This window comes from Marinobacter maroccanus, from assembly GCF_002933275.1.
GTDB lineage: Bacteria > Pseudomonadota > Gammaproteobacteria > Pseudomonadales > Oleiphilaceae > Marinobacter > Marinobacter maroccanus.
Map to the genome: position 1 here is coordinate 55078 of NZ_PSSX01000006.1, position 113951 is coordinate 169028.

Below are 113951 nucleotides of genomic sequence, written 5' to 3' on the forward strand. Positions count from 1 at the left end.
CAGATGGCGCGCCAGCAGGGCATCGACTTCGCTGCAATCCGCTTCCGGTTGCTCGGCCAGTCGGATCAGCTCGCGGATCTCGTCCTGGGCCATGTCCAGATTGCGACAGCGTTTGATAAAGAGGAGGCGGTCCAGATGAGCATTGCGGTAAGAACGGTAGCCACTGTTGTCCCTGTCCGGTTCGGGTAGCAAACCGATTTTTTCGTAGTAGCGGATGGTTTCAGCAGGAATGGCCGTTGTCTTTGCAAGTTCACCGATTTTCACTGCCTTTTCCCCCCGGTCGTACCCGGAAAATGGACCGTTGCCTTGAATCCTCCGGTCGAGCCGGAGCTGAAATTCAGGGTACCACCATAGCGTGCTGTAATCTCCCGCACGATGGCCAGCCCCAGGCCGTGCCCGGGAGTTTGTTCGTCCAGACGCAGACCGCGGGTGCCAAGGGTTTCCAGCGCCTCGGGAGGAATTCCGGGGCCATCGTCCTCAACGGTGATGGTAAATCCTTGCCCATCCTCTTCCAGGCCAAGTTCAACGAATCTGGCAGACCACTTGCCGGCGTTGTCCAGAAGGTTGCCCAACACCTCGTTCAGGTCGTGCTCTTCGATGGGCCAGCGCCGTTCTTCGGTCAGTGCGGTCGACATTTCATAGGACTTTGCCGGATACAGCCGGCCTAGCATCCAGAGAAGATCCCGGGCCTGCTTCAGAGGGTAGGCGCTTTTGCCAACCTGCGGACCGGCGAAGCGGCTGCGTCGCATTTCTGCTTCAAGCTGTCTGTCGATATCGTCGAGCCGGCCGGCCATTTGTTGTCTGAGAGCGTTGGGGAGGGGGCGGTCAGTATCTTCCAAAATCTGGCGAACGGCAGCGATGGGCGTTTTAACACTGTGGGAGAGATTCGCCAGCGCATCCCGGGAACGCTCCAGCCGCTGGTCCAATGAGTCGAGTAACTGGTTGAGTTGCAGTACCAGAGGTTGGAACTCCTCGGGGGCCCTGACATCAATCCGCGATATCTCGCCGTCCTGCAGCCGCTTTAGTGCGGCCTTGAGACTCACCACGGGGCGCATGGACAGGTTGATGCCCAGCCAGAGTACGCCAACCAGCAGCAGGATCAGCAGCAGGGAAACAACGGCTGTCCAGGCGTGAAGCTCAGCCTGGCTGCGGCTCAAGGCACCAAGGTCCTCGGAAACGATCACCACGATGGGTTTGCCGTCCACATGAAAAGACTTTCGGTAGGCAAGGATATCTGAGGGCGCCTCCGAAATTTCGGCGCCACTGACGCGAAGTGTACCTTCCTCGCCGGACTCCACCAGTGGCATCAATAACGGTGCCCAATTCTCGGGGGAGATAATGGTCCGGGTGTCGGAATGGATAGCGAATGCGTGGTGAAAAACTTCCTGGAAATAATCACCGGTCTGCAGGGTGTCCAGCCGACCACTGGAATCGCGAATCTGGTGTTCCAGAAAAGCGACTTCGTCTTTGAGCCGGCTCTCTACAAATTGGCGGGACATCCGGTCAAGAAGCAGCCCGTGCACCAGCCATGCGAGGGCCATCAGGAGAATGCCAGCCGGCAGTAGCAGTGCCAGCAGGGTTCCCTTGACCGATACCGGTTTTTTAAACCAGATCATTAAACAGGTACCCCTGGCCACGTCGTGTCGAGATGGTGTTCGTGCCTACAAGCTTCCGGAGTCTGCGAATGTAGGCCTCAATGACGTTTTCGCTGGGGTTGTCGTTCAGGCTGTAAAGCTGCTCCATAAGCTGTTCTTTCGAGAAAACATGCCCTGGCCGGCTCATCAGGCAACGCAACAAGCGGAATTCGGTTCCGGTGAGGCTGTGTTCCGTGCCATCGGCCAGTTTCAGGCTTTGGCGATTCTCGTCCAGTTCGAAATTGCCTGCCTTCACCAGAGAGTGCACGCGCCCATCGCTCCGGCGAATGATGGCATTCAGCCGCGCAATCAGCTCTTCGGTCTGGAACGGTTTGGCCAGGTAATCGTCGGCCCCGGCCTTCAGACCGTTCACTTTGTCCTGCCAGTCGCCGCGGGCGGTCAGAATCAGCACCGGAAAGCTGATGCTGCGCGTTCGCCATTTCCGAAGCACGTCCAGACCATTGCCGTCCGGCAGCCCGAGGTCCAGAACCACGGCGCGATATTCTTCCTGATCGGCCAGCGCTGACGCCTCTTTGGCGGTGAAGGTGGTATCCACGCTGAACCCGGCCTTTTCCAGTTGGTTGGTTAGCCCGTCCGCAAGCAGTCGGTCATCTTCGACGAGCAGTAAACGCATGTGTGTCCCCTTCCTACAGGTATTGCAGAGCGTGCCAGTGTCGCGCTTTTACCTGAACCCAGCCTGAACACTAAATAATTGGTCATTTTCAGAAAGGATTCAGGTTGGTGCGCGATGGTATTCATCGTTTCTGGATATTGCTCAAGTTTCGAAGCAAGCCATGGGTAATTTGATCCTCATTATTCCACAGGAGTAAATAAGATGAACGCATCCGCATTTCTGGTTGCCGCCGCAGCCATGACCATGTCAGCAACGGTTTTTGCAGCCGGTGCCCATAGTGGTGGACACGGGGGTGGCAGCGGGGAGCCCGGCAAGGCCTCCGAAGTCAGCCGAACCATCAACGTCGAAATGCACGATAACTATTACGAGCCTGAATCTATCGAGGTCAATCCGGGTGAAACAGTTCGTTTTGTCGTCGTTAACAAGGGCAACCTGGTTCACGAATTCAATATCGGCACTCCCGACATGCATGAAGCCCATCAGGAAGAAATGATGATGATGGTTGAACATGGTGTTATTCAGGGAGGCACGCTCAATCACGACATGATGGAAATGGATATGGGCGACGGCCACTCCATGAAACACGATGATCCCAACAGTGTTCTTCTCGAGCCGGGCAAGAGTAAAGAGATCGTCTGGAAGTTCTCCGAGCAAGGCAACATCGAATTTGCCTGCAATGTTCCGGGGCATTACCAGGCCGGTATGTACGGGGACGTGAACTTCAACTGATCCTTCCAGACAACCACGTAGTCGAGAGTAGTCAACCATGAAGAAATCCTTTCTGGCAGGCCTTGCGGCCCTGCTGATGCCGGCGTTCGTCCTGGCCGGTGAATACAACCTGACAGTGGATCGGGTCCAGATTGATACCGGCGATTTTGTCAAAGAGGGCATTGGCTATAATGGGGAATCCCCGGGGCCGGTTCTGCGTTTCAAGCAGGGCGAAGAGGTGACGATTAATGTCACCAACAATCTTGATGAAATGACCTCCATCCATTGGCATGGACTCATTCTGCCGTATCAGCAGGATGGCGTGCCCGGTATCAGTTTTCCGGGGATCCAGCCGGGAGAAACCTTTACCTACCGTTTCCCTATACAGCAGGCGGGCACCTATTGGTTTCACAGTCACTCCGGTTTTCAGGAGCCGGACGGTGCTTACGGTGCCATTGTTATCGAACCCGAGGGGCGTGAGCCGTTCCGCTACGACCGCGAGTACGTGGTTCAGTTGACCGACAAACATCCCCACTCCGGTGACCGCATCATGCGCAACCTGAAGATGATGCCTGACTACTACAACCGTCAGCAGCAGACCGTGGGTGAGTTTTTCTCCGATGCCTCCGAGCACGGTTTCATGAATACCCTGAAGGATCGTATGGCCTGGGGTGGCATGCGAATGATGAAGGCGGATGTCGAGGATCTGCAGGGATTCACGGCTTTGATCAACGGTAAGGGCCCGGATCAGAACTGGACGGGCATTTTTGAGCCCGGAGAGAGAATCCGGCTGCGCTTTATCAACTCGTCGGCAATGACCTACTTCGATATCCGTATCCCCGGTTTGAACATGACCGTGGTGCAGGCCGACGGCAACAATGTTCAGCCCGTTAATGTGGACGAATTCCGCATCGGCGTTGCGGAAACCTATGATGTCATCGTCCGTCCCCGGGATGAGCAGGCGTATACCATCTTTGCCGAGTCCATGGGCCGTTCCGGGTTTGCCAGGGCAACACTGGCTCCGGAAGAGGGCATGGAGGGTGCGGTCCCCGAATTGCGGGAGCCCGCACGGTTGACCATGGCTGATATGGCCGGCATGCACGGCATGGACCATGGAAGCATGGATATGAGCAGTTCTGGTGATATGCCCAGCATGGACCATTCCGGCATGGCCCAGATGGATCATTCAAGCATGTCAGGTATGGATCACAGCGCCATGATGATGACTGAAGGTGGGGCCAGTGATCCGTTCTATGCCAAGGGTAGTGGTATTGTGCCTGTGGCCGCCAACGGCGGTAAGTTCCTCTCCTACGCAGACCTCAGGGCGCAGAATCCGCTGTATGAAGACCGCGAGCCGACCCGCGAGATCGAGCTCAAGCTCACCGGCAACATGGAGCGCTATACCTGGAGCATTAATGGCGTGAAATACGAGGACGCCGATCCCATCCGTCTTCAGTATGGAGAGCGAGTCCGCTTCAAGTTTGTGAACGAAACCATGATGACCCACCCCATGCACCTGCACGGTATGTGGTCCATTCTGGATGTGGGGGCTGATCAGTGGAATCCCATCAAGCACACCATCAGTGTTCAGCCTGGCACCACGGTCTATATGGAAACCGAGGTGGACGAGCCCGGGCAGTGGGCCTTCCACTGTCACCTGTCCTATCACGCGGCCGCTGGTATGTTCCGGAAGGTTATAGTTGAGGGTGGTCCCGACTCGACGCAGGCCAAGACCGACGCTGTCGCTGGCAACGGAGGTGAGGCATGAGCCGCGTTCGATTCATGACTCTGGGGCTCTTGAGTTCACTGCTGTTGCCGACCACGGTAACCGCTCAGGAAATGATGGAGGACACCACCGCCCGGAAGCAGGCCCTGACAACCTGGGGCGTCCAGTTCGAGGAGTTTGAGTATCGGTACAGCGACGCTGATGAAGAGCTTGGGGTCTGGAATGCCGATATTTTCTACGGCACCGACGAACTGAGATTTCGCTGGCTGACCAAGGGCGAGTACGAAATCCAGGAGCAGGCATATGAGAGTCTGGAAAACCAGTTGGTGGCGCAGACTCCCATTTCCAAGTTCTTCGATGCCAAAGCAGGCGTTCGATTCGACACTCCTGAAGGTCCGGACCGCACCTACGCTGTTCTTGGGCTTACCGGCCTGGCACCGCAGTGGTTTGAGGTGGATGCCAGCCTGTATGTCAGTAACGAGGGTGACACCTCGGCCGAGTTCGATGCCGAGTATGAGTTGCTGCTGACCAATCGCCTGATTCTCTCGGCGGCGCTCGATGCCACCGTGGCATTCAGTGAGGACCGGGAGATCGGCCAGGGCAAAGGGCTGAGTTCTACGGAAACCGGTCTCAGGTTGAGTTACGACCTGATTGACCGTGCCTTCGCTCCCTACGTCGGCGTGGTACACGAGCGCAAGTACGGCGACACTGCGGATCTGGCAGAAGCCGGGGGTGGAAGCACGGAAGACTGGTTTGCCGTGATTGGCGCGCGAATCGCCTTCTGATCTTTTCTATCTCGGGTCAGGGGGGATTCCCTGGCCCGCTATCAATTTTTGATTTGATGCACATCAAATCTATCGAAAACGGCCAGCCGTTTTCAGCCGCAATTCAGGTTGGGGTGTTGTGATAGATGGGGAAACCACCGGAAAGCGAGGTGCGACCCCATGACCACAACACGAAAAGCATCCATCCAGACGCCGTTTCTCTTGCGCAGGAAACTGATTGTTGAGGGCCTGGAAGAAAGCCAGTGGGATGACTTTCTTTACGACCTCAATCATCACCCCTGTGTTGATTTTGCCGAGCTCAAAAATACGAACCAGCTGTGGCTGGCCTATGATGGTAGCCACTGGTCCGTCGACGAGCTGCTGGCATCGATCACAAGCCATGGCGGCCGATTGAAGGCTGGCTGGTGGACTCGACGAAAACTGGCATGGTACCGGTTTACCGACGACAACGTCCGGGCGAACGCGAGGCATGAGCCCCATTGCTGCTCAAAGATACCGCCGATGAAACGGAAATAACCGGGGGTTGAATGGCTGAGACCGAGGACAGGACGACACACTATCAGGAAGGCAGTCTGACGCTGCCCGGGACGGTAATGCTTGGCACCGGCGTCATGATTGGCGCCGGTATTTTTGCGCTGACCGGGCAAATGGCCCAGATGACCGGTGTGCTATTCCCGCTGGCCTTTCTCGCTGCGGCGGTGATTGTGAGCTTCAGCGCCTATTCCTACATCAAGATCTCCAATGCCTACCCGTCCGCCGGCGGTATCGGCATGTACCTGCACAAGGCCTACGGAAACCGGCTGCCAACGGCTTTCAACGCCCTGTTGATGTATTTTTCCATGGTCATCGCTCAGAGCTTCCTGGCCCGGACCTTTGGCACTTACACCATGCAACTTTTTGGCGGGGATGACAGTGGCCGCATGGTGCCAATTCTCGGCGTGGCGCTCATTCTGGCGGCCTTTCTGATCAACCTGCTGGGCAATCGGATGATTCAAGGGGTGGCTTCCTTAATAGGGATCCTGAAAATCGGCGGCATACTGATTTTCGGTCTGGTCGGGGTCTGGATTGCCGACTCAATCTCGGTTGATTTTTCGGAGACTGGTGAAGCTGGAGCGCTGGGCAACTTCCTGGGCGCAACTGCATTAGGCATTCTGGCGTTCAAAGGCTTTACGACTATTACCAACAGTGGTTCGGAAGTCATCGACCCGAAGCGAAATGTCGGCCGTGCCATCGTTATCTCCATTGCCGCCTGTGTGGTGATCTACACGCTGGTGGGATTTGCGGTCGCCAGCAATCTATCGCTGGCTGAAATTATCGAAACGCAGGATTACTCTCTCGCCGCTGCTGCACGCCCCGCTCTCGGCGAATACGGCGTCTGGTTTACTGTTGCGATTGCCATGATGGCTACGGCGGGAGGAATTCTGGCCAGTGTATTTGCTGTGTCCCGCATGTTGGCCATGCTGACGGAGATGAAACTGGTTCCTCATCGGCATTTCGGGATGCCCGGCAGCATTCAGAAACACACACTGGTGTATACCGTTGTCCTGGGTCTGATTCTGACCGCCTTCTTTGACCTGTCACGCATTGCTGCGTTGGGTATCGTGTTTTATCTGATTATGGACATTGCCATTCACTGGGGTGTACTGCGCTATCTACGCAAAGACATCAAGGCCAACACCTGGGTGCCAGCTGCAGCCATCTTGTTGGATCTTTTGGCGCTGGGCGGCTTCGTCTGGGTAAAGCTGAATACAGACCCGTTCGTCATCGGCGTGGCAGTCGTGACCATGATCGTGATTGCAGTATCCGAGCAGATTTTCCTGAAAAGATCGCCGGAATCCGCGCAAGCCAAACAGGAAGAGAGTCATGCGCATCATCACCATTAACCGGAATCAGGAAGAGAGGCTATTGCCATGATGGGAGATAACATGTTCGGGAATACCATGTGGGCAGGCCACTGGCTGTGGATGCTGGTGATTGCCATAGTCGTCGTCATCCCGGCCTGGCGCATTTGTCAGCGCGCAGGGTATCCGGGCTGGCTGGGCATTCTGATACTGGTACCTGTCGCCAACCTGGTTTTGCTGTACTTCCTTGCATTTGCAGACTGGCCAGCAGACAAAACCGGAGATCGCAATGGTTGAGCATCATCACTCCCATGACCGGCATCATAAAACCGATAAAGAGACAGGCGCGCACACCGTCAAGGATCCGGTCTGTGGCATGACAGTGGATCCGCATACCGCGGAACATCGCAGCCAGCATGGCGGTAAAACCTGGTACTTTTGCTCCTCGCGCTGCCAGTCCAAATTCGACGAGGACCCTGAGCAGCAGTACCTCGGTGAGGAAAATAAGCCGCAAGAGCCGGTTGCGCCAGGCACGATGTATACGTGCCCCATGCACCCGGAAATCCGCCAGCAAGGGCCAGGGGACTGCCCCATTTGTGGTATGGCTCTGGAGCCCGAGCAGGTGAGTCTCGACGACGGTCCCTCCGCAGAGCTTGCGGACATGACCCGCCGATTCTGGATCGGCCTGGTTCTCACCCTACCGGTGTTTCTCCTGGAAATGGGCGGGCACCTGACCGGGCTCGACCACATTGTGGCTCCACAGATGTCCAACTGGATTCAGTTAGTGCTGGCAACGCCCGTGGTGCTTTGGTGCGGCTGGCCGTTCTTCGTCCGGGGTTGGAAGTCCGTGGTCAGTCGAAATTTGAACATGTTCACGCTGATTGCCATTGGTACCGGCGTGGCCCTGATCTACAGCCTGGTAGCCACACTGGCACCCCAGGTATTCCCGGGCGCCTTCCGGCAGGACGATGGCTCGGTTGCAGTGTATTTTGAGGCGGCAGCGGTCATCGTGGTCCTGGTATTACTGGGCCAGGTTCTGGAATTGCGAGCCCGGGAGAAAACATCTGGCGCCATAAAAGCTCTGCTGGATCTGGCACCCGCGACGGCCAGAAAGCTGGACGACGACGGCAGCGAGTCCGATGTATCGCTGGATCAGGTCAAGGTTGGCGACCGCCTGCGGGTTCGCCCGGGGGATAAAGTGCCGCTGGACGGCGAGTTGCTTGAAGGTAGCTCCAATGTGGATGAATCCATGGTAACCGGTGAGCCTCTGGCGGTCAGCAAGAAATCCGGTGACCAGGTGATCGGCGGCAGCATCAACCAGCAAGGCAGCTTTATCATGCGCGCCGACAAGGTTGGCCGGGACACCATGTTGTCCCAGATTGTGCAGATGGTGGCCAGCGCCCAGCGTAGCCGTGCACCGATTCAGGGTCTGGCGGACAAAGTGGCGGGTTACTTTGTGCCGGCGGTAATCGTGATTGCTGTTATCGCCTTTATTGCCTGGGCCTTCTTCGGGCCGACACCGCCCATGGCATTTGGCCTGATTGCTGCTGTGAGCGTGCTAATTATTGCCTGTCCCTGTGCGCTGGGGCTGGCAACCCCCATGTCGATTATGGTCGGTGTGGGACGGGGGGCTCAGAGCGGTGTTCTGATCCGCGATGCTGAGGCCCTCGAGCGCATGGAAAAGGTGGATACGGTTGTAGTGGACAAGACCGGCACACTGACCGAAGGCAAACCTCAGGTCACAAAGCTGGTCCCGGTCAAGGGGGTCAGCGACGAAGAGCTGATGCGGTTCGCTGGCGGCCTGGAGAAAGGCAGCGAGCACCCGCTGGCCCATGCCATTCTCGATAAAGCCAGTGAAATGGAGCTGACACTGCCGGATGCCGAGGGCTTCGATTCCCCGAATGGCAAAGGAGTCGCCGGCAAGATCGAGGGGAAGCAGGTACTGATTGGCAACCGGCTGTTGATGGAAGCCGAAAGTGTCGATACCTCGGGTTTTGAATCTGAAGCCGACGAGCTCCGAAAGGATGGGGCCACGGTTATTTTCGCGGCCGTGGATGGAAAAATCGCCGGCTTGCTCGCTATTGCCGACCCGGTGAAGGAAACGACCGAAGCGGCCATTTCAGCCCTGCAGAAAGACGGCATAAGGGTTGTCATGCTGACAGGGGATAACCGCACATCCGCCGAAGCGGTTGCTCGCAAACTGCATATTGATGAAGTGGAAGCGGAAGTGCTGCCGGAAGACAAGGGAAAAATTGTTCAGCGCCTGAAAGACGAAGGCCGTGTCGTGGTGATGGCGGGTGACGGCGTTAACGATGCGCCTGCTCTGGCAACGGCTGATGTTGGTGTGGCCATGGGTACCGGCACCGATGTGGCCATTGAAAGCGCGGGTATCACCTTGTTGAGAGGCGATCTGATGGGAATTGTGGAAGCTCGCAGGTTGTCTCTGGCGACGATGCGCAATATCCGGCAGAACCTGTTTTTTGCCTTCGTGTACAACTCTGCAGGCGTTCCCATTGCGGCGGGTGTTCTGTACCCGGTCTTCGGCATACTACTGTCCCCGATTTTCGCAGCAGCCGCCATGTCGCTGTCCTCGGTCAGCGTGATTGCGAATGCATTGCGCTTGCGGGTAACCAAACTGTGAACAAAGGTCAGGCCTTTCGTGTGGGCTGGTAATCCGGATCCGTCGAGAGAGCTGGCTACCAACCATCTCTCTCAATATACAGAGATTGTCAGAGCACTTTCTTCAACTGGCCATAATTCCCGCCAGTACGCAGCACCAGCGTAATGTCGTTGTCGTTACGGTTCCTGAAGAACCAGCCGTGGTCGCCGGTGAAGGCGGCTTCGAGTTCTCCTTCATCTTCGGGAACACCTCGTCCTTTCTCGTAAGAGATGGATTGGCCGCTGCCGTTGCCGTGGGTGTCGTAGTTGATAGGGCCGCCCTCAGACGCCCAGGAGAATCGGGCCACAGCCCCTTCTTCCATAGTGAGTTTGAATTCGGTTCCCTCGCCCGGCGTCAGAACCACGCGTACTTCATCCTGCCATTGCGGTTCGGCAGCTTCTGGTTCAGGTGCGGGCTCTGGTTCCGCGGCCGTGACCTTTGCTTCGGTCGCAGAGACCGATTCCTCTGCAGGCTCGGCCATGACAGGCTCCGCGACTTCCTGAGGCCCTTGTTCGGTCGACGATTGAACGGCAACCATCTCGGCCTCTGCGTCGGCGGCGGCTTCCTCGGCGAGCTGTTCCTTGATTTCACCCATTTCGGTCAAGCCCAGCAGTCGTCCGGCTCCGGTCGGATCGAGCGCGTACTCCGCGGGCATCACAACGGTAACCAGCAGCACCAGCGCTACGATGGCCGCAACAATGGTTGATCGAATCAGTTTCGCGGTGCTTGGCAGTTCTTCTCGATTAGGTATGTCGGTGTTGTACATAAAGGTTCTCCAGAATCAGGCGACGAAATAACCGGTAAGCTGGTAGCCGAATAGCAGGAAGCCTGCACTCATCATGGCCACATTCGCGGTGTAGGCGTGGCGGAAAAAGCCGTCGGTTTTGCGCCAGAAATTGATGGCAATCAGGATCATGGCCAGGGCAATGAGCTGTCCGATTTCCACGCCCACATTGAAAGCGAGAAGGTTCGGAATCAGCCCATCGGGAGAGATGTCGTACTCAAGGATCTTGGTAGATAGCCCAAAGCCGTGGAAAAAACCGAAGATGAGCGTGGCGGCTTTGGTGTTGGGCTGAAAGCCAAACCAGCGCTGATACGCGCCGATGTTTTCCAGTGCCTTGTAAACGATCGACAGGCCGATAATCGCATCGATGATGTAGCTATTGATGCCGACGTTGAAGTACACCCCCAGCAGCATCGTGGTGGAATGCCCCAGGGCAAACAGGCTCACGTAGATCGCGATGTGCTGCATGCGGTACAGGAAGAAAATGACCCCCAGCAGAAACAGCAGGTGGTCGTAACCGGTGACCATGTGTTTGGCACCGAGATAGGTAAAAGCAATCAGGTTTATGCCGGTAATCTCCTGAATGTATCCCTTGTCGCCCTGGGCGACGGCATGGGCCAACGCATCAGCGCTGAGGCCGAGCAGGCCCAGTGTCAGGAATATCCAGAAAAAACGATTTCCGCCGGCAGCAACCCGCGCCCAGTGGCGAGGTTTGCCAAGCACAGTTGACAGCATAGTAACTCCGTAGAATGGGTTTTCGTTCAGCTGCTAAGGCAGCATTGCTCAGACAATCGTGTAGAGCTTCGGCGGGCGGTCGAGCCGATAACGAAAACTGCGGGGATCCTCTCCGGCATAGGGAACAGGGCGCCGGAGTGAAGGTGTCAGGTTGGAGAATACCGGCATTTTCAACCGGTCTGCTGACTCATGGGAGTGATTGCCAGAGTCATGATGAGAGTGGCGGTCTTGCTGATCTTGCACGCCGTGGCTGTGATGATCATGACCATGGGAGTGATCGCCTTGGTTCAGAGCGTTGGCTTCAGTCACCTCCGGTACTCCATGGGATGACGTTTCTCCCACGACCGAGAATGTCATGCCGATTAGCGCAATCAGCATGACAATAACCGGAAACCCTTTTTTACGGTTGATGGCCGTAATCATAAAAACCAGCTTTTGAACAAAGGTTCTGCGCGTGCGTTAACCCGCAACAGGACGTTGGAATAGTTTGTGGATAGAGAATACCATTCCGGTGCGGATTTTCAGGAATTAAAACAAATAAATGTTCCCGGGCCCGAGGAAGATTAAATGGCATGGCTTATTACCAAATACGCGATAACGGCTGCGCTGGTGGTCCTGATTTCTGAGGTTGCCAAGCGCAGTGACAAACTGGGGGCGTTGATAGCAGCTTTGCCCATGGTGACCGTGCTGGCGATGATCTGGCTTTACGTTGAGCAGCAGCCAGCGGAAAAAATCAGCAATCACGCCTGGTATACCTTCTGGTATGTGCTGCCCACCTTGCCTATGTTCCTGATGTTTCCGTTCCTGATGACCAGGTTCGGTTTCTGGCCGTCCCTTGGTATCGGCGCCATGGTCACAATTGCCTGCTTTGCCGCCCTGGCGGCTGTCACGAAAAAGTTCGGCATCTTTCTTCTGTGAGGCGGGTCCGGAAGTTCGCCGGGTGTTCGGATGACACAGATCAACATGCGTGGACTTAACCGCATTCCTGAGTCTGTTTTTCAGCCTCAATTCAGTTTCATGGTCTTTACTGACAGTGATGCACATTGTTGCAGCCAATAAGGAGGATCTCATGAACAGATTAGGTCGTTTCGTTGCGTGTTCCGTGTTCGTCGCCTTGCCGGCTATTGCTTTTGCTCAGGGCAACTCGGGGCAAATGCCCGGTGGCGGCATGATGAATCAGGAACAAGTGCAGCAGATGAATGAAAACATGGCCCGCATGCAGGCCATGATGCAGGAAATGCGGAACGCCAACTCCAACGCTGAACGCCAGAGACTGCGCGAGCAACACATGGAATACATGCAGGAGCATATGCAGATGATGCGTGGCGGCATGATGGGGCCCGGGATGATGGGCAATGGTCAGGGAATGATGGGGAATGGCCAGGGAATGATGAACAACCAGGGCATGATGAACAATCAAGGCCAGGGTAAAAAGCAGTCCGGCAATGCCCAGGGCAACCGTTCGGGTGGTCCGGGAATGGACAACGAGCAGCGCCTGGAAATGATGGAAAACCGCATGAATCAGATGCAGCTGATGATGGAACAGATGCTGGAAAATCAGAGGCAACTGAACCGCAACTGATGCTGGCAGCCCGTTTAGTCGAACAGTGACAGTTGATCGGATTGCTGCTTCGATGGCACGCGGGGGCGTTTCTGAACGGGGCCCTTGCGACTGCCGTGTCGTAGCAGCACCCGGTCTGTTTCTGTCTTGCTGACATGCTGCTTGCGAAAGTCGCCAACTGCCTTGCGAGCAACCCGGGCAGCCTGCTCATGATCACACACCGGCGAGATGTAGGTGTTGCCGCCGTAGCGTTCTTTCTGGGCCGGCGTCATCAGCCAGGGGGTGTGAATCATTTCACTCGGCACGCCAGCCAACTCTGGGATCCAGCGCCGGATGAACTCGCCCTCGGGGTCCAGTTTCTGGCTTTGCAACACCGGGTTGTAGATGCGCAGGGCGTTGATGCCGGTCAGACCGGATTGCATCTGGGTCTGGGAGTAGTGAATGCCCGGTTCGAAATCGGTAAACATCCGGGCAAGATGAAGGGCGGGATCGCGCCAGTGTAGCCATAGCTGATAGCTGGCAATTGCCATCAGCATGGCCCGCATCCGGAAGTTGATCCAGCCCGAATGGGTCAGTGCACGCATGCTGGCGTCCACCAGGGGCCAGCCGGTCTGGCCTTCCTGCCAGCGCTGCAGGCGTTCGGTATCATTGGGCCCGGTTTTTAGCGCCTCCATTTCCCGGTGCATCGCCCGGAATTCCAGTTCAGGCTCGTCTTCCAGTTTCTGGATGAAATGGCAGTGCCAGTGCAGCCGGGAACGGAAACTGGTCAGGCTTTTCTTTTTCCGGGGCAGGGTATTACGGTGATTGCCGGTGGCCTTGGCCTCCTGGTAAATCTCCCGCAGGCTGACTGTGCCGTAGGCAATATGCGGGCTGAGGCGCGAGCAGGCCCTGACCGCGGTGTTCGGGCTGGAAATGTTGTATTGGTAGCCGACGCAGCGGCGGTCGAGGAAAGAGGTGAGTAGTTTTTCGCCTCGGGTTCTGCCTCCGGCCTGACGGTCCGGGCAGCTATCAGGCAGTGTGAAGTCCCGGCTGTGGTAGCCACTGGCATCGCCCTCGATTCCTTTCATTTCCGGTATTCTTGTTGGAGCCTCCAGCAACGACTGACGCATCAGCTCTGTCCAGGCTCTGTCCCAGACATCACGGTCGCTCAGGCGGCGAACCACACCGAACTGGTTCCACTCCCGGAATTCCACCTGGTTTTCCGAGCACCAGCCAATCACCGCCTTGTCACGCTCGAAGGTCCAGTGCCCACCGGTTTCCTGGTGACAGAACACGCGTTTGACGTCTTGCCCGGCCTGTAGTTGCTTCAGCGCATCAATCACCGACCCTCTCATCACCAGAAGCTGGCTGCCGGCCTTTCGCAACTGCCGGTCAAGATCGTCCAGGGAGTCCCTGATAAACGCCCATTGACGGCCGCTTGTGTCCGGCAGTTGCCAGTACTCGTCCTCGATAACATACAGCGGTATGACCGGTTCGCCCTGGCTGGCCGCTGCCACCAGGGGTGCATGATCCCGGGTACGTAGGTCGCGTTTGAACCAGACCACGGTGGTCATGACTGTGTGTTCCTCTCGCGCCGGCAACGTTCGCTGCAGTAGCGAACATTTTCCCAGTCTTTCGCCCACTTTTTCCGCCACGCGAATGGCCGCTGGCAGACCGGGCAGGTTTTCTCCGGGAGATTGAGTTTCTTATGGGGCACCAGTGTCTTCCATTCGGGATGTAGGGCTTTCTACGTCTGCGCCGCATGGCGGGATCAGCGCCCGAAGCGGCGACAGGTATGGGTATCAGGAGCGTGATCCCTGTGCCAGCTGGGTCAGATCTTCACTGATCTGTTCTGGCGACAGTCCGGGCCGCAGGAGCAGCCGGGCGTTGCCGTCGCGATCGAAAACGTAAACGGCGCTGCTGTGGGAGACGTTGTAGTTGCCGCTGGCGTCGGGCTCGTCGTAACCGAAGGTGGTCCGGTAGCGTTTGGCGAGTTCTCGAAGCGCGGGTTCTTCTGCAGTCAGGCCAACGACTCGATCGCCGAAGAAATTCACGTAACTGGCCAGGCGTTCCGGGGTATCCCTGCGCGGGTCAACGCTTACGAACAGGGTGGTGAAATCGTCCCGATACTGTTCGGGAAGTTGGTGAACCGAGCGGCGCAGATCAGTCAGCGTGGTCGGGCAGACATCCGGGCAGGAGGTGAAACCGAAATACAGCAGACGGATGTTGCCCTTGGAATCAGCTGCTGTGACTGGTTGGCCGTTGGTACCCTGAAGCTGGAATTCCAGCTCGGGCATCAGGCCCGAGATGTCTTTACCATGCCAGCTTTCATTCTTTCCGGTGCAGCCGGCGAGCATCAGGGCAACGAGAACAGGCCATAGTGGCAGCGTTCTGTTCATGCGTTTCCTCCAGCCAGAGAGCGGCTTTTCGGGAATTTACCATCTTCATGCATGGCCCGGCGAAGCACGATCAGAATACCAATGATGCTCATCATGGCCGGGGGAATCCAGGTCAGCAGACCGCCCAGCAACTGGTCGGTTTCCGGGGGCATGGGCCATGCCCGGCCGCAGACCTCGTACACGTCATAAACCATGCCCCTGGAAAACACGATCCACGCCCCGAGAATCATCTGGGGAATCGCCACCAGCGCTAGCAGGAGGATACGTTTGCCATAGCCCAGGGCACTGGTGATGGCCGGGGAGCGGGGATCAAAGATCAGCCACCAGAACAGCAGGCCATCCAGCAGCATGCTCCAGTTCATGATCCAGTAGAGCTGCCGGCTGAGCATGGCGTCAAAATGGATGGGCGGCCAGAGCCAGAAATAGATCAGCCCCACGAACAGCACCGAAGCGATAACCGGCTGCTGCAGCAGCCGGTAAATCCAGCCCAGCGGCTGCAGCCAGTAGCGTACAGACGGTGAGATCTTCTGGTACCAGAATCGCATCACCGGCAGAGGGTTAGATAGCGCAATCAGGATCGGCCCCAGATGGTGAAGGATCAGGTGCTGCCCCCGATGGACGAAAAACATGTACTGGGAGTAGTAGTCGAAGCGAGTTTGCATCACCCCATAGCAGAGCATGACCCCGAGCGTGAAAGTGATGATACGGCCCGATCCCGGCCGGTCCTGCTCCGGCATCTTCAGTAGCGCAACACCATAAAAACCGAGCACCAGCATATAACTGAGCAGGGTCAGGGGAGAAAAATCGTAGGGCAGCAGGTAGCTCGATACTGGCATGGATCAGACTCGATGCGTGCATGCATTGGAAACCGGGTTTATCTTTCTTGTCATTACCGCCGAGTTTTGCCGGCCCGGCGGCGGATTTCAAGGCCGGCTTCAGGAAACTTCTGATGGAGGCGGGGCATGGCCCGATTCTGTGATTCCATTTCAGCGCCGTCAGTGCTGATTTTCGACTGGCACGGCACCCTGGTAGACACCCACGATGCCATGTTCAGTGCCATGGAAGACATGTTGCCGCAGCTGGAGGATCTGGGGCTGGTGGAGCGGCTGCTGCCGGAGGATAAATGCCGAACATCGGATGATGCCCGCCTGGTGCGTTATATCCGTATCTTCCGGCGCCTGCATCCGCGCATTCTGGCGGAGCGCCGGGTGTCGAGGACCGATATTTTCAACGCCATCTTCGGGGATGACAAAGAAGCCAAGCTGATCGCCCACAAGGCCTACAACGAGGCCTATCGCCGCTATTTTGGGCAGGTAAAGCCGTTCCAGCCCGGCGCCTATGAGTATCTCTCCGCCCTGAAAGCCATGGGTATCCGGCTGGCGGTATCCACCAACCGGAACCGGGAGTTTCTGGATCGGGAATTACAGACGGTGGACGAAGGCCGATGGCGGAACCTGTTTAATGCCACGGTGTGTGCCGACGACGTAACCGAGTACAAACCCGACCCGGAGGTGATCCTCAAAGCGCTTGAAAAGCTTGATCTGCCAGCGGATGAAAAAGCCTGGTATGTGGGTGACAGCTACGTGGACATGCTCACTGCCAACAAGGCCGGCGTGTCGGGTGTGTTCTATAACGGGGCCTGCTGGGAATCCGGCCGAATCGACAGCTGGTTCTCGCACCGGGATGCCCCGGCAGCCATTCTGGACAGCTTTGAAGACCTGTTGGACCTGCTGGCTCTGCTCGAGCGAAGCCAGCCGGAAGCTTTTGCCCAAACGCCCGCGGAAGTTCGCCCACGGCCCTTCCCGCCGCCTCAGCGCCCGGAACCGAGGATTGAACCGGACTGGCACCCGGCGGTGGTCAAGCTGATTCGCCCTGCGGTCATCCTGTTTGACTGGCACGCCACTCTGGTGGATACGCTGGACGCCATGTACCACGCAGTGGACGACATGCTGCCGGATTTCCACAAGCTGCAGCTCATGGACCGCATGGTGGCGCCGGAAGACAGCAAAACCCCGGAAGATGTGAAGCTGGTGGCCTATGTCCGGGAGTTTGCGAAGCTGCACCCGAAGGTGAAGGCAGACCGCAAGATCTCCCGGACCGACATTTTCGAGGTGCTGTTCGGCGACGACCAGGAGGCCAAACAGATCGCCCACCAGGCGTTCAATCACCACTACCGGAAACACTACGGTACCGTGAAGGCCTTTGAGCCGAAGGTGCGGGAGGTTCTGGATGGATTGCGGCGGATGGGCATCCAGGTGGGCGTGATTACCAACCGGGATCGCGAGTTCTTCGAGCATGAACTGGCGGCGGTGGAAGACACCGGCTGGACCCACCTTTTTGATGTCGACGTCTGCGGCGATGACACGCCTCTGCGAAAGCCGCACCCCGATCAGTTGCTGCTGGCGGTTCAGAAGCTGGATTATCCGCCAGACCCGAGCGTCTGGTACGTTGGCGACAGCACCACGGATGTGATTGCTGCAAAACGCGCGGGCCTGACCTCGGTATTTTTCAACGGGGCCCAGTGGGACCTGCCCTGGCTGAACAAGATTTTCCCCGGCACCCACAAACACCCGGACAAGCCGGATGTGGTGGTCAATGACTTTTCGGAGTTCTGGGCACTGGTGCTGGCCTGCGAGGTGGGGCCGCCATAAGGTCAGGGCCGTCGTTCGAGGGCGCGTAATGCCTCTTCGGCATCCAGCCCCAACATGAGGACGCCGAGAGGAACACCATCGGAAATCGGGCTGACCGGGGCGCTCACGGTGACCTGGAATCGGGATGTGGAGGCGTCGTAGCGGATTGGTGAAATATAGAGTGCGTCGATTCCCCGGAGACCCTGGCGAGTGGCATCCAGCACTTTCTGAAATTTGGCTTCATCGCCTTGCCAGTAATCGGTTGTAAGCCGGCTCATCGCCGCCAGGGTTCCCATGTTATTCATGATCATGGCCTCAGTAACGACACCGTCTTGCGCCACTTTCCAATCATGCAAGGTTCGGGAACCCGCCAGATCAAGAATCTGGTCGGCCAGTTGCGTGGAGCCAGACGGGGCCAACGCCTGCCACATGCTGTCCTGAGTCATCACGTCTGTGAAGCTTTCCTGTCTCGGGCCCGAAGCGATAATCTGTGGGATATCCAGAATGCTGCTGATATTGCTGATCAGCCTTTCCGAGAGCATCCGGATAAGATGTTCCTCCTCGTCCGACAGGGCGAGATGACCGGCCATGCAACTGTTCAGCATACGATTGAAGTTGCCAAGAAATTCCGGATGGCTGGAAGTAAAGGATTCACCCAGGTAAAGGTAAAGCGGAGCGTAGCGAACGAAGTGTCGCTCCAGAACCATGCCAGGGTCCCCGTTTTCGAGGCGCAGGCCGTTCATGACACGCTCATCCATCAGAGCCGCATCGATACGCGCACGTTTCAAAAGGGCCAGAAGTTGCGAAGCCGAGGTTACGCTGAGGAAAACCGAATAGTCATTGGCTTCCAGCCAGGCTTCTTCATTACTGCCATCAACAACTCCGATCCTTGGAGTATCAGTGAAGGGTTGGTCGCCTCTGGTAAAGAAGTACCACTTCTCCAGCGCTACCGGATCGCTGCGTTTTGCTATGTTGTCGAGCTCTGCGGAGGGATCAATGGCAAAATAGCCATCAATCATGTTGCGTTCCAGCGCGTGTATGGCGCGATTCTGGGGCGTAATCCGGATGCGTGTTTCCCAGCCAGAGCGGTTGGCGGCGCAAACCACCGTGTCTGCGGTTTCGCCGTAAACTCGATTGGCCCCACCCTTTTCCTGGTTCGCCATCTGGTAGGGTGGGCTTTCGAAGGTGTAGAGGTTCAGTGCCGGAGGCTGGGCCTGGCTCACTGCGGAGACCATTACCGTTAGCAGGCCCGCCAGTCGGATCTTCATAATCAAGGCCGCATCCATGTTTTCAACAATCCTTATGTGAGGCTAGCACCATTGTTGGGCTTTTGCTGCACAACGTTAGGACATATTCTGATAGGTATGAACAACAACAAAGACCAACCCATGAATGAGAGAAAAGCATCGATATTGGTAGTGGATGACGACGCTGCTATCCGTGAGCTTTTAGAGGAGCATCTGACCCGGGTAGGGTACGAGGTCATAACCGCGGGAGACGGCGACCAGATGCGACTGCAGCTGGGCTGGGCCCACGTCGACCTGATTGTCCTGGATGTCATGTTGCCCGGCGATGACGGTTTTACTCTGTGCCGGCAGATACGTGAACACAGTCGGGTGCCGATCATCATGCTCACCGCGAGCTCCGACGAAACAGATCGGGTTGTGGGCCTGGAGCTGGGCGCCGATGATTACCTCGCCAAACCCTTCAGTGCCCGGGAACTTCAGGCCCGGGTGAAAGCGCTCCTTCGCAGGGCGAGTTTCAGTCGGTCTGACAACCCTCGCTACGTCGTCTTTGATCGCTGGCGGTTGGATACCCTGGCCCATGAACTGATCGACGAGAATCAGCAGGGCACGGCACTGTCCGGTGCAGACTTCGCTCTGCTTCAACTGTTTCTGAACCATCCCAACGAGGTGCTGGATCGGGACACCATATCCGATGTTACCCGTGGCCGGGAGTCCATGCCGCTGGACAGGGTGGTGGATGTGGCTGTCAGTCGGCTGAGGCAGCGCCTTGGCGATCAGGGCCGCAACCCCAGGCTGATCAAGACAGTGCGGGGAGCTGGCTACCTGCTGGCAGCAACGGTGACCCATGTTGCCGAGTAATGGCGGTGAAACGGAAAAGCAATCCTGGCGCTGGTTTCCCTCCTCACTTCTCGGGCGGGTACTACTGCTTACACTGTTGGCAATGGCGAGCGCCCAGATTATTTCCAGCGCCGCCTGGATTGCCACATTCCGGGCCCAGCAGGTTGAGGGGCTGGTGGCTACCACCCGTAACCTGGCGCAGTCGGCTGCGGCAACCGCGCAATTTTTCAATTCGCTCCCGCTGGAATACCGGCATATTGTGCTGGATCAGCTCCGCGATATGGGCGGCACCCGCTTTTTCGTCTCGCTCAATGATAAACGTATCAATATGGCGCCGTTACCGGACACAGAGCGGAAACGGTTGGTAACGGAAGAGGTCGAAACGGTACTTCGCAAAAGGCTGGGTAATGGGATCAATCTCTATGTGGATTTCGTGGATCCTGCCGATTTGAGGATTCTGAACACTGAATTGCCACTCGATGCGTTGCCACAGTCCTGGGCCCACTATGCACTGACACTGGAGCCTCTGAATCCGCCGGTACTGGTTACCCAAATCGAAGTCGCAGAAAGTGAGTGGTTATACCTGGCTGCGGCACTGCCGGCCCCTTACGTGTCACTGGAGGAGGAGGGAATTCCCGGCCAGCAGATCCTGTTTCTGATGGTGATGATCGCCATTCTGTTTCCGGTACTTGCATGGCTGATCCGACAACAGACGCGGCCTTTACGCAAGCTGGCAAGGGCCGCCCGGGATCTGCCTCTGGAGGATGATCAGCCACCTTTGGTCGAGAAGGGCAGTGCGGAAATACTGGCGGTGACCCGCAGCTTCAACACCATGCGTCGTCGATTGCAGAGTTACATCAGCGACCGGAACCAGCTATTCCGTGCCATTTCCCACGACCTCAAGACCCCGATAACACGCTTGCGTTTGCGGGTGGATCTGATTGACGACGACGGGATGCGAGAACGCCTGGAGGCGGACCTCCAGGAACTGGAATTGCTGGCGAAGAATGCCCTTCAGTCGATGAAAGACACCGACATTCACGAAAACGCCGAGGCCGTGGATGTGGAGCGTATGCTCAGTGGAATGGCGGAAGCGTACCAGGGAGACGGACCTGATCGGGTGACTGTGCAGGGCCATTGTCGGCCGTACCGGGGCAAGCCATTGGCTCTGAAACGATGTCTTGGCAACCTGGTGGATAACGCCGTCAAGTATGGCGACAAAGCCATGGTGCGAATTGAAGACATGGCGGGCCAACTGGTGATCCACGTGGAGGATGAGGGCCCTGGTGTTTCCGAGCACCAGTTATCCCGCATTTTCGAACCCTATTACCGGCTGGATAAAAACCAGCACCAGGGTTTTGGTCTCGGTTTGGGCATATCGCGAAACATTGCCCAGAGCCACGGCGGCGAACTGGAAATCAGCAACCGTACCGCCGGTGGTCTGCATGTAAAACTGATCTTGCCCCGCCACTGACAGCCATGTAACAACCTTGTTACATGGGCATTTCCCTTTGATACGTAGCGGGTTCGTTTCTTGCCATAGACTCCAGATTGCCAATAAAACAAAAACAAGGAGTCAAGAATGCTCAATGTTACCTATGGCACTACCCCTGCAAGAAAAACCTCCTGCGTACGCCTTTTAACAACCGCAGTTGGCCTGGCATCGCTGGGACTGACGGCCGGACTGGCACAGGCTCAGGACCAGAGCGTAGAGGACCGGCTCGCTGCCCTCGAGGCAAGGCTGGCCGAAGTTGAACCGAAGGCCAATGGCCTGGAGGGTTTTTCCTTCAACACCTACGCCCGCTCCGGTCTGCTTCTGAATGGTGATCTGCAAAGTGCTCCGGGCGGACCCTACCTGACCCCCGCGGGTTCCGTTGGTGGCGCCGTGGGCCGCCTCGGCAATGAACCCGATACCTACCTTGAGGCCATCCTGAACTACAAACAGGTGGCCGAGAACGGGACCAAATCCCACTACCGGCTGATGATTGCCGATTCCACAACCTCCTCGAATGACTGGACGGCCGGTGACGGCGCCCTGAACGTGCGCCAGGCCTATGTGGAGTTCAGCAATCTGGCCAGCTTTTCCGGTATTTTCGAGGATTCGGCGATCTGGGCTGGCAAGCGCTTTGACCGGGATCTGAACTTCGACATCCACTGGCTCGACAGCGACATCATCTTTCTCGGGGGCCTGGGCGCCGGTATTTACGACGTCAAGTTTGCCGATAACGTGGAATCCAACTTTTCCCTGTACGGCCGTAGTTTCCTGGAGTTCCCGTCTGACATTCAGGATCAGGACATCACCTCGAACACCGACAACCTGATCCTGACCGCCGACAACTACTTCGGCAACGTCCAGTGGACACTCAGCGGCATGAAGGCGCAGGACAATGACCAGCGCGTGGTTGGTGGGGCGCTCCAGGCGGCCGATACCGGTGTTCACACCATGCTCGCCTACCATGGTGACAGCTTCTTCGGTGTATCCGAGGGCAACTTCAAGGTCGCCGTTCTGCACGGGCAGGGCCTGGGTGCCGAAGCCAAGAACATCGGCGCCGATGGCGACCTGCATGAGGATGCGGTCAGCACCCGTGTTGCTGTTTGCGGCACGACCTATCTCAGCGAAAACTGGCGGTTCGCGCCGGCGATTCTGGCGGAAACCAGTGAGGATCGTTACATCAAGGGCGACGAATACCAGTGGCTGACGTTCAATGCCCGTGTTGCCCAGGAGCTGAGTGCGAATTTTGAAATGCAGTATGAGGCCTCCTGGCAGACCATGGATCTCACCACCCTGGGCTATCAGGGGAGAAGTTCCGTGGATGGCGACTACAGCCGCTTTACCGTAGCACCTACCTTCAAGCCCCAGGTTGGCGGGTTCTGGAACCGTCCTGAAATCCGCCTGTTTGCAAGTTACTCAACCTGGGATGACGAGCTCGATACCTATGCCGCTGGCGACCCGCTGGGTGCCGACAGCGATTTCGAGAGCGGTCAGTGGACCTTTGGTACCCAGATGGAAATCTGGTTCTGAACCTGATCAAGACAACAAAACAGGAAGAAATTGACCATGACTATGTTCAAGAAAACTCTTGCTGCTGCAGCCGTATCTGCGGCATTGCTTCCGGCCCAGGCCATTCAGGCCGGCGAAGTTGAAGTTCTGCACTGGTGGACCGCTGGCGGCGAAGCCCGCGCCGCGGCCGCGCTCAAGGAAATGATGGAAGAGCAGGGCCACACCTGGAAAGACTTTGCCGTGGCCGGTGGTGGTGGTGAAGCGGCCATGACTGTGCTCAAGACCCGTGCTGTTTCCGGCAATCCCCCGGCTGCAGCACAGATCAAGGGCCTGGATATCCGGGAATGGGCCAAGCTTGGCTTTCTCACCAGCCTGGATGATGTGGCCGAAGCGAACAACTGGGACCAGTTGATTCCGCCGGTTATTGCCGATGTCATGCAATACGAGGACAGCTATGTCGCCGTGCCGGTGAATGTGCACCGGGTTAACTGGCTTTGGGCCAACCCGGAGGTACTTGAGAACGCAGGGGTTTCTGTGCCCAAGACCCTGGAAGAATTCTACGCCGCCGCTGAGAAGCTGGAAGCTGATGGTGTTATCCCGTTGGCCCATGGTGGTCAGCCCTGGCAGGACGCAACGGTTTTCGAAGCCGTGGCTCTGGCGGTCATGGGGCCAGAAGACTTCGCCAGTGCGTTTGTTGAGCACGACATGGACGTGATTAACAGCGCACAAATGGAAGAGGTCTTCGCCGAGTTTGCCAAGGTGATGAGCTATGTGGATGACAACGCAGCCGGCCGTGACTGGAACACCGCCACCGGCATGGTCATTCGGGGCGAAGCAGCCATGCAGATCATGGGCGACTGGGCCAAGGGGGAGTTCACTGCCGCCGGCCTGACTCCTGGCGAGGATTACATCTGCGCCCCGGCACCGGGTACTGGTGGGCAGTTCACCTTTAACGTCGACTCATTCGCCATGTTCAGTCTCAGCGATGAGGACAACACCAGGGCGCAGAAAGACCTGGCTCGCACGATCATGGAGCCGGAGTTCCAGACCGTGTTCAACAAGGCCAAGGGCTCGATCCCGGTTCGTACCGACATGGATATGTCCGGCTTTGATTCCTGTGCCCAGGCATCCATGGACACCTTCAAAAGCAGTGCTGACGACGGCGGCCTGGTGCCCAGCTTTGCCCACGGCCTGGCTACCACCAGTTACGTGCAGGGCCAGATTTTTGATGTTGTCACCAACTTCGTGAACTCCGATAACAAGGATCCGGTCCGGGCCACTGACCAGCTGGCAGCAGCTATTCAGGCGGCACTCTGATCCGGTAGGGGCCACCCGTTCGGGTGTCCCCCGATCCTCTCGGGAGACTCATCATGGAACACACTCAACGCCAACCCGCCAGGGTGGCCAGGGCGCCGTCACGCTTTCTCGACGCGTTGCAGCGCTGGCTGCCAAAGCTGGTTGTAGCGCCCACATTTGTCCTTATCGGTGTTGGCATATACGGCTACATGCTCTGGACCGGTGTGCTGTCGTTCACCAGTTCCAGCTTCCTGCCGGTGTATGACTTTGTCGGCTTCGATCAGTACGCCAAGCTGATGGCTAACGACCGCTGGCTGACCGCCTCCATCAATCTGGGCATCTTTGGCGGTCTTTTCATTTTCAGTTGCCTGGTTATTGGCGTGATACTGGCGATTTTCCTGGATCAGCGGATTCGCCAGGAAGGTGCTATTCGTACCATCTATCTCTACCCCATGGCCCTGTCGATGATTGTCACCGGCACCGTCTGGAAATGGATCCTGAATCCCAGCCTCGGGTTGGAAAAGCTGATGCACGACTGGGGTTGGACGTCGTTCAGTTTCGACTGGCTGGTTAGCTCGGACATGGCTATCTACACCATCGTGATGGCCGCGGTCTGGCAGGCCTCCGGCTTCGTCATGGCGCTGTTTCTCGCCGGGCTTCGCGGTGTGGATTCCTCGATCATCCGGGCCGCCCGGGTCGATGGCGCCAGCCTGCCGCTGATCTACTGGAAAATCATCCTGCCATCCCTGCGGCCGGTATTCTTCAGCGCAGTGATGGTCCTGGCTCACATAGCCATCAAAAGCTTTGATCTGGTGATGGCCATGACCGCTGGCGGTCCGGGCTACTCCACCGACCTGCCGGCAGTATTCATGTATGCCCACACCTTCACCAGGGGGCAGATGGGCCTTGGGTCCGCCAGTGCCATGCTGATGCTGGGCGCCATTCTGGCCCTGATCGTGCCTTACCTGTATTCGGAACTGAGGGAGAAACGCCATGACTGATGTGGTTCGCACCGGCTTTCGTCCCAGCCGCGTGGCCATCTACGGGCTTTTGCTCCTGGCCGCCCTGGTCTACCTGATTCCGCTGTTCATCATGTTGGTGACCAGCTTCAAGACGCCCATGGACATCCGAACCGGCAACCTGATGGCCTTGCCCACGGACTGGACCACCATTGGCTGGACGAAAGCCTGGTCCGAGGCCTGCACCGGTGTTCAGTGTGAGGGGATCAGCGGGTATTTCTGGAACTCGTTCAAGATGACCGTGCCCGCGGTACTGATTTCCACCTTGCTGGGCGCCTTCAACGGCTACGTGCTGTCCAAGTGGAAGTTCAAGGGCTCTGACCTGTTTTTCGGAATGCTGCTGTTCGGCTGCTTCGTTCCGTTCCAGGTGGTCCTGTTGCCTATGGCGGCAACCCTGGGACAACTTGGTTTGGCCAACACCACCAGCGGTCTGGTACTGGTGCACGTGATTTACGGGGTGGCCTTCACCACGCTGTTCTTCAGAAACTACTACGTGGCCATTCCGGATGCCCTTATCAAGGCTGCCCGGCTCGACGGTGCCGGCTTCTTTACCATCTTTTTCCGCATTCTGCTGCCCATGTCCACACCCATATTCATGGTGTCGCTGATCTGGCAGTTCACCCAGATCTGGAACGACTTCCTGTTCGGCGTGGTGTTCGCCAGCGGTGACAGCCAGCCCATCACCGTGGCGCTCAACAATCTGGTGAACACCAGCACCGGGGTGAAGGAATACAACGTGGATATGGCGGCAGCGATGATCGCGGCGCTGCCAACCCTGGTGGTCTATATCGTCGCCGGCAAATACTTCATCCGGGGCCTGACCGCCGGATCTGTCAAAGGTTGACCTGAGAGGATAACAATAATGTCTCAACTGGAACTGCGGAGCATCCGCAAAACCTATCCGGGCGTTGCCGAGGAAACCCTCAAGGGCATCGATATCGACATCGCGTCCGGTGAATTCCTGATACTCGTGGGCCCATCTGGCTGTGGTAAATCCACCCTGATGAACACCATTGCCGGCCTGGAAACCATCACCGATGGCTCGATAGTCCTGGATGGCAAGGACATCTCCACCATGGAGCCAAAAGACCGGGACATCGCCATGGTGTTCCAGTCCTACGCCCTGTACCCGACCATGTCTGTGCGCGAGAATATCGCCTTCGGCCTGAAAATCCGCGGTTTGCCAAAGCACGAGATTGATCAGGAAGTAGAACGGGTGGCCGATTTACTGCAAATCTCCCAGCTGCTCAACAAGAAGCCGGCAAACCTGTCTGGCGGCCAGCAGCAGCGGGTAGCCATGGGCCGGGCCCTGGCCCGCCGACCACGGATTTACCTGTTCGACGAGCCGCTCTCCAACCTGGATGCCAAATTGAGGGTGGAGATGCGCACCGAGATCAAGAAACTGCACCAGCGCCTGAAAACCACCATCGTGTACGTCACCCACGACCAGATAGAGGCCATGACCCTGGCAGATCGGATTGCCGTGCTCAAGGATGGTGAGTTGCAGCAGCTGGGTACGCCAAAAGAAGTGTATGACCGGCCGGAAAACCTGTTTGTTGCCGGCTTCATGGGCTCACCGGCCATGAGCTTTGTGCCGGTGACTGTTGAACAGAGGGAAGGCGGTCTGCAGGCGGAAGTGCGTGGCAATGATGGCCGGGCCGTGAAGCTGCCGGTGCCGGAATTCCTGGCCGACCGGGTGGGCAAAAAGGTTATTCTGGGTATCCGGCCGGAGCACATCACCCAGCCCCAGGATCAGAAGAACGACCAGACTCTGGTGGCGAAGGGCGAGTTCACCATCGAAGTGACCGAGCCCACCGGCCCGGACGTGATCGCGCTGATCCAGCTCAATGATACCAACGTGCATTGCCGGATTGATCCGGAGCACCCGGTGACCTGGGGTGAGACTGCCGAGCTGATGTTCGATATGAAAAAAGTGGTGTTCTTCGATCCGGAAACGGAGAAGCGGATCGCCCCGCACTGATTCGGCTTGTCGGTATTACAGCTGCTCCAGGTTTGCCAACAGATCCCCGGCGCGCCGGAGCAGCGCTTCCCGCCGTTCCGGCTTCTGCTTGTCCCAGTTCCGATACATCATGCCCATGCGGGGGTTTTTGGCAAAGTCGTCCCGATGCCGGTCGATGAAATGCCAGTACAAAGCATTGAAGGGGCAGGCGTCTGATTCGGTGGATTTGTTCACCTTGTAATGGCAGTTGGCGCAGTGGTCCGACATGCGCTGGATGTACTTGCCGCTGGCGGCGTAGGGCTTTGAGCCCAGGTAGCCGCCATCGGCGTGCATCACCATGCCCAGCACGTTGGGCAGTTCAACCCAGTCATAGGCATCTGCGTACACCGCCAGGTACCAATCGCAAATCTCTTCCGGTTTTATACCCGCCAGCAGCGCGAAGTTGCCGGTGACCATCAGCCTCTGGATGTGGTGGGCGTAGGCGTTGCGGCGGGTAGCATCAATGGCCTTGTGCATGCACCGCATTTTCGTGTCCCCGGTCCAGTAGAACCAGGGCAGGGCGCGGGTGTTGCCCAGGCGGTTCTCTTGCGCATACCCGGGCATGTTCATCCAGTAAATGCCCCGAACAAACTCCCGCCAACCCAGGATCTGCCGAATGAATCCCTCTACCGCGTTGATCGGCGCTCGCCCTGAATACCATGCTCGGGCGGCCGCTTCGCAAACTGTCAGAGGATCCAGCAGTCCGGAATTGATATAGGGCGACAGGATGGAGTGAAACAGCCAGTCCTCGGTGTCGGAAATCGCGTCCTGATAATCGCCGAAGCACGGCAGGGCATAATCGATGAAGTGCTCGAGCGCTCCCTGCGCGTCCTCGGCGGTCACGGCAAAATGAAAGTCGTCGGTGGTGCCGAAGTGATCGCTGAAATGCTCATCCACCAGGGCGATCACATCCCGGGTAATGGCATCGGGCTCTATCCGGAATTGTGCGGGCGCCTGCGGCTTGCCGGTCCATTTCTTCCGGTTGTCAGCATCGAAATTCCACTGCCCGCCCTCCGGTTCGCCCTCGGAGGTCATCAACAAACCGGTCTTGCGCCGCATCTCCCGGTAGAAGAACTCCATCCGCAACTGCTTCCGGCCCTCGGCCCAGTCGGCAAACTCCTGTTTGGATGCAATAAACCGTGTATCCGGCCGGATCTCCACCGGCACTCCAAGGCGCTTATGCCAGCCACTGATCTGGTCATGCAGGCGCCATTCGCCGCACTCGGTGGTGATCACTTTTTCCGCATTGATCCGCTTCACCTGTTCGCCAACCACTGCTTCAAGGCTCTGGTGTTGGTTGTCCGGATGATAGCTCTGGTAATGAACCTGCCAGCCATCGCTCTCCAGTTGCCGGGCAAAGTGACGCATGGCGCTGAACAAGAGCACGATTTTCTTCTGGTGGTGGTTGGTGTAGGTGGCCTCGTCGTGTACCTCCGCCATTACCACAACGTCCCGATCTCTGTCGGCGTTTTCGAGGGCACTGATGTCTCTCGTTAATTGGTCACCGAGGATCAGAATCAGGTTGGCCATGGTGAGGAATTCTCCAGTCAGTATGCTGCGGGCTATGCCCACAAAGGGGTAAACCAAGTACGCCAAGAGCCCAAGGGTGGTTCAGTAACCGGGCTGGTAAACTGAATCCAATGCTCAGCTGACCCGCATCAAAAAGGAACGCAAAGGATTGCCCTAAAATGCGCGAGCTTCCTTGAACATGGGGTCAGATGAAACTTTCATCGGACCCCGATTTCATCTGACCCCGAGTTTGCCATGACCTCCACACCCGCACTCAAAGCCCAAGACTCAACACTGCCAGAATTCATCTGGGATGACGCACTGATTCGCCGCTACGACCTCAGCGGCCCGAGATACACCTCCTATCCCACGGCCGTCGAGTTCAACCAGAACTACCCCATTGAGGACATGGTCAAAGCCGCGGCTCGCAGCAAGGCCAGCGGCCGGCCGCTGTCGCTGTACACTCACCTGCCGTTCTGTGCGCACCTTTGCTACTACTGCGCCTGCAACAAGGTCATTACCAAAAAACGCGACAAGGCGATGCCCTACGTGGAGCGGGTGCTGAAAGAGGCGGCTATCCAGTCAAAACTGTTCGGGGCCGACCGGCCGGTGACCCAGCTGCATTGGGGTGGCGGTACCCCCACGTTTTTGCCAAAAGATGTGATGGAACACCTGATGGCGGGATACGGGGAGCTATTCAACCTGCAAACCGGTGATGAGCGGGATTACAGCGTTGAAATCGATCCGCGAGAAGTGGACCAGGATACCCTGCCAACCCTGTGGAACCTGGGCTTCAACCGGATCAGTCTGGGGGTACAGGATGTAAACCCGGAGGTTCAGAAAGCAGTGAACCGTATCCAGCCCCGGGCCATGACCGAAGCGGTGCTCAACGAGGCGCGGCGCATCGGCTTCCGGTCCATCAACCTGGACCTGATCTACGGCCTGCCTTACCAGACGCCGGAAAGCTTCGCCGAGACCCTGGAAGCGGTGCTTGAAATGTCACCGGACCGTCTCTCGGTGTTCAGCTATGCCCACCTGCCGGACCGTTTCTATCCGCAGACCCGGATACAAGGCGACACCTTGCCCAGTCCGCAGCAGAAGCTGACCATCCTGCACAATACCATCAACCGCCTGCTGGACGCCGGGTACGAATACATTGGCATGGACCACTTCGCCAAGCCGGATGACAGCCTGGCCGTGGCGCAACGGGAAGGCCGTCTGCACCGGAATTTCCAGGGCTACACCACCCATTCCGAATGCGATCTGGTTTCCCTTGGCGTTTCCGCGATTGGTCAGACGGACGATGCCTATTTCCAGAACAATCACGACCTGCCTTCCTGGGAAGCATCCATTGATGCCGGCCAACTGGCCATCACCAAAGGCGTCAACCTCACTCGGGACGACCGCATCCGCCGCTGGGTGATCGGCCAGCTGATTTGCCAGTTCCGGCTGGACCGTCAGCTGTTTGCAGATGTCTGGCAGGAAGATCTGAACCGGTATTTTGCCGATGAGCTCAGCCGTTTGAAGCCTATGATTCAGGATGAGTTGATTGCTGATGATGGCAATGCCCTTCAGGTTCAGCCCGCCGGCCGCCTGCTGATCCGGGCCATCTGCCAGATCTTTGACCTGTATCGCAAAGAAGGCGCCAGCCAGCGGTTCTCCCGGATTATCTGACAGTAGTTGCGAAGTCGGGGTCAGAAGAAAGCCTTCTTCCGACCCCATTTCCAGAGCCCAAAAAGGGGCTGCCCGTTACCGGACAGCCCCTTTTGCGTTTGCTGGCATCAGCTGTAGGCCGGCACCTTGAACTTGTTGGCCAGGTCCTGCAGGACCCTGGCGAGCCGCGCCTGCTCGCTGGTCACCTGGGTAATCTCCTGAGAGCCGGTCAGGGTCAGAATCGCCGCTTCACTGACTGATTCCATGCTCCCCGCCAGTTCCCGGGTAACCGCTACCTGTTCTTCAGAGGCGGTGGCAATCTGGCTGGCCATATCGGAGATGCTGTTCACATCGGTCAGGATATCCGCGAAGGTCTGCTCCAGTTCTGACGCCTGCTCGCTGGTAGCGTTTGCCAGTTTGTGGCTTTCCACAATCGAGCGGCTGGCACTGTCGGTAATGTTCTGGAACCCGTTGATAATGTCCTCAATCTGAGTCGTAGACTCGTGAGTCTGTTGTGCCAGGGTCCGGACCTCGTCGGCAACTACGGCAAATCCGCGACCGTGCTCGCCTGCGCGTGCGGCTTCAATCGCCGCATTCAATGCCAGCAGGTTGGTCTGATCGGCAACCTTCCGGATCACGTCCACCACGTCGGCGATGGTTGAGCTGCGGTTCTCCAGTTCTTCGATTACTTCGTTAACTTTCTGCACCGAGTGCGCCAGAGTGCGGATGCTTTGGACGCTGCCATGCAACACCTGCTCGCCGGTGCGGCTCTTCTCCATGGCGCTGCGTGCGGCGTCGGCGACCTGCTGAGTGTTCCGGGAGATTTCCTCCGAGGTGGCGGACATTTCTTCGGTGGCCGCAGCCACCTGCTCAATCTGTTGCTGCTGGTTTCTCACCTGGCTGGCATTCTGGCCGGCAGTCGAGCTGGTCTCCTCGGTAGCGGTGGCCAGCTGCACGCTGGATTTGTCGATGTGCAGCAGGGCATTGCCGAAGCGTCCGAACAGCTCGTTAATGGCCTTGCCAATGGTGCCCACTTCATCATGGCTGGAGATTTCTATCTCACGGGTCAGATCCTTGTTGTCCATGGCGAACCGAACGCCATCGAGCAGGCGGCCGACCTGGAGATTGATGGCACGGATAATGACAAACACCAGAACAAGAACGGCCAGTACCGCACCGCCAGAAAGCGCAGACGCCATGATCAGATCGTTCCTGGCCTCCGCTACCTCACGATTGGCGAGAGCCATCACGCCAGTTAGAAGGTCGGTGCGCGTGGCATTCAGGGAGCCGATGCGGTTGGTGGTGGTTGCAAACCATTCCGAGGCATCCAGGGCATACATGCCGGAAGGGCTGCTGAACAAGGTCTCACGTTGTGTCTCCAGGGCCCGACGCTCAGTGGAAGCGGATTGTGATTCCAGTAGGGCGCGTCTCGGGTCATCAGATGTCAAAAGCGTAACCGCGCTGTCCAGATGGGCATCCTGTTGTCCGGCCAGACTGGCAATCTGACGGAGTGTCGGCAGATCAAAATCGCCGCTGCGGATGAGTGAGGCACCGATTGCACGTTCACGCCCGGCTCTTTCCGCAAGCTCCGCCAGGGCGTGGTAGGCCTTGACGTCCCGGGTCAGTTGCGGGTCGGTTGAACGGCGCACGATCATGCCAATCCGGTCGATCAGTGAAACGATGGTATCCGTGTAATAACGTGCGGATTCCGCCGGTGCAATCGACCGGCTGTCCACGGAGCGACGGATGGCAGCGAGATTGTCGAGGCTGCGTTCAACGCTCGCAATATTGTCGCCAACGGCGCGGTCAAAATCGGTCTCGGCCGCAAGTGCCCGGATTTCCCGGTGATAGGTCGCAATCCGGTTATCGGTCTCGCGGCGCTGGTTGGCGAGTTCGTTTTCGGCACGGGCAGCTGCGTCTGTGCCGGCATCGCTGGCGAGCAGCACTGCAGAGCGGCCCCGTTCCTTCTGGAGTGCTTCCGTCAACGGATCACCCGTTCTGGCCAGATCAACCATGGTGCCAAGTTGTTGCATGTCGCTGAGCTTGCCGTAGTTCGTGGTAATGCTGTCCGCGGCGAAAAATACGATCACGAGCAGGGCGGGCACTACCAGAGTGGTCAGCTTGCCCCGCATGGAGAGGTTGTTTATGAGGTTCATTGCCTTGACTCTGTTGATTAGACGTTGCGCGTATTATCCAGTGAATGACAGGGCCGGCTCTATTCACGAGAAGGGGTAACGAGGAGGTAGTCCGATCTGTGTAAGTTGCTGTAATTGATTGTTAATCAACTGTTTTGCAAAAGATTTTCAAGGAGTTGGTAATAGTACGTGGAGTATCTCCTCATGGGTATTCAGTTAACAGCCTGACATACGATGATATGGGTCAAGACCGCCTGTTTCTCCATCCGGTACTTTGCTGGCTGCTCCGACCGGGCAGGCAGATGCTAGTCTTATATTCATCCGGTCGATTCGGGAAGCGCCTTGCAATGAAACAGCGGCCATTGGACAGATACCTTTCACGTCTCATCTGGTTAGGCGTCACCCCCCTCATCCTCGTTGCGGCCGGGATGGCGACGCTCTCGGTAATGGAACACCGGGAGGACATGAGAGAGCGGGCGGTTTTTCTGGTCAATGACGCTGTCGCAGACGTCGATAACTATCTGGATGCCAGGATAAAGGCGCTGGGAATCCTGGCTGACTCTTCCTTTGCCGATTCGCCCGGGCAGTGGCATCAGCTGTACGACCTGGCCCGCGATTTCCACAATAACTTTGGTAGCCCGGTCCTGTTCGCGGATACGGGTGATCCGATGCAGATGCTGTTCAATACCCGTGTTCCGTTTGGCACGGCGTTGCCCCCGGTGCCAAGGCCGACAGGCCACGCGGCCGCTCCAACAGCGCTGGAAACCCGGGCTCCGGCAGTCGGCGATACCTTTACCGGCCCGATTACGGGAACCACATTGGTTGCCATTGCAGTTCCCATGCTGAGGAACGGTGCAGTTCGGCATCTCCTGATCAGCCCGATGGACGCCTCCGAATTCCAGGTTCGCATCGCCGGGTTGGAGCTGCCTGGAGGCTGGTCGTTAAGCCTGATTGATGGAACAGGCCAGGTTATTGCGCAAAATCCGTCAAACAGTCCCGGCGCTGGTCTGCCAAATGGTTCCTGGGTGAGCGTCAGTGAGCCGATCGGCTTTGCGCCCTGGACCGCCAGAATTGACATCCCCGAGGCATCCTACAATGCGCTGTTCTGGCGGGAAGCCTTCGCACTGCTGATCGTCATAGGGTTGGCGATACTGGTCGGGGTTATTCTGGGCTCGGCTGCAGGAAGGCCGGTGATTCGCCAGTTGCAGGCGCTTGCCCTTTCCACTCCCGGCGGCGCCCCTTCACCCATCAAAGAAATTTCACAGGTACAAGATCGGCTGGAAAAGGATTTCAGGCACATCCAGGAAAGTGAGCAGCGACATAGGGAATTGTTTGAGGCCAACCCTCACCCAATGTGGGTCTATGATCTCGAAACCCTGGAATTTCTGGAAGTGAATGACGCGGCTATCTATCAGTACGGGTTCAGCCGTGAGGAATTTCTGGACATGACCATCAAGGACATTCGTCCGAGTGAAGACGTTGCCAGGCTTCTCGATAACGTGACAAAAGTGACTGAGGGCCTCAATGATACCGGCAGTGTCTGGCGCCACAGGACCAAGGGAGGAAGGCTGCTGGACGTTGAGATTATGTCTCACTTTCTGCTCTTTAAAGGGCGGCGGGCCGAGTTGGTGTTGGCTCACGACGTAACCGAAGAGAAGCGCGCAAAACGATTACTCAAGGACCATGCCAGGCAGCAGTTGCTGGTTGCCAGGCTTGGTCAGCTGGCGCTATCCGTTGACAGTGTCGATGAGGTTATTGAGAGCGCCTGCGAAGCGACTGCCGAAGGTCTGAGCATTTCCTTCAGCAGGGTCGTGTTGTTTGATTTTCAGCGGTCTGCGTTTGTCATGACGGCCGGGCAAGGATGGAGTGCTGGATTAGTGGGCCTGGACCTGGTGGACCGGGCTGAGATTGCCCGAGCGTTGGCTGTTTTTCGAACCTCTGAGCCTCTTGCGGCTGACGATGTCATGAGCGACTACCGGTTCGCCGAGTCGGATCTGATAAAAAGCCACAATATTATCAGTGGTGCGGACATCATGATTGGTCGGGCCGATAAGCCGCTGGGCGTTCTGGGCGCATACAGCGACTCGCCAAAGCGTTTTTCGGAGCAGGATATCCGGTTTCTGCAGGGTGTTGCCAATACTCTTGCGGCAGTAATCGAACGGCATCAGTCCCATGAGCAGCTGAACTACATGGCCGTCCATGATGCCGTCACCGATCTTCCAAACCGGCTGTTGATGACGGACCGTCTTGACGTTGCATTACATCACGCAGAGCGCTCTGGAATGAAGGTGGCGCTGCTTCTTATCGATCTCGACCGTTTCAAAAATGTAAATGATGTGTTTGGTCACGTACTCGGAGACCGATTACTGCACGAGGTGGGGCAAAGGCTCTCTCATTGCGTGCGAGCCGATGACACGGTGAGTCGGCAAAGTGGCGATGAGTTTATTGTTGTTCTTCCTGAAATAGAGGAAGAGCAGGACGCGGCAAGGATAGCCGAAAAGATCATTCGGGTTGTTACCCGGCCGTTCACTATCGATGGCCAGGAAATCCTTTTGGGCGTCAGCGTGGGTATCGTCTGTTTTCCGGACAACGGTGAGGATTCAGAGACTCTGCTCAGGAATGCGGACGCTGCAATGCATGTGGCACAGGGTTTAGGCCGGAACCGGTATCAGTTTTACTCTCCGGAAATGAACGAACGGGCACTGGAGCTGATCGGGCTGGAGGGAGATCTACGATTCGCAATTGAGAGAGATGAGCTTTTTCTCGTCTACCAACCCCAGATCAGCTTGGAAACAGGGGAAGTGATCGGCTTCGAGGCACTGGTGCGTTGGCAGCATCCGGTTCGAGGTTTGATTTCGCCGGCCCACTTCATTCCTGTCGCGGAAGAGAGCGGCCTGATCGTGGACATTGGCAACTGGGTACTGAAGACGGCCTGTTGCCAGTACGTGGAGTGGATGGACGAGGGGTTGGTGTCAGGAACCATAGCGGTCAATGTTTCGGCCCATCAGTTTCGTCAGCCCGATTTCATAGATACCGTTGAGGAAGCGCTGATTCGCTGTGGACTGCGCCCTGAGCACCTCGAGCTCGAGCTTACCGAGAGCGTGGTTATGCATGGTATTGAAGACGTGCTCTGCAAGCTTGAGGAGTTGGATCAGCTGGGCATCAAGTTGGCCATTGATGATTTTGGTACGGGCTATTCAAGCCTGAGTTACCTGAAGCAGTTTCCACTGTTCCGCTTGAAGATAGATCAGTCGTTCACAAAGGTACTGCCCGAAGATCTTGAGGGCGGTGCAATAGCCAAGGCGATCATCCAGATGGGGCACACGCTTGGTCTTGAAGTGATCGCAGAGGGAATCGAGACGTCTGAACAGAGACAGTTTTTACAAGCTTTGTCGTGTGACTCGGGGCAGGGCTATCTGTTTGCCAAACCACTCAGTGTTAAGGAGTGTCCAGGGTTTTTGCGGAATTTCCGTGAATCATCCGTTAAAAGTTAAGCGTTTGATAACAAAGATCAAGGTACCGGGCAGGCTTGGAAGTTAGGCTTTTGTTCGTCGCACACGAGCGGAGAACAACATGGAACTTGTCTGCCCGGCCGGCAGCCTCCCGGCCCTGAAAACCGCCGTTGATAACGGCGCCAACGCCGTGTATTTCGGCTTTAAAGATAGTACCAACGCTCGTCAGTTTGCCGGCCTGAACTTCAACGACAAGCGTGCTGCCGAAGGCATTGAATACGCCCACCTCCGGGGCGCGAGAGTTTTCTGTGCCATCAATACCTACCCGCAACCAGAGGGGTGGGAGCAATGGAAGGGGGCGGTGGACCGCGCCGCGAGTCTCGGCGTGGACGCCATCATCCTGGCCGATATGGGGCTGCTGGATTATGCCGCCAACCGATATCCGCATATCCCCCGGCATCTGTCGGTTCAGGGATCTGCCACCAGCCATGAAGCGCTCTCGTTCTACAAGGACAACTTCGATATTCGCCGGGCCGTGCTGCCCCGGGTTCTGTCACTGGACCAGGTGCGCGGTGTGGCCAAACACAGCCCGGTGGAACTGGAAGTGTTTGCCTTCGGTAGCCTGTGCATCATGGCCGAGGGCCGTTGCTACCTGTCTTCCTACCTGACCGATGAGTCCCCGAATACCCGGGGCGCCTGTTCCCCGGCCAAAGCTGTGCGTTGGCAGGAAACCCCGAAGGGGCTTGAGTCCCGCCTCAACGATGTCCTGATTGACCGTTATGGCCAGGGCGAATCCGCCGGCTATCCGACTCTGTGCAAAGGCCGTTTTCAGGTTGAAGGTCATGTTTACCACGCCATTGAGGAGCCGGTCAGCCTGAACACCCTGGACCTGTTGCCGGAGCTTCAGGCGCTGGGTATCAGTGCAGTGAAGATTGAGGGGCGCCAACGAAGCCCGGCCTACATCGCAGACGTAGCCAGAACCTGGCGCCATGCCCTGGATAATCTTGAAGCCGGCACCGACGGCTTTACTGTTGAACCTCAATGGCAGCAGACGCTGGCGGGGCTTTCCGAGGGCGGCCTGACAACGCTGGGCGCCTACCATCGCAAATGGAAATAAGGTTTCACCATCCATGCTGAAGTTATCCTTGGGGCCAATCCTGTGGTTCTGGTCCAGGCAGACCGTTTTCGATTTCTATGCCAATGCCGCCGAGCTGCCGGTGGATACCATCTATCTGGGCGAGGTGGTGTGCTCCCGCCGGCGGGAACTGAAACCGGATGACTGGCTGGACCTGGCCCGTGATCTGAAAGCCTGTGGCAAGAATGTGGTGCTCTCCACGCTCACACTGATTGAGTCGGAGGCGGATTTGCGTCGCCTGCGCCGGTTCTGTGAGCAGGATGAATTCCTGGTAGAGGCCAACGATCAGAGCGCCCTGCAGGTAGCCATCCGGAACAGGATACCGTTTGTCACCGGCCCGTCCATGAACATCTACAACACCGCTACCCTGAAGATCCTCGCCAAACAGGGCCTGAAAGAATGGAACCTGCCGGTGGAGCTGGGCAAGGAAGCCCTGGAGCAGCTGATCAAGGAGCTGCAGCAGGAAGGGCTGGATCTTCCCGCCGAAGTGTTTTCCTGGGGCTTCCTCCCCCTGGCCTGGTCCTCACGATGCTTTACCGCCCGTCATTACAACCTGCCCAAAGACAACTGCGAGTTCCGCTGCCTGCAGCATCCGGATGGCATGGAGTTGCGCTCCCGGGAAAGCCAGGAGTTGTTCCGCATCAACGGCATTTCCACCCTGTCTGGCTCCCGGTACGATCTGATGCGGGAGTTGCCGGATATGGGGCGTATGGGGGTAAGCACCGTGCGCCTGAGCCCGGAACATCTGCGCATGGAGGCGGTGGTCAGACGCTTTGATCAGGTCCGCCGGGGCGAACTGCCGGCCACCGACCCGCTGCAGCTGGTGGAGGCGCCACCGTGCAACGGGTACTGGTATGGCAGGCCGGGGATGGATCTGGTTGCCGGCCAGCAGTTCAAAACAGGGCTTTAAAGTTCCACTCGAGGCTGTCGAGCAGGTTCTTCAGACCCAGGCCCAGCTCGGTGTCGCCTTCAATAACCAGCCGACGCTGGAAAAACAACTGGTCGGGGTCCTGTCGACGTTCCGCCAGAGTCCTGAAAGCAGCCAGTGAGCCCCGGATGGTTGCCTCCCCGGGGCCGTCGATCACCCGGAGTCGGCCGGCCCAGAAGCCAATGGTGATGCCGGGTTGTCCGCCGTTCACCTCCAGTCGAATCCGGCGGCCTTCGAAGTCATCGAATTCTCCGTCATCAATGGCCTGGGCAAAAATGCGATTCAGCGGCGCTTCTGCAGCCAGTTGCTTGAGGGGAACCGGGATTCTGCGATCAATAGCGCCCAGCATGGGCGCGGGGGAGGGCATGTACTCCCGAAGGACGGAAAGCGTTTGCCCAATCAGGGGAGAGTTCAGGGAGGCAATGGAAGGTAGTGAAAAAGCCATGCTTTACTCCGGGCGGTCAGTAACCGGCACAGAGTAAAGCAAAGTGCTCTGGAACGATTTGATATAACTCAGCCCTTGTGCAGGCCTTCTTCCACCGCCCAAACGGCCACTTCCACCCTTGAGCGCAGGTTCAGTTTTTTCAGCAGGTGTTTCACATGGACCTTGACGGTGCCGTCACTGATGTCGAGCTTGCGACCAATCATCTTGTTCGAAAGGCCCTCTGCAATCAGGCGCAGAATATCCTTTTCCCGCGGCGTCAGGCTGTCGAAATCCGGGCGTGATGCCTGCTGGGGCTTGTTGGAGCGCAGGGCCTCTGCCAACAGAGTGGTCAGTCGGTCACTGATCACCATTTTGCCGACCGCAGCCTGATGGAGCTGGGTGATCATGTCTTCCGGTTCCATGTCCTTCAGCAGGTAGCCGTCAGCACCGGCCCGGAGTGCCGCCACCACGTCATCTTCCTGGTCCGACACGGTGAACATCACAATGCGGGAGCTGATGTTCTGTTCCCGCAGTTTCTTCAGAGCCTCAATGCCGTCCATCTCGGGCATGTTCAGGTCCATCAGGATCAGGTCGGGTTCCAGTTCGGTGGCCAGCCGAATGCCGTCGGCAGCGTTACTGGCCTCCCCGGCCACGCTCATATCGTCTTCCATGTCGATCAACTGTTTGATGCCCTGGCGAAGAAGCGGGTGATCGTCGATCAACAGAATACTTGCGGGTGACTCAGACATCGGGTTCTCTCTTTTGGTCAGGCATTTGATGCTTCTGTGGGAATCAGGTTTCGGCTTTTGGGAACAAATCCCAGGGTGACTTCCACACCCCCTTCATCCCGGTTGCTTACTTCGACCTTACCGCCCAGGGTTCGGGCGCGGTCCTGCATGATGATCAGGCCGTAATGATTGACGGGCTGGTCACTGCCGGGCAGGCCCTTGCCATTATCCCGGATTCGTACCCGAACTTGTGGCGATTCGAACAGAACATCCACGGTTATATCTGTGGCATCTGCGTGTTTGACCGCGTTGGCCAGGCCTTCCCTCACAATCTGCAGGGTATGGATTTCTTCATTCGGCGACAGGGTCTGGGGCGGCAGATTGTACTGCAGCCCAACCGGCTTACCCAGCCGCTCGGAAAATTCTTCAATGGTCTTCTGCAGGGCAGTAGCAAGATCCGGCGTGTCCAGCTTCAGCCTGAACGTCGCCAGCAGCTCCCGCAACTGGCGATAGGCACTGTTCAGGCCGGTACTGAGTTCGTCGAGAATCGCCTCGTGAGTTTTTTGTTGCTCGCCGTCGATGTTAAGGCGGCGCAACCGGGCAACCTGCATTTTCAGGTATGAAAGTGACTGGGCCAGAGAATCATGGAGTTCCCGGGCAATCACGGTGCGTTCTTCGGCAAGGGTCTGCTGCTGCTCCTCGGTAATCTGCCGTTCCAGGAAAATGGCGGTGGCCAGCTGGTCGCTGAGGGTTTCCAGCAGCCGACGAGAGGTTTTCGAAAGGCCTTCTTCGGCCGGGTACCAGACCTCCAGTGTACCCAGTAGCTGCCCGGGGGTCCGGATCGGAAGCAGGAGCCGCCGACCGTCGTTGGATTCCACGGGAAGCTCGTCATAGGCCTCTGGCGTCACCAGGCAGGCATTGCAGTGGTGATCACGGCAGTAGAAGGGCCGTTCCCGGCTGGCGGTGGTGATTGCTTGAATTGGCTCTGAGGATTCCTTGTCATGGAGATAGAGGCGGATCGGGCCAATGCCCAGTAGCTGCTCAAGCTCCTGAAGCATGGGGATCGCCCCATTGCACAGATCGTGTTTGGCAAACAGGTCCCGGCTTGCGGAATGCAGGAGTTGAAGGGCCGCGTGGCTCCTTTCAAGCTCTTCCGTTTTCAGGCGGGCCCTTTCTTCCAGCTCGTAATAGGTCAGTGCCAGCTCGCTGGTCATCTGGTCAAAGGCCTGGCCAAGTTGTGCCAGCTCGTCGGAGCCGCTCAGGTTGGCCTTACGGGAAAAGTCCTGGTCGCCCACGGCGATGGCGATGCTGACCAGCTTGCGCAGTGGCCGCAAAATACGGTTTTTCAGATCAATGAACAGCGCCACGATGATAAGAATGGAAAAAGCCAGGCTGATGATCTGAATCAGGTGCAGCAGGTCAATACGGGCTTCGGTTCGCTGTTCCAGCATATTGACCAGCTGGTCTACGTTATCAACGTACTGCTGTGTTGAGGCCAGCATGGCCTCGGAAACAGGCGTGCCCTCGTCATGTTCCTGCAGGGCAGGCCGAAGCGTGGTTTGCCAGGATTCCAGAATGGCCTGGTACTGGGCGCCGAGCGGATGGTCATGGCTTTCGGGGATGGCCTTGGTGATGCTGGCGTCAGCCAACCTGGTCTCGTATTGGTCCAGCATCTGCGAGATCGAGTCCTCACCGGACTCGGGAACCGCAGGGCCCGCGCTTTGGGCCAGCAGCTGGAACGCACCCATGCGCAGGGCGCCTGCCAGATTGATCGCGGTGGCATTGCCTTCGATGCTTTTGGAAACCGCAAGCGTGGTCGCCATGCTGACAAGGGCTGTCACCACCACGGCGCCAACGACGATGGCGATTCGGTTTACAAGCGGGCTTCTGGATTTCATTCAATCTCGTGCGCATCAATGCGTTTGGCGGGGCTAGGTGAATTATGCCTCGCACCAGGATTCCGTGATACCTCCTTGAGGATAGTCAATTACCCCAATGGTTGGTAACCCATCATAATCTTTGACCCCTTTATGATCAAAAGATGAAACTGAAAAGCAGGTTTCCAGAAGAGCGACAGTAATGAAGTCCGAAACGGATCATGCAGATGACCGGCTGGCGTCATTGGCAGTGGTGCTGCCGTTGGCGGTGGCGGGCTTTGTTGTTGCTGCCGGGTGCTGGACTCTGTTTGCGGTGGCCGGAGTCCATCTGCGTTCGGAGCTAGCTCTCAGCGACTTGCAGTTTGGATTCCTGCTGGCGATGCCGATGGCGGTGGGGGCGGTGCTGGCCGTTCCAGCGGGCCTGGCGGCGCAGAAATTCGGCGCCCGCCGGGTCATGCTGATTTGCCTGGCCGGGCTCGCAGCCTGCATGGTGATACTTCTGACCACCGATACCTTCCCCGGGTACCTGATTGCCGCCGGTGGTCTTGGGCTGGCGGGTGGATTCTACAGCGCCGGGTTGCAGTTCGTGACAGGACACTGTGAATCCAAACGCCTGGGCCTTGTGCTGGGGGTGTTTGGCGCCGGCGTAACCGGCGCGGGATTCAACTACTACCTGGTGCCACTGTTCCATGAGGCCTTTTCCTGGCACGGGGTGCCGCTGGCCTATCTTATTGTGCTGGTTCTGGTGCTTGCGCTGCTGGTCATGCTTACCGATCCGGAAGACGCTGAGGCGGACCCGACCGCAGAAACCTCAGTCCGGGTGCTGCTACACCGAATGCAGACGAGGCGGGCCGGCCAGCTTTGTGGCTATTTTGGCGTTGTCGCCGGCAGCTTCTTCGCGTTGGCCTTGTGGCTGCCGGACTACCTGTCTTCACAGTTCGATCTGTCAGTGGATTCCGGAGCGCGGCTGGCTCAATGGTTTGTGATTCCAGGTGCTCTGGCCCAGATCGTGGGGGGAGGGTTTTCTGACCGCTTCGGCAGTGCAAGGGTGGTCAGCCGAGCACTGATGGTCTGTCTGATGGCGCTGTTTGTTTTGTCCTACCCACCCATGACCCTGTTTATCCAGGGCGTTGACGCCACAATCCGCGTTGAATTTGCCCTGCCCATGCAAGTCGAGGGTGTGTTTGTCGTCACCCTCGGGCTGGCCATGGGCTGCACCATGGGTAGCCTCCAGCGGCTGGTTATTGTTGAAAACCGTTCGGTGGCGGCCTTTGTTGCCGGCTTGCTGCTGGTGAGCGCCTGTTCCGTAGCCTTTGTTCTGCCGGTGATTTTCAGCAGCGTTAATCACTGGCTGGGTATCCGCAGTGCGGTCTTCATGATTCTCTTCCTGCTGCTTGTGGGCTGTCTTTTCCTGTTTGCCCGGGAAAGTCGCCGGCACGAGCGTGAACACCTTCTCCACCCGGGGATATAAGCCGCCTACCCCCAGGGTGGTAGAAACGGGTTATGAGGTAGTAACCACGCAGATTTCGCGGTTTTTCTCACACACAATGGTCTCAAATCGGAGTAACGATCCAGCAGACGGGTTGATGGAGAAAGAGACCATGAGTCATTTGATCGATAAACTGAACTACTTCAGGAAGAAGCGCGAGCCGTTCTCCAACGGCCATGGCGAAACCCACGAAGTCAGTCGCGAATGGGAAGACAGCTACCGCCAGCGCTGGCAGCACGACAAGATCGTGCGTTCCACCCACGGCGTAAACTGCACCGGCTCATGCAGCTGGAAGATTTACGTCAAGAACGGCCTGGTTACCTGGGAAACCCAGCAAACCGATTACCCCCGTACCCGTCCGGATCTGCCCAACCACGAGCCACGTGGCTGCCCCCGTGGTGCCAGCTACTCCTGGTACATGTACAGCGCCAACCGCCTGAAGTACCCGCTGATGCGCAAGCATCTGATGAAGCTTTGGCGTGCCGCGCGCATGCAGTTCAATGACCCGGTGGAAGCCTGGGCTTCTATCGTGGAAGACCCCAAGAAAACCGCTGAGTACAAGCCCCGCCGGGGTATGGGCGGATTCGTGCGCTCAAGCTGGGATGAAGTCAACGAGCTGATTGGCGCCTCCAACGTCTACACCGCCAAGAAGCATGGCCCGGATCGCATCATCGGCTTCTCGCCGATCCCTGCCATGTCCATGGTTTCCTACGCTGCCGGCAGCCGTTATCTGTCCATGATCGGCGGCGTGTGCATGAGCTTCTACGACTGGTACTGCGACCTGCCGCCGGCCTCTCCCCAGACCTGGGGTGAGCAGACCGACGTGCCGGAATCCGCCGACTGGTACAACTCCGGCTACATCATTGCCTGGGGCTCCAACGTGCCCCAGACCCGTACCCCGGACGCCCACTTCTTCACCGAGGTACGCTACAAGGGCACCAAAACCGTCGCCATTACGCCGGACTACGCCGAAGTCTCCAAGCTGTCCGACGAGTGGATGAACCCCAAGCAGGGTACCGACGCCGCTCTGGGCATGGCCATGGGCCACGTGATCCTGAAAGAGTTCCACGTCGACAAGCCCAGTGAGTACTTCACCGACTATGTTCGCCGTTACACCGACATGCCGTACCTGGTCATGCTCGATGAGAACGACGACGGCAGCTTTGTGCCCGGCCGCTTCCTGCGCGCCAGCGATCTGGTGGACGGGCTGGGTGAAGAAAACAACCCCGAGTGGAAAACCATCGCCATTGATGAAGCCTCCGGTGAGCTGACCGCGCCCAATGGTTCCATTGGCTACCGCTGGGGTGAAAAGGGCAAGTGGAATCTGAAGCAGACCGCCAAAGGCTCCGACGTCAACCTGCAGCTGTCCATGGTCGAGAAGCACGATGACGTTGTGGACGTTGCCTTCCCGTACTTCGGTGGTATCGAGCACGACCACTTCAAGCACGTGGAAATCAAGGACATCCTCAAGCACAAGCTGGGCACCCGTAAGGTGCAGCTGGCCGATGGCTCCGAAGGACGTGTGGTTACCGTCTATGACCTGATGGTCGCCAACTACGGCATCAGCCGTGGCCTGGGCGAGGATGACGGTGCCACTTCCTACGACGAAGTTAAGCCTTACACCCCGGCCTGGCAGGAAAAGATCACCGGCGTCCCCGCCGAGAAAGTGATCCGCATTGCCCGTGAGTTCGCCGATAACGCCGACAAGACCAAGGGCCGTTCCATGGTCATCGTCGGTGCCGGTATGAACCACTGGTACCACATGGACATGAACTACCGCGGCCTGATCAACATGCTGATCATGTGTGGCTGTATTGGCCAGAGCGGTGGTGGCTGGGCCCACTACGTTGGCCAGGAAAAGCTGCGTCCGCAGACCGGCTGGCAGCCCCTGGCATTCGGTCTGGACTGGCAGCGTCCGCCCCGGCATATGAACTCCACCTCCTTCTTTTACGCCCACTCCGGTCAGTGGCGTTACGAGAAGCTGGGTGTCGACGAGATCCTGTCGCCGCTGGCGGACAAGTCCAAGTTCGGCGGCAGCCTGATTGACTACAATGTGCGTGCCGAGCGCATGGGCTGGTTGCCGTCTGCGCCGCAGCTCAACCGCAACCCGCTGGGTATTGCTGCCGAGGCGGAAAAAGCCGGAATGGAAGTCTCGGACTATGTGGCGCAGTCCATGAAAGACGGTTCCCTGGCGTTTGCCAGTGAGGATCCGGAAGCGCCCCAGAACCATCCGCGCAATATGTTTATCTGGCGATCCAACCTGCTGGGGTCCTCCGGTAAGGGCCACGAGTACATGCTCAAGTACCTGCTGGGTACCAAGAGCGGCCTGCAGGGCAAGGATCTGGGCCACGAAGGTGGCGCCAAGCCGAAAGAGGTTAAATGGCATGACGAGGCGCCGGAAGGCAAACTCGACCTGCTGGTGACCCTGGATTTCCGCATGTCCACTACCTGTCTGTATTCAGACATCGTTCTGCCGACGGCCACCTGGTACGAGAAGAACGATCTGAATACCTCCGACATGCACCCGTTCATCCACCCGCTGACCGCCGCTACCGATCCGGCCTGGGAAGCGCGCAGTGACTGGGAGATCTACAAGGGCATCGCCAAGGCGTTCTCCAAGGCCACCGAAGGCCACCTGGGCGTCGAAAAAGATGTGGTTACCCTGCCGCTGCTGCACGACGCGCCGGCCGAGCTGGGCCAGCCGTTTGATGTGAAAGACTGGAAACGGGGCGAGTGCGATCTGATCCCCGGAAAGACCGCGCCCAACTTCATTACCGTTGAGCGGGATTACCCGAACACCTACGCGCGCTTTACCTCGCTTGGCCCGCTGATGGACAAGCTGGGTAATGGCGGCAAAGGCATCAACTGGAACACCGAGAAGGAAGTGAACTTCCTCAAGGATCTGAACTACACCCACATCGAGGGGGCGAACGCAGGCCGTCCGAAGATCGAGAGTGCCATTGATGCAGCCGAGGTCATCCTGACACTGGCCCCGGAAACCAACGGCCAGGTTGCGGTTAAAGCCTGGGCTGCGTTGTCAGAAATGACCGGCCTGGACCACACCCATCTGGCGAAGAACAAGGAAGAGGAGAAGATCCGCTTCAGGGACATCGTGGCGCAGCCGCGCAAGATCATCTCCAGCCCGACCTGGTCTGGTCTGGAAGACGAGCATGTCTCCTACAACGCCGGTTACACCAACGTCCATGAGCTGATCCCCTGGCGCACCCTGACTGGTCGTCAGCAGTTCTACCAGGACCACGAGTGGATGCGCGCCTTCGGCGAGAGCCTGCTGGTGTATCGCCCGCCGATCAACACCAAGACGGTCAGCAGCATGATCAACCAGCGCAGCAACGGCAACGCCGAGAAAGCGCTGAACTGGATCACGCCGCACCAGAAGTGGGGTATCCACAGCACCTACAGCGACAACCTGTTGATGCTGACCCTGTCCCGCGGTGGCCCGATTGTGTGGCTGAGTGAGGACGACGCCAAAGAACTGGCCATTGAGGACAACGACTGGATCGAGCTGTTCAACGCCAATGGCGCCATTGCAACCCGGGCGGTTGTGAGTCAGCGGGTGATGCCCGGCATGGTGATGATGTACCACGCCCAGGAGCGGATCGTGAACATTCCGGGCTCGGAAATTACCGGTACCCGTGGCGGTATCCACAACTCGGTCACCCGGGTGTGCCCGAAGCCGACCCACATGATCGGCGGCTACGCCCAGTATTCCTACGGCTTCAACTACTACGGAACCGTAGGTTCCAACCGCGACGAATTCGTGGTGGTTCGCAAGATGCACAACGTCGACTGGCTCGACGGTGAAGGCAATGACACTGTTCAGGAGGCTGTAAAATGAAGATCCGTTCCCAAGTCGGCATGGTGCTGAACCTGGACAAGTGCATCGGTTGCCACACCTGTTCAGTCACCTGCAAAAACGTATGGACCAGCCGTGAAGGCATGGAATACGCCTGGTTCAACAACGTCGAGACCAAGCCCGGTATCGGCTACCCGAAAGAGTGGGAGAACCAGGACAAGTGGAAGGGCGGCTGGATGCGTGACAGCTCCGGCAAGATCCGCCCGAAGATCGGTGGCCGTTTCCGGGTACTGGCGAACATCTTTGCCAATCCCGATCTGCCCCAGATCGACGACTACTACGAGCCGTTTGATTTCGATTACCAGCACCTGCACACCGCCGGCGACAGCAAGCACCAGCCGGTTGCCCGGCCGCGCTCGCTGATCTCCGGCCAGCGCATGCAGAAAATCGAATGGGGCCCGAACTGGGAAGAGATCCTCGGTACCGAGTTCGCCAAGCGCCGCAAGGACAAGAACTTTGACCAGGTGCAGGCGGATATCTACGGCCAGTTCGAAAACACCTTCATGATGTACCTGCCGCGCCTGTGCGAGCACTGCCTGAACCCGGCCTGTGTTGCCAGCTGCCCGAGTGGTGCCATCTATAAGCGTGAGGAAGACGGCATCGTCCTGATCGACCAGGACAAGTGCCGTGGCTGGCGGATGTGTGTCTCCGGCTGCCCGTACAAGAAGATCTACTTCAACTGGAAAACCGGCAAGTCCGAGAAGTGCATTTTCTGCTACCCGCGGATCGAAGCCGGCATGCCCACCGTGTGCTCCGAAACCTGTGTTGGCCGGATTCGCTACCTCGGTGTGCTGCTGTATGACGCCGACCGCATCGAAGAAGTGGCCAGCGCTCCGGGCGAGCATGAGCTCTATGAAAAGCAGCTGGAAATCTTCCTGGACCCGTTCGACCCGAAAGTGATCGAGCAGGCCAAGAAAGATGGCATTCCGATGAACGTGATCGAAGCCGCCCAGCAGAGCCCGGTGTACAAGATGGCGGTGGACTGGAAACTGGCCCTGCCGCTGCACCCGGAATACCGCACCCTGCCCATGGTCTGGTACGTGCCACCCCTGAGCCCGATCCAGTCCGCGGCGGAAGCCGGCAAGGTCGAATTCGACGGCGTACTGCCGAAGATCGAAAGCCTGCGGATCCCGGTGAAGTATCTGGCCAACCTGCTCACCGCTGGTGACGAGAAGCCGATTGTCCGGGCCCTCAAGCGGATCATGGCCATGCGCCTGTACAAGCGTGCCGAGACCGTGGAAGGCAAGGAAGACCTGCGCGCCCTTGAGGAAGCCGGTCTGACCAAGGCCCAGGCGGACGAGATGTACCGCTACCTGGCTATCGCCAACTACGAGGATCGCTTCGTGATTCCCACCAGCCACCGCGAGCTGGCGAAAGAAGCCTTCCCCGATGCCACCGCCCATGGCGAGCGCAACGGTTGCGGCTTCAGCTTCGGTGAAGGCTGCAACGGCGACAGCAAATTCAACATGTTCGGTGGCCGCAAACAGACCACCAGCATGGTCCAGAAGCTGTCGACCGTGAAGCAGGTTGACCCGAAACAGCTGCAGGAATAAGGAGGCCGAGATGCAACTTTTAAAAGTACTGGCCCGGGTACTCGAGTACCCGACCGAAGAACTCCAGACCTCCAAAGATGCCCTGATTGCCGCTGTCCTTGAGGACAGCCGGCTGCCGAGGCAGAACAAGGAGCAACTGCTGCGCTGTGTGGAGATGCTGTGCGATGGCGACCTGCTGGACATGCAGGAAAACTACGTCGGCATGTTCGACAAAGGCCGGGCTACGTCTCTGCTGCTGTTCGAACACGTGCACGGGGAATCCCGCGATCGAGGCCAGGCCATGGTGGACCTGATGGAGGAATATCGCAGCAACGGTCTGGAAATCGACGCCAGGGAACTGCCGGACTACCTGCCACTGTTCCTGGAATACCTTTCCACCCGCCCCTGGGACGAGATCCGTAACTGGCTGGAGGACATCCACCACATCCTGGGCTTGCTGGGTGAGCGTCTGTACCAGCGGGAAAGCTTCTATCACGTGGTGATGGACTCGCTGCTGACCCTCTCCGGGCGTGCGGCAAACCGCCAGGAGCTGGCCCGAATCGTTGCCTCGGAAGAGCGCGACGACACCCCGGAGGCTCTGGACAAAGTCTGGGAAGAGGAAATGGTGAAGTTTGTTGATGATCAGGGCAGCTCCTGCAGTACCGGCAGTGTTGTAGGCCAACGCCGCCGGGAACTGGAACAGACCCAGACCATTCACCTGAGTGATCAGCTGATGACGGACGCAACACCCCGTCAGGCAGGGCGCGCCTGAGGGCGCAGGAGGAAACGGAAATGATGTCCTATCTCAATACACTACTGTTCGGGGTCTATCCGTACATTGCTATCGCGATCCTCGTGATTGGCACCTGGGCTCGCTATGACCAGGGCCAGTTCACCTGGAAAGCCCATTCTAGCCAGATGTTGCGCAAGAAGAACATGGTGATGGCCAGCGTGCTGTTCCACGTCGGCGTACTGGTGATCTTCTTTGGCCATCTGGTGGGCCTGCTGACACCGCACGCGTTCTACGAGCCGTTCATGACACCCGGCACCAAGCAGATCATGGCGATCGTGGTGGGTGGTATTGCCGGCATCATGGCCATCATTGGCGGCGGCATGCTCGCCTGGCGTCGTCTGACTGATCCACGTATCAAGGCCAGTAGCACCTTCGCCGACAACATGATCATTGTCATCCTGGTGGTACAGCTGGTCCTGGGCATGCTCACCATCCTGCCCACCATGGGCCATCTGGATGGCAGCACCATGCTCAAGTTCTCCGCCTGGGCCCAGGGTGTTGTCACCCTCCAGGGCGGCGTGGCCGGCTACATCGCCGACGTGCACTGGATCTACAAGACCCACATCTTCCTGGGCCTGACCATCTTCGTACTATTCCCGTTCACCCGCCTGGTGCACATGCTCAGCGTGCCGGTGGAGTATTTCGGGCGGAAGTACCAGGTGGTTCGCAAGCGGGCGTAATGGTGTGAATTGAGGTGACGGTGAAGGTGTCGGATTACGCGTGGCGGGGCCACGCTAATCCGACCTACGGTAGGTCGGATTAGACGAAGTCGTAATCCGACAAATTCCCGAGCCCGAAAGACGAAACGTAGGTCGGATTAGGCCCAGCGGGCCGTAATCCGACAACCAGCTCAAAAGGTAACCATCATGCAACTGATCCCCGTTGGCGACGCTGAAAAGCCCAGAAACCAGTTCCCGCCGGTCTACGTGGGCGAAACCCTCATCGGCGAAGACGACATCGCCCGGGAAATGCAGCACCACCCGGCCGAAGAAGTCGCCGAAGCCTGGCACGATGCCGCCAGAAGCCTCGTCATCCGTGAGCTCCTCCTGCAACAGGCCAGCCGCCTCAAGCTAGACGACATCGCCGACGAAGAAGACCGCATTGCCCGGGTACTGGAACTCGAGCTTAACGTTCCGGACCCGACCGAACAGGACTGCGAACGTTTCTACAACGCCAACCCGGCCCGATTCTGCAGTCCCACACTCATGGCCGTCAGCCACATCCTACTCGCTGCTGCCCCGGACGACGTCCAGGAACGCATCCGCCAGGAAGAAGCCGGCCAACAGTTGCTATCGTCCCTCATCGACGGCCGCTCCCAGTTCGCCGAACTGGCCAAACAATACTCCGCCTGCGAATCCCGCCACCAGGGCGGCAGCCTGGGCCAGATCAGCAAGGGCCAGACCGTGGAAGAATTCGAACGCCCCGTCCTGTCACTGGAAGAAGGCCTCAATCCGGAACTGATCGAAACCCGCTACGGCTGGCACATCGTCCGCGTCGACCAGCGAATCGACGGCCAGCAGCTCCCGTATGAGCACGTCAAACCCCAGATTAGGCAGTACTTGAGCGAGAGCGTAACCCGACGGGCCTTCCGTCAGTACCTGCAGGTTCTGGCAGCGGAAACTGGCGTAGAAGGAGTAGATCTCGAGCTACCCGACTCGCCACTAATGCAGTGAGCAGGATGATCTGAAGGTTAACTCTTCGGTTTGGAGGATGGTGGGCCGGTTCGCTTTCCAAAACTGTGCGGAGCCATGGATGGCGGAGCCCAAGCGCCACATGGATGTGCCGTAAGGAGCGTGTTTTGGAAAGCGAACCGGCCCACCATCCTGTGCTCCCAAGTCTAAGTTTTAGTCTCCGAATAGGTAGCAATAAAACACTTTGAGTTAGATCAATTACTCCCGAATAACCCCCTAACTACCCCCATGGGGGGAGCGATTTTCACCGAGTATCCTTCTACTATTTAAATCATGATTTAGCATGCATGAATATGCAGAGAGGATACACCAATGGCACTGACCCAAACGGCCGAAACCCGCTACACCAAACCCGTGCTCGTCGCCGTCAACAAACCCTTTGACGACGAAGACGGCCTCCAGGCCCTGCGCAGCCATCCACTGTTCTCGGAACTCAATGGCAAAGACCTGCAGCACCTGATCCAGCAATCCCGAAGAATCCGCCTGGGCCATCACCAGCTGCTTTACCGCCAGGACATGCCGGCGCACCATTTCTTCTTCGTGATCTCCGGCCGCCTGCGTCTTTACCGTCTGGACTCCTCCGGCATCGACCGAACCCTCGACAGCATCGCCCCTGGCGACTGCTTCGCGGAAGTCATGATCTACGCTGATCCGCCCCGGTACGCCTGCTACGCCGAGGCCCTGAAATCCAGCGAGGTGCTGATGATCCCGGTCAAGGCCTACCAGGACATGCTGGAAAGCAACCCGAAATACGCCCAGGCAGCCCTGCGGCATTACGCCAAACGCGCGGTTTCCCGGTTCCATGACCTGGAAATCATGACCGTACAGAATGCCCGTGACCGCCTGATCCGCTACCTGATCGACCTGCTGCCCAATGGCGCAGAAGAGGGTGGAGAAGTCGAGTTGCCGTTACCCAAGTGCCTCGTGGCCTCCAGGCTGGCCATGCAGCCGGAGACTTTCTCCCGGATTCTGGCGGATCTGAAAGCCAACGGACTGGTGCGGGTCAACCGCAGCCGACTGTTCATCTCGGACCCGCAGCGCCTTATTGAGATCAGCCAGTAACGGACCACATTCAAGCCTCCAGGCATTTTGGAAAGGGGGACAAGTGACATCGAGAAAGCAACGCCCACTCATTTACTCATGTTCCGGCTGCTCTGATGTGGCGCAGCTGGCCAACAATGTGGCGGTAAAACTCGACCATGCCGGTGAGTTCGAAATGTCCTGCATCTCCGGCGTCGGCGGCAAGGTGCCGTCCCTGGTGAAAGCAGCCAGATCCGGTCGCCCGATCACCGTTATTGATGGCTGCCCATTGCACTGTGCCCGGGCCTGTCTCGAGAACATCGGTGTTGAGCCCGATGAGCATGTCCGGCTCTACGAATTCGGCTTCAAGAAACATTATGGACAGAGCTACGGCGAAGACGCCGTGGAAGAAGTGTGCGACGAAATTCGCAGGCTCACCTCGTCCGACCAGCTCATTGCCCGCCAGGCGTAAAGCGCAGCGGCCCGGTACCAGTAAGGATCCACCAAAATGATCAGCAGTTACAGTGACCTGATTCAGGCCTCCTATAGCCAGCAGGAGCCCCAGCGTCTGCTATTCGTGTTCTGTCGGGCGGAGTTGCCGGATGAGGCCTCCCCGGAAGAAAAAGCCGCTTTTGAGCGCGGTGAAGGCGGCGCCCTGACGCCGGTGGTCTGCGTCGACAAGACGCCCGATGAAGCACCGGATTTCGATGTCCTGCACGAAGAATCCCGTGCCACCGGCCAAGCCTGGGATGTGGTGTTCGTTGCCGCCATGTCCGGCCGCGGCGGCACGCCTCCATCCAGTGATGAAGCGCAGCAGCCACTGACCATGATGGTGGAGTCTATCCGCCTCGGCCATATCAGTAATTACCTCCCGCTCGATTCAAACGGAAACGCTGTCAGCCTGGGCTGACAGCGTGTATCTGATCGATTCGTCAGCCAGGTGTATTCAATAAGAGGTATTTGATTTTCCTCTAATTTGCCTAGGCTTAAGCAATAAGGCGCTTTTTTCAGGGAGTCCTCAGTGTCCGTTTTTTCCCGCTTCGTTTTTCTCTTTTTCGCATTGATCATGGCCATGGCCCTGAATGCAGCGCCTTTGGCCAAGTATGAGCCCGTTGCCGGTCGTCAGGTCATCAAGCAGGCGTTTCCGGATGTCACCCGGGTTATTCCCCGCAAAGGCAATCGAGCGATCCAGGAGCTCTATGCCCGCAAGGAACTGGTGGGCTACGCCTATCAGTCCCTGGATTTTGTCCAGACGCCCGCCTACTCCGGAAAGCCGGTCAATGCCATGGTGGTGTTGGATACCGAAGGCACCATCAAGGCTGCCAAGGTCATCCACCACGACGAACCCATTCTTCTGGTGGGTATACCCGAAAGTAAGATGCACGCCTTTACCGATCAGTACACAGGCCTAAAAGCGGACCAGCGGGTAACCGTGGGCGGAACCTCTTCGGAACGAAAGGTGGCCGTTGACGGATTGTCCGGGGCCACGGTTACCGTGATGGTGATCAATGAAGTGATCATGCGCACCGCCCATCGGGTGGGAGTGGAACTGGGCATGGTTGAGGGCGAGGATGGAAGCCGTCCGCCTCTGGCGACCGTCGACAAACAGACCTTCGAGCAGAAAACCTGGCAGGAACTGACCGGTGACGGCTCGGTGCGCCGGTTAATGCTTACCAGGGGCCAGGTGGATGATTCCTTCAAGGGGACGGAAGCCGAGGGTGTTGATACCGCAGGCCCCGAGGAGCGCAAGGAGCCGCTGATTGATCTGTATGCCGCTTACCTGGATGCGCCCACCATTGGCCGGAATCTGCTGGGCGATAGCCAGTACCAGTGGCTGACATCCGAGCTGGAAGAGGGTGAGCATGCCATTGCCGTGATGGCCAACGGTGAATACTCCTTCAAGGGTTCAGGTTATGTTCGCGGCGGCATCTTCGATCGCATCCAGATCCGTCAGTTCGGCGACACCTTCAATTTCCGTGACCTGGATTTCTACCGCCTGAGTGATGTCTATGCCGAGGGCATGCCGGAATTCAGCGAGATGGCGATCTTCATCATTCGCCAGCAGTACAACTTCGACCCCGGTACACCCTGGACACTCGAACTCACTGTAAAGCGCCAGACCGGACCACTGGACAGCGAGTTCCAGGTGTTTCCGTTGGAGTACCAGCTTCCGGAGCAGTATTACACTCGTCCGGAGCCGGTCGTTACCGAGGAAGAATGGCTGGAGAGCCAGCCCATGTGGGTTCAGGTGTGGTACCAGCGGGAATTCCAGATTGTGGTGCTCGGTATCGGTATCGGCGTGCTGATGTTCATCCTGTTTTTCCAGGACTGGCTGGTGAAAAAGCCGAAGATGATGCGCTGGATCCGCCACGCCTTCCTGACCTACACGCTGTTCTTCATCGGCTGGTATGCCATGGGGCAATTGTCCATCGTCAACGTGCTCACGTTTGTGAACAGCCTGATCAGTGGCTTCAGCTGGAGCACGTTCCTGATCGATCCGATGCTGTTCATCCTCTGGGCCGTGGTGGCCGGCATCATCCTCCTCTGGGGCCGGGCAGTTTACTGTGGCTGGTTGTGCCCGTTTGGCGCGCTGCAGGAGCTGCTGAATGAAATTGCCCGCAAGTTGAAGGTACCCCAATACACCGTGCCTTTTGTCGTGCACGAGCGGCTATGGGCCATCAAGTACATCATTCTGCTTGTGCTGTTCGGGGTGTCGCTGGATTCCATGGCGACCGCCGAACGGCTTGCCGAGGTGGAGCCGTTCAAGACCGCGATCACGCTCAAGTTTGATCGTAGCTGGCCCTTCGTGACCTACGCCGTCCTGCTGCTGGTGGTCAACCTGTTCACCCGCAAAGTGTTCTGCCGCTATATGTGCCCGCTGGGTGCGGCTTTGGCACTGCCGACCAAACTGCGGGTGTTCGACTGGCTTAAACGCCGCAAGGAGTGTGGCAACCCCTGCCGTTTGTGTGATCACGAGTGTGAAGTCCAGGCCATCCACCCGGACGGCCACATCAACTACATGGAATGCCATTACTGCCTCGATTGCCAGATGACTTATTTCGATGACCACAAGTGTCCGCCGCTGATCGTGAAACGACGCGGCAAGCGCCGGGGTCATAACGCACCGGGCCACCCGGAGGAAATACCCGTGGTTCAGGTGTCTTGAGTAGTCCCATAAAAAGAAAGCATGAGAAGTAAAACCGCCATTACCAATAACGGAGTTGGATGTTATGAAAAAAAGAGATGATCTGACCAAAGACCTGCCGGAGCTTCCGGAAAGCGGCCAGAGCCGCCGTCGGTTTATGGGGGCTGCTGCGCTTGCGGGAGTCGCCGGTGCAGCCGGCCTGGGTACCGCCGTGATGTCGCGGGAGTCGTTTGCGGCTGCCGCCGAGGAGGCCCGTAACAAGTTCGTGGTGCACCCCGGCGAGCTCGACGAATACTACGGTTTCTGGAGTGGTGGTCACTCCGGTGAAGTACGGGTTCTGGGTGTACCGTCCATGAGGGAACTGATGCGCATCCCCGTGTTCAATGTGGATTCTGCCACCGGTTGGGGGATCAGCAATGAAAGCAAGGACGTGCTGGGCCATGATAATACCCACCTGAACGGCGATTCCCATCACCCCCACATTTCCATGACGGATGGTCGTTATGACGGCAAATACCTGTTCATTAACGACAAGGCCAACACTCGTGTAGCCCGGATCCGCCTGGACATCATGAAGTGCGACAAGATCACCACCATTCCGAATGTTCAGGCCATTCACGGCCTGCGTCTTCAGAAGGTTCCCAAGACCAAGTACGTGTTCTGTAACGCCGAGTATGTCATCCCCCATCCGAACGATGGCAGCGACACCAGCCTTGAAAGCAGCTTCACCATGTTCAACGCGGTAGACGCGGAAACCATGGAGGTGGCCTTCCAGGTGATTGTTGACGGTAACCTGGACAACACCGACGCGGACTACACCGGCAAGTACGCCTGCTCCACCTGCTACAACTCGGAGAAGGCACTGGATCTGGCCGGCACCATGCGTAACGATCGCGACTGGGCCGTGGTATTCAACATCGAGCGCATTGAGCAGGCGGTCAAGAATGGCAACTACAAGACCCTGGGTGACTCCAAGGTGCCTGTGGTAGATGGTCGCGCCGGTTCGGAACTGACCCGTTACATTCCGGTTCCGAAGAACCCGCATGGTCTGAATACCTCCCCGGACGGCAAGTACTTTATTGCCAACGGCAAGCTGTCACCAACGGCCACCATTATTGCTATCGACAAGCTGGATGATCTGTTCGATAGCAAGATTGAGCCGCGGGATACGGTGGTAGGCGAACCGGAACTGGGCCTTGGGCCCCTGCACACAACCTTCGACGGCCGTGGCAATGCCTACACCACTCTGTTCATCGACAGTCAGGTGGCCAAGTGGAACATTGCCGATGCCATCAGGCACTACAACGGCGAGGATGTGAACTACATTCGCCAGAAGCTGGATGTGCATTATCAGCCGGGCCACAACCACGCGTCTCTGACCGAATCCCGGGATGCCGATGGCAAGTGGCTGGTGGTGCTGTCGAAGTTCTCCAAGGACCGGTTCCTGCCGGTTGGACCTTTGCATGCGGAAAACGACCAGCTGATCGATATCTCCGGCGAGGAGATGAAGCTGGTTCACGATGGTCCGACTTTCGCCGAGCCTCACGACTGCATTCTGGTGCGTCGTGATCAGATCAAGACCAAGAAGATCTACGACCGTGATGATCCATTCTTTGCTTCTGCCGTTGAGCAGGCCAGGAAGGATGGCGTGACTCTGGAAGCCGACAACAAGGTTGTCCGCGATGGCAATAAGGTTCGTGTCTACATGACCTCTATTGCGCCGCAGTACGGTATGACGGAGTTCAAGGTGAAGCAGGGTGATGAGGTGACGGTGTACGTGACCAACCTGGACACCATTGAGGATGTGACCCACGGTTTCTGTATGGTGAACCATGGTGTCAGCATGGAGGTCAGTCCGCAGCAGACCTCTTCTGTGACCTTCAAGGCAGATCGTCCCGGGGTGCACTGGTACTACTGCAACTGGTTCTGTCATGCGCTGCATATGGAGATGCGGGGTCGCATGATCGTCGAGAAAGCCTGATAGGCCTATCTTTCGCCGGGACTCCTTTTGGAGTCCTGGTGATTTCCAACTTCGGAGAAGCAATCCAAGAGGAGAACCCTTTCCAAAACACGCTCCTGGCGGCACATCCCTGTGGCGCTTGGGCTCCGCCATCCATGGCTCCGCACAGTTTTGGAAAGGGTTCTCCTCTTGGATTGCCGTACCTAGGGCGGTGGCTTCGAGCCTGCTTCACTTATAGAGAATCTTAGATGTATCGAATCGTGCGTTATGGAGTGGCCCTGACAGTCGCTCTGTTATCGCTGACCGCGCAAGCGGACCTGCAAGAACAGCTTGATGCCCTGGAACCGGGCGCGAGCTTTGAGCTTCCCCCTGAGCAGATTTCGTCTCTGGCAATCCGGGTGCCCGGGGTGTCTGTGTCTTGCCATGCCGAGACGCTGATTGACCCCGGCGGGCAAGGCAATGCGGTGGATATCGTCGCCGAGGGGGTGACATTTTCGGGCTGTGCCGTTCGCAACTGGGGGAGCAATCTTAACGAGCTGGATGCGGGGATTTTTGTGGCTCGGGAGGCCAGGGGCGCGGTGGTTGAGAACAACCGTTTGCAGGGGCCTGCGTTCGGGGTGTGGCTGGACGCAACGCCGGATGTGACGGTGCGGAACAACAGGATTCGCGGTGATGACAGTCTGCGTCCGAATGACCGGGGCAATGGGATTCATCTGTTCAATACCACCGGCGCGCTGATTGAAGGCAATGACATCCGTCGGACGCGGGATGCGATTTATATCGAGACGGCGAATAACAATACGATCCGGGGCAATGAGATGGCGGATCTGCGTTATGGCATCCATTACATGTACTCGATGAATAATCTGCTGGAGAACAATGTCACCCGTAACACGCGAACCGGTTATGCGCTGATGCAGAGCAAGCGTCTGAGAGTGATTAACAACCGGTCGGTGAATGATGAGAACTACGGGATTCTGATGAATTTCATTACCCAGTCAGAGCTGCGGGCGAATGTGGTGACGGGTGTGTCCCAGGGGAAGACTGCCGGTGTTGCCATTGAGGGGGCTGAAGGTAAGGCGGTGTTTATCTACAACTCGCTGTACAACACTTTTGAAGGCAATGTCTTTGCCGACAGTAATATCGGCATTCATCTGACCGCGGGTTCGGAAGACAACGAAGTTTTTGGCAACGCGTTCGTGAACAATCAGCGCCAGGTCAAGTATGTCGCTACCCGCACCCAGGAGTGGTCAAAAGGGAAGAAGGGCAATTACTGGAGTGATTATCTGGGCTGGGACCGGAATCAGGACGGCGTTGGCGATGTGCCCTATGAGCCTAATGACAACGTGGACCGGCTACTTTGGAAATACCCGGAAGCGAAGGTTCTGATGTTCAGCCCGGCGGTGGATACCCTGCGCTGGGTGCAGGATGCGTTTCCGGTGGTCAAGTCTGCCGGTGTGACCGATTCCCACCCCCTGATGCGGATGCCCGCAGAGCTTCAACCGGAGAACCGATGAGCTGTTTTCACCTTGATAATGTGAGTTACCGGTACGACAAGAGCCCGGTCCTTACCGGGATCGACCTGACTCTGGAGCCGGGGGAAATTCTTGGGCTGTTCGGCCATAACGGGGCCGGTAAGACAACCTGTATCAAACTGATCCTGGGGCTTATGACCCCCAACCAGGGATCGGTTTCCGTGCTTGGCGGTCACGCCGGCGATCCGCAGGTAACCCAGCATATCGGTTACCTGCCGGAGAATGTGATGTTCTATCCGCAGCTGACCGGTCGGGAGATTCTGAACCATTTCGCACGGCTGAAGGGCGCCTCCCTGCAACAGGTGCCTCAACTGCTGGAACAGGTTGGCCTTGGCGATGCCATGGATGCTCGTACGAAGACATACTCGAAAGGCATGCGTCAGCGTCTTGGTCTGGCGCAGGCGCTGTTGGGCAAGCCGAAGCTGCTGATGCTGGACGAGCCTACCGTGGGTCTGGATCCGGTCGCCACGGCAGATCTGTACCGGCTGCTCCGGGAACTGTGTGAGGGAGGCACCGGCATTGTGCTGTGTTCCCATGTCCTGCCCGGTGTCGAACCTTATATTGACCGTGCAGCCATTCTCACCGATGGCGCACTGAAGGCTGCCGGCGATCTGGCCGCGTTAAGGCGACAGGCCAATATGCCGGTAACCCTGTCTCTGGATCCCGCCAATAGTATCTCGGCGCTGGAACATGTGATCGACAGGGCTTCGAGTAGCAGTGGCCTGATCATCAAGTCCGATAGCGGGCGCCTGCGGGTGGATGTGCAGCCAAGGGATAAAATGGCCTTGCTGCATGCAGTGATGGCGTCGGGTGAAGTGGCAGATATCAGCATTCATCAACCCAGCCTGGAAGATATCTACGTGCACTTTATCGGTTCGGGTGGCCTGGCCCACCGGGGAGGCAGCCAATGAACAGTATCTGGACCATTGCCCGCAAGGAACTCAGTGACAGCCTTCGTAACCGCTGGCTGATGGCCATTTCCCTCGTGTTTGCGACTCTGGCCCTGGGCATTGCCTGGTTTGGCGCCGCCGCCTCCGGGCAGGTGGGATATGCCTCCACGCCGGCCACCATTGCCAGCCTGGCGAGCCTTGGAATCTTCCTGATCCCGTTGATTGCACTGCTGCTGGCCTACGATGCCATCGTCGGAGAAGAAGAGGGTGGAACCCTGTTGTTACTGTTGACCTACCCACTAAGCCGAAGCCAACTGCTGCTCGGCAAGTTCCTGGGCCATGGCCTGACCCTGGCTCTCGCCACCGTGATTGGCTTCGGCGTGGCCGGGGTGGCCATTGCGGTGCTGGTGGATGACGTGGCTATTGCCAGCCTCGCGGTAGCCATGCTGCGGTTTATTGGCTCCACCGTGCTGTTGGGATGGGGCTTTATTGCCCTTGCCTACCTGATCAGTGTCCGGGTCAGCGAAAAGCCCATCGCCGCTGGCCTGGCCCTGGCGATCTGGTTCTTCTTTGTGCTGATCTTCGATCTGTTGCTGCTGGGTACCCTCGTGGCGAGCGAAGGCCAGTTCAGCGCGGAACTGTTGCCCTGGTTGTTGATGCTCAATCCCACGGATATCTACCGCCTGCTCAATATCGTTGCCTTCGGCGACAGCGCCCAGCTTAGTGGTGTCCTCAGCCTCGGTGCCGATCTGCCCATCGGCTTCGCTGGCCTCTGGCTTGGTTTGGTGCTGTGGTTTGCCATCCCGCTGGCGGGTGCCCTGTTACTTTTCCGAAACCGTCGTATCTGAACGGAGTTATCCCGATGAACAGAAGTAAACTCAACTGGCTCCTCGCCGCCCTGGCAGCCATAACCCTCACCGCCTGTTCGGGCAATGAGGAGCAGACCATGGCCAAACCCGAACCGGTGCATTTCGAAAGCGGCGATGAATGCCACGTTTGCGGCATGGTGATCTCCAATTTCCCGGGCCCCAAGGGTGAGGCCATAACCGAGAAAGAGCAGCACGTCCGCAAGTTCTGCTCCACCAAGGACATGTTCGCCTGGATGCTCCAGCCGGAGAATGAAAACCGTGATCACACCCTCTACGTCCACGACATGGCCCAGACCGAGTGGGAGCATCCGGACGACACCGCCCTGATCGACGCCCGGGACGCTTTCTTCGTGGTTGGCTCTGACCGCTCGGGCGCCATGGGGCCGACGCTTGCCTCCTTTGCGACCGAGGAAGCCGCCCACGGGTTCATGATGGAACATGGCGGTGAGGTTCTGAAATACAGTTCGATCACCATGGAGCATCTGAATACCGGCATGGCGAAGCATGGTATGGATGGTATGGACCACTAGAAATGAAAAAGGGTCAGATGAAAGCTTTCATATGACCCTTTTGTTGTGCTGGTTGCTGTGCCGGCCGCTTAGCCGCCGGTCATGTTCATGAACCGGAGGATCTGCACATCCCCGTTGCTGGAGAAGTGATGCCGCTCCGGCTTCAGATCCATCGCATTGATAATGGTCTCCCGCAACTTATCATCAGTCACCGGATTGCCCCGCAGAACCCTGCGCAGATCCACCGAGTGCTCGTTACCCAGGCACAGCAGCAGCCGACCTTCGACGGTCACCCGCACCCGATTACAGGTAGAACAGAAGTTGTGGGAATGGGGAGAAATGAAACCGACCCGGGTCTCGCTATCCTCCATCCGGTAATACCGGGCGGGACCGCCGGAATCCTCGGTAGCGGGTACCAGTTCGTGGTGCTTGCGGATAATGTCCCGCACTTCCTCGCTGGTACACAGCGCCAGGCCCCGATCGTGTTCGGAAATCTCACCCAACGGCATCTCTTCGATAAAGCTGATATCCACCTTTTTTTTGCGGGCGAACTCGATCAGCTCCGGGATCTCCTCATCGTTGCGGCCCTTCATCACCACCGTATTGATCTTGATGCCCCGGAAGCCAGCTTCCCGGGCAGCATCAATACCGTCCAGCACCTGTGACAGTTTGCCGGTGCGGGTGATGTTGCGGAATTTTTCGGCGTCCAGGGAATCCAGGCTGATGTTCAGGCGATGCATCCCCGCCTTGCGCAGAGGCTCTGCCATGGTGGTGAGCTGGCTGCCATTGGTGGTCATGGCGAAGTCGCGCAGACCGTAAGTGCCAATCTCCTTTACCAGCTCCAGGATATCCTTGCGCACCAGCGGCTCGCCGCCGGTCAGACGAATTTTTTCGGTACCCAGGTCAACAAAGTTGCGGGCAACGCGGGCGATTTCCTCGAGAGTCAGAACCTGTTGGCGGGGCAGGAAGGTCATGTCCTCGGCCATACAGTACACGCAGCGGAAGTCGCACCGGTCAGTGACGGACAGACGCACGTAGTTGACGGTGCGACCAAAACGGTCTGTCAGCTTGTTCTGGGGCATCGGGTTGGTCCTGTTGCCGATTGTTTTTTAACCTGAGTATAGACCAAGTATTGCAGATTGGATCACCAATTCCGATACCCCTCGGGAGGTAAGCCTGCTATCAGGTAAATCAGAGTGGGCCTTCCCTGGCCCGGGCTCTCTTGGATCAGGCGCTGAGCTCGCTGGCTGCGCCGCTTTCATCGGTTTCGAGGGTAGCCGGCTCCAGATCCGGGAAGAAAACGCCCTTCACGACTTGCCAGGTTACGGCGAGGGCGCCGACGATGAAGACCACGTCGCCAATGGTTCTGACCCAGCGCAGGGTTTGCAGGATATCGCTCTGCATGAAGGCTTCACTGCGGGCGTACCACAGGCCCTCGCTGGCGCTGGCAATGAACTGGATAAAGCCGACCGGCAACAGGCTGGTGAACAGCATCAGGACCAGGCCAATATTCAGCCACCAGAAACCTACTTTCATCAGCCGCTCGTCAAAGACGATGCGCGGACGGATGTAACGCAGGATCATCAGTGCGAAGCCCAGGGCCAGGAACCCATAGACACCGAACAGGGCCGCGTGGGCGTGGGTGGGCGTGGTGTTCAGGCCCTGGATGTAATACAGCGCGATTGGCGGGTTGATCATGAACCCGAGCACGCCGGCACCCAGCATGTTCCAGAAGGCAACCGCCACAAAGAAGGTCAGCGGCCAGCGAATGTTCTCCATCCACGGTGCGCGGGACTTCAGGCGCCAGTTTTCCCAGGCCTCATATCCCAGGACTACAAGCGGTACCACTTCCAGTGCACTGAAGGTGGCGCCCACTGCCATTACCGGCGTGGTGGTGCCTGAGAAGTACAGATGGTGGAAGGTGCCGGGCACACCCCCGAGCATGAACAGGCTGGCGGAGGCCAGGCTGGCAGACGTTGCCACGGTGCGCGATACCAGGCCCATGCTGCAGAAGATAAAGGCCAGGGCAGTGGTTGCGAACACTTCAAAGAAGCCTTCGACCCACAGGTGGACAATCCACCAGCGCCAGTACTCCATGATCGAGATATGAGTACGCTCCCCATAGAAGAAGCCGGCGCCATAGAACAGGCCGATGGCAACCACCGAAGCGGTCAGCAGGGCCAGCAGGTTCTTGTCACCAGGCTGGCGTAGCGCTGGAACAATGCCGCGCAGCATCAGTACCAGCCAGAACACGATGCCGAGAAATTTGCCAATCTGCCAGAGGCGACCAAGGTCTACATACTCGTAACCCTGGTGGCCCAGCATGAAGCTGAGATTGGCCGGCATGATCTGGTTGATGGCAAGGAAGTTGCCAATAAACGAACCGGCAACCACTGCCACCAGTGCCCAGAACAGCACATCAACACCCAGTTTCTGGAATTTCGGATCCTTGCCGCCATTGATGATGGGGGCGAGGAACAGACCAGCGGCGAGGAAGCCGGTGGCAATCCAGAACATGGCAGACTGAATGTGCCAGGTACGCATCAGGGAATATGGGAACCACTCAGAAGTCTGGATACCGTAGAAACCCTGGCCTTCAACCGTATAGTGGGCAGTGAAGCCGCCAAGCATGACCTGGAAAGTGAACAGGCCAACCACCAGCAGAAGATACTTGCCCAATGCTTTCTGGGAAGGCGTAAGCCCGACTGCACTCAGTGGATCCTTCAGTGGCGCCTGCGGTTCCTCATCTTCCTTGCGAAGGAAGGCCCAGGCCCAGATCAGACCACCGACACCGGCAATCAGGAGAACCACACTGATTAACGACCAGACCACGTTCTCGCCGCTAGGCCTGTTGTCGATAAGTGGCTCGTGGGGCCAGTTGTTGGTGTAGGTAACCTCGCTGTCCGGGCGTTCGGTAGCAGCGGCCCAGGCCGTCCAGAAGAAAAACTCGGTCATCCGCTCGCGACGCTCGGCGCTGGGCAGGGTGTTTTCCTTCATGGCGTAGTTTTCGCGGGTAAACTGCAGTTCCGGAGCGTCGCTGAACAGTCGGCTGTAGTAGTCGGCTGTTCTGGCAATAGCTTCGCTCCTGCGCTCGGAAAGGTGCAGGGTGCTGGTAGCGGCGTCGTAGGTATTGGTGCGGTACTCGGTTTTCAGGTCGTACTGCAGGGCGTTCTGCTGCTGCCCGCTGAGGCTGTGCCATTCCTGCCCGTACTCTTCCTGGGCTGCGATTTCCAACCAGGTTTCCAGTTCACGATGCAGCCAGTCGGCGGTCCAGTCCGGTGCCTGGTAGGCACCGTGGCCCCAGATCGAGCCAAGCTGCATCCCCCCGACGGACTGCCAGGCAGTTTGTCCGTCAAGAATGCTTTCCTCTGTCATCAGGGTGTTGCCGTCGGCGGACACAACGCGATCCGGGATGGGCGGTGCTTCGCGGTACACCTCGGCACCGAAATACCCCAGGAGCGTGAAGGTTACTGCCAGGATTCCGATCAGCAAAAACCAGAGGCGGCGGTACTTAGCCATGGTGCGCTCCTCCCATTCTGGTCGGGTAGGCGTCTTTCTGTTTCATAACACTGTCTCCTCAACAAACATTTATTTAAGATAAATCTTTATGCGGGAATTTTGATTTGATGTATTTAAGGTGTCAAATTTATTTTGTGGGTATGTCGGAAGTTGTAGGTGGGTTAAGGGGAGGCTGCAGATGGGTGGAGTTCTACGGTTTGATTTTTTTCTGTTGCCGGTTTAGCATTAAGATGTATTGGGGGTAAATGTTAAAGGTGGATTCATGAGTGACTACGAAAAGTGGCTTTTCACAGCAAGCAGCACCCTGGGACTGTCAGTGTTGGGTTTGATGGTTACAATTCTGCTTGCATACCCGTTGGCGGGCGCGCTTGCACTGTCTGCGCAAATTGCTGCCCACATCGGAACCCTGGTTTTTGCGGTCGGTATCAAGGTGGCCTATGTGGCGCGTCTGGTTTTTCTCAGCCGTTTGGGCAGACCTGTCCATTGAATCCCGGTAGAATAGATGCAGTTATGAACCTTGGTGAGAACCCCGTGATGGGCGATCGTTTTGGGAAAACCGGATTTCGTATCCTTGCGTATATCTCGATTACGCTGGCTGCTGCAGGAGTAGTTCTGCCGTTGTTGCCCACAACACCTTTCGTTCTGCTGGCCGCATTTTTTGCCAGCAAGGGGTCTCCGGCTTTTGCTCAGTGGCTTGAAGACCATCCCAGGTTCGGTCCTGCCATTGATCATTGGCGTACACGCAGGGCAGTGCCGGCACGGGCGAAGGTACTGGCGTGCAGCATGATGGCCCTGAGTTGGGGGATGCTGTTTGCGCTGGGAGCGTCAGGGATGGTGTTGGGTATTTCTGGTGTATTTTTGTGCGGCACCGCCTGTTATCTGGTGACCCGACCTTCTTATTGAACGATTGCACACACGACTGGAGTATTGAATGCACATCACCCGCTACACGGATTATTCACTTCGAGTACTGATATATCTGGCAGTTCAGGGTGATCGTCTGGCGACCATTCAGGAAATCGCTGACAGCTATGACATTTCCAAAAACCACCTCATGAAGGTGGTGCACCAGCTGAACAAGAAGGGCTATATTGAAACCATCCGGGGCAAAAAGGGTGGAATGCGTCTGCACCGTTCGCCTTCGGATATCAGTATCGGCATTTTGGTACGGGAAACCGAGCAGGACCTGAGCATCGTGGAGTGCTTTTCCTCCAAGAACGCCTGCAAGATAACACCCGTGTGTGGCCTGAAATCGATGTTCGGTGAGGCGTTGAAGGCCTTCCTGGAAGTGCTCGACAAATACACTCTTGCTGACGTCATCCAGGAACAGCACCGGCCCCAGCTTTTGAGATTACTTCAGATAGCCTGACGCGGCCGGGCGCGTCTTCAGCGCCTGGCCGGTCCAGCCCTGTCAGGCCGCTCTGGCCATTCCCATCAACCTCTCCGGCAGTGAATACCTGAGTACCCGCTTCACCACCGTGCCGTACTGCTTTGCAAAACTGCCGGTGTTGTAGTGAATACCGTGCTTTCGACACACCGCCTGTACCTTCCCGGAAATCTCCGGATATCGGTGGGCGGGCAGGTCCGGGAACACGTGGTGTTCCACCTGGTAGCTAAGATGGCCGCTCAGAATATGCAGCCAGCGGCCCCCGGTGAAGTTAGAGGACCCTGTGAGCTGGCGCAAATACCAGTGGCCCTTGCTCTCACCCTCGCATTCCTCTTCCGTGAAGGTTTCCGCATCCTGGGTAAAGTGGCCACAGAAAATCACCGTGGATGACCAGAGATTTCGGATCAGGTTTGCGCCCACATTCCCCGCCAGAACAATCGGAGCCACCGGAAAGGTAAGCAGCGGGAAGAAAACGTAGTCCTTGAATGCCTGCCTGCCCCCTTTGCGGGCGAACTCTTTCAGAAAGGGAAGTTTTTCGCGCCAGCTTATTTCCCGGCTGCGAAGTTTTTCGGTTTCAAGTTCGTGCAGTCCAACGCCCCACTGGAAGAGCACGCTCAGCAGAATGTAATTGATGAACTGAAGTGTGTGCCAGGGTTTCCAGGGTTCGTCATCGGTCAGTCGTAACACCGCATAGCCGTAGTCGCGGTCCTTGCCGATGATGTTGGTGTAGGTGTGGTGCTCATAGTTGTGAGTGCGGCGCCAGGAATCCCCCGTGCAGACCGTATCCCACTCGTAGGTCTGGGAGTGCAGGCTGGGGTCGTTCATCCAGTCATACTGGCCGTGCATGACATTATGGCCGATCTCCATATTTTCCAGAATCTTGGCAATGCCCAGGGTTGCCGTGGCGGCAACGAACACCGGCGGCAGGAACCCGAACGGCATCATGATCCGGCCGCCCGCTTCAAGACTCCGGTGCAGACGGACCATCCGCCGGATGTATCGCGCGTCCCGTTCGCCGAGGTCTGCGAGTACCTCATCCCGGATCGCGTTCAAATCGGTTTCAAGTTCTGAGAGTTGCGCTTCGGTCATCTTTTTCATGGTGATACTCCCTGCGGTGCGCTGAGGCGCCGCGATAAAATCGGGTGTGGATTCTTAAAGGTCGAGCGAGACCGGGCCCCGGGGTACAGAGATACACAGCTGAATGTTTTCCTCGCCGGGGCCGGAGGCCTGGCCGGTCAGGCGGTTGATCACGGTCCCTGTGGTTTTCCGGCAACTGCATTGATGGCATATGCCCATACGGCATCCGTGGCGCGGGGTCAGGCCGGCGGCCTCGGCGATTTCCAGCAAGGTGGCATCGCCCTCGGAGCCGACCTCCAAGCGGCTGCCTTCAAACTGAACCTGGCCACCAAGTGTTTGGTTTCCCAGATCGGCACCTGGAGTGGAGAAGAACGTGCTGTGGATATCCGAATCAGCAAAGCCTCGTTTGAAGAGAAGATCCTGCGCCAGATCCATAAGGCCCTTTGGGCCGCATAGATAGACCTGCCGTGCCTTGATGCCGGGTACCGCGTCCAGATCCTGGTCACGCAGATAGCGAGGTTCCTTCGACTCGTTGGAGGCAATGATATTGAGCGTCAGGGCGCTGTAGCGTGTCTCCAGAGCCAGCAGCTTTTCCCGGGCAATAACGTCATCACGGGTTCGAACGAAATACAGCAATGTCACCGGTGCCCGGTAATCCAATGCCGCCATGGTTTCAAGCTGGCTCAACACTGGCGTGATGCCGCTGCCACCGGCAATGAACAGGACCGGTCGGGCCGGTTGGGGTATCTGAAAGTCGCCAAAGGCCTCCCCCAAACCTATGACTGCACCGGTTTGCAGGTAATCGTGCAGCCAGTTGGTCACCAGACCGCCCGGAAGGCGTTTGATGGTCAGCGTGACCAGCCCCTGATCCTGCCAGAGCAGGGGCGAGCTCGAGAGACTGAACGTACGGTTGCGGCGGATTCCGTCAACTTCAACACAGATGTTCACATGCTGACCTGCGCGGAAGCCTGACCAGCGTCGGGCGGGTTTCAGAACAAGTGTTTTGGTGTCCCGGGTCTCAGAGAGGATCTGCTCTACTCGGGCCGGTGTGTACTCTTGTACCCACATAGGGTTGATACGTTCGAGCAGAGGGTCGAAAAATGCCTCTGGATCGTTCCTGTTGAACAGCTGCCTGCCAAGCCATTGCAGGGCTTTATGCTGGGTTTCTCTCGGTAACATACTGGGTGCCTCCCTGAGGCTTTCGGTTATCCGTGTGTACAAGTGTTCACTAATGTGTACGAATGTACACACGGAAGCTTCCGACTACAACGGCCCGACTGGCAATGGCTCAAAATGACAAGCATTCTGTACTTTTATTTTTTTGGATGTGTACACTTGTGAACCTTGGTTGACGGCAGACGGTACAGACGCAAAATGGCGGAAAAACAACGAAGAAAGCCCGGTGAAACCCGTGAGAAACTGATGACTGCGGCGTTGACGCTGGTAGGCAAGGGCCGGCATTTCGCCAGTCTTGGTATCCGGGAAGTGACCCGGCAGGCAGGTGTGGTGCCAACTTCTTTTTACCGGCATTTCCGCAATATGGACGATCTGGGGCTTCAGCTTGTGGATGAGCTGGGGCTGGTGCTGCGCAGGATGATGCGAGAGGCCCGGGCCAATGTTTTGCAGGCGGACAAACTGATCGAGGAATCGGTGGCCATCTTTATCAGCCACGCTCAGGCCAACCGGAGTTTTTTCCTGTTTATGGCTCAGGGGCTAGCGGGGGAGAGCCGGGCGGTGCAGGAGGGCATTCGTAGCGAGATGCGTTTCTTTGCCAGCGAGCTTGCCAACGATCTGCGCAGATTGAGGCTGGTGGACCACCTGACCGACCAGGATCTGGACATGACCTGTGATCTGGTAGTGCGTAGTGTGGCCTTCAGCCTGACCGATCTGCTCGGCGTATCAGCCGACGACGATTACCAGGTTGAGCAGATCCGGAAGCGGACCATCCGCTTCCTTCAACTGATCTTCGTGGGCGCTGCCCATTGGCAAAGCGGGGGCTGATCGCCAGCCATATCAGTCCGCTTTACTCTTTCTCGTCGACTGCTTGCGTGCCGCCTTGGGCGCAGCTTTCGGTTTGGCCTTTGGCGGCAAAATCAGGCTTTCCAGTTCGTCCAGTGCTTCACCGGTGTAAACCGCCAGTCTCTGCATGCTTGGCAGGGTGTCCCGACAGCCCGTGTACCCGAAGTTCAGCGAGCCGTCATAGCTCAGACAGGTAATGTTCAGTGCGCCCCCGTGGGCGATCAGGGACACCGGGTACATGGCCTCCAGTTTCGCACCCTCGTAGTAGAGGGTTCTCTGGGGCCCTGGCACATTGGAAATCGTGACATTGAATACCGGCCGCATCCTTCCACCCAGACCGGACATCAATTGCAGTATGTAGGGCGACATTAAAAGCATGGTGTACTGGGTCAGAGCGCTTTTGGGCAGCTTCTGCAGATGCTCTTTCGCCCTGCGGGTGGAGGACTTGATGTTCTGCAGGCGGGTTAGCGGATCCGCCTCGTCGGTTGCCAGGGAAGCGATCATGAAACTGATCTGTGTGCCTACACCCTGGTCGTCAGACGGCCGGATATTGACCGGGATGCCAGCGGTGAGGGCTGTGTCCGGAAGTTCATCCTGTTCCAGAAGAAAACGTCTCAGGGCGGTGCCGCAAAGATACAGAACGATATCGTTCAGGGAGCCGCCGGAAACATGAGCAAGCTCTTTGATCCGGTCCAGTTGATAGTGCTGGGTGGCGAACCGGCGCTGGCCGGTGACCCGGTGATTGATCTTGGATACGGGCCCGGTGAACGGCGCTGTCAGGCCGTCCTCCGGGTGACGGACTGAATGCACCAGCCGGTTGCCCGCCTGCCACAGACGTGGCGCCATATCCGCCTGCAGTTTCAGGGCATCCATGGCCTGTGAAACGGCACCGGGCACACTGGCCTCGGAGTCAGATTTGCTGCCGCGACGACGCTCCGGGCGCACCGACCAGGGGGGTGGCATATCCCTTTTATCGGGATCTGTCGTCAACACCCTTTGCATCAGGCGAACACCGCTGATGCCATCAATCATGGAATGATGCATCTTGGTATAAAGCGCAAACCGGTTATTTTCCAGTCCCTCGATAACGTGGCACTCCCAGAGCGGGCGGGCAAAATCCAGGGGGTTGGAATGCAGGCGCGATACCAGAATACCCAGTTCACGTTCACCGCCGGGGCGGGGTAGCGCCGAGTGGCGCACGTGGTAGTCCAGGTCGATGTCCTTGTCGACTTTCCAGGCCGGGGCCAGTACCCGACCCAACAGTCCGGACCAGGCAAGCTTGTAACCCCAGGGAGGCGCTACGTCACCGGTTTCTTTCATGCGGGTCACCATGTCCCGTAGAAAGGTTTCAGGGGCGCCCTCCGGTAGCGAAAATATCTGCAGGTTGCCCACGTGCATGGGTGTGTCTTCAGATTCTACGGCCAGCCAAGAGGCATCCAGGGTTCCCAGGCGTTTCATTCCTTGTGTGTCTCCACCAGTGTCCAGGTATTTTAATTGTCTGATGCAAGTATACTTGCAACTGCTTTGTGACACGATGCTTGCGGTCATAAACTTGCCGGTTTTTACGGCGTTTGACCGTTACACGCTGTTGCCGTTGAAGGCTCCCGAAAGGGAGCAGTGTGTGCTACTTTTCATCGGTTGGTCGCAGTAAAAACAAAAACATCCGGAGGCGTTGTGGAATCCAGCCCGCTTATCTCGGCAGGTCTGCCGATTGCTCTGTTCATTATCATGATCGGTATCGGCATGACCCTGACGATACGTGATTTCCGCCAGGTGGCGGTGTATCCGAAAGGGATGATTGTCGGAACGGTTGCCCAGATTCTTGTCATGCCGATCATCGCCTTCATGCTGGCCACATTGCTGGCGGTTCCGCCGGCCATCGCCGTCGGTCTGGTGATCATTGCCGCCTGCCCCGGGGGCACCACCTCGAATCTGTTTGTGCTGCTCTCACGGGGTAATATTGCGCTCTCCATCGTGCTGACCGTCAGCGCCAGCCTGATCACCATCCTTACTTTGCCCCTGTTCACCAACATTGCGCTTCAGCACTACATGGGAACTGAAGAGAACATCGTGCTGCCGGTATGGAAAACCGTGGGTATGCTGATCGGCATCGTGCTCTTCCCGGTAGCCATCGGGATGGTGGTTCGTACCCGCAAGCCGGAGGTTGCCCGTAAGGCAGAAAGCATTGTGAGTATCTTTGGCGGTATCGTGCTGGCGGTCCTGATTGTGGCGCTGGTGTACGGGGTTCGTGACCAGATCTGGGAGCTTCTTAAACAGGCGGGGCCGGCCACCATCCTGTTGAATCTGGCCGGTATCGGCCTGGGCCTTGCAGCCGGTCGTGTGGCGGGCCTGACCCAACGGGAATCGCTTGCGGTGGCGGTCGAACTGGGTGTAAAGAACGGTACCATTGCATTGATGGTCACCCTGACGCTACTTGAGTCCAGTGCCATGTCCATTCCTGCAGCGGTATACGGGGTGCTGATGTTCCCGATCGGCTTTGTTCTGGCCATGTACGGCCGGAGCATCATTCCCATTTCGACGGTACAGAGCAAAAACTGACTGGAGTCCTGCGTTATGCAGTTCCTGAACGGCATTACCCTGCTGCTGGTTTATCAACTGGTGGGGGAGATTACAGTCCGACTGCTGGGCCTGCCTATCCCCGGGCCGGTGCTTGGCATGGTGATGCTGTTCGTGACCCTGATGATCCGGGGCAAGGCCCCGGAATCTGTGGATCAGGCATCTACGGCCTTGCTCAGCCATCTCTCACTTCTGTTTGTCCCCGCCGGCGTAGGCATGATGGCGCATTTTGGCCGCATTGCCGACGAGTGGGTTCCGATAACCCTGGCGCTGCTGTTGAGTACGGTTATCACCATGGTCGCCACCGCTCTGATCATGCAGGTGACCACTCGCTGGTTTGCCAAGCCTCTCCCGGAAAAGGAGGGCGGCGATGAATGAGCCGGGCCTGAAAGACATCTGGGTCTACCTTTCCGCGTCGCCCCTCCTCGGGCTAACGATTACGCTGGTGGCCTATGGCCTGGCCTACCGGCTGTACCTGAAAACCAATTCCAATCCGTTGGCCAATCCGGTGGTCACGTCCGTGGCCATGCTCATCATTCTGTTGCTGGCGACAGGCACCTCCTACAGCGATTATTTTGAAGGCGGCCAGTTTGTTCACTTTCTGCTGGGCCCGGCGACGGTGGCGCTGGCTGTTCCCCTGTATCAGCAGTTTTCCAGGCTTCGACAGCTCTGGTTGCCGGTAACGATTTCGCTCTTCTGCGGCGTTGTCATCGCCGCCGGCAGCTCCATTGGCCTGGCTCGTCTTCTGGGTGGATCCACCGAGATCCAGATGTCCCTGGCACCGAAGTCGGCAACGGCGCCAGTGGCCATGGGGATTTCTGAAAAAATCGGGGGGCTTCCGTCATTGACGGCTGTATTGGTGGTCATCACCGGCATCACGGGCGCCGTTCTGGGCACCAAGCTTTTTGAGTGGATCCGGGTTCGGGACGACACCGCCAAAGGTATTGCCATGGGCGTTGCAGCTCACGGCATCGGCACAGCCCGGGCGTTTCAGGTAAGCTCGCAGATGGGTGCCTTCTCCGGTCTGGCGATGGCGCTTTCTGCCTTCGCTACGGCCCTGCTGGTGCCCTGGCTGGTTGATCTTCTTGAAGCCTGGATCCCCGCCTGATTCTGCTACTTTGGAACCACGACCAAGATCCTATAAAAAGCAATTTAAATGTTTATTTAAGAATGGCCTTCTGATGGGTTGAATGGGATGACACCAATTCCCCATCGCTGGCGTACCCGTTATCAAGAGAAATCTTGATGGGCGAACCCTGAGGAGGCCTTTTGAACAAGAATAACTACCTGGCAGCGTTTGTTCTGTCAGCGGCGTGTATTTCGATCTCGTTTCCAGCAATTGCACAGTCGTCATTGAACAACGAAGATGAGCTGGTGCTGCAGGTAACCGCCCCACGGCTGGTTCGGGATTTGTATGAAACCCCCGCTGCGGTCTCTGTTATCAACGCGCCTGATATCCGTGAGGGCCAGCAGCGTCTGCAACTGGATGAGTCCCTCAATACCGTACCTGGCCTGTTCTTTCAGAACCGCTACAACTTCGCCCAGAACCTCAGGTTGTCCACCCGTGGGTTCGGGGCCAGAGCGCCCTTTGGCATTCGTGGTATTCGCATTCAGGTTGATGGCATCCCCTACACGCTCCCGGACGGCCAGTCCCAGATCGATGCCATTGATCTGGATTCGGCCCAACGAATCGAGGTCATCCGGGGGCCAGCGTCGGTTCAATACGGCAATGCCGCCGGCGGTGTCATCGATATTTCCACGGCGTTGGGTGATGAGCTTCCCGAGGGTGGTCGGCTTCGCCTTGACGGCGGCAGTGACGACTATCGCAAGGCGGCAATACAGGGTAACGGCGTTGATGGTGATACCAGCGGGATAGCCACGCTCTCCTGGCTGACGGTTGATGGCCACCGGGAGCAGAGCGAGGCGGAAAAAGCGCTGTTCAACGCCCGTGTCGCACGAGACCTGGATTCTGGACGGCGTGTGACAGCCACGTTCAACGCCTTACACAACCCGAAATCCGAAGACCCGGGCGGGCTCACCCTGGCCCAGGCGGAAGAGGATCCGGGGCAGGCTACCGCGCTTGCCAAGAGGCTGGATAGTAGCCAGACCGTAAACCAGCAGACCATGGGCGTGAGATGGGAAGATTCGGCGGTCCTGCCCGGCCAACTCACTCTCGATACCTTCTACACCCACCGGGATTTTGCCCAGCAACTGCCGTTCCCGGGCAGCAGCCGGGTGGCCTACGACCGGCACTTTTACGGTATCAGCTCCGAGTACCAGCAGGAATCGGCAGTCGCCGGGTTGCCCCTGGTGTGGGTTACCGGTATTGATGTGCACCATCAGTCCGACGATCGGCGCCGCTATTCGGTGGCTATCGATGGCGATATCACCGGCCAGACCCAGGCGGAAAACCAGAGCGCCACTAATGTGGCGGTATTTGGCCAGGGCGATCTGGCGATTAGCGATGCACTCAACCTATCCCTCGGCGTCCGGTTCGATCGGTTGCGCCTGGCCATTGACGACGACTGGCTGCAAGACGGCGAGGATGATTCGGGCAACCGGACTTTCCGGGAGTACAGTGGTGTTGCCGGCATCAGCTACAAGCTGGCGCCAAGGCACCAGGTGTACGCAACCATCGGCACAGCGTTCGAATCGCCCACCTTTACCGAGTTTGCCAACCCCAGCGGCGGCGGCTTCAATCCCGAGCTGGAACCGCAGCAGGCATTGAATCGCGAGCTGGGAATGCGCGGTATGCTGGGCGCAGGGTTGAGCTATGATATGGCCCTGTTCTCAATCCGGGTGGAAGACGAGATCCTGCCGTTCAATGTGGGTGACCAGACTTTCTACGAAAACGCAGGTGAAACCCGGCGCAATGGTTTTGAACTGGGCCTGGCATGGGAACTTTCCTACGCCTGGCGGGTAACCAGCGCCCTGACTCTTGCCGATTACGAATTACGGGACTTTGTTGATGAACAGGGCAACGATGCCAGTGGCAATGCCATTCCCGGGCTGCCGGAACAACTCTGGGTGAGCGAGTTGGAGTGGCGCGGATCAGCCGGTCGTTTTGCGGCCCTGGAGTGGCAATATGTCGGGGAGTTCTACGCCGAGAACAGCAACCAGACCCTGGTGAGTGATTACTGGCTGGTCGGTCTGCGTGCCGGCGATTCAGTCCGGATGGCGGATCAGACCCTGAACCTGTATGCCGGCATCCGCAATCTGCTGGATCAGGAGTACTTCAGTAACGTCAGGATCAATGCCAACGCGAACCGCCCGGTGGAAGATCGGGTCTATTTCGAGCCCGGTCCCGGAAGAACTTTTTATGCGGGCCTGGAATGGGTATTCTGAGGGGCGATAACAACACAAACAGTAGGGATTTTTAATTCATGCAAACCAAGTTCCTTCTCGAAGAAAGCCAGATGCCGAAATACTGGTACAACCTGCAGGCGGATCTGCCTGAGCCGTTGCCCGCCGTGCTGCACCCGGGCACCCAGCAACCAGTGGGCCCGTCCGATCTCGAGCCGTTATTTCCGATGGCCCTGATTGAACAGGAAGTGACCACTGAGCGGGAAATCGAGATCCCTGAGCCGGTGCGTGACGTTTACAACCTCTGGCGGCCGGCGCCTCTTTACCGGGCGCATCGTCTCGAGAAAGCTCTTGGTACCCCGGCAAAAATCTTCTACAAATACGAAGGCGTCAGCCCGGCGGGCAGTCACAAACCGAATACTGCAATTCCCCAGGCTTTCTACAATCGTGAAGCGGGCATTCGCACCCTCACCACCGAAACCGGTGCAGGGCAGTGGGGCACATCGCTGTCCTTCGCCGGCTCCCTGTTTGATATCGACGTTACTGTGTTTCAGGTGCGGGTTTCCTACAACCAGAAGCCCTATCGCCGGGCTGTAATGGAAACCTACGGCGCCAAATGTGTGGCTTCGCCCTCGGAGCTGACCGAGTTTGGCCGCAAGGTGCTGGCTGAGACACCGGACCACACTGGTAGTCTGGGCATCGCCATCTCCGAAGCGGTGGAACTGGCGGTCAAGGACCCGAATACCAAGTATGCCCTGGGGTCGGTTCTCAACCATGTATTGCTTCACCAGAGCATTATCGGCCTGGAAGCCATGCAGCAGATGGAGATGGCGGACTGCTGGCCCGATGTGATTGTTGGTTGTACCGGCGGTGGTTCCAATTTTGCCGGCATCGCCTTCCCGTTCATGGGGCACGCCCTGAGGGGTGGCGAGAAATCCCGAATCGTGGCGGTAGAGCCCTCGGCCTGTCCCACGCTGACCCGGGGCAAGTATGCCTACGATTACGGCGATACCGCCCATATGACGCCATTGACCAAGATGCACACTCTCGGGTCAGGTTTTACGCCGCCGGGTTTCCACGCAGGTGGTTTGAGATACCACGGTATGGCACCGCTGGTGTCCCACGCCAAGGAACTGGGGCTGTTTGATGCGGTGTCTTACACCCAGCGGGAGTGTTTCGAGGCCGGCGTTCTGTTTGCGAGGAACGAAGGTATCGTGCCGGCTCCAGAGGCCAATCATGCGGTCAAGGGCGCCATCGATGAGGCCCTGCGCTGCAAGCGTGAAGGCAAGGAAGAGGTGATCCTGTTCAACCTCTGCGGTCATGGCCATTTTGATATGGCGGCCTATACCTCCTACTTCGCGGGTGAACTGAGTGACCACGAATACGACGAACAGGAACTGGCGATGGCGCTGTCCGGGCTGCCCTCGGTCAACGCCTGATCAGTCTTCTTTAACCCGCCGCTGAAAAACCGTACCCCCGCCGCCGGCATCCAGTTGCCGGATGGCGGTGGGCGCGCCCTCGTCGTCCAGCCGCACGTCGCCAATGCCTGCCCCGTTCCATAAGCGCTCTCCGGCCTCCCGGTCTTCGGGCAGTCTGGGTGAAATCCACATGCGCCGTCTCTTGGTGAACCAGTTCAGGGGCGACCAGGGCGCGAACAGCCAGCGATTGAGCCGGTCCAGCCATTCCAGAAGGGCATTGGGGAATTCGTTCTTGATACCGCTACTGGTGATCTGCCAGACATGGGGGCCGTTCTGCTTGTGGCGCAGCCGTACATCGTAGGCAAACGAATAGTGGACATCCCCTGACAGAATCACGAAGTGTCTGGGCGTTCGGGGGTGGCCGAAAATATTGAGCAGCACACTGGCGGCGCCCCGATGCGCCATCCAGTTTTCGGCGTCTACCAGCAGAGGCTTGCCAAAGAAGGTAAACACCCGCTGGATCATCTCAATCAGCTTTACCCCGAACATGGGCGCCGGCGATACCACCACCACAGCGTCCTCGCCCATGATCTCGTGCTGGAAATCGGTCAGTGATTCCCAGTCCATCAGGCCGGACGGGTGACTGCGGCGGATTTCACTGCGCCAGCGATGGGTGCGTGTGTCCAGCACCACCAGTCGGGGGGATGTCGGCAGGCTGTAGTGCCAGTGTTGAAAGTGGAACAACTGGTCGATCAGGTCATCATGAATGGCCTTGTCCAGCTCGTGCTGTTCGTTGCTGGACTCGAAAAGCTTCTGACACTGCCCGATCAGCTCCCGGAAATTGCCCGGCTGGTTGCCCCAGCCCTGGCACAAGAGATAGCCCAGCAGGGCATTACCGATGATGCGTCGGGAAAAGGGGTGTTCGTAGGCGGTGGTTTCCCAGAGCGCGGAAAGGTTCCAGTCGTCCGTAACATCATGATCATCAAAGATCATGTAGACGGGTACGTTGGCCATGGCGCGCGCTGCCCGTGGAAGGCTCCTGCGGAACTCGTCGATGGCGGCCTGTTCGTTCCGGTAGCGTGCCAGTTCGTCCGGGTCATCGACCGGCTCAGCGTTGGTCACAAAAGCCCAGGGTTCCGGCGACCACACCAGCAGATACATGGCCATCACCTCGGCGAAGGAAATCAGGTGATTGCCGGCGTTCGCAGTGGTGAACACCGGCTTGCGAACACCGCCAAAGAAACGCTCGGTCAGATCCTCATTAAATTCGGACTCCGGCAGCAGTTCATCCCGGTGGTAATAGGCATTCGCCACAGAGGTAAGTTCTCTGCTGTGGCTGAGCGAGGCGCCTTCCAGCGTTTCCTGATACAGCCCCAACTGGTGAATAACGCACTGGATAGCATGCAGCATGGGCCCGGCCACATCGTCGGCGTAGACCTGGTCGCCGGTCATCAGCAGCAGGGAAGGGACGTCCTCAAGCTGTTCTGCCTTCTGCAGTTCCTCATCCACCCGAACCAGCCCGTCCCGGGAAGGATGGTGGGGGCGTCGGCAGGAGCCGTGGAGTATCCGGTCCAGTCTGGATTTCAGGGTAAAGCCCGGGCGCTCCCGGCCCTCGGGGCAAAGGTGCGGGGCCCATTCACCGATCCACCGAGGTGCGCCGGATCCGTTGGCGGTCAGTCCCAGGTCATAGTCCAGTCGTGTGTTATGGGGCAGGGCCGACTCAGGCGAAATTGTCAGCAGATTCAGCCAGGCTCGGGTACCGACTCTTAGCTGCACAATCTCTGAATCGGCTACCGGACGATCCAGCAGGGGCTCTATGCCGTCGAATATCTGAATGGCGAACTCAGTCCGTTCGCTGGTTACCAGCCACAGAACCAGTGAGTCCGGCGCGGAATGACGTAGGATCGGGCCGGCCAGAACCGGCCCGAATTTGCCATCAGGCTCCAGATTCAGTCCTCCTCAAATTCTCTTGGCGGGCAGTGGTGGTCCTCCACAACAGTGCCATCGTCCACGCTCTCCAGGTGCACATCAAAGCCCCATAACCGGTGTACGTGGCGCAGGACTTCGTCGGTTTCCTTGCCCAGTGGCACGCGGTCTACCGGTATGTGACGCAGGGTCAGTGAGCGGTCGCCGCGGACATCCACATTCCATACCTGGATGTTGGGTTCCCGGTAGCTCAGGTTGTACTGGCGCGCCAGTTTCTCGCGCAGATCCCGGTAGCCGGGGTCGTCGTGGATGGCGGTTACCCGATAGACGTCTTCCTGATCGTCGTTCTGGATCGCGAAGAGTTTAAGATCCCGCATCACCTTGGGTGAGAGGAATTGCTGGATAAAGCTCTCGTCTTTGAAGTTCTTCATCGCAAAATGCAGGGTTTCCAGCCAGTCACTGCCGGCGATGTCCGGGAACCATTCGCGGTCTTCGCCTGTGGGGTTTTCGCAGATCCGGCGCAGGTCCGTAAAGATCGAAAATCCCAGAGTGTACGGGTTGATACCCGAATACCATGGGCTGTTGAACGGTGGCTGATACACGACTGCAGAGTGACTCTGGAGAAACTCCAGCATGAAGCCGTCAGTCACCAGACCCTTGTCGTACATACGATGCAGCAGGGTGTAGTGCCAGAAGGTGGCCCAACCTTCATTCATAACCTGGGTCTGGCGCTGGGGGTAGAAGTATTGGCCGAGCTTTCGCACGATGCGGATAATTTCCCGCTGCCAGGTTTCCAGCAAGGGCGCGTTCTTTTCAATGAAATAGAGAATGTTTTCCTGGGGCTCTTCCGGATAGCGCTTGCGGCGCTTTACCGGGTCGTCGTCTTCGTCCAGTTTCGGAATTGTCCGCCAAAGATCGTTGATGCGCCTCTGTTGGTACTCTTCTCGCTCTTTCTGGCGACGCACTTCTTCCGACGCCGATATTGGTGCCGGGCGTTTGTAGCGATCCACACCATAGTTCATCAGGGCATGGCAGGAATCCAGGATTTCCTCCACCGCGTCCACACCATAACGCTCCTCGCACTCGGCCACGTAATGGCGTGCAAACACCAGGTAATCAATGATCGCGCTGGCGTCAGTCCAGGTGCGGAACAGGTAGTTGCCCTTGAAGAAAGAATTGTGGCCGTAGGAGGCATGGGCAATGACCAGCGCCTGCATCGGCAGGGTGTTTTCCTCCATGAGGTAAGCGATGCAGGGGTTGGAGTTGATCACGATTTCGTAGGCCAGGCCCATCTGCCCGCGCTGATAGCCCTTGGACGTACTGAGAAACTGCTTGCCGAAGGACCAGTGATGGTAGCCAACTGGCATGCCTACGGAACTGTAGGCGTCCATCATCTGTTCGGCGCTGATCACCTCGATCTGGTTGGGGTAGGTGTCCAGGCCGAACTCGGCCGCGCATTTGGCAATCTCGTCGTCGTATTTCTGGATCAGCTCGAACGTCCATTCAGACCCGGTAGAAATCGGCTCCGGGGCTCTGGGCTGGTCACTTTTCGGCAGATTTGGGCGGTCCATGAGGTTAGTCATGCGGCTTTCCTCTCGAACAACTGGCGGAACACCGGGTAAATTTCGCCGGGGTCGGCGATCTGCTGCAGGGCAAAGCTCTGGGGGAACTGCTCCTGAATCTTCTCGTATTCATACCAGAGCATCTGGTGGTCCTGCGGTGTGATCTCTACATAGGCGAAATACTGCACCAGGGGCAGGATATTGTCGGCCAGAATCTTGCCGCACACCGGGGAGTCATCGTTCCAGTTATCACCGTCCGATGCCTGGGCCGCATAGATGTTCCATTCGGCCGGAGAATAGCGGGATTCAATGATCTTGTGCATCAGCTTGAGAGCGCTGGAGACAATGGTGCCCCCGGTTTCCCGGGAATAGAAGAACTCTTCCTCGTCCACTTCCTTGGCGCTGGTGTGATGCCTGATGAAGACCACTTCAATCTTCTTGTAGTTCTTCTTGAGGAACAGATACAGCAGGATGAAAAAGCGTTTTGCGATGTCCTTGTGCATCTGGGTCATGGACCCGGACACATCCATCAGACAGAACATCACGGCACTGGTGGCCGGCTGCGGCTTTTTCACGTGCTGGCGATAGCGCAGGTCGATTTCATCGATGAAAGGAATGCGGCGAACATTCGCTTTCAGTCGCGCGATTTCCTCCTCCAGAACCTGGATCTGGTCCTCGTGGCTGAACGCAGGGTCCAGATCCTCCGGCGCCGACTTCAGCGCTTCCAGCTGCTTTTCCAGATCCCGGATCTTCTTCTTGCGCGCGCCTCCCAGGCCCAGGCGTCGGGCGTGGGCACCACGCAATGAGCGAACCACATCCAGCTTGGCCGGCACCCCCTCGGTGCTGAAGCCAGAGCGGATATACTTGAAGGCCTCGGTATCCTTGAGTTTCTTGCGAGCGAGGTTAGGTAGCTCGAGATCGTCGAACAGGAAATCCAGGAACTCTTCCTGGGTTATCTGGAAGGCGAACTCATCCATGCCCTCGCCGTCCGGGCTGGCCTGCCCCTGTCCGGAACCCTGGCCCCCGCCACCCTCGGGCTTGGGAATGGTGTCGCCGGCCACAAACTCCTTGTTGCCGGGGTGCACCACCTCCCGTTTGCCGCCCTGGCCGTGGTGGAAGATGGGTTCTTCGATGTCCCGGGACGGAATACTGACTTTCTCGCCCCGTTCTATATCGGTGATCGAGCGCTTCTGAACCGCATCCGACACCGCACGCTTGATGTGATGGCGGTAGCGGCGCAGGAACCGTTCCCGGTTCACCGCGCTCTTGTTTTTACCGTTCAGTCGCCGGTCGACTATGTGGGTCATTCCCATGGCGTTACTCCAGCTCAGTGAATGGTCACTGACTTAGTGAGACTTGCGAACCCGCAGGTACCATTCAGCCAACAGCCGAACCTGCTTCTCCGTGTAGCCTCGATCGACCATACGCTCGACGAACTGCTTGTGCTTGTTCTGGTCTTCCTGGCTCGCTTTCGGATTGAACGAAATTACCGGCAACAGATCCTCTGTGTTCGAGAACATCTTCTTCTCGATCACGGAGCGCAGCTTTTCGTAGCTGAGCCAGGACGGGTTCTTGCCTCCGTTGTTTGCCCGGGCGCGCAGTACGAAGTTGACCACCTCGTTGCGGAAATCCTTCGGATTCGATATGCCCGCTGGCTTCTCGATTTTTTCCAGCTCTTCGTTGATTGAGGAGCGGTCAAGGATTTCGCCGGTATCCGGATCCCGGTATTCCTGATCCTGAATCCAGAAATCGGCATAGGTGACATACCGGTCGAACAGGTTCTGGCCGTATTCGCTGTAGCTTTCCAGGTAGGCGGTCTGGATTTCCTTGCCGATGAACTGTACATAGTGCGGCGCCAGGAATTCCTTGATGAACCTGAGGTATTTCTCATGGATTTCCGGCGGGAACTGCTCCTGCTCGATCTGTTTTTCCAGCACATAGAGGAGGTGTACCGGGTTGGCCGCCACCTCGGTGGTGTCGAAGTTGAATACCTTGGACAGGATCTTGAAGGCGAAACGGGTGGAGAGCCCGTCCATGCCTTCCATCACGCCCGCGGCGTCGCGGTACTCCTGAATGGATTTCGCTTTCGGATCGGTATCCTTGATGTTCTGGCCGTCGTAGACCCGCATCTTGGAGAAGATGCTGGAGTTTTCCGGCTCTTTGATGCGTGAGAGCACCGAGAACTGGGCCAGCATGTCCAGGGTATCCGGCGCGCAGGGAGCACCTTCCAGGGAGCTGTTGCTCAGCAGTTTCTTGTAGATCTCGATTTCTTCGGTCACCCGGACACAGTAGGGCACTTTGACGATGTACACCCGGTCAAGGAACGCCTCGTTGTGCTTGTTGTTGCGGAAGGTCTGCCACTCGGATTCGTTGGAGTGGGCCAGGATTACTCCGTCGAACGGGACAGAGCCCATGCCTTCGGTGGTGTTGTAGTTGCCTTCCTGGGTGGCTGTCAGCAGCGGGTGCAGCACTTTGATCGGTGCCTTGAACATCTCCACGAATTCCATCAGGCCCTGGTTGGCCTTGCAAAGGCCGCCGCTGAAGCTGTAGGCATCCGGATCATCCTGGGAGAAATCCTCCAGCATTCGGATGTTGACCTTGCCCACGAGGGCGGAAATGTCCTGGTTGTTGTCGTCCCCGGGTTCGGTCTTGGAGACGGCAACCTGGTCGAGTACCGAGGGGTACATTTTCACAACCCGAAACTGGCTGATGTCGCCACCATATTCATGCAGGCGTTTAACAGCCCAGGGCGACATGATGTTTTTCAGGTAGCGGGCAGGAATGCCGTATTCTTCTTCGAGGATCTGGGCGTCTTCGGCCGGGTCGAACAGGCCCAGCGGCGATTCGTTCACTGGCGAGCCCTTGATGGCGTAGAAGGGCACTTTCTGCATCAGCGATTTCAGTTTTTCTGCCAGGGAGGACTTACCGCCGCCCACGGGGCCAAGCAGGTAAAGGATCTGTTTCTTTTCTTCCAGGCCCTGGGCGGCGTGGCGGAAGAAGGAGACGATGTTTTCTACGGCGTCTTCCATGCCATAGAACTCGGAAAACTCGGGGTACCGCTTGATGACCTTGTTGGAAAATATCCTTGAAAGCCTCGGATCTTTCGAGGTGTCGACGAACTCTGGTTCGCCAATGGCAATTAACATTCTCTCAGCGGCCGTGGCGTAGGCCGTTGGGTCCTTTTTGCAGATCTCCAGGTATTCCTCCAGGCTGTATTCTTCTTCCTGGGTACTCTCATACCGGTCTTTGAAGTGCTGCAGTATGCTCATAGATTGCCCTCGCTCGCTGTATCTTCAGCTTTCAATTCACGCAATTTCCCCGTTGCAGTCAGTTCCGTCCATCCGGACGGTTTGTTTAGTTATGGGTGGAAGGAATGGATACTTACAAGCCCGTGAACGATCAATGCGTGGCCGGCTTGCTTACTTTGAGCTTAGTTCACGGTTGGGGAGTTGGACAGTGGGTGAGTGGTTAAGGTTCATTAAATTATGTTAGGCGGGTGTGTTGGTTTTGTAGCTTGCGGGGTTCTCGGGGAGTCGAAATGAGGGGCTGGAGTGCACCGGGGGTCTTTCTGAAAACGAATTGGCAACTCGCTGCGCTCAGACATCAAATTCGTTTTCAGAAAGACCCCCGATACACTCCGATCAGACCTCCGGGGATGCCCCAGGAAGCTAGAGCTTGGTTAAACGAAACACGCTTTCTGAGGCGTTTTCCAGGCCTTTTCGCTTGGTAAACGGATGATCCTTGGCCAGGGTGTTGGTCAGGATGTGTTCGATCTTGTAGTCGTCCTGGTAGAGCTCCCGAACTTCTTCGTCGCTGACGTTGAAAGGCGGGCCCTTGATTTCGGTGTCGTAGTCCAGGGTGATCAGCAGGATTCTGGTGCCGTCGGGGATGATGGCGGTCAGGTGGTTTACGTAGTCTTTGCGCATGTGTGGCGGCAGGGCGATCAGGGCGGCCCGGTCGTAGACCAGTCGGACGTGTTTCAGATCGTCGGGGACCAGTTGGAAGAAGTCGCCGCACCAGAGCTGCAGGTTGTCGTGTTTAAAGGTGATGAAGGGTTCGCCGGGATGAACTTTGGCTTTTTCGCCGGCTTCTTCGAAGAAGTCTTTGCAGGCCAGTTCGCTCAGTTCCACGCCGATGATGGGGTGCCCGCGGTCGTGGAGCCACCACATGTCGTGGGCTTTTCCGCAGAGGGGGACGAAGACGGCGTCGGTGCCTTTGCCGGCCAGTTCCGGCCAGTGGTCGTGGAGGTGCTGGTTAACGGTGCCCTCGTGGAAACCGATTTCCTTTTTAGCCCAGCGTTCGTGCCAGAATTCATGTTCCATGGTTTACACCCTGCTCTTGCTTGGACATCTTGAGTTTTGGACGTTTATCTCAGTCTACCCTAATCTGTGGCCATCTGGATTCAGGAGAAAAGTATGAAAGCGGTGTTCCTTGACGCCAAAACCCTTGGCGATGATGTGGACCTGTCACCCATTGAGTCGGTAACGGGCGGGCTGGAAAAATACGAGCGGACAGCGCCGGATGAAGTGCTGGAGCGCATCCGGGGTTTTGATACCGTGCTGGTCAACAAGGTGGTGCTGGGCCGGGAGCATTTCGAGGCATGTCCGGAGCTTGAAACTATCGCCGTGGTGGCGACCGGCTTGAATAACATCGATCAGGCGGCGGCGAAGGATCACGGCATCAAGGTGATGAACGTGACCAACTACGGCCGCTCCACGGTAGCCCAGCACACCATGGCGCTGATGCTGGCGCTGGCCACCCGGCTGCTGGATTACAACCGGGATGTGCGGGCCGGACGATGGGGCAAGAGCGACATGTTCTGCCTGATGGACCATCCGATTATGGAGCTGGAGGGGCGGACACTCGGTATAGTCGGCTACGGCGATCTGGGTGAGGGCGTGGCCGAGCGGGCGGCTGCCTTTGGTATGCGGGTTTTGCTCGGTGCCCGTCCCGGCCAGGAAGCCGGAGAGGTGGACGGGTATTCCCGGATTCCCCTGGACGAACTCCTGCCCCAGGTGGACGTGTTGTCATTGCACTGCCTGCTCACCGATGAGACCCGGGATCTGATTGGTGCCCGTGAACTGAAAATGATGAAGTCAGACTCGTTGCTCATCAACACCAGCCGCGGTGGCCTGGTGAACGAACAGGCGCTTGCGGACGCGCTGCGCGCCGGCGAGATCGGCGGCGCCGGTTTCGATGTTTTGACCGAGGAACCGCCCCGCAACGGCAATCCCCTGTTGGCGGACGATATTCCTAATCTTATTGTTACCCCGCACTCTGCCTGGGCCAGTCGGGAAGCTCGGCAGCGGATTGTAGGAATTGCCGCAGCGAACTTGAGATCGGTGCTTTAAAAGAAAAGCCCCGGGAATACCGAGGCTCTGGAGACTTGCCTGTGCGTGGCTCAGTACTTCCAGCCCACGCTGACCGACGCGCCCAGCTGGTACATTTCCAGATCAATGGTCTGGTTTGCCGCCAGCGGGTTGGGGCCGGTTACGGTCTTGGCGGGGGAGTAAAAGGCCATGCCCGATACGTCGAGGTTTTCGCTGAAGCTGTGGGTGAATCCGCCGGTGAAGTGCCATTCCTGGACGCCCGGTGCCAGGATATTGAACAGCACATCTTCGTCTGAGATCGGGTTCTCTCCATAGCTCACACCGGCCCGCCACGCGTGAGACGTTGTTTGCTGCCACTGCCAGCCAAGCTTGACGATGGTCATGTCGTCCCAGCCAAAGCCGGCACCTGCATCATCGCCAAGCTGGGCGGTCTGCAGGTTTGGCAGGAGCGGATTGCCCACGCTGTTAATCTCGCTGTAGCGGATATGCTGTATGTCCAGCAGGAACCAGTGATCTTCAATACCGGACCAGGCGATACCCGCGTTGAACATCTGTGGGATGTCGAAGTCGCCTTGCTCGGCAAACAGGCCGCGGTATTTGTCGAATTCGTTCATCTTCAGGATGTTGCGCCAGCTTACGCCTCCGTGGAGGGTGTCGGTGATTTCGCCCTGCCAGCCGATCTGGTAGCCGTAGCCCCAGGCATCGTCGGTGCCGTTGTTGGAAAGAGCATTGGCATCCGAGGAAAATGGCGCAAAGCTCTGAAGACCTTCAGCTTCGAAGCGCTGATAGGCAATAACCGGCGAAATGCCGATGGCCTGGTTGTCTGAGAATTCCCAGGACCAGGTGGGTGCAATAAATAGTTGTTCGAGGTTCACGCCGGTACGGCCCGCGTAGAAAGGCCCGCCGCTTTCACCGGAGTAGTCGGTGTTCATACCACCATTGGCGAACACCGAAACGCCGAAGCTTGTGGTGTCTGACAGTTCTCGATTAAAACCCAGGTGCGGGATCACGAATCCGTTGCGGCTGCTTTTGTAGGTGCCTGGCTGCAATGGGAACGCGGGGGGAGGAGAGAGCGGCCCCTCTACGGTGTATTCCCGCCGCGGCGAAAACACTTCGAAACCGCCATCAATGCGATTGCCAACAAAAGCCATGCCCGCCGGGTTGGTCGCCGCCGCAATGCTGTCCTGGGACAGGGCAGTGCCGGCGCCGGCCATGCCTTTACTGATGGTGCCATAGCCATGACTGAAGTAGCCGTTGGTAGCCTGGGCGGTCACAGGAGAGAGGGCCGTCAGTGCGGCGACTCCCAGAGCAAGCTTGATTCGCATGGGAAAATACCTGATCAAAGGAACGTCATTTCGTGAGTGCCGGTCGTTTTACCGAAACTCTGTTATAAGAGGAAGTAACAAATACTGATATGGTTATATTAGGAGCGATGGCCTCGCAAACGGTGACTAATCGGCCATACTCTGGTTAGACCGGATATCTGACTGATAATCTGAACAAAACATGGAACGAAAGGACCAAAAGTGGCTTCATTCCAATTGAAAGACCGGCTCCAGGCAGCTGAAAGCTGGATTCTGGCGAATCCCAATCCGCCCCAGAGCTGGCCCTGGACCTGGCTGTACAAGACCGGGCGCACGGCGTATGCCTTGGCCCGGGACGTCCTCAGTGGGCAGCTTACACTTCATGCCATGAGCCTGGTCTACACCACGCTGCTCAGTATCGTGCCGCTTCTTGCCCTGAGCTTCTCGGTGCTCAAGGCGCTGGGTGTCCACCAGCGGATGGAGCCTTTCCTGTTCCAGTTTTTTGAACCGCTGGGCCCCCAGGGGATAGAGCTCGCCGAGCAGATCCTTGGCTTCGTGGATAACATGAAAGTTGGGGTGCTTGGTTCTGTGGGCCTGGCGCTGCTGGTCTACACGGTGGTTTCCCTGCTGCAGAAAATTGAACGCTCCTTTAACATGATCTGGCGGGTGCCGGACATGCGCTCCATGGCTCAGCGCTTCAGCAACTACCTGAGCGTCATCATGGTGGGACCACTGCTGATGGTTTCGGCCATTGGCGTCAGCGCCACCATCTTTTCCTCAACCATTGTCCAGAAGCTCATCGAAATCGAACCGTTCGGTTCGGTGATTCTTGTTGCCAGCCGTTTCACCCCGTTTTTCCTTGTGGTTGGCGCATTCACTTTCGTTTACGTGTTCATGCCCAATACCCGGGTCAAGTTGCGTTATGCGGCCATTGGCGGTCTGGTGGCAGGGGTTTCGTGGCAAGCCGGCGGTATGCTGTTTGCGTCTTTTGTAGCCGGTTCCGCCAAGTACGCGGCGATCTATTCCAGTTTTGCCATCGGCATCATTCTGCTGATCTGGATCTATCTGAACTGGATGATTCTGCTGATGGGGGCCAGCCTGGCGTTCTATCTGCAGAATCCGGGATCAGTGGCCAAGCGGCGCCAGGTGCAACTGGCGCCGGAACTCCAGGAAAGCGTGGCGCTGGCGACCATGTGGCTGGTGGCCAAACCATTCAGCGAGGGGAAGCCGGCGCCTCAGCAGGAAGTGTTGGAGCACCAGCTGAGAGTGCCAGGGGAAGTAACCCGTGCGCTCAGCGACAAGTTGATCCGGGCGGGGTTGCTTAGCCTGGCCGGAAGCCAGGGCGATCGACTTGTGCCTGGGCGGGCACTGGATCTCATTACCGTGGGCGAGGTGCTCAAGGTTGTTCGCTACGACGAGGACCGGATCGTTGACCGGCTGCCGAAGGTCATCCCTGCTGAATTGGTAGGTTCGCGAAAGGTGGAGGAGACGCGCACATTCGCCGAGTTGTTGCGGGCTGATGGTGGTCAGGAAAAAACCAGATCGTTTGCCGAACCCGAGCCTGTGTCAGCTCCTGACAGTTGAGCGGCCACCCTCCCGGAGCATCTTCTGAACCGCGTTGCGCACGTTGCTGATTTGCTCCGGGGTCAAACGTACCAGTTTCGGCAGCTCATCTTCGGCAAGATTCCGCTGGTGGGCGTGCCTGAGTACTTCCCGGGTACCAATGACCATGCCATCGGTCAGGGGCGTGTGCTTTTGCCTTGGCGCCGGCCGTTCCGCCGCCAGAAGATAGGCGTGATACTTGGGTGGAAGGTTCCATTCGTTCGCCAGTAACTGGCAGGTAGCCCACTGGTACCTCGCCAGGGCATGGCGGATAAGCGCAGGCTCCGGTTCGCCGGTTGCAGAAAGTGACCGGCAGATGCGTTGCAGTTCCCGACGGATGGTGATGTAGGCAAGCGAAGGCAGCAAGCCCACCATGAAGTGTGCACTGGTGTCTTCGCCCTGTGTTCTTGCAATCAATTCCGCTGATCGCGCGCAGGTTAGGCCCCAACGCCAGGCGCGCTGCCCGAAAAGCGCTTCACGGCTGTTTCTTGCGGCCATCATGGGACGCATTATCGCCGCGGAAATAACATTCCGGATGCCATCTACTCCAAGCACAAATACTGCCTGGTCTACCGATTCAATGGCATGGTCCCCGGTTCGGAAATAGGGGCTGTTGGCAATCTGCAGTAATTGATCGGTCAGCGACGGATCACCAAGAATGATTTCTGTCAGGTGCTGGCGGTCGGTCGATTCATCGGAGAGGGCCCGCATGAGCATGGGCAGGCTCATTGGTTGCCGTGGAAGTTCTTCCATCTTGTTGTTGGACAGGCGCTGATGCAGTTCCTCCAGTATCTTGTCATAGGAGGAAAGATCGACCCGCAACGTTGCGGGCTCGGCGTCCAACAGCCAACAGGACAGGTGCTCTTCCAGTTGTTGGGCCAGTTCCGGGCTTGTATCCGGGGTGGTGTCGCTGGCCGGTTTCTCCGGGGATGGATTGAAAAGCCTCGCTTCAGGAGCGGGTGGTGCAGACTGCTTGGTTGCGAATAATCCTGAAATCCAGGAGAGAAAACCTGGCATCCGTTGCCTCCGGGTCGAACCTGTTCGAAGTAATGAACCTCCGTTTCCGAGAGTATAGATGTACGACGCATCCTTGCACAGGTTTTAAGCCCGTGAATTACTGCGGGAATTTACAGGAACGATTCTCCGAACACGAACACAAGTTGGCAGACGCCAGCGCCAAAGCCAAGGAAAGCGCCCACAAGAATCAGTTTGATCTCATCTTCCTGAAAACACGGCCGGAGAAGATCCTGGAATTCCTCGGAAGACAGGGCAATCATTCGCTCGACCATGATGGATTCTACGGCCTGGGCGCGATCCTTCTCGAACACCGGGTTGTTGAACGATGTCTGCGATATCTCGATGGCTTTTTCGCCAACCTTGTTTTTGAGGGTGGCAAAGCCGGTGGGCCCAAAGGCCATCTGGGTCAGCGCCTTGCCCATGCCGGCGGTCTCGTCCACCAGCGGTTTGATGTGCTTCTTGACCATGTTGCGGGCGCGGTCGCCTTTGGGGCCGTCCAGAATGGCGTTGATGATGTTGCCAACGGTGAGAATCTCGTGGGTCACGATGTGGCAGAACGACTCTGCCACGGCCGGCTGGCGTTTCAGGAACAGGCCCTGAATCCGGAAGGGACCGACTTTTTTGGCGTGCAGGGGCCGGAAAATCACATTCAGGGCAATCCAGTTGGTCGCCCAGCCCACCAGAAGGCCGAAGAAAGGCAGCACCCACCAGCTCGGATAGACATACCAGACCGACATCTGAATCAGGCCGAACAGGAAGCCGAAGTAGAGCCCCGAGTTGATGATGAAACGGAATTCCACCTCGCCACATTCGATAAAGATCCGGTTCAGTAGCTCCTTGTCGCTGGCCAGACGCTCGATGACCATGCCCTTGATGTCCAGCAGGTCTTCGATGTTGTCGGAGACATCTTCCACCAGATTGTCCACCAGCTGAGGCGTGGACTTGCGGACGCGATCGTAGACCATCTTCCGGGCCGAGGCCGGCAGGTTTTCCCAGAAGGTGGGGTATTCCTTGAGCATCATTTCGTCCACGTATTCCTCGATGCGGGGTTCGACGGAGTGAACGATATGGGTGGCGAGGACTTTGGGGTCGATCTGCTGGAAGATCTCCCGCACGGTGCCGATCTTTGAAATAGTGGCATCGACACTGATAGCCGCCATTTTGCGGGCCTTGGAAGGAATAATGCCTTGCCAGCCAAGCAGGGGCGGTTTGCCAATGAATTCCAGTGGGTAGAAAGTCATCTTGATGGCCAGCCAGTTGGTCGTCCAGCCAATCAGGGCGGCAATGACCGGGATACTGAGGTATTGCCAGAATTCTTGGGTACTTAGCAGGCTTGTCATCCCGTTACTCGCGTGTGATCGTTTTTTTGCTTCCGGAGTCGACAGGGATAATGTTGGTGGCACCCACCTATGTCAATGACTTGCGTGCCGACATGAGACGGCGGCACGGTCGTAGCGGGTCAGCCGCCGATGTCACCCCACAGCCATTGGCACAGTGCCATGGCCGCCACCGGAGCGGTTTCCGTTCTCAGAACTCGGGGGCCGAGCGCAACCGGCAGGAAACCTTCTTTTTCCGCCTGGGCGATTTCCTCGGGGGAAAGGCCGCCCTCGGGGCCAATCATCAGGGCGACGCGTTCGGGGGGAATAATGGACTTCAAAGCATGCTCGGTACGGTGGTGAAGGACAAGGCGCACCTCGCAGTCCCGGCTGTGTTCCAGCCACTCGGAAACGGTCATCACCGGCAGGATCTCGGGCACCCGGGCGCGACCGCATTGCTCGGCGGCGCTGATGGCGACGGATTGCCAGTGGCGCAGGCGCTTGTCTTCCCGGTCGCCCTTGAGTTTTACGTCGCACCTTTCTGTGCTTAGCGGCACGATGCGGGTAACGCCCATTTCCACCGCTTTTTGCACCGCGTAGTCCATGCGGTCACCCTTGGAGAGGGTCTGGCCGAGAACGATTTCCAGGGGGGATTCGGTGGCGTTGGGCAGCGGAGTGCCCACCTGGACTTCCACGTTCTTCTTGCTGGCGCTGGTGATGGTGGCGGGATAGTCGTTGCCATCGCCGTTGAAAAGCAGCAGTTCCTGCCCCGGCTGCATGCGCAATACCCGGCCGACGTGTTGCGCGGCGTTGTCATCAAGTTCTGCGGTGCCGCCCTGGCTGAGGGCGGAATCAGTGTAGATGCGGGGTATGCGCATGGGCTGGTCTCTCAGGTTCCTGGCGGTTGTCGTCAGTCGCGAACCGCGATCTCTATGCCTTCCGTTGCAACCTGGGCCAGGTGGCGAATCTGTTCTTCGGTGATCACGTAAGGCGGCATGAAGTAAACCACATTACCCAGGGGGCGAAGCAAGGCCTGGCGGGTTAAAGCATGCTGGTAAACGCGAATGCCACGGCGTTCCTGCCAGGGAAAGGGCGTTTTCGAGGCTTTATCTTTTACCATTTCCACGGCCAGGGTCATACCGTGCTGGCGGATGTCCCCGACATTGGGGTGGTCCGCCAGGTGGGCAACGGATTCGGCCATGCACGTGGAGAGCGCGCGGTTGCTCTCAATCACATTATCATCCCGGAAGATATCCAGGGTCGCCAAAGCCACGGCGCAGCCGATGGGATTGCCCGTGTAGCTGTGGCTGTGCAGGAACGCCTTGAGGGTTTCGTAGTCGTCGTAAAAGGCGTTGTAGACGTCATCGGTGGTCAATACCACCGACAGTGGCAGGTAGCCGGCGGTGAGCCCCTTGGACAGACACATGAAATCCGGAGTGATGCCCGACTGCTCACAGGCGAACAGGGTGCCGGTGCGGCCAAAACCAACGGCAATCTCATCGGCAATCAGGTGCACGCCATAGCGGTCGCAGGCTTCCCGCAACTTGGTGTGATAAATCGGATGGTGCATCCGCATGCCGCCGGCGCACTGGATCAGCGGTTCCACCACCACGGCGCAGATTTCGTCGTGCTTTTCGGCCAGCAGCTTTTCCATGGCCTCAAACTGGCGCAATGCATAGTCCTCGTCGGTCTCACCCGGCTCCTTGTTGAAGGCGTCCGGGGAGGGCGCTGTCAGCACTTCCATGAGGAGCGGTTGGTAGGTGTCCTTGTAGAGCGAGACATCGCCGAGGGCAAGAGCCCCCAGGGTTTCACCGTGGTAGCTGTTGCTCAGGTTCACGAAGTTTTTCTTGCCCGGTTTGCCGTGATTCTTCCAGTAGTGGAAGCTCATCTTCAGGGCAGCTTCGATGGCCGACGAGCCGTTGTCGGCGTAAAAAACCTTGTTCAGGCCCGGCGGAGTAACTTCGATGAGGCGCTCGGACAGATTGACTACCGGCTCGTGAGTAAAGCCGGCGAGGATAACGTGTTCCAGCTCGCCAATCTGCTTCTGGATAGCTGCGTTTATTCTCGGATTGGCATGGCCGAACAGATTGACCCACCAGGAACTGACGGCATCGATAAAGCGATTGCCTTCAAAGTCTTCCAGCCAGACACCCTCGCCCCGCTTGATAGGCACCAGAGGTACAGCGCCTTCGTGGTCTTTCATCTGGGTGCAGGGGTGCCACACGGACTGGAGGCCACGGGTGACGAGGTCAGCATTGCGCATGATAATTCTCCGTCAGACGGTCTGATTCTGGGTTGTCGCTGTTAACCTGTGCGGATATTACAGTTAACAGCGGATATCGGCCACCCGGATTTCAGGTCGACCCGGCCTGGTATTCCCTGACGTTTCCTACCCCTTGATTCCATCACACTGTGAGATCGAAGGGTTTGGCTGGCAGAGTGCTTCAGTATAAACTGCCGGTTTACAGCCAAAGGGCCAGGATGGCCCGGAAAACGCAAAGGACGCGACATGAGTAAAGCGATTGTTCTGCTCGGAGACCCTGGCTCCGATCACGAAGGCTTCCCGCCCACACCGGTGATTGCCGGTTCCCCCGATGTGTTGATCGATGGCAAGCCCGTTGCCCGGGTAGGCGACCCGCTGGCACCCCATTCCAAACCCAAACACCCGCCCCATCCGCGCACCATCACTGGTGGTTCTGCAACGGTCATGATCAATGGCAAACCGGCGGCGGTGACAGGCGGGGCGATTTCGTGTGGCGGTGTGACGATTGGGTCGGGGTCGGTGGTGATTGGTGATACTCACACGCCGGCGTCATTTTCGGGAGTATCCCCCGTTACCGGAAGAGCAGCAGTATCTTCAGCGACAGTCAGGGAGGATGTTCAGGCAGCGCCCGAGAGAGTGAGCTCCTCAGGCCTTGCTGAATCTATTGCTTCTCCGACTGAGTCACCAGCTGCAACTGCGCCCACAACGACCAGTACCGTAAGCGCAACTCATCATGACGCCAACGACAATCCGGATCTGAGTGAACCCGGATTCCATGTCGTTCGCGAACCAATGAGCCGCAATGAGCTGTTGTCTCAGCTTTATGGTGATGCATCTGCGAAACCTGAAAATTTTGAGCGTCTGAATCCGGGGCTAGGCAACCGAGTTCTTCCTGGGGAAATGATCGTTATTGCAGATCCTGAAGTTCTGGAATGCACGGTCAAAGAAAATGATCTGATGGCAGTGGCTGCACAGGTAAATCAGGAGGTGCGGCAACTGAGCGAGCAGGAGGCTCAGTTCATCGTTGATCATTATGACCTTCTGGAACTGATGACGGCGAATGCGGCGACTGGCATAGGTGCAGGCGCTGCGATGATTGGCCAACAGATCAAGAGCATTAACAAGACACTGCAGGATATTGAGACGCTGTATCAGGATACCTTCAGAAAACATGGCAGGCTGAATGTTCCTGATTTTTATGCGCAACGCCGGGCGCTATTTACGAAACTGGATTTCGCCCTAGGAAAGATGGCGCGAAAAGGCCTTTCGCTCGATGAAAACACCAAGTTGAAGAAGGCTCTGGGGCTTTCAACCAAAGGCACGGTTCACCATTGGAAACAAGCGGGTGTCGGACCGATTCCGGGCTATGGAGCCCACTATTCAAGGGCTGCAGGCGCTGCACGGTTTGTGGAGCATGGCGGGAGATTGGTTGTGGCATTGGATGCCGGGCTGGCTGGGTACAAGATTTACGAGGCGTGTTCGACCGGGCGAGCGAATGAATGCGAGCAAGTGGCCCATGTCGAGTCTGGACGATTTGCGGGTTCTGCCCTGGGTGGTGCTGTGGGAGCTTCAATAGCGCCGGTATTGTGTACAGTGGTTGGCATTGGCACGGGTGGGATAGGCGGTGTGGCCTGCGGAATTATCGCTGCCGGTATCGGTGGTGCGGCAGGCGGAAAAATCATGGGTGATGCAGGGGCCGGTGTAGGCCAATTGGTTTACGAGGTTCGGAGCGATGAGTGACCAACTGACCTATGTGCTGGCCCACATAGGGTACCTTAGTCTTTTTGTTGGTCTTATACCGTTGCTTGTCATCATTACTATTGGGTTCCGCTATGTATCTTTAATAGAAGATCGTGTGGCGACTGAAAGAGGGGGTATTTCAACCGCAAGGTACATTTGGCAAGGAAAGATCATCGGGCGATTGATGAGAAGCAGCAATGTTTTTGCTTATCTGATGTTCCGCGCGATTCCCTATCCGTTTTTCCAGCAACGTGCGTCTTTACTGGGCGATCCGGCCGTGCCATTGCCGCGAAGGTGGCAGGCCTGGGTTATAACGCCAATGCTTCTTATGTATCTGGCTGCTCTGACCACGCTCGTTACGAACCTGATGTTGTCATCTGCAAGTGGAGTTGCGCTGTGATTCGAAAACTCGTTTGCATCCTTGCGCTTACCTTTACAGGCATTGGCTGCTCTTCTGATCACGTAAGCTACCCCTACACCGTCATCGTCTCCGGGGGGCCATCCGGGTGGCCGGTCTGGGCTGAAGAGGTAACTCTGAACGGCGACCGCAGAATACCCGGTGGAGCAATCAGTTACGGGTATAATCAAACGCCTCCAACTGGCGGCCGAATTGTTATGGACCCGGCACCAGTTCCGGAACTGGTCGAAGCCCGCTGGTTTTCGCACAGGGCGCAGAAATTTTACGAGGTCTCGCTACCCATGCCCGAAGCATTCAGTGAGACCGTTGCCGAATGGTTCGAAGATTATCCGACGCCGAAGTATGGGCATTACTTTATCGTTGGCTTCTCAGGCAAAGGCGAAGCTCTGGCGTGGTGGCGTGCATCTTGCCAAGATTGCCAGGGTGATGAAGATTCCGGATTTGCCGCAGCGGTAATTGAGGCATTGCCTGCAGATGCTGCAGAGGGGGATCCCTCTGGCTACGAGGCGCAAGTACAGCATTATATCGACAGAGGAATCATTCCTGGGCCTTCCAGGTAGGTCTTTGAGCTGTCATCGAGGAGAACAAACAGCCGTGTTAATCAACTAAAACGTCTACTTAATAAGCAAGGAAGCTTAAACATGATTATTAAAACCATCCTCAACTTCACCGGCCTCTACGCAGCCTTCCAACTCTGTATCATCACAATTGGAGAGGTATTCAATATCGAAATGAATTCCGGCGTGCAGATCGGGGCCATGATTGGTGCCGCCTATGGTGCAATGGTCGCTTCGGTTTCGGCGTTCGGCAGGGCGCCGACGTTTCATGAGAACTGGATAATGTCCGTCTCTGTGAACCTCAGTGCTATGGTTGTCTCGTTCGTTTCCCTCATCGCCCTGCTGTTCGTTTCAGCCGATGCCCCTGCGATTGGTGATGTCATGCTGGTTATTTCAGAGCTTCCATTGGGGATCCTGATGATCGGCTTTGCGGTTGCCTTTCTCTTGCAGACCCTCGTATGCCTGCTGATTTTTGGCAGGGTGGCGCGGCGGTATCTCATGAAGCTGAATCCGGCCTAACTTTTCGGTGCAGCCAGGTTGTCATATGACAACCTGGCTGTGTATTATTTGCTCAAGGAATGGCAAGAATGCCCCGCAAGAGACATGCGAACAAAGATATTGAAGCGGCGCTGGCCTACGCGGAATTGACTGGCTAACGGAGGTGAAGATCATGAATCGTGAGTACGACTTCACACTTAAATTTTCAGTTCCGCCAGATCTGGCGCAGGACCAGGTAGAGAGCTCATTGTTTCAAGCGGGATGTGATGACGCCATCATCGGCCTCGGTCAAAAGGGCCGGCTTGCTCTGAACTTCACACGCGAAGCGGCTTCAGCAGAACAAGCCATGCTCAGCGCGCTACAGGATGTGCAGCGGGTGCTTCCTGAGGCCCGCCTGGTGGAGGCCGGGCCGGATTTCGTGGGTATTTCCGACATGGCGAGTCTGCTGATGTTTTCCCGCCAGAACATGCGCAAACTCATTCAAACCCATCTGGCCAGTTTTCCACTGCCGGTCCATGAGGGCGCGTCGGCGCTCTGGCATTTGTGCGATGTGTTGGCCTGGTTCTCTGAAACACAGAAGCGAGCCATTCCGGCGGATTTAATGGAGGTGGCCCAAGTAAGCATGGGCGTTAATCTCGTGCGGGAAGCAGGGCGGATTGATCAGCGATTACAGGCGCAGCTAAGACAACAAAGCACTATCGCCTAGCGGTATCCAACAGCGCCAGCATCTCCCGCTGCGGCCAGATCGCGCCTTTGACGCCCTTCACCGTACAGGGCCTGTCTGCCAGCCATGCTCCGGTTCGGTATGGTGCAAGGTCGCTGATCGGGAGCCGGTCATACCAAATTTGATACTCCAGATCCTGCCCCATCCGGTTCATGGTTGCCTGCACAGACCTATCGCATTCCGAGTCGCAAACCAGTTCTGCGAGGGCGCTCTCGGCAGCGTCCATCTGCGCCTCATTCGCGCCGGATTTGAGTAGCGTGTTCAGCAATGCATCCTGAAACCACCAGTCCAGCTCTGCGAAGTCCGGTTTGGTCAGGCAGGTAGCGAGTACCGGAAAGCGGGTGCTGTCGTGAACGAACAACACACAGTTGCGGCGCTGAATGGTGAGCAGGTTGGCGTGCCAGCCGCTCAGCGGGCTTTCAGGCTCGTCATTAGCGGCATATGGGAGCGGCCGCTTGCGCTTGAGGCTGCCGGATGAATGCAGTGGCAGTTTTGCCAGCAGTTTCTTTGTGCAGTGGAGGCGGATCATGGGTTTTTGGCTGTGCCCTGTCTGAGGCCCCGTCATAGCTTCCTTCGATTTGCGATGAAATAAGACGGAGTTTATTTTTCATGGGGTTAGGTCTTACTGAACACGGTCGCGGGATCAGTAGTGAAATAAAATGGAAGGATCTAACCCGTGCTTCCTCAAAACGAGAATAGCGGACTTACCGATGAGAAGGATAGCGTGCCAATACGCCATCGTGCGGTTTATGCCTTATATCGAGACGGGCGAGTTCGCCAACGTCGGTATTTTGCTGTGGGCGCCAAAAACCCGCTACCTGGGCTTTAAACTGCTTCGGAAAAAACATGCCCGTATCACCCAGTTTTTTGAAGAGCTGGACCGGGGGGTGTACCTCAAAACCATGGAGAACCTGGATGCTGAGTTGTGCAGAGTGCAGGGTATGCTCCAAGACCAGATCGCCGAGTTTGGTGACAACGACCGGGAGTATGGATCTCACAAAGGACTTTTTCAGGAGCTGATCCGGCCCCGTGTTATTTCCGGTGAAAGGCCTGGAGCCTGGCCAGATTAATGACTTTCGTGTGGAAGCGTTCGAAGAAACCCTTGCTAATCTGGCGGGCGATGGCATCGAGATAACGCTTCACACTGAAAAGGACAGAATTCTCGAGTTTGCGGGATGGCGCGCCCATTAGCGATTTCGGGCTCTTCGGCTGGCCTGAAAGCACTTGCTGGCTGCCCATCCTGATGAACTTGTAAGTAATTCTTACAGATCGCACCCAGACTGGATTCGCATTTGTCGGTGATGTGAAGCCTGAGCATATAGACAGGCTAGATGGCCTCCTCCACTTGTTTCTCTGCCTCCGGAATCCGAAGTTCGCCGGAGAGGACTTTGGGGAAGAGGGTGTCGCGGAGCTCGGTCAGGGCATCCGTTTGCTCGGAAGTGAGCAGGATTCGCGAATAAATCGCCTCCGCTTGCTCGTTGAACGCTTCCAGTATCCCTTTTCCGGGCACCAGAAACGGAATAGGGCGGAAGTTCTTTTTGCTGATTTCCTGAAACGTACTTCCATTGGCCCGGTCGGTAATCTGGTTCATGTTGGTGTTCGCCCAGCACAGCACAGATAGACCGGCTCATAGTTTCGGTTGGACAGAATGGCAATGATGCCCTGATTGACGGAAACCGGGATGTCGCTGATGACCGGATAGCCAATCGGGACTCTGGAGGACATTAGCACCGTTCCTTGCGGAAGCTCGCCTGACAGAAATTTTCTGGAAGCCAGCGTCGGTCAGGTGTCTCGCTGTATCCATCAACACCAGAGATATCAGTTGCGACATATCTTTTGGGGTGTAGAGCGGATGTACTCCGTTATCCCAGAAATCCGGATTCTTGGTGCTTGGCGTGGCGCTGCCGGTGGTCCTCAACCTCCTCGCCGATAGTGCTGATTAGCCACCCCTCCGGCACCCACCCCATTTCCTCCGTCAGCACAAACCAGTCCGGGAACTGCCGGCGGATGTGATTGGGCAGGGGCTTTCGCTGGTCGCCGAGGGCGGCCAGTTTGCTCTCGTCGATACCCAGGAGGGAGAAGTCGTTGTCCGGCAGGGCGACGCGCAGGGACTTGTCAGTTTTCTCGATGGTGGACAGCGCCGTGTCGATGTGAGGACGATGTCGTCCTGCTTGGGGTGCTTGCGAATATGGCTCCAGCGAGCTTCGGGCGGCAGACAGAACACGTTTTTCATGGTGTAGAAAATCTACCATGTCCACGTAATCGCCCTGGCCTTCGTCAATCAGCTCCTGTTTGCGTACCTCAAACTTGTCGCTGACGAATTTCAGGAATATTAGGCTGAGTAACACGTGTTGGTACTCGGAGGATTCCACCGTGCCGTACTTTGTTGCGGTTTGGCAGGAAGACCTCAAGTTGGCTTTGTTAGGTGAGCCCCTTCTGGTGGAGTTTCCCTGCTATAGTTAACAGCACACATCCGGATTGGGTCCTGATTTTTGCTGTGCAGGCCATCCGCTTTCACGGAATATGGCAAGGAAGCGGAACATGGACTATCGCGCGATTGTTCTGGTAATCAGTTTCTTGTGTGCTTTTGTCTCCCGGGTTTCTTTTGCCCAGGAAGCAGTTGCAGAGCTCAAAGGAAAAGACTTTCAGGAAGTGCTGACGGAAGAAGCGTCCGTTGGTGGCCGGGTTGTGGCCGGTGTTTTGTCTTCGAATGCCAGGGCCGCGCAGGCGCTGTCGCTGTTTTCATCACCGGCACGGGAGAGTGAAGATGTCTGTGTCCGGGTGATCTCCCGTGACGGACTGTACTGGTCCGAAAATACCTTCCGATGGCCGTCCGGTTCGAATGCCGACACGGTTCGCCTTCAAGACCTCTCCAAATATGACCTCAGCCGCTACGCCGAAACGGATCTTTCTGTCCTCGGATACGAGGGCGATTGCAGTGAGGCGCACAGTGGCCCGGTTCTGATCGCGGTCCGGGGGGATAACCCTCGACTGCCGGATTCTCTGGATATTTTTGTCAATTCCGGTCGGTCGGATACCTTTGCTGTGATCACCTCGCCGGATATCGCTGCCAGCACGATTGCATGTCACCTGATCAGGAAAGGGCGCCGAACCGGATACGACACCATTTGCACGGTACCCATTGCTAATACCGGGACCGGAAGTCTGGCCATCCGCATCATGCGCCGACGGTTTGATCGGATGATGCCACCGACGGATCTGGTTGTGCGTTTGCCGGAACGGATGGGTAGGTGACGCGTATGGGAGTCTGCAGTTCCGTAAGAAGGCGTTTTGGCAGATTCCGGTTCCTCTTTGTGATGAGCCTGGAGAGGCAGTCCCGAAAAGTGGCTTTGTTCTTCTCGGCGGGCCTGATCCTGATTTTTCTGGGCCTGTATCTGGATGGACGTGATCGCATATTCACTCTGGATGCGGTAACGGAAACGGCGTCTGTGGTCACCTCGGATGGCGCTTTTTCTGAGTGGCGTGTTGGCGGCGCTAACCTTCATAAAAGTCCGTTTGCGACAAAGGATAGCGCGATACTTCTGCCGGAGAGCGCCTACTTGTTAATTCACCAGGGTACCCGGGTGGATATTCAGCGCCACGGTATTCAGGACGTCAGGCTTACGCTTAGCAGAACTGAAAAATCGGTCGGCAGTATCGTCAGTCCGGATGACGTAGACAGGCTCTTGGGAAATTGGGCGTCGCTGACGGTGTCATCGGACGACCGGCCCTTCGTCTGGCCCTTTCGAGGCACACTTGTGGTCGGGGATGATGTGAGTAGTGGCGTCGACAGCGTTTTGCTTCAGGGAACCGTCAACGTGCTTGAAGAACAATTGGTCCGGGATACTCGCTACAGTGCGGGCACAAGTGAGCTGGATCGGGGGGACAAGGTGGGCTTCTGGAAGCAGCCCGAAGGGGAAAAACACGAGGAAGCGATTGTTGAGGGATTCTTCAGAATTGAGCCCACCAATCAGGAAAGGTTTACTGAGGCTCTGAACGCGATTCAGCTTGTTGCCCATGGTAGTGCCGATCACGTTAAAGTGGAAAGACTGGGCAGTTCCGGCTATCAGATAAGGGCCACAAACTGGGCTCGGTTCCTTTACGACCCGCTGTTATCGTTTTTCGCTGGTCTCGGAGCGCTGTTTTTTGCTGCGATAGAGATCTATTCCAATGTTCGTGAAATTCTCAGGGATGTGGCAAGCCGTGATTAGAACGACAGCTCTGCTCCTCGTCATTCTGTTGCAGGTTATTCGCACGGCAGAGGCGATGCCGCCTCAGGCCTTTGTGACAGCCGGTGAGAACGGACAGGCGGTGCTGATGAGCCGCCTGAATGAATGTTACGCCGTCACCCCCGCGCACGTGATCGGCGATGGCTTTTTCGCCACCCTGGTCGGTGGCAGCAGTGCCCGCCCCAGGGGGGAAGCAGACCTGTTGCAACGCTTTGGCTACGATCTCGCGGTGTTACGTGTGACAGGTGCCATCACGGATAACTGTGACTTTGATCTGGGAGGTTCGTTTTCCCTGGATCGGGCACTCTCAACGGCGGGAAGCGGCCAGATCGTATCAGTAAATTCCGATGGCAGTCTGAGCCGGAGAGAGGTTCGGGTTTCGGATGTGGGTCTTCTGTATCTGAGAGTCAGCCCGGTTGGACCTGAAAATCAACTGTTCAAAGGGCTCAGTGGCAGTCTACTCGCTCTGGATGAAACGCCCGCGGGAATTTTGATGTCGGTGGATCCGCAGACTGGTGAAGGCAAGGTACTGCGGTTTGATCGTTCCGTGGAAACCATCCGGCCATTTTTCGGCCTCAAAACTACTAGCGAGGTTGCGGAGTCCATGTCACCGGAGTCGGAGATAGCTAACCAGGGTAATCTGGCCGAAATCGTTGAGCGTTGGTCAAGCCCGGCAGTGTCTGCAGAATACAGGGTGTCTAATCTGGTTGACGGTGTTGACGCAGGCACTGTCTGGCTGGCCGAACCCGAAGGGTTTCCAATAGAGGTGGTTTTTGCCCTAAAAGGGGATCGGGTGCATGCGATTGATCGGGTGGTGCTGATTGGTAAGGGCGTCACGCCACCGGAGCGGCTGCCCCGGGACGTTGAGCTTCTGGTCAGTTCCCGGGAGAAAGGTGGCTGGATTCCCGTTTTTACAGGAACATATTTCAGCTCAGAAGGCGTCAGGGAACTGGCCTTTGCGCCAGTCCGTGCCCGAAAGGTAATGCTACGAATCTACTCTCACTGGGGTGATGAGACCGGCGTCGGGCTTGCCGGCCTGGTGATTCCCGTCAGGTAATTACTGTAGCCGTGCTGTGGCATTGTAGGTTCCTTCGAAAGCGCCGCTACAGCGAAGTTCTCCAATCAGATTTGCACTGTCGCCAAGGTTAAAGTAGCCCTGACAATAACGAGACTGGAATTCGAGGCCTGTCCCACTTATCTGCCCGTCATATTTGGTGGGCGGATAATCGCCACCAGAGAAGGTGAATCGGCCGGTGTCCTCGTGAAACTCGCCTAGTTTAAAGCTGTAGGAGTTCGCTAACTTTTGCAGAGTGCCTTTTTCGCCTTCTGTTTCCGTTTCGCCGGCTGTTAGTTTGAACGGAAGAACGGTGACGTCTCTGAATTTTCCTTTCAGAGCCAGTGCTCTCATCGCGTCATCGGCGCTATTGAAGCCAATGCCATAGGCCACTTCCTTCATGGCAAGGTCGTCGGATTTCAGCATGACATCCAGAGCTGCGAGTCGGGTACTCTGATCGGGATCATTTAGCAGTGCCCGGAACTGATTGATCCGTTCCTTCCGCGCGTTGATTTCTTTTAAAAGCTCTTCGGCAGATTGAGCCAGGGTGCCAGTGGACAGGGTGAATAAAATCAGTGACGGCAGCAGGTAATGACGGGGTCTGGACCAGCGCATAGACACCTCCATTTGACTATTTATCGCTCATGTAAGAATAGTCGCTGGAGGGAGTCTGTCCAATTCTTGATAAATAAGGCTTTGGGCGATTGGAGCGGGTAAAAGCAGCCCCCGCAAGCGGAGGCTTTCGACGCTGGCTTGGCTCAGTGTGCAAGAACCCGTGAAAGAAACGCCTGGGTGCGCTCGTTCTGCGGGTTGTCGAACACATCGTCCGGTTTACCCTGTTCCACAATCTGGCCTTCGTGAATGTAGATCACGCGGTCGGCCACTTCCCGGGCGAAGCCCATTTCGTGCGTCACGACCATCATGGTCATGCCTTCCTTGGCCAGTTCCCGCATAACATCCAGCACTTCACCGATCATTTCCGGATCAAGGGCTGAGGTTGGCTCGTCGAACAGCATCAGGCGCGGTTCCATGGCCAGGGCCCGGGCGATCGCGACCCTCTGTTGCTGGCCGCCGGACAGCTGGCTGGGGTATTTGTCAGCCTGGTTTCCTATGCCCACACGGTTGAGCAACCGCTCGGCGGTGGCGTTGGCAACGGTTTCCGGGGCATCCTTCACCTTCTGGGGCGCCAGCATGATGTTCCTCTTCACCGTGAGGTGAGGGAACAGGTTGAACTGCTGAAATACCATCCCGACTTCCTTGCGGATTTCAGCCAGAGCTTTCGGGTTGCCGCTCTTGGGCGCGAGCTGCTGGCCGTCCACTTCCAGTGTTCCGGATTCATATTCTTCAAGGCCGTTCACACAGCGAATCAGGGTGGATTTGCCGGAGCCACTGGCGCCGATAATAACCACCACTTCGCCCTGTTCAACAGTAAGGTCGATATCTTTAAGGACATGCAGTTTCCCGAAGTACTTGTTCATGCCCTTCATTTTTACAATCTGAGTCATGGGTAACGTTCCTTCAGACAGAAGCCAGTCCGCGCCGCTCAACGAAGCGGAGAATGATTGACAGGGACAGGGTGATGGCCAGGTAGAGGATTGCCACCACAAAATACACCTCAAATGCGGTAAAGGTGTTGGCGATGTAGATCTGACCCTGGCGGACCAGCTCACCAACGCCAATCACCGAGAACAGCGACGTGTCCTTGATGCTGACAATGGCCTGGTTACCCAGCGGTGGAATCATCCGGCGGAACGCCTGCGGCCAGACAACCGACCAGAAGGTCTGGGTGCGGGAAAGGCCAAGGGAAAGCCCGGCTTCGGTCTGGCCCTTGTCGATGGACTGTACGCCACCGCGGACCACCTCGGATATATAGGCGCCGGAGTTCAGGGCGATGGCCGCGATGCCGGCCGTCAAAGGATCAATGGGACCACCGATCAGGTCGGGGAGGCCGTAGAAGATAAAGAGGACCTGAACCAGAATCGGAGTGCCACGAAAGATTTCGATGTAGGCGGTTGCCGGCCACCGCAGGAACCACTTCTTGTTGATGCTCAGCAGGCCAAAGAAAATGCCCAGAGCAAAACCGATAAGAAGACCGCCGAAGGAAATCAGCAGGGTGTAGGGAATCCCCTTTATCAGAAAAGGGATAGAGTCGATGGCTGCCTGCCAGTCGAACTGAAACTGGAATTCCACAGTGAGAGTCTCCGCAGAGTTTTGGAGTCACGAATTGCCGGGGCAGTGATGCCCCGGCACAGGGAATCAGACCGCTTGGGTCCGGAAGCCCTTACATGCCCTCAGGCATGGGGCCAAACCACTTTTCGTAGATGGTCTTATAGGTACCATCTTCCTTCATCGCGGCGAGGGCGTCGTTAACGTCATCAACCCACTCACTGCCATTCCTGAGGGCGATACCATACTGCTGGCCTTCATACAGCGGACCAACGGTTTTCACCTTGCCTTCACCCTTGGTGCGGGCGAAGTAGCCCACGTTCGGCGCATCGTAGAAGACAGCATCAATGGAGCGGGACATCAGCGCCATGTACATGTCTGAGCTGCCAGGGTAAGGGGTTACGCCGTCATCGGCTTCCAGGTTCTTGACCAGGTAGTCGTAACTGGTGCTACCGATCTTGGTGCCGATTTTCTTGCCTTCGAGGTCGTCGAATTCGCTGACATCGCCGTTGCTCTCGCGAACAAGAATGCGCAGACCTGAATCGTAGTACGGATCTGAGAAGTCGACGATTTGCTCACGCTCCTCAGTAATGGTGATGCCGGCGATGGCAATGTCCACGTTACCGGTTTGCAGGGCAGGGATGATGCCGTTGAAATCCATGGTGTTGAGGTCAATCTCGAAACCGGCACGGTCGGCCACCTCGCGGATGATCTCCATATCGAAACCGATCATCTCACCGGTTTCCTGGTCCATCATTTCAAACGGAACGAAACTGGGGTCGGTGACGACGCGCAGGGTTTCTGCACTGACGGTTCCTGCGGCAACGGTGAGTGCCAGGCTGGCGCTTAGGGTCTTCAGCCACTTCGTGCTCATACATTCTCCTTTTCTTTCTTATGAGGCTCCATTTGCCCGGTAAGGCAAGCCGGACCAATCACTGCTGTTGACTGCGATCTCCGGGGAGCGTTGATGGAACTGCATCACATACACTTTAGACTATTACGCAGATGAGCACAGGAAATCAAATGCTTGGCGGGGAGGCGGCGGCCGGGAGGGCTGTTGGATTACGGTCCTACGGACCTAATCCAACCTACGATGATGGCAGATTGAAAGGGGCTGGTAAGAACCGTAGGTCGGATTAGGCCCGAAGGGCCGTAATCCGACACCAGTACTACATCAGAAAGCAATCTTCTCCCGCTCACTGATGCCCAGGTTCTTCCAGATGCTGATACTGGGCTCTACCTGGTTCAGGGTATAGAAATGCAAGCCTGGAGCACCGGCCTTCAACAGCTTCTCACACATCTCGGTGACCACTTCCTCACCGAACTTGCGGATGGAATCCGTGTCGTCGCCGTAGGCTTCGAGCTGCTTGCGAATCCAGCGGGGAATTTCCGCGCCGCACATGTCCGAGAAACGAACCAGGTTGGAGAAATTGACGATGGGCATGATGCCCGGCACAACCGGGATGGTAACGCCCATTTTCTCCAGCCGGTCGATGAAGTAGAAGTAGCTGTCTGCGTTGAAGAAGTACTGGGTAATGGCGCTGTTGGCACCGGCCTGAACCTTGCGGGCAAAGTTCTTCAGATCTTCTTCGGCATTGCGGGCCTGAGGATGAAACTCAGGGTACGCCGCCACTTCCAGGTTGAAGGTGTCGCCGCTGTGCTCACGGATAAACTCCACCAGCTCGTTGGCGTAGCGCAGCTCACCGGCGGCACCCATACCGGAGGGCATGTCGCCCCGCAGGGCGACAATCCGGTTGATTCCGTGCTCCCGGTACAGATCCAGAAGCTCCCCGATTTCCTGGCGGGTGCCGCCGACGCAGGAAAGATGAGGTGCCGTGGAAATGCCCTGGCTATGCAGGTTGAGCACGGTCTCGATGGTGCGGTCCCGGGTGGAACCACCGGCGCCGAAGGTGACGGAGAAAAAGTCCGGATTCACCTCGGCCAGCTGGTTGCGCACGTTCTGCAGCTTTTCCTTGCCCTGGTCGGTCTTGGGCGGGAAAAACTCAAAGCTGAAACGGCGCTTGAACTGTTTCTGGGATTGCATCTGTTTACCCGATCAGTACTTGTAGCTTTCTGGCTTGTACGGGCCTTCGACCGGTACACCGATGTATTTCGCCTGCTCCGGAGTCATCTTGGTGATCACGCCACCAAAGCCTTCCACCATGGCCCGGGCCACTTCCTCGTCCAGGTGCTTGGGCAGAACCTGAACATATACGCCTTTCTCGCGGGCATCTTCCGGCAGGTCGGCGAACTTGCGCTCGAACAGGTACATCTGAGCCAGAACCTGGTTGGCAAAGGAACCATCCATGATCCGTGACGGGTGACCGGTAGCGTTACCCAGGTTAACCAGGCGGCCTTCGGACAGCAGAATCAGGTGGTCGTTGGTGGCCTTGTCGCGGTAAACCACGTGCACCTGCGGTTTCACCTCGTCCCATTCCCAGTTCTTGCGCATGTAGGCGGTATCGATCTCGTTGTCGAAGTGGCCGATATTGCACACCACGGCACCGCTCTTCAGCGCCTTGAGCATGTGCGCGTCGCACACGTTCATGTTGCCTGTGGTGGTGACCAGCAGATCGGTGTTCTGCAGCAGGTCGCGGTTCACGGCAGCCTCGGTACCGGTGTTCACTCCGTCAATGTACGGAGACACTACTTCAAAACCGTCCATGCACGCCTGCATGGCGCAGATCGGATCGGCCTCGGTCACTTTTACAATCATGCCTTCCTGACGCAGCGAGGCGGCAGAGCCCTTGCCCACGTCGCCGTAACCAATCACCAGCGCTTTCTTGCCGGAAAGCAGGTGGTCGGTAGCGCGCTTGATAGCGTCGTTCAGGCTGTGGCGACAACCATACTTGTTGTCGTTCTTGGACTTGGTGACTGCGTCGTTAACGTTGATCGCCGGCACCTTCAGGGTGCCTTCGCGCAGCATTTCCTGCAGACGATGCACACCCGTGGTCGTCTCTTCGGTGACACCGTGGCAGTTGGCCAGAATCTCCGGATATTTTTCATGGAGCAGGGCGGTCAGGTCGCCGCCGTCATCCAGGATCATGTTCGGTTCCCAGCCATCCACGTCGGCACCGACGGTACGCTCGAGGCACCAGTCGTACTCTTCGTCGGTCTCGCCTTTCCAGGCAAACACGGGAATGCCCTGAGCTGCGATGGCGGCAGCGGCCTGATCCTGGGTAGAGAAGATGTTGCACGATGACCAGCGAACATTGGCGCCCAGTTCCACCAGGGTCTCAATCAGCACGGCAGTCTGGATGGTCATGTGGATACAGCCCATGATGTTGGCGCCTTTCAGCGGCTGCTCGGCTTTGTATTTCTCGCGGAGCTTTATCAGGGCAGGCATTTCGCCTTCAGCGATGTTGATTTCCTTTCGGCCCCAGCCGGCCAGGGAAATATCGCGAACTTTGTAGTCGTCAAAGCTGTTCAGTTTTTCTGCGGGAGTGCTCATGGTGTTCTCCTGTCAGTCAGTTTGGCTTGGGCGTATGCCTGATGACATACGCCCGAAATCGGTTTAGATACCAGCAGCATCCTTGAGAGCCGCGGCGCGATCGGTCTTCTCCCACGGGAAGGCGGTAAAGGTCTTGCCGCCGACCGTCATTTCATAGGGATCGCGGCCGAAGTGTCCGTAGGCTGCGGTCGCCCGGTACATCGGGTGCAGCAGATCGAGCATGTTGGTAATCGCGTAGGGCCGCAGGTCGAAGTTGTCGCGCACCAGTTCAATGATCTTGTCGTCGCTGATCTTGCCGGTGCCGAAAGTGTTCAGGGAGATCGACGTCGGCTGCGCCACACCGATGGCGTAGGACACCTGGATCTCACACTTGTCAGCCAGTCCGGCGGCGACGATGTTCTTGGCAACGTAGCGGCCGGCGTAGGCGGCGGAGCGGTCAACCTTGGATGGATCCTTGCCGGAGAAAGCACCGCCACCGTGGCGTGCCATGCCGCCGTAGGTGTCTACGATTATCTTGCGGCCGGTCAGGCCACAGTCGCCAACGGGCCCACCGATCACGAACTTGCCGGTCGGGTTGATGTGGAACTGGGTGTCCTTGTGCAGCAGCTCGGCTGGCAGGGCGTGCTTGACGATCAGTTCCATCACCGCTTCTTTCAGGTCTTCCTGGGTCACGTCCTCATCGTGCTGGGTAGACAGAACCACCGCGTCGATACCAGCAACCCGGCCGTTTTCGTAGCGGCAGGTCACCTGGCTCTTGGCGTCCGGGCGCAGCCAAGGCAGCAGGCCGCTCTTGCGGGCTTCGGCCTGGCGCTGAACCAGACGATGAGAGAAGGTGATCGGCGCCGGCATCAGCACATCGGTTTCGTTGCTGGCGTAGCCGAACATGAGGCCCTGGTCGCCGGCACCCTGGTCTTCCGGCTTCTGGCGGTCAACGCCCTGGGCGATATCGACGGACTGCTTGCCAATGATGTTGATGATGCCGCAGGTGTCGCCGTCATAACCCACTTTCGAGGAGGTGTAGCCGATGTCCTTGATCACGCCGCGCACCAGGTCTTCCAGATCGACCCAGGCACTGGTGGTGATCTCACCGCCAACGATGGCCACACCGGTTTTTACCATGGTTTCGCAGGCAACCCGGGCATGCGGGTCGTCGGTCAGGATGGCATCCAGCACGGCATCAGAGATCTGGTCTGCCAGTTTGTCCGGATGGCCTTCAGAGACCGATTCGGAAGTGAAGATGTTGTAGTCAGCCATAACACATGCTCCTCTTGTGAGCGATTCAAATTCAGTCCGGTAAGCGACTTTCTTAAAGCGCTTTCCGGTATCCGGTTTGGTGGTCTGTGTAAGGATACGTAAAACTACGTATCCGTATATCAAAATTTGTTGATATTGCGATTCAGGTCGTCAAATCTGGCCGCTGTGTTTCCAGAATTCGCGTACCTGGATCTGAAAACCGTTGCGCAAGCCGATAAACAGCTGTTCTCCGGCAACCAGGCCGGCGTCCGCTGCCCAGGTGGTGAGCTCTTCCGGTTCAAAACCCAGCCAGAGATCACCGCAGTTTGCCTTTGCCCAGTCCTGGTCGTGGCTGCACAGATCGCTGATGACGAAGCAGCCGCCGTTGTTCATCAGCGCCGCGGCATCCAGGAAGATGTCGGCGGGGCTGGGTACGTGGTGCAGAACCATGTTGGCAACCACCAGGTCAAACGCATCGCCCCGGGCCAGCAGGGTGTCGGTAACGCCCTCAATCAGGTCGATGTTGTTCAGCCGTTCATCAATACAGGTACGGGTTGCCTTGGCCAGCATGTCACGGCTGTTATCCAGGGCGACCACATGCCCACAATGCTCGGCCAGCACTGGCAGGAAGGCGCCTTCGCCGGGGCCGATTTCCAGAGCCGCCTGCCACCGGTGTTTGCGGGACCGCTTGCGGATCATTTCCGCCACTGGCTCTGCATAAAGATCAAAGGCAGCGATCAGCTCCTGCTGCTCCCGGAACTGCTCGGCATGGCGAGCAAAGAAGGCCTGGGACTGATCCGCACGCTGGGTGCGGATGGCTTCGATTCGTTCCTGCAGATGCGGCGGTAGAGGCACCCGGTCTACCGCTTCAAATATCTGCCGAATGGTCTGGTCGGTAGGCTTGTCGCTGTCCAGGTGCAGCGGGCGACGATAGAAAATCGCATTGCCCTCACGCTGGGGCTCAAGCAGACCGGCCTTGTTCATCACTTTCAGATGATGGCTCATGCCAGACTGGCGCATATCAAATAGCTGGCTGAGCTCCAGTACCCCGAAGGTATCCCTTCTCAGCACGCGCAAAATCTCCAGACGCAACGGATCCCCGCTTGCTTTGAAGATCGGGGCCAGTGCCTCCACGGAGGACAGGTTATCGGCGTGTGCGTTCATGGATGTCATGGGAGCGAAGTGTAGGGTGCTTCGAGTGGCCAATCAATAGGCATATCAAAAAATTTTGATATAGAGTTATCATTCTTTGAAATCAGGCCCTTTCGGAAATCCACAGGCAAACAATCGTGAAACAGGCGCATGCTGATTTGCCCCGGCACACACTAATCGGCGAAAATACGCGCCTCATTTTGATCGCCCTTTAATCACTACGAATTCTTTTCCTGCAAAACACTGGAGAAACGTCAATGCCGTCTCGTAAAGATCTCGCCAACGCCATTCGCGCGCTGAGCATGGATGCGGTTCAGAAAGCCAAGTCCGGCCACCCGGGTGCGCCCATGGGTATGGCGGATATCGCCGAGGTTCTGTGGAACGATTACCTGAGCCACAACCCGGCCAACCCTCAGTGGGCCAACCGTGACCGCTTCGTGCTGTCCAACGGTCACGGCTCCATGCTGCAGTATTCCCTGCTGCACCTGAGCGGTTACGACGTTTCCATCGACGACATCAAGAATTTCCGTCAGCTGCACTCCAAGACCCCGGGCCATCCCGAATATGGCTACACCCCGGGCATTGAAACCACCACCGGCCCGCTGGGCCAGGGCATTGCCAACGCTGTTGGTTTCGCCATTGCCGAAAAGTCCCTGACGGCGCAGTTCAATCGTCCGGGCCACGAGATTGTTGACCATTACACCTACGCGTTTTTGGGCGATGGCTGCCTGATGGAAGGCATCTCCCACGAAGTGGCATCTCTTGCCGGTACTCTGGGTCTGGGCAAGCTGGTCATGTTCTATGACGACAACGGCATTTCCATTGACGGTGAAGTGGACGGCTGGTTTACCGACAACACCCCGCAGCGTTTCGAGTCCTACGGTTGGCAGGTGATTCCGGCCGTAGATGGCCACGATTCTGATGCCGTCCGCGCTGCCATCGAGGCGGCCCGCGCCAATACCGACCAGCCGACTCTGATCTGCTGCAAGACCATCATCGGCTTTGGCTCCCCGAACAAGCAGGGCAAGGAAAGCTGTCACGGCGCCCCCCTGGGTGACGACGAAATCACCTTGACCCGCGAGCAGTTGGGTTGGCAGCACGGACCGTTCGAAATCCCGGCCGACATTGCCAGTGCCTGGAATGCCCGTGAAAAAGGTGCCGCTGCCCAGTCCGAGTGGGAGCAGAAGTTTGCTGCCTACGAGAAGGCTGAGCCGGAGCTGGCCGCGGAATTCAAACGCCGCATGGCCGGTGACCTGCCTGCCGATTTCGCCGAGAAGGCCCATGCGTACATCCAGGAATGCCAGGACAAAGGCGAGACCGTGGCTTCCCGCAAAGCCTCCCAGAACACCCTGAACGCCTACGGCCCGTTGCTGCCGGAACTGATGGGCGGCTCCGCCGACCTGGCCGGTTCCAACCTGACTATCTGGTCCGACACCAAGGGTCTGACCAAAGAAGACGCAAGCGGCAACTACATCTACTATGGTGTTCGCGAGTTCGGCATGGCCGCCATCATGAACGGTATCGCCCTGCACGGCGGTTTCGTACCCTACGGCGCGACTTTCCTGATCTTCATGGAATACTGCCGCAACGCCGTGCGCATGGCCGCACTGATGAAGCAGCGTTCCATCTTCGTGTTCACCCACGATTCCATTGGCCTGGGCGAAGACGGCCCGACACACCAGCCGATCGAGCAGATGGCCAGCCTGCGCACCACGCCCAACATGAGCATGTGGCGCCCCGCTGACACCGTTGAATCTGCAGTGGCCTGGAAAGCAGCCCTTGAGCGCACCGATGGTCCGACAGCCATGGTGTTCTCCCGTCAGGGCCTGCCGGCCCAGCCCCGCGATGCCCAGCAGCTCTCGGATGTGGCCAAGGGCGCCTACATCCTGTCCGACAGCGAAGGCACACCGGACCTGATCCTGATCGCCACCGGCTCCGAAGTGGCCCTGGCCCAGGACGCTGCCGGCACCCTGCGTGAGCAAGGCAAGAAAGTGCGCGTGGTCTCCATGCCGTCCACCGATGTATTCGATGCCCAGAGCGCCGAGTACAAGCAGCAGGTTCTGCCGCTGGACGTGACCAATCGCATCGCCATCGAAGCCGGCATTGCCGACTATTGGTACAAGTACGTTGGCCTGGATGGTCGCATCATTGGCATGACCACCTTTGGTGAGTCCGCCCCTGCGGGCGAGCTGTTCAAGGAATTCGGCTTCACCGTCGACAACGTCCTGGAAGTGGCTGCCGAGCTGCTGGACGCCTGATGACGGACTCTGCGCCTTTTCGTGTCGCCATCAACGGGTACGGCCGAATCGGCCAGTGCGTGTTGCGTGCGCTCTATGAAAACGGCTTCCGCGACCACCTGCAGGTGGTCGCTATTAATGAGCTGTCGGACATTGACACCATTGCCCACCTGACCCGATACGATTCCACCCATGGCCGGTTCCAGGGTGACATTTCGGTATCGGGCCAGGATCTGATGGTCAATGGCGATGCCATCCGGGTTTTGCGCCATGCTGAGCCGGCAGATCTGCCATGGGGCCTGCTGGACGTGGATCTGGTGCTGGAGTGCTCTGGCGCCTTCTCCGATCGGGCCACAGCGCAAAAACACATTGATGCCGGTGCCAAGCGTTTGCTGTTCTCTCAGCCGGCGGAATCCGACGTGGACCGCACTGTGGTCTATGGCGTCAACCACGCCGACCTCACAGCAGAAGACGCCATTGTTGCCGCGGCCTCCTGCACGACCAACTGCCTGGTGCCGGTGATCAAGGTGCTGGACGAAGCGTTTGGTGTGGAGCAGGGCAGCACCACAACGATCCACGCCGCCATGAACGACCAGCCGGTGATCGACGCCTACCACCACCAGGACCTGCGCCGAACCCGCAGTGCCCTGCACAACATCGTTCCGGTGGAAACTGGCCTCGCCAAAGGTATCGAACGCCTGTTGCCGAATATGGAAGGCCGATTCAGCTCGGTGGCCATGCGGGTGCCGACCATGAACGTCTCGGCCATTGATATGGTAGTGAATGTGGCCAAGGCCACCGACGTGACAGCGGTGAACAACCTGTTAAAAGAGGCCGCCTACGGCCCGTTGAAGAGCATACTCGGCTATACCGACGAACTGCTGGCCAGCTCCGATTTTAACCACGACGCCCATTCCGGCGTAGTGGACGGCGGCCAGACCCGGGTAACCGGGGGCACCATGGTGAAAGTGCTGTGCTGGTTCGATAATGAGTGGGGGTTCGCGAACCGGATGCTCGACGTCAGCCGTAGCTGGCTGACGAAACACAGAACCTGATTGTCGGTTATCGCTGCACTCGAACCGACCTACCGTAGGTCGGATTGAACGCAGTGAAAATCCGACAGTTGGCTGGAAAAGATTGAAAACGGGGTCAGATGAACGCTTTCATCTGACCCCATGTTCATGCAGATATAGGGAAGATTGTTATGGCCATCAAGAAAATGACCGACCTCAACCTCGCCGGCAAGCGAGTGCTGATCCGCGAAGACCTGAACGTGCCGGTCAAGGACGGCAAAGTCTCCAGCGACGCCCGCATCCGCGCGTCACTGCCTACCATCAAGGCCGCTAAAGACGCCGGCGCCAAAGTCATGCTGATGTCCCACCTGGGCCGCCCGGAAGAAGGCGTGTACGACGAAGCTTCCTCCATGAAGCCCGTTGCCGACCACCTGACCAAAGTGCTGGGCCAGGAAGTTCGCCTGATCAAGGACTATCTGGATGGCGTTGAAGTGGCCAATGGCGAAGTCGTCCTGTTCGAAAACGTACGCTTCAACATAGGCGAAAAGAAAGACAATGAAGACCTCGCGAAAAAGTACGCGGCCCTCTGCGACGTCTATGTGATGGACGCCTTCGGCACCGCCCACCGCGCCCAGGCCTCCACCCACGGCGTAGCCAAATTCACCCCCGAAGCCTGCGCCGGCCCGCTGCTAGCGGCCGAACTCGATGCCTTGGGCAAAGCCCTGGATAACCCGGCCAAACCGGTGGTGGCCATTGTTGGTGGCTCCAAAGTCTCCACCAAACTGGACGTGCTCAACGCCCTGGAGAAGGTTTGCGACTCCATCATCGTGGGCGGCGGCATCGCCAACACCTTCCTGGCCGCTGCTGGTCACCCGGTCGGCAAATCCCTGTGCGAACACGACCTGATCGACACCGCCAAAGAAATCGCCAGCCGCGTTGAAATCCCGCTGCCGGTCGACGTGGTTGTTGCCAGCGAATTCGCAGAAACCGCCACCGCAACCACCAAGAATATCGCCGACGTCAGCGACGACGACATGATCCTCGACGTAGGTCCGGAAACCGCCGGCAAGTTTGCCGACGTACTGAAGAACGCCAAAACCATCCTCTGGAACGGCCCGGTTGGCGTTTTCGAATTCGACCAGTTCGGCAACGGCACCAAGGCTCTGGCTGAAGCCATCGCCGAAAGCGACGCCTTCTCCCTCGCCGGCGGTGGTGACACCGTCGCCGCCGTTGACAA

102 protein-coding genes (2 of these 102 only partly in view) are annotated in these 113951 nt (G+C 57.5%); 59 read left to right on the top strand and 43 right to left on the bottom strand.

All coding sequences use genetic code 11. The annotated features are described in order from the left end of the window. The 3 genes in view from cadR to KEHDKFFH_RS08990 are tightly spaced (each overlapping or abutting the next) and all read right to left on the bottom strand, a layout consistent with a single transcriptional unit that may run on beyond the window. On the bottom strand, positions 1–264 hold the 5' portion of the coding sequence (gene cadR, locus KEHDKFFH_RS08980) for a Cd(II)/Pb(II)-responsive transcriptional regulator (RefSeq protein WP_104321611.1). Its footprint begins 195 nt before the window's first position; only the first 264 of its 459 coding nucleotides appear in the window; its start codon is at positions 262–264; its stop codon lies beyond the left edge, outside the window. Then, a complete protein-coding gene (locus KEHDKFFH_RS08985; protein ID WP_104321612.1) occupies positions 261–1616 on the bottom strand; it encodes an ATP-binding protein in 1356 nt (451 codons plus the stop codon). Before KEHDKFFH_RS08985 ends, cadR begins: the two co-directional genes overlap by 4 nt. After that, positions 1603–2268, bottom strand: a complete 666-nt coding sequence (locus tag KEHDKFFH_RS08990; protein ID WP_104321613.1) for a response regulator transcription factor — start codon at positions 2266–2268, stop codon at positions 1603–1605. The genes KEHDKFFH_RS08985 and KEHDKFFH_RS08990 overlap by 14 nt, the downstream gene beginning before the upstream one ends. A gap of 201 nt (positions 2269–2469) precedes the next feature. Between KEHDKFFH_RS08990 and KEHDKFFH_RS08995 the strand changes: the two genes are divergently transcribed. The 7 genes from KEHDKFFH_RS08995 (at position 2470) to KEHDKFFH_RS09025 (ending at position 9969) form a co-directional block, all read left to right on the top strand. Continuing rightward, complete coding sequence (locus KEHDKFFH_RS08995; RefSeq protein WP_064227592.1) at positions 2470–2997, top strand: cupredoxin domain-containing protein; 528 nt, start codon at positions 2470–2472, stop codon at positions 2995–2997. A gap of 37 nt (positions 2998–3034) precedes the next feature. Then, positions 3035–4744, top strand: coding sequence for a copper resistance system multicopper oxidase (locus KEHDKFFH_RS09000; protein WP_104321614.1), 1710 nt, complete (start codon positions 3035–3037; stop codon positions 4742–4744). Beyond that, positions 4741–5487, top strand: a complete 747-nt coding sequence (locus KEHDKFFH_RS09005; protein WP_104321615.1) for a copper resistance protein B — start codon at positions 4741–4743, stop codon at positions 5485–5487. The genes KEHDKFFH_RS09000 and KEHDKFFH_RS09005 overlap by 4 nt, the downstream gene beginning before the upstream one ends. Positions 5488–5646: 159 nt before the next feature. Beyond that, positions 5647–6003 carry a hypothetical protein gene (locus KEHDKFFH_RS09010; RefSeq protein ID WP_104321616.1) on the top strand — a complete coding sequence of 119 codons (357 nt, stop codon included), beginning with the start codon at positions 5647–5649 and terminating at the stop codon, positions 6001–6003. An 11-nt stretch (positions 6004–6014) separates the two neighbouring features. Further along, complete coding sequence (locus tag KEHDKFFH_RS09015) at positions 6015–7370, top strand: APC family permease (protein WP_104321617.1); 1356 nt, start codon at positions 6015–6017, stop codon at positions 7368–7370. 27 nt (positions 7371–7397) lie between these two features. Beyond that, positions 7398–7625 carry a hypothetical protein gene (locus tag KEHDKFFH_RS09020; RefSeq protein WP_104321618.1) on the top strand — a complete coding sequence of 76 codons (228 nt, stop codon included), beginning with the start codon at positions 7398–7400 and terminating at the stop codon, positions 7623–7625. Continuing rightward, positions 7618–9969, top strand: coding sequence for a heavy metal translocating P-type ATPase (locus KEHDKFFH_RS09025; RefSeq protein WP_104321619.1), 2352 nt, complete (start codon positions 7618–7620; stop codon positions 9967–9969). The genes KEHDKFFH_RS09020 and KEHDKFFH_RS09025 overlap by 8 nt, the downstream gene beginning before the upstream one ends. A gap of 88 nt (positions 9970–10057) precedes the next feature. Here KEHDKFFH_RS09025 and KEHDKFFH_RS09030 read toward each other — a convergent pair whose 3' ends face one another. Genes KEHDKFFH_RS09030 through KEHDKFFH_RS09040 form a run of 3 tightly spaced genes read right to left on the bottom strand, consistent with a single transcriptional unit; the run spans position 10058 to position 11929 of the window. Beyond that, positions 10058–10753 carry a hypothetical protein gene (locus KEHDKFFH_RS09030; protein WP_104321620.1) on the bottom strand — a complete coding sequence of 232 codons (696 nt, stop codon included), beginning with the start codon at positions 10751–10753 and terminating at the stop codon, positions 10058–10060. Positions 10754–10768: 15 nt separating this feature from the next. Further along, positions 10769–11506: a HupE/UreJ family protein gene (locus KEHDKFFH_RS09035; RefSeq protein WP_192875766.1), complete on the bottom strand. Its 738-nt coding sequence runs from the start codon at positions 11504–11506 to the stop codon at positions 10769–10771. Positions 11507–11554: 48 nt separating this feature from the next. Further along, positions 11555–11929, bottom strand: coding sequence for a hypothetical protein (locus KEHDKFFH_RS09040; protein WP_104321621.1), 375 nt, complete (start codon positions 11927–11929; stop codon positions 11555–11557). Positions 11930–12073: 144 nt separating this feature from the next. On the opposite strand from KEHDKFFH_RS09040, the gene KEHDKFFH_RS09045 reads away from it, so the two are divergent. Together KEHDKFFH_RS09045 and KEHDKFFH_RS09050 are read left to right on the top strand one after the other, a co-directional pair. After that, positions 12074–12424 (top strand): DUF3147 family protein, encoded by a 351-nt coding sequence (locus KEHDKFFH_RS09045; RefSeq protein WP_104321622.1) that lies wholly within the window; start codon positions 12074–12076, stop codon positions 12422–12424. A 151-nt stretch (positions 12425–12575) separates the two neighbouring features. Beyond that, positions 12576–13088: a hypothetical protein gene (locus KEHDKFFH_RS09050; RefSeq protein WP_241956471.1), complete on the top strand. Its 513-nt coding sequence runs from the start codon at positions 12576–12578 to the stop codon at positions 13086–13088. 14 nt (positions 13089–13102) lie between these two features. On the opposite strand, the gene KEHDKFFH_RS09055 is transcribed toward KEHDKFFH_RS09050, so the two are convergent. From KEHDKFFH_RS09055 to KEHDKFFH_RS09070, 4 genes are all read right to left on the bottom strand, one after another. Further along, positions 13103–14620 (bottom strand): FAD-binding domain-containing protein, encoded by a 1518-nt coding sequence (locus KEHDKFFH_RS09055; protein ID WP_104321623.1) that lies wholly within the window; start codon positions 14618–14620, stop codon positions 13103–13105. Continuing rightward, positions 14617–14763 (bottom strand): DUF2256 domain-containing protein, encoded by a 147-nt coding sequence (locus KEHDKFFH_RS09060; protein ID WP_104321624.1) that lies wholly within the window; start codon positions 14761–14763, stop codon positions 14617–14619. Before KEHDKFFH_RS09060 ends, KEHDKFFH_RS09055 begins: the two co-directional genes overlap by 4 nt. A gap of 85 nt (positions 14764–14848) precedes the next feature. Further along, complete coding sequence (locus KEHDKFFH_RS09065) at positions 14849–15445, bottom strand: SCO family protein (RefSeq protein ID WP_104321625.1); 597 nt, start codon at positions 15443–15445, stop codon at positions 14849–14851. After that, positions 15442–16281 (bottom strand): cytochrome c oxidase assembly protein, encoded by an 840-nt coding sequence (locus KEHDKFFH_RS09070; protein WP_104321626.1) that lies wholly within the window; start codon positions 16279–16281, stop codon positions 15442–15444. The genes KEHDKFFH_RS09065 and KEHDKFFH_RS09070 overlap by 4 nt, the downstream gene beginning before the upstream one ends. A gap of 126 nt (positions 16282–16407) precedes the next feature. Here KEHDKFFH_RS09070 and KEHDKFFH_RS09075 point away from each other — a divergent pair, with 126 nt between their 5' ends. Next, positions 16408–18096 (top strand): HAD family hydrolase, encoded by a 1689-nt coding sequence (locus KEHDKFFH_RS09075; RefSeq protein WP_104321627.1) that lies wholly within the window; start codon positions 16408–16410, stop codon positions 18094–18096. Positions 18097–18098: 2 nt separating this feature from the next. On the opposite strand, the gene KEHDKFFH_RS09080 is transcribed toward KEHDKFFH_RS09075, so the two are convergent. After that, positions 18099–19361, bottom strand: a complete 1263-nt coding sequence (locus KEHDKFFH_RS09080; protein ID WP_104321628.1) for a substrate-binding periplasmic protein — start codon at positions 19359–19361, stop codon at positions 18099–18101. Positions 19362–19463: 102 nt separating this feature from the next. Here KEHDKFFH_RS09080 and KEHDKFFH_RS09085 point away from each other — a divergent pair, with 102 nt between their 5' ends. The 7 genes from KEHDKFFH_RS09085 to KEHDKFFH_RS09115 all read left to right on the top strand — a co-directional run bounded on the left by KEHDKFFH_RS09085 (position 19464) and on the right by KEHDKFFH_RS09115 (position 27456). Then, positions 19464–20180 carry a response regulator gene (locus tag KEHDKFFH_RS09085; RefSeq protein ID WP_104321739.1) on the top strand — a complete coding sequence of 239 codons (717 nt, stop codon included), beginning with the start codon at positions 19464–19466 and terminating at the stop codon, positions 20178–20180. Beyond that, a complete protein-coding gene (locus tag KEHDKFFH_RS09090; protein WP_104321629.1) occupies positions 20167–21633 on the top strand; it encodes an ATP-binding protein in 1467 nt (488 codons plus the stop codon). Before KEHDKFFH_RS09085 ends, KEHDKFFH_RS09090 begins: the two co-directional genes overlap by 14 nt. 108 nt (positions 21634–21741) lie before the next feature. Continuing rightward, complete coding sequence (locus tag KEHDKFFH_RS09095) at positions 21742–23181, top strand: carbohydrate porin (protein WP_104321630.1); 1440 nt, start codon at positions 21742–21744, stop codon at positions 23179–23181. Positions 23182–23217: 36 nt separating this feature from the next. After that, entirely contained in the window at positions 23218–24477 is a 1260-nt protein-coding gene (locus KEHDKFFH_RS09100) for an ABC transporter substrate-binding protein (RefSeq protein ID WP_104321631.1), read from the top strand. A gap of 53 nt (positions 24478–24530) precedes the next feature. Beyond that, complete coding sequence (locus KEHDKFFH_RS09105; RefSeq protein ID WP_104321632.1) at positions 24531–25457, top strand: carbohydrate ABC transporter permease; 927 nt, start codon at positions 24531–24533, stop codon at positions 25455–25457. After that, the gene (locus KEHDKFFH_RS09110; RefSeq protein ID WP_104321633.1) at positions 25450–26319 is read left to right on the top strand and encodes a carbohydrate ABC transporter permease; all 870 of its coding nucleotides are present in this window, start codon (positions 25450–25452) and stop codon (positions 26317–26319) included. The genes KEHDKFFH_RS09105 and KEHDKFFH_RS09110 overlap by 8 nt, the downstream gene beginning before the upstream one ends. Positions 26320–26337: 18 nt before the next feature. After that, positions 26338–27456 (top strand): ABC transporter ATP-binding protein, encoded by a 1119-nt coding sequence (locus tag KEHDKFFH_RS09115; protein WP_104321634.1) that lies wholly within the window; start codon positions 26338–26340, stop codon positions 27454–27456. A gap of 15 nt (positions 27457–27471) precedes the next feature. Here the strand turns inward: KEHDKFFH_RS09115 and KEHDKFFH_RS09120 are convergent, their stop codons facing one another. After that, positions 27472–29004, bottom strand: coding sequence for a cryptochrome/photolyase family protein (locus KEHDKFFH_RS09120; protein WP_104321635.1), 1533 nt, complete (start codon positions 29002–29004; stop codon positions 27472–27474). A 234-nt stretch (positions 29005–29238) separates the two neighbouring features. Here KEHDKFFH_RS09120 and hemN point away from each other — a divergent pair, with 234 nt between their 5' ends. Next, a complete protein-coding gene (hemN, locus tag KEHDKFFH_RS09125) occupies positions 29239–30657 on the top strand; it encodes an oxygen-independent coproporphyrinogen III oxidase (RefSeq protein ID WP_104321636.1) in 1419 nt (472 codons plus the stop codon). Positions 30658–30764: 107 nt separating this feature from the next. On the opposite strand, the gene KEHDKFFH_RS09130 is transcribed toward hemN, so the two are convergent. After that, complete coding sequence (locus tag KEHDKFFH_RS09130) at positions 30765–32792, bottom strand: methyl-accepting chemotaxis protein (RefSeq protein WP_104321637.1); 2028 nt, start codon at positions 32790–32792, stop codon at positions 30765–30767. A 326-nt stretch (positions 32793–33118) separates the two neighbouring features. On the opposite strand from KEHDKFFH_RS09130, the gene KEHDKFFH_RS09135 reads away from it, so the two are divergent. The 3 genes from KEHDKFFH_RS09135 (at position 33119) to KEHDKFFH_RS09145 (ending at position 38268) form a co-directional block, all read left to right on the top strand. Further along, on the top strand, positions 33119–36265 hold the full coding sequence (locus tag KEHDKFFH_RS09135; protein WP_158253192.1) for a bifunctional diguanylate cyclase/phosphodiesterase: 3147 nt from the start codon (positions 33119–33121) through the stop codon (positions 36263–36265). A gap of 79 nt (positions 36266–36344) precedes the next feature. Further along, positions 36345–37340, top strand: a complete 996-nt coding sequence (ubiU, locus tag KEHDKFFH_RS09140) for a ubiquinone anaerobic biosynthesis protein UbiU (protein WP_104321639.1) — start codon at positions 36345–36347, stop codon at positions 37338–37340. 13 nt (positions 37341–37353) lie between these two features. After that, complete coding sequence (locus KEHDKFFH_RS09145; RefSeq protein WP_104321640.1) at positions 37354–38268, top strand: U32 family peptidase; 915 nt, start codon at positions 37354–37356, stop codon at positions 38266–38268. Here KEHDKFFH_RS09145 and ubiT read toward each other — a convergent pair. The 3 genes from ubiT to KEHDKFFH_RS09160 form a co-directional block, all read right to left on the bottom strand. Beyond that, positions 38252–38731: a ubiquinone anaerobic biosynthesis accessory factor UbiT gene (gene ubiT, locus KEHDKFFH_RS09150; RefSeq protein ID WP_241956472.1), complete on the bottom strand. Its 480-nt coding sequence runs from the start codon at positions 38729–38731 to the stop codon at positions 38252–38254. The two genes, KEHDKFFH_RS09145 and ubiT, sit on opposite strands and share 17 nt — an antisense overlap. Positions 38732–38799: 68 nt before the next feature. Beyond that, the gene (narL, locus tag KEHDKFFH_RS09155; RefSeq protein WP_008175410.1) at positions 38800–39459 is read right to left on the bottom strand and encodes a two-component system response regulator NarL; all 660 of its coding nucleotides are present in this window, start codon (positions 39457–39459) and stop codon (positions 38800–38802) included. A gap of 17 nt (positions 39460–39476) precedes the next feature. After that, on the bottom strand, positions 39477–41336 hold the full coding sequence (locus tag KEHDKFFH_RS09160) for a histidine kinase (protein WP_104321641.1): 1860 nt from the start codon (positions 41334–41336) through the stop codon (positions 39477–39479). Between the two features lie 181 nt (positions 41337–41517). Here KEHDKFFH_RS09160 and KEHDKFFH_RS09165 point away from each other — a divergent pair, with 181 nt between their 5' ends. From KEHDKFFH_RS09165 to KEHDKFFH_RS09235, 15 genes are all read left to right on the top strand, one after another. Further along, positions 41518–42786, top strand: coding sequence for an MFS transporter (locus KEHDKFFH_RS09165; protein WP_104321642.1), 1269 nt, complete (start codon positions 41518–41520; stop codon positions 42784–42786). A 130-nt stretch (positions 42787–42916) separates the two neighbouring features. Further along, positions 42917–46660, top strand: a complete 3744-nt coding sequence (locus KEHDKFFH_RS09170; RefSeq protein ID WP_104321741.1) for a nitrate reductase subunit alpha — start codon at positions 42917–42919, stop codon at positions 46658–46660. Then, entirely contained in the window at positions 46657–48231 is a 1575-nt protein-coding gene (gene narH / locus KEHDKFFH_RS09175; RefSeq protein WP_104321643.1) for a nitrate reductase subunit beta, read from the top strand. Before KEHDKFFH_RS09170 ends, narH begins: the two co-directional genes overlap by 4 nt. Positions 48232–48241: 10 nt before the next feature. Further along, a complete protein-coding gene (gene narJ, locus KEHDKFFH_RS09180) occupies positions 48242–48982 on the top strand; it encodes a nitrate reductase molybdenum cofactor assembly chaperone (RefSeq protein WP_104321644.1) in 741 nt (246 codons plus the stop codon). Between the two features lie 23 nt (positions 48983–49005). Beyond that, entirely contained in the window at positions 49006–49683 is a 678-nt protein-coding gene (gene narI / locus KEHDKFFH_RS09185) for a respiratory nitrate reductase subunit gamma (RefSeq protein ID WP_104321742.1), read from the top strand. A gap of 186 nt (positions 49684–49869) precedes the next feature. Then, on the top strand, positions 49870–50676 hold the full coding sequence (locus KEHDKFFH_RS09190; RefSeq protein WP_104321645.1) for a peptidylprolyl isomerase: 807 nt from the start codon (positions 49870–49872) through the stop codon (positions 50674–50676). A 330-nt stretch (positions 50677–51006) separates the two neighbouring features. After that, positions 51007–51756 carry a Crp/Fnr family transcriptional regulator gene (locus KEHDKFFH_RS09195; RefSeq protein WP_104321646.1) on the top strand — a complete coding sequence of 250 codons (750 nt, stop codon included), beginning with the start codon at positions 51007–51009 and terminating at the stop codon, positions 51754–51756. 43 nt (positions 51757–51799) lie between these two features. Continuing rightward, positions 51800–52186 carry a putative zinc-binding protein gene (locus tag KEHDKFFH_RS09200; RefSeq protein ID WP_104321647.1) on the top strand — a complete coding sequence of 129 codons (387 nt, stop codon included), beginning with the start codon at positions 51800–51802 and terminating at the stop codon, positions 52184–52186. A gap of 36 nt (positions 52187–52222) precedes the next feature. Next, positions 52223–52624, top strand: a complete 402-nt coding sequence (locus tag KEHDKFFH_RS09205; protein ID WP_053112951.1) for a hypothetical protein — start codon at positions 52223–52225, stop codon at positions 52622–52624. Between the two features lie 156 nt (positions 52625–52780). Continuing rightward, positions 52781–54880: a transcriptional regulator NosR gene (nosR, locus tag KEHDKFFH_RS09210; protein ID WP_104321743.1), complete on the top strand. Its 2100-nt coding sequence runs from the start codon at positions 52781–52783 to the stop codon at positions 54878–54880. Between the two features lie 64 nt (positions 54881–54944). After that, positions 54945–56840 carry a TAT-dependent nitrous-oxide reductase gene (nosZ, locus tag KEHDKFFH_RS09215; RefSeq protein WP_104321648.1) on the top strand — a complete coding sequence of 632 codons (1896 nt, stop codon included), beginning with the start codon at positions 54945–54947 and terminating at the stop codon, positions 56838–56840. 227 nt (positions 56841–57067) lie between these two features. Further along, positions 57068–58336, top strand: coding sequence for a nitrous oxide reductase family maturation protein NosD (locus KEHDKFFH_RS09220; RefSeq protein ID WP_104321649.1), 1269 nt, complete (start codon positions 57068–57070; stop codon positions 58334–58336). Further along, positions 58333–59265, top strand: a complete 933-nt coding sequence (locus tag KEHDKFFH_RS09225) for an ABC transporter ATP-binding protein (protein ID WP_104321650.1) — start codon at positions 58333–58335, stop codon at positions 59263–59265. The genes KEHDKFFH_RS09220 and KEHDKFFH_RS09225 overlap by 4 nt, the downstream gene beginning before the upstream one ends. Continuing rightward, positions 59262–60092, top strand: a complete 831-nt coding sequence (locus KEHDKFFH_RS09230) for an ABC transporter permease (RefSeq protein WP_104321651.1) — start codon at positions 59262–59264, stop codon at positions 60090–60092. The genes KEHDKFFH_RS09225 and KEHDKFFH_RS09230 overlap by 4 nt, the downstream gene beginning before the upstream one ends. A 14-nt stretch (positions 60093–60106) precedes the next feature. Next, on the top strand, positions 60107–60643 hold the full coding sequence (locus KEHDKFFH_RS09235) for a nitrous oxide reductase accessory protein NosL (RefSeq protein ID WP_104321652.1): 537 nt from the start codon (positions 60107–60109) through the stop codon (positions 60641–60643). Between the two features lie 68 nt (positions 60644–60711). Here the strand turns inward: KEHDKFFH_RS09235 and moaA are convergent, their stop codons facing one another. Both moaA and KEHDKFFH_RS09245 read right to left on the bottom strand, forming a co-directional pair. After that, a complete protein-coding gene (gene moaA / locus KEHDKFFH_RS09240; protein WP_104321653.1) occupies positions 60712–61704 on the bottom strand; it encodes a GTP 3',8-cyclase MoaA in 993 nt (330 codons plus the stop codon). A 145-nt stretch (positions 61705–61849) separates the two neighbouring features. Next, positions 61850–64141: a nitric-oxide reductase large subunit gene (locus KEHDKFFH_RS09245; RefSeq protein ID WP_104321654.1), complete on the bottom strand. Its 2292-nt coding sequence runs from the start codon at positions 64139–64141 to the stop codon at positions 61850–61852. Positions 64142–64403: 262 nt separating this feature from the next. Here KEHDKFFH_RS09245 and KEHDKFFH_RS09250 point away from each other — a divergent pair, with 262 nt between their 5' ends. Genes KEHDKFFH_RS09250 through KEHDKFFH_RS09260 form a run of 3 tightly spaced genes read left to right on the top strand, consistent with a single transcriptional unit; the run spans position 64404 to position 65510 of the window. Beyond that, the gene (locus KEHDKFFH_RS09250; protein WP_104321655.1) at positions 64404–64628 is read left to right on the top strand and encodes a hypothetical protein; all 225 of its coding nucleotides are present in this window, start codon (positions 64404–64406) and stop codon (positions 64626–64628) included. Between the two features lie 23 nt (positions 64629–64651). Beyond that, on the top strand, positions 64652–65044 hold the full coding sequence (locus KEHDKFFH_RS09255) for a YbaN family protein (RefSeq protein WP_104321656.1): 393 nt from the start codon (positions 64652–64654) through the stop codon (positions 65042–65044). A 28-nt stretch (positions 65045–65072) separates the two neighbouring features. After that, on the top strand, positions 65073–65510 hold the full coding sequence (locus KEHDKFFH_RS09260) for an RrF2 family transcriptional regulator (protein ID WP_014578197.1): 438 nt from the start codon (positions 65073–65075) through the stop codon (positions 65508–65510). Between the two features lie 42 nt (positions 65511–65552). Here KEHDKFFH_RS09260 and KEHDKFFH_RS09265 read toward each other — a convergent pair whose 3' ends face one another. Both KEHDKFFH_RS09265 and KEHDKFFH_RS09270 read right to left on the bottom strand, forming a co-directional pair. Then, on the bottom strand, positions 65553–66626 hold the full coding sequence (locus tag KEHDKFFH_RS09265) for a fatty acid desaturase family protein (RefSeq protein ID WP_104321657.1): 1074 nt from the start codon (positions 66624–66626) through the stop codon (positions 65553–65555). 54 nt (positions 66627–66680) lie between these two features. Continuing rightward, on the bottom strand, positions 66681–67784 hold the full coding sequence (locus KEHDKFFH_RS09270; RefSeq protein ID WP_104321658.1) for a ferredoxin reductase: 1104 nt from the start codon (positions 67782–67784) through the stop codon (positions 66681–66683). A gap of 195 nt (positions 67785–67979) precedes the next feature. On the opposite strand from KEHDKFFH_RS09270, the gene KEHDKFFH_RS09275 reads away from it, so the two are divergent. Beyond that, positions 67980–68606, top strand: coding sequence for a TetR family transcriptional regulator (locus KEHDKFFH_RS09275; protein WP_104321659.1), 627 nt, complete (start codon positions 67980–67982; stop codon positions 68604–68606). Positions 68607–68618: 12 nt separating this feature from the next. Here the strand turns inward: KEHDKFFH_RS09275 and KEHDKFFH_RS09280 are convergent, their stop codons facing one another. Then, on the bottom strand, positions 68619–70082 hold the full coding sequence (locus tag KEHDKFFH_RS09280; protein WP_104321660.1) for a WS/DGAT/MGAT family O-acyltransferase: 1464 nt from the start codon (positions 70080–70082) through the stop codon (positions 68619–68621). A gap of 216 nt (positions 70083–70298) precedes the next feature. Between KEHDKFFH_RS09280 and KEHDKFFH_RS09285 the strand changes: the two genes are divergently transcribed. From KEHDKFFH_RS09285 to KEHDKFFH_RS09305, 5 genes are all read left to right on the top strand, one after another. After that, the gene (locus tag KEHDKFFH_RS09285; RefSeq protein WP_104321661.1) at positions 70299–71183 is read left to right on the top strand and encodes a bile acid:sodium symporter family protein; all 885 of its coding nucleotides are present in this window, start codon (positions 70299–70301) and stop codon (positions 71181–71183) included. Between the two features lie 15 nt (positions 71184–71198). Beyond that, the gene (locus KEHDKFFH_RS09290; RefSeq protein ID WP_104321662.1) at positions 71199–71579 is read left to right on the top strand and encodes a CidA/LrgA family protein; all 381 of its coding nucleotides are present in this window, start codon (positions 71199–71201) and stop codon (positions 71577–71579) included. Further along, a complete protein-coding gene (locus KEHDKFFH_RS09295) occupies positions 71572–72309 on the top strand; it encodes an LrgB family protein (RefSeq protein WP_088827117.1) in 738 nt (245 codons plus the stop codon). The genes KEHDKFFH_RS09290 and KEHDKFFH_RS09295 overlap by 8 nt, the downstream gene beginning before the upstream one ends. A 161-nt stretch (positions 72310–72470) precedes the next feature. Continuing rightward, on the top strand, positions 72471–74546 hold the full coding sequence (locus KEHDKFFH_RS09300) for a TonB-dependent receptor family protein (RefSeq protein ID WP_104321663.1): 2076 nt from the start codon (positions 72471–72473) through the stop codon (positions 74544–74546). A 38-nt stretch (positions 74547–74584) separates the two neighbouring features. Continuing rightward, on the top strand, positions 74585–75943 hold the full coding sequence (locus KEHDKFFH_RS09305; RefSeq protein WP_104321664.1) for a TrpB-like pyridoxal phosphate-dependent enzyme: 1359 nt from the start codon (positions 74585–74587) through the stop codon (positions 75941–75943). Here KEHDKFFH_RS09305 and KEHDKFFH_RS09310 read toward each other — a convergent pair whose 3' ends face one another. From KEHDKFFH_RS09310 to tmpT, 5 genes are all read right to left on the bottom strand, one after another. After that, complete coding sequence (locus KEHDKFFH_RS09310) at positions 75944–77875, bottom strand: alkaline phosphatase D family protein (protein ID WP_192875768.1); 1932 nt, start codon at positions 77873–77875, stop codon at positions 75944–75946. Then, positions 77872–79431, bottom strand: a complete 1560-nt coding sequence (locus tag KEHDKFFH_RS09315; RefSeq protein WP_104321666.1) for a SpoVR family protein — start codon at positions 79429–79431, stop codon at positions 77872–77874. The genes KEHDKFFH_RS09310 and KEHDKFFH_RS09315 overlap by 4 nt, the downstream gene beginning before the upstream one ends. Next, a complete protein-coding gene (locus KEHDKFFH_RS09320) occupies positions 79428–80723 on the bottom strand; it encodes a YeaH/YhbH family protein (RefSeq protein ID WP_104321667.1) in 1296 nt (431 codons plus the stop codon). The genes KEHDKFFH_RS09315 and KEHDKFFH_RS09320 overlap by 4 nt, the downstream gene beginning before the upstream one ends. A 33-nt stretch (positions 80724–80756) precedes the next feature. Further along, a complete protein-coding gene (locus KEHDKFFH_RS09325; RefSeq protein ID WP_104321668.1) occupies positions 80757–82679 on the bottom strand; it encodes a PrkA family serine protein kinase in 1923 nt (640 codons plus the stop codon). Between the two features lie 399 nt (positions 82680–83078). Further along, positions 83079–83732, bottom strand: a complete 654-nt coding sequence (gene tmpT, locus KEHDKFFH_RS09330) for a thiopurine S-methyltransferase (protein ID WP_104321669.1) — start codon at positions 83730–83732, stop codon at positions 83079–83081. Positions 83733–83825: 93 nt separating this feature from the next. Between tmpT and KEHDKFFH_RS09335 the strand changes: the two genes are divergently transcribed. Next, positions 83826–84761 carry a D-2-hydroxyacid dehydrogenase gene (locus tag KEHDKFFH_RS09335; RefSeq protein WP_104321670.1) on the top strand — a complete coding sequence of 312 codons (936 nt, stop codon included), beginning with the start codon at positions 83826–83828 and terminating at the stop codon, positions 84759–84761. Positions 84762–84811: 50 nt separating this feature from the next. Here KEHDKFFH_RS09335 and KEHDKFFH_RS09340 read toward each other — a convergent pair whose 3' ends face one another. Continuing rightward, entirely contained in the window at positions 84812–86065 is a 1254-nt protein-coding gene (locus KEHDKFFH_RS09340) for an OmpP1/FadL family transporter (protein WP_104321671.1), read from the bottom strand. Between the two features lie 201 nt (positions 86066–86266). Between KEHDKFFH_RS09340 and KEHDKFFH_RS09345 the strand changes: the two genes are divergently transcribed. Then, the gene (locus KEHDKFFH_RS09345; protein WP_104321672.1) at positions 86267–87628 is read left to right on the top strand and encodes a YihY/virulence factor BrkB family protein; all 1362 of its coding nucleotides are present in this window, start codon (positions 86267–86269) and stop codon (positions 87626–87628) included. Here KEHDKFFH_RS09345 and KEHDKFFH_RS09350 read toward each other — a convergent pair. From KEHDKFFH_RS09350 to KEHDKFFH_RS09365, 4 genes are all read right to left on the bottom strand, one after another. Further along, positions 87611–88663, bottom strand: coding sequence for an HDOD domain-containing protein (locus KEHDKFFH_RS09350; protein ID WP_104321673.1), 1053 nt, complete (start codon positions 88661–88663; stop codon positions 87611–87613). The two genes, KEHDKFFH_RS09345 and KEHDKFFH_RS09350, sit on opposite strands and share 18 nt — an antisense overlap. Positions 88664–88773: 110 nt before the next feature. Next, positions 88774–90003, bottom strand: coding sequence for a DUF445 domain-containing protein (locus KEHDKFFH_RS09355; protein WP_104321674.1), 1230 nt, complete (start codon positions 90001–90003; stop codon positions 88774–88776). A 119-nt stretch (positions 90004–90122) separates the two neighbouring features. Continuing rightward, positions 90123–90857, bottom strand: coding sequence for a 16S rRNA (uracil(1498)-N(3))-methyltransferase (locus KEHDKFFH_RS09360; RefSeq protein ID WP_104321675.1), 735 nt, complete (start codon positions 90855–90857; stop codon positions 90123–90125). Between the two features lie 32 nt (positions 90858–90889). After that, the gene (locus KEHDKFFH_RS09365; protein ID WP_104321676.1) at positions 90890–92242 is read right to left on the bottom strand and encodes an adenosylmethionine--8-amino-7-oxononanoate transaminase; all 1353 of its coding nucleotides are present in this window, start codon (positions 92240–92242) and stop codon (positions 90890–90892) included. A gap of 246 nt (positions 92243–92488) precedes the next feature. On the opposite strand from KEHDKFFH_RS09365, the gene KEHDKFFH_RS09370 reads away from it, so the two are divergent. The 5 genes from KEHDKFFH_RS09370 to KEHDKFFH_RS09390 all read left to right on the top strand — a co-directional run bounded on the left by KEHDKFFH_RS09370 (position 92489) and on the right by KEHDKFFH_RS09390 (position 96161). After that, the gene (locus KEHDKFFH_RS09370; RefSeq protein WP_104321677.1) at positions 92489–93982 is read left to right on the top strand and encodes a type VI secretion system PAAR protein; all 1494 of its coding nucleotides are present in this window, start codon (positions 92489–92491) and stop codon (positions 93980–93982) included. Then, entirely contained in the window at positions 93975–94382 is a 408-nt protein-coding gene (locus KEHDKFFH_RS09375; protein WP_104321678.1) for a hypothetical protein, read from the top strand. Before KEHDKFFH_RS09370 ends, KEHDKFFH_RS09375 begins: the two co-directional genes overlap by 8 nt. Continuing rightward, positions 94379–94960, top strand: a complete 582-nt coding sequence (locus tag KEHDKFFH_RS20065) for a DUF2931 family protein (RefSeq protein WP_146084200.1) — start codon at positions 94379–94381, stop codon at positions 94958–94960. The genes KEHDKFFH_RS09375 and KEHDKFFH_RS20065 overlap by 4 nt, the downstream gene beginning before the upstream one ends. A gap of 81 nt (positions 94961–95041) precedes the next feature. After that, positions 95042–95476, top strand: coding sequence for an ABZJ_00895 family protein (locus KEHDKFFH_RS09385; protein ID WP_104321680.1), 435 nt, complete (start codon positions 95042–95044; stop codon positions 95474–95476). A gap of 151 nt (positions 95477–95627) precedes the next feature. Then, on the top strand, positions 95628–96161 hold the full coding sequence (locus KEHDKFFH_RS09390) for a DNA-binding protein (RefSeq protein ID WP_104321681.1): 534 nt from the start codon (positions 95628–95630) through the stop codon (positions 96159–96161). On the opposite strand, the gene KEHDKFFH_RS09395 is transcribed toward KEHDKFFH_RS09390, so the two are convergent. Further along, positions 96151–96708, bottom strand: coding sequence for a DUF6933 domain-containing protein (locus KEHDKFFH_RS09395; RefSeq protein WP_104321744.1), 558 nt, complete (start codon positions 96706–96708; stop codon positions 96151–96153). The two genes, KEHDKFFH_RS09390 and KEHDKFFH_RS09395, sit on opposite strands and share 11 nt — an antisense overlap. 130 nt (positions 96709–96838) lie before the next feature. Between KEHDKFFH_RS09395 and KEHDKFFH_RS09400 the strand changes: the two genes are divergently transcribed. Next, positions 96839–97249: a DUF3037 domain-containing protein gene (locus KEHDKFFH_RS09400; protein ID WP_241956473.1), complete on the top strand. Its 411-nt coding sequence runs from the start codon at positions 96839–96841 to the stop codon at positions 97247–97249. Between the two features lie 257 nt (positions 97250–97506). Here the strand turns inward: KEHDKFFH_RS09400 and KEHDKFFH_RS09405 are convergent, their stop codons facing one another. The 3 genes from KEHDKFFH_RS09405 to KEHDKFFH_RS20295 form a co-directional block, all read right to left on the bottom strand. Then, complete coding sequence (locus KEHDKFFH_RS09405) at positions 97507–97770, bottom strand: restriction endonuclease subunit S domain-containing protein (protein WP_104321682.1); 264 nt, start codon at positions 97768–97770, stop codon at positions 97507–97509. Continuing rightward, entirely contained in the window at positions 97767–97904 is a 138-nt protein-coding gene (locus KEHDKFFH_RS20115) for a hypothetical protein (RefSeq protein ID WP_158253193.1), read from the bottom strand. The genes KEHDKFFH_RS09405 and KEHDKFFH_RS20115 overlap by 4 nt, the downstream gene beginning before the upstream one ends. A gap of 137 nt (positions 97905–98041) precedes the next feature. After that, positions 98042–98551: a type I restriction-modification system subunit M N-terminal domain-containing protein gene (locus tag KEHDKFFH_RS20295; RefSeq protein ID WP_277872177.1), complete on the bottom strand. Its 510-nt coding sequence runs from the start codon at positions 98549–98551 to the stop codon at positions 98042–98044. A 169-nt stretch (positions 98552–98720) separates the two neighbouring features. On the opposite strand from KEHDKFFH_RS20295, the gene KEHDKFFH_RS09415 reads away from it, so the two are divergent. The 3 genes from KEHDKFFH_RS09415 (at position 98721) to KEHDKFFH_RS09425 (ending at position 101465) form a co-directional block, all read left to right on the top strand. After that, a complete protein-coding gene (locus tag KEHDKFFH_RS09415) occupies positions 98721–99434 on the top strand; it encodes a hypothetical protein (RefSeq protein WP_104321683.1) in 714 nt (237 codons plus the stop codon). Between the two features lie 62 nt (positions 99435–99496). Next, positions 99497–100390, top strand: coding sequence for a hypothetical protein (locus tag KEHDKFFH_RS09420; protein WP_104321684.1), 894 nt, complete (start codon positions 99497–99499; stop codon positions 100388–100390). After that, positions 100383–101465 (top strand): hypothetical protein, encoded by a 1083-nt coding sequence (locus tag KEHDKFFH_RS09425; protein ID WP_146084201.1) that lies wholly within the window; start codon positions 100383–100385, stop codon positions 101463–101465. The genes KEHDKFFH_RS09420 and KEHDKFFH_RS09425 overlap by 8 nt, the downstream gene beginning before the upstream one ends. Here the strand turns inward: KEHDKFFH_RS09425 and KEHDKFFH_RS09430 are convergent, their stop codons facing one another. The 8 genes from KEHDKFFH_RS09430 to KEHDKFFH_RS09465 form a co-directional block, all read right to left on the bottom strand. Next, entirely contained in the window at positions 101466–102077 is a 612-nt protein-coding gene (locus KEHDKFFH_RS09430; RefSeq protein ID WP_104321686.1) for a hypothetical protein, read from the bottom strand. It abuts the gene before it with no gap. A gap of 143 nt (positions 102078–102220) precedes the next feature. Continuing rightward, positions 102221–102967: an amino acid ABC transporter ATP-binding protein gene (locus KEHDKFFH_RS09435; protein ID WP_104321687.1), complete on the bottom strand. Its 747-nt coding sequence runs from the start codon at positions 102965–102967 to the stop codon at positions 102221–102223. A gap of 13 nt (positions 102968–102980) precedes the next feature. Next, positions 102981–103652 carry an amino acid ABC transporter permease gene (locus KEHDKFFH_RS09440; protein WP_014578168.1) on the bottom strand — a complete coding sequence of 224 codons (672 nt, stop codon included), beginning with the start codon at positions 103650–103652 and terminating at the stop codon, positions 102981–102983. Positions 103653–103743: 91 nt separating this feature from the next. After that, positions 103744–104502: a transporter substrate-binding domain-containing protein gene (locus tag KEHDKFFH_RS09445; protein WP_104321688.1), complete on the bottom strand. Its 759-nt coding sequence runs from the start codon at positions 104500–104502 to the stop codon at positions 103744–103746. Between the two features lie 300 nt (positions 104503–104802). Next, positions 104803–105672, bottom strand: coding sequence for a methylenetetrahydrofolate reductase [NAD(P)H] (gene metF, locus KEHDKFFH_RS09450; protein WP_104321689.1), 870 nt, complete (start codon positions 105670–105672; stop codon positions 104803–104805). 12 nt (positions 105673–105684) lie between these two features. Continuing rightward, positions 105685–107079: an adenosylhomocysteinase gene (ahcY, locus tag KEHDKFFH_RS09455; RefSeq protein ID WP_104321690.1), complete on the bottom strand. Its 1395-nt coding sequence runs from the start codon at positions 107077–107079 to the stop codon at positions 105685–105687. Between the two features lie 63 nt (positions 107080–107142). Next, on the bottom strand, positions 107143–108333 hold the full coding sequence (gene metK, locus KEHDKFFH_RS09460; protein ID WP_053112926.1) for a methionine adenosyltransferase: 1191 nt from the start codon (positions 108331–108333) through the stop codon (positions 107143–107145). A 150-nt stretch (positions 108334–108483) separates the two neighbouring features. Continuing rightward, a complete protein-coding gene (locus KEHDKFFH_RS09465; protein WP_104321691.1) occupies positions 108484–109485 on the bottom strand; it encodes a metalloregulator ArsR/SmtB family transcription factor in 1002 nt (333 codons plus the stop codon). Positions 109486–109721: 236 nt separating this feature from the next. On the opposite strand from KEHDKFFH_RS09465, the gene tkt reads away from it, so the two are divergent. The 3 genes from tkt to KEHDKFFH_RS09480 form a co-directional block, all read left to right on the top strand. Next, a complete protein-coding gene (gene tkt / locus KEHDKFFH_RS09470; protein ID WP_104321692.1) occupies positions 109722–111722 on the top strand; it encodes a transketolase in 2001 nt (666 codons plus the stop codon). Beyond that, positions 111722–112756 carry a type I glyceraldehyde-3-phosphate dehydrogenase gene (gene gap, locus KEHDKFFH_RS09475; RefSeq protein WP_104321693.1) on the top strand — a complete coding sequence of 345 codons (1035 nt, stop codon included), beginning with the start codon at positions 111722–111724 and terminating at the stop codon, positions 112754–112756. The genes tkt and gap overlap by 1 nt, the downstream gene beginning before the upstream one ends. 149 nt (positions 112757–112905) lie before the next feature. Further along, on the top strand, positions 112906–113951 hold the 5' portion of the coding sequence (locus KEHDKFFH_RS09480; RefSeq protein WP_104321694.1) for a phosphoglycerate kinase. Its footprint extends 115 nt past the window's final position; the window shows 1046 of its 1161 coding nt (coding positions 1–1046); the start codon lies at positions 112906–112908; the stop codon falls past the right edge of the window.

Bases quoted from the DNA above. Each gene is read 5' to 3' on its own strand.
- nosZ (WP_104321648.1), top strand. From the start codon at position 54,945: ATGAAAAAAAGAGATGATCTGACCAAAGACCTGCCGGAGCTTCCGGAA.
- KEHDKFFH_RS09435 (WP_104321687.1), bottom strand. From the start codon at position 102,967: ATGACTCAGATTGTAAAAATGAAGGGCATGAACAAGTACTTCGGGAAA.
- KEHDKFFH_RS09090 (WP_104321629.1), top strand. From the start codon at position 20,167: ATGTTGCCGAGTAATGGCGGTGAAACGGAAAAGCAATCCTGGCGCTGG.
- KEHDKFFH_RS09085 (WP_104321739.1), top strand. From the start codon at position 19,464: ATGAATGAGAGAAAAGCATCGATATTGGTAGTGGATGACGACGCTGCT.
- KEHDKFFH_RS09095 (WP_104321630.1), top strand. From the start codon at position 21,742: ATGCTCAATGTTACCTATGGCACTACCCCTGCAAGAAAAACCTCCTGC.
- KEHDKFFH_RS09120 (WP_104321635.1), bottom strand. From the start codon at position 29,004: ATGGCCAACCTGATTCTGATCCTCGGTGACCAATTAACGAGAGACATC.
- KEHDKFFH_RS09390 (WP_104321681.1), top strand. From the start codon at position 95,628: ATGAATCGTGAGTACGACTTCACACTTAAATTTTCAGTTCCGCCAGAT.
- KEHDKFFH_RS09070 (WP_104321626.1), bottom strand. From the start codon at position 16,281: ATGCCAGTATCGAGCTACCTGCTGCCCTACGATTTTTCTCCCCTGACC.
- tkt (WP_104321692.1), top strand. From the start codon at position 109,722: ATGCCGTCTCGTAAAGATCTCGCCAACGCCATTCGCGCGCTGAGCATG.
- KEHDKFFH_RS09445 (WP_104321688.1), bottom strand. From the start codon at position 104,502: ATGAGCACGAAGTGGCTGAAGACCCTAAGCGCCAGCCTGGCACTCACC.
- KEHDKFFH_RS09110 (WP_104321633.1), top strand. From the start codon at position 25,450: ATGACTGATGTGGTTCGCACCGGCTTTCGTCCCAGCCGCGTGGCCATC.
- KEHDKFFH_RS09035 (WP_192875766.1), bottom strand. From the start codon at position 11,506: ATGCTGTCAACTGTGCTTGGCAAACCTCGCCACTGGGCGCGGGTTGCT.
- KEHDKFFH_RS09160 (WP_104321641.1), bottom strand. From the start codon at position 41,336: ATGAAATCCAGAAGCCCGCTTGTAAACCGAATCGCCATCGTCGTTGGC.
- KEHDKFFH_RS08995 (WP_064227592.1), top strand. From the start codon at position 2,470: ATGAACGCATCCGCATTTCTGGTTGCCGCCGCAGCCATGACCATGTCA.
- KEHDKFFH_RS09235 (WP_104321652.1), top strand. From the start codon at position 60,107: ATGAACAGAAGTAAACTCAACTGGCTCCTCGCCGCCCTGGCAGCCATA.
- narI (WP_104321742.1), top strand. From the start codon at position 49,006: ATGTCCTATCTCAATACACTACTGTTCGGGGTCTATCCGTACATTGCT.
- KEHDKFFH_RS09145 (WP_104321640.1), top strand. From the start codon at position 37,354: ATGCTGAAGTTATCCTTGGGGCCAATCCTGTGGTTCTGGTCCAGGCAG.
- KEHDKFFH_RS09190 (WP_104321645.1), top strand. From the start codon at position 49,870: ATGCAACTGATCCCCGTTGGCGACGCTGAAAAGCCCAGAAACCAGTTC.
- KEHDKFFH_RS09355 (WP_104321674.1), bottom strand. From the start codon at position 90,003: ATGACAAGCCTGCTAAGTACCCAAGAATTCTGGCAATACCTCAGTATC.
- KEHDKFFH_RS09340 (WP_104321671.1), bottom strand. From the start codon at position 86,065: ATGCGAATCAAGCTTGCTCTGGGAGTCGCCGCACTGACGGCCCTCTCT.
- KEHDKFFH_RS09205 (WP_053112951.1), top strand. From the start codon at position 52,223: ATGATCAGCAGTTACAGTGACCTGATTCAGGCCTCCTATAGCCAGCAG.
- ubiU (WP_104321639.1), top strand. From the start codon at position 36,345: ATGGAACTTGTCTGCCCGGCCGGCAGCCTCCCGGCCCTGAAAACCGCC.
- KEHDKFFH_RS09225 (WP_104321650.1), top strand. From the start codon at position 58,333: ATGAGCTGTTTTCACCTTGATAATGTGAGTTACCGGTACGACAAGAGC.
- KEHDKFFH_RS09405 (WP_104321682.1), bottom strand. From the start codon at position 97,770: ATGAACCAGATTACCGACCGGGCCAATGGAAGTACGTTTCAGGAAATC.
- tmpT (WP_104321669.1), bottom strand. From the start codon at position 83,732: ATGGAACATGAATTCTGGCACGAACGCTGGGCTAAAAAGGAAATCGGT.
- KEHDKFFH_RS09350 (WP_104321673.1), bottom strand. From the start codon at position 88,663: ATGCCAGGTTTTCTCTCCTGGATTTCAGGATTATTCGCAACCAAGCAG.
- KEHDKFFH_RS09055 (WP_104321623.1), bottom strand. From the start codon at position 14,620: ATGACCACCGTGGTCTGGTTCAAACGCGACCTACGTACCCGGGATCAT.
- KEHDKFFH_RS09065 (WP_104321625.1), bottom strand. From the start codon at position 15,445: ATGAACAGAACGCTGCCACTATGGCCTGTTCTCGTTGCCCTGATGCTC.
- KEHDKFFH_RS09385 (WP_104321680.1), top strand. From the start codon at position 95,042: ATGATTATTAAAACCATCCTCAACTTCACCGGCCTCTACGCAGCCTTC.
- KEHDKFFH_RS09260 (WP_014578197.1), top strand. From the start codon at position 65,073: ATGCACATCACCCGCTACACGGATTATTCACTTCGAGTACTGATATAT.
- KEHDKFFH_RS09050 (WP_241956471.1), top strand. From the start codon at position 12,576: ATGAACAGATTAGGTCGTTTCGTTGCGTGTTCCGTGTTCGTCGCCTTG.
- metF (WP_104321689.1), bottom strand. From the start codon at position 105,672: ATGCAATCCCAGAAACAGTTCAAGCGCCGTTTCAGCTTTGAGTTTTTC.
- KEHDKFFH_RS09250 (WP_104321655.1), top strand. From the start codon at position 64,404: ATGAGTGACTACGAAAAGTGGCTTTTCACAGCAAGCAGCACCCTGGGA.
- KEHDKFFH_RS09370 (WP_104321677.1), top strand. From the start codon at position 92,489: ATGAGTAAAGCGATTGTTCTGCTCGGAGACCCTGGCTCCGATCACGAA.
- KEHDKFFH_RS09265 (WP_104321657.1), bottom strand. From the start codon at position 66,626: ATGAAAAAGATGACCGAAGCGCAACTCTCAGAACTTGAAACCGATTTG.
- KEHDKFFH_RS09315 (WP_104321666.1), bottom strand. From the start codon at position 79,431: ATGACTAACCTCATGGACCGCCCAAATCTGCCGAAAAGTGACCAGCCC.
- ahcY (WP_104321690.1), bottom strand. From the start codon at position 107,079: ATGAGCACTCCCGCAGAAAAACTGAACAGCTTTGACGACTACAAAGTT.
- KEHDKFFH_RS09305 (WP_104321664.1), top strand. From the start codon at position 74,585: ATGCAAACCAAGTTCCTTCTCGAAGAAAGCCAGATGCCGAAATACTGG.
- metK (WP_053112926.1), bottom strand. From the start codon at position 108,333: ATGGCTGACTACAACATCTTCACTTCCGAATCGGTCTCTGAAGGCCAT.
- KEHDKFFH_RS09375 (WP_104321678.1), top strand. From the start codon at position 93,975: ATGAGTGACCAACTGACCTATGTGCTGGCCCACATAGGGTACCTTAGT.
- narJ (WP_104321644.1), top strand. From the start codon at position 48,242: ATGCAACTTTTAAAAGTACTGGCCCGGGTACTCGAGTACCCGACCGAA.
- KEHDKFFH_RS09270 (WP_104321658.1), bottom strand. From the start codon at position 67,784: ATGTTACCGAGAGAAACCCAGCATAAAGCCCTGCAATGGCTTGGCAGG.
- KEHDKFFH_RS08990 (WP_104321613.1), bottom strand. From the start codon at position 2,268: ATGCGTTTACTGCTCGTCGAAGATGACCGACTGCTTGCGGACGGGCTA.
- narL (WP_008175410.1), bottom strand. From the start codon at position 39,459: ATGTCTGAGTCACCCGCAAGTATTCTGTTGATCGACGATCACCCGCTT.
- KEHDKFFH_RS09325 (WP_104321668.1), bottom strand. From the start codon at position 82,679: ATGAGCATACTGCAGCACTTCAAAGACCGGTATGAGAGTACCCAGGAA.
- KEHDKFFH_RS09010 (WP_104321616.1), top strand. From the start codon at position 5,647: ATGACCACAACACGAAAAGCATCCATCCAGACGCCGTTTCTCTTGCGC.
- KEHDKFFH_RS09255 (WP_104321656.1), top strand. From the start codon at position 64,652: ATGAACCTTGGTGAGAACCCCGTGATGGGCGATCGTTTTGGGAAAACC.
- KEHDKFFH_RS09295 (WP_088827117.1), top strand. From the start codon at position 71,572: ATGAATGAGCCGGGCCTGAAAGACATCTGGGTCTACCTTTCCGCGTCG.
- KEHDKFFH_RS09420 (WP_104321684.1), top strand. From the start codon at position 99,497: ATGAGCCTGGAGAGGCAGTCCCGAAAAGTGGCTTTGTTCTTCTCGGCG.
- KEHDKFFH_RS09320 (WP_104321667.1), bottom strand. From the start codon at position 80,723: ATGGGAATGACCCACATAGTCGACCGGCGACTGAACGGTAAAAACAAG.
- KEHDKFFH_RS09130 (WP_104321637.1), bottom strand. From the start codon at position 32,792: ATGAACCTCATAAACAACCTCTCCATGCGGGGCAAGCTGACCACTCTG.
- moaA (WP_104321653.1), bottom strand. From the start codon at position 61,704: ATGCCCCAGAACAAGCTGACAGACCGTTTTGGTCGCACCGTCAACTAC.
- KEHDKFFH_RS09290 (WP_104321662.1), top strand. From the start codon at position 71,199: ATGCAGTTCCTGAACGGCATTACCCTGCTGCTGGTTTATCAACTGGTG.
- KEHDKFFH_RS09015 (WP_104321617.1), top strand. From the start codon at position 6,015: ATGGCTGAGACCGAGGACAGGACGACACACTATCAGGAAGGCAGTCTG.
- KEHDKFFH_RS08985 (WP_104321612.1), bottom strand. From the start codon at position 1,616: ATGATCTGGTTTAAAAAACCGGTATCGGTCAAGGGAACCCTGCTGGCA.
- KEHDKFFH_RS09280 (WP_104321660.1), bottom strand. From the start codon at position 70,082: ATGAAACGCCTGGGAACCCTGGATGCCTCTTGGCTGGCCGTAGAATCT.
- KEHDKFFH_RS09395 (WP_104321744.1), bottom strand. From the start codon at position 96,708: ATGATCCGCCTCCACTGCACAAAGAAACTGCTGGCAAAACTGCCACTG.
- KEHDKFFH_RS20115 (WP_158253193.1), bottom strand. From the start codon at position 97,904: ATGTCCTCCAGAGTCCCGATTGGCTATCCGGTCATCAGCGACATCCCG.
- KEHDKFFH_RS09105 (WP_104321632.1), top strand. From the start codon at position 24,531: ATGGAACACACTCAACGCCAACCCGCCAGGGTGGCCAGGGCGCCGTCA.
- KEHDKFFH_RS09400 (WP_241956473.1), top strand. From the start codon at position 96,839: ATGGAAGGATCTAACCCGTGCTTCCTCAAAACGAGAATAGCGGACTTA.
- KEHDKFFH_RS09230 (WP_104321651.1), top strand. From the start codon at position 59,262: ATGAACAGTATCTGGACCATTGCCCGCAAGGAACTCAGTGACAGCCTT.
- KEHDKFFH_RS09170 (WP_104321741.1), top strand. From the start codon at position 42,917: ATGAGTCATTTGATCGATAAACTGAACTACTTCAGGAAGAAGCGCGAG.
- KEHDKFFH_RS09245 (WP_104321654.1), bottom strand. From the start codon at position 64,141: ATGGCTAAGTACCGCCGCCTCTGGTTTTTGCTGATCGGAATCCTGGCA.
- KEHDKFFH_RS09005 (WP_104321615.1), top strand. From the start codon at position 4,741: ATGAGCCGCGTTCGATTCATGACTCTGGGGCTCTTGAGTTCACTGCTG.
- KEHDKFFH_RS09415 (WP_104321683.1), top strand. From the start codon at position 98,721: ATGGACTATCGCGCGATTGTTCTGGTAATCAGTTTCTTGTGTGCTTTT.
- KEHDKFFH_RS09030 (WP_104321620.1), bottom strand. From the start codon at position 10,753: ATGTACAACACCGACATACCTAATCGAGAAGAACTGCCAAGCACCGCG.
- KEHDKFFH_RS09020 (WP_104321618.1), top strand. From the start codon at position 7,398: ATGATGGGAGATAACATGTTCGGGAATACCATGTGGGCAGGCCACTGG.
- KEHDKFFH_RS09100 (WP_104321631.1), top strand. From the start codon at position 23,218: ATGACTATGTTCAAGAAAACTCTTGCTGCTGCAGCCGTATCTGCGGCA.
- KEHDKFFH_RS09000 (WP_104321614.1), top strand. From the start codon at position 3,035: ATGAAGAAATCCTTTCTGGCAGGCCTTGCGGCCCTGCTGATGCCGGCG.
- KEHDKFFH_RS09135 (WP_158253192.1), top strand. From the start codon at position 33,119: ATGAAACAGCGGCCATTGGACAGATACCTTTCACGTCTCATCTGGTTA.
- hemN (WP_104321636.1), top strand. From the start codon at position 29,239: ATGACCTCCACACCCGCACTCAAAGCCCAAGACTCAACACTGCCAGAA.
- ubiT (WP_241956472.1), bottom strand. From the start codon at position 38,731: ATGGCTTTTTCACTACCTTCCATTGCCTCCCTGAACTCTCCCCTGATT.
- KEHDKFFH_RS09165 (WP_104321642.1), top strand. From the start codon at position 41,518: ATGAAGTCCGAAACGGATCATGCAGATGACCGGCTGGCGTCATTGGCA.
- KEHDKFFH_RS09220 (WP_104321649.1), top strand. From the start codon at position 57,068: ATGTATCGAATCGTGCGTTATGGAGTGGCCCTGACAGTCGCTCTGTTA.
- gap (WP_104321693.1), top strand. From the start codon at position 111,722: ATGACGGACTCTGCGCCTTTTCGTGTCGCCATCAACGGGTACGGCCGA.
- KEHDKFFH_RS09335 (WP_104321670.1), top strand. From the start codon at position 83,826: ATGAAAGCGGTGTTCCTTGACGCCAAAACCCTTGGCGATGATGTGGAC.
- nosR (WP_104321743.1), top strand. From the start codon at position 52,781: ATGGCCATGGCCCTGAATGCAGCGCCTTTGGCCAAGTATGAGCCCGTT.
- KEHDKFFH_RS09275 (WP_104321659.1), top strand. From the start codon at position 67,980: ATGGCGGAAAAACAACGAAGAAAGCCCGGTGAAACCCGTGAGAAACTG.
- KEHDKFFH_RS09365 (WP_104321676.1), bottom strand. From the start codon at position 92,242: ATGCGCAATGCTGACCTCGTCACCCGTGGCCTCCAGTCCGTGTGGCAC.
- narH (WP_104321643.1), top strand. From the start codon at position 46,657: ATGAAGATCCGTTCCCAAGTCGGCATGGTGCTGAACCTGGACAAGTGC.
- KEHDKFFH_RS09195 (WP_104321646.1), top strand. From the start codon at position 51,007: ATGGCACTGACCCAAACGGCCGAAACCCGCTACACCAAACCCGTGCTC.
- KEHDKFFH_RS09075 (WP_104321627.1), top strand. From the start codon at position 16,408: ATGGCCCGATTCTGTGATTCCATTTCAGCGCCGTCAGTGCTGATTTTC.
- KEHDKFFH_RS09040 (WP_104321621.1), bottom strand. From the start codon at position 11,929: ATGATTACGGCCATCAACCGTAAAAAAGGGTTTCCGGTTATTGTCATG.
- KEHDKFFH_RS09080 (WP_104321628.1), bottom strand. From the start codon at position 19,361: ATGGATGCGGCCTTGATTATGAAGATCCGACTGGCGGGCCTGCTAACG.
- KEHDKFFH_RS09430 (WP_104321686.1), bottom strand. From the start codon at position 102,077: ATGCGCTGGTCCAGACCCCGTCATTACCTGCTGCCGTCACTGATTTTA.
- KEHDKFFH_RS09115 (WP_104321634.1), top strand. From the start codon at position 26,338: ATGTCTCAACTGGAACTGCGGAGCATCCGCAAAACCTATCCGGGCGTT.
- KEHDKFFH_RS09025 (WP_104321619.1), top strand. From the start codon at position 7,618: ATGGTTGAGCATCATCACTCCCATGACCGGCATCATAAAACCGATAAA.
- KEHDKFFH_RS09045 (WP_104321622.1), top strand. From the start codon at position 12,074: ATGGCATGGCTTATTACCAAATACGCGATAACGGCTGCGCTGGTGGTC.
- KEHDKFFH_RS09360 (WP_104321675.1), bottom strand. From the start codon at position 90,857: ATGCGCATACCCCGCATCTACACTGATTCCGCCCTCAGCCAGGGCGGC.
- KEHDKFFH_RS09465 (WP_104321691.1), bottom strand. From the start codon at position 109,485: ATGACATCCATGAACGCACACGCCGATAACCTGTCCTCCGTGGAGGCA.